This window comes from Mycetocola miduiensis (assembly GCF_900115155.1).
GTDB classification, from domain to species: domain Bacteria; phylum Actinomycetota; class Actinomycetes; order Actinomycetales; family Microbacteriaceae; genus Mycetocola_A; species Mycetocola_A miduiensis.
This window is the reverse complement of record NZ_FOVM01000001.1, coordinates 399,177-512,538: the sequence shown is the minus strand read 5'-3', so window position 1 is coordinate 512,538 and position 113,362 is coordinate 399,177. Positions and strand designations below refer to the sequence as shown.

Sequence of the window (113,362 nt, the reverse complement as noted above, 5' to 3'; positions counted from 1 at the left end):
CAGACAGCGGGCAACAGGAGGAGCGCGGCGGCCGGGTAGGCGAAGTCCTCGAGCGGCGCAGCGCCGATCAGGATACCGGCGAGGTGGACCGGTTCGTACACCATGAGCCCCGTCGCGATCATGACGTTGTCGAACACGGCGGTGAGCACGGTGAGGGCGATTGCCGTGGCGAGGGCCGGCAACCACCAGCGGGAGAGGAGGCTCCGCCGGTCGCGCGCGGTGGCCAGTGCGACGGTAAGCACCGCGGCAGCGATTGCGAGGAAGACGAGGCTGAGAGTGACATAGGTCATCGTCTCACCGCCCGGGCGCGGAAGAGGGCGTCGGCGCCGGTGAGGAGCACCATCGTCAGGTAGCAGAGGAACGCGAGGAAAAAGAGTTCCTCGAGCGGAAGTTCCGGCGCGACGACGATTCCCGTCATGAACGCGGTTTCGCCCCGGTAGAAGATGCCGAGCCCGATTCCGAGCAGGTCCCAGAGCACGAAGAAGACGACTCCGACCGCGAGGACGATCGCGGCGCGGCGGGCGTCGCGCCAGAAGAACAGCGAGAAGCGCCGATCGAGCAGCACCATACAGCCGATCGAGGCGAGCAGCACGAGAAAGTACACGACGCTCATAGCGGCTCGGGAAGTGGACCGGTGCTGAGGTCGCCGCGGATGCGCTTGAGCACGAGCTCAGCGCTGATCAGGCACATGGGCAGCCCGATCCCTGGCACCGTCGTGCCCCCGGCGTAGTAAAGGCCGTCGACCTTGGACGACGCGTTCTTTCCCCGCAGGAAGGCGCTCTGCCGCAGGGTGTGCGCAGGGCCGAGGGATGTTCCGCGCCAGGAATTGAGGTCATCCCTAAAATCCTGCGGTCCGACCGTCTTACGCACCACCACTCGCTCGGCAAGGTCCGGGATGCCAGCCCACGTCGCAATCTGCGCGATCACGGTGTCGGCGAGTTCTTCGACGACAGGTGCACCACTGCGGTCTTCGCCACCGGAGCCGATTCCCGGGTCGGCAGGGACCGGAACGAGGACGAAGAGGTTCTCGTGGCCGGCGGGGGCGACGGTGTCATCGGTCGCGCTCGGCCGACAGACGTAGATCGACGCCGGATCCGGTATCGACGTCGTCTCGCCGAAGATCCGGTCGAAGTTGTCGTGCCAGTCCTTGGTGAAGAACAGGCTGTGGTGGGCGAGTTCGGGCAATCCGCCCTCGACGCCGAGCATCAGGAGCACGGCTCCCGGACCGGGGACGCGGTTGTCCCACCAGCTTTCGGGGTAACTCTGCAGTGCCGGCGGCAGGAGCGTGGTCTCGGTGTGGTGCAGGTCGGCCGCTGACACGACGACATCCGCTTCGAGGTGCTGGCCGATGCCCATGGCGTCGGTGTAGCGGACACCGGTCGCGCGCGCCCGTTTCGCGCCGTCCGTCGTGATGGCGGTCACCGTGGCATCCGTCGTCACCGTGACGCCGGCCGCCGTCGCGAGGCCCTCGATGCTCCTGATCACCTCGAAGAAACCACCGCGCGGGTAGTAGACCCCGTCTTCGAGGTCGAGGTGGCTCATCAGGTGATAGAGGCTGGGGGCGGCGAACGGTGACGAACCGAGGAAGACGGCCGGGTAGCCAAGGATCTGGCGAAGGCGCGGGTCGGCGAATGACCGCGAGGTGAGCGTGTCCAGTGGCTGCAGCAGAAGTCGCGCGAGACGCCCGCTGCGGCCGACGACATCACGCGTGAGCGCGGTGCGGTACGACTGGAAGGTGCTGTAGAGAAAGCGCCGGACCGCGATCTCATACGTGTCGCGGGCGGATGCCAGGTAGCGGGAGAGTGCGGCGCGCCCACCCGGTTCGATCCGTTCGAAGGTGTCGAGGTTGGTTTCACGGTCGGCGGCGATGTCGATCGGCTCGTCGTGCTTTTCGAAGAACACGCGGTACCCGGGGTCGAGCTTCGACAGGTCGAGCTCGTGGTCGGCTGAGCTGCCCATCAGGCGGAAGAAGTGGTCGAAGACTTGCGGCATGAGGTACCAGCTCGGGCCGGTGTCGAATCGGAAGCCATCCTTTTCCCAGCTCCCCGCCCGCCCGCCGATTCCCGAGCGGGCTTCGAGCAGCGTCACCGTGAAGCCGTCCTTTGCCAGAAGCCCAGCAGTGGCCAGACCGGCGATGCCTCCTCCGATCACGATGGCCGACCGGGCTCTCACGCCGGTCACAGGGGTCGCGCCGGCATCAGGGTGCGGGCGAGGACGGCAAGTTTCGTCCGGGTGGGCACCCGGACCCGAGCGGCCAGCAGGTCCCGGGCCGGGGTCGACTTCAGCCGTTCGGTCAGGATGCTGAACATGCCATGGGCGGCGGCGACCGCGCGGCGGCAGTTCGCGGGCAGCTCGGGGAGAACGGATCCCGCTGCGTCGAGGTCCGCCTCGATGTCAGCGACGAGCGCGAGCTTCTGTTGCTCGGTGAGCTGGCCGGGGTCGATGCCGGGAAAGTAGCTTCTGCCGAGCGTCGACCAGTCGGTCGCCAGGTCGCGAAGGAAATTGATCTTCTGGAAAGCGGCGCCCAACCGTCGCGCCCCCTCCTCCAGGCGGAGCCGCTGTGCGTCCTCGATGGTCCGACCGCGGAGGAACACGCGAAGGCACATCAGCCCGACGACCTCGGCGGAGCCGTAGATGTACTCGCGGAGTTCCGCCTCGGTGAAGTTCACGGCGCTGAGATCCCGTCGCATCGACGCGAAGAAGGGGGCGGTGAGATCGACTCCGAAGCCGCTTTCGCGTGCGGTGATCGCGAACGCGTGGACGACGAGGTTGGTGCTGTAGCCGTCCCCGAGGGCTGAGGCCGTCTCGGCTTCGAGGGCGTCGAGAAGCGCACGTTGCCGGTCCACCCCGAGCCCCGCCTGCTCGGCGGCGCCGTCAACGACTTCGTCTGCGACCCGGACAAGCGCGTAGATGTCCTCGACGCGCTTTCGGACGTCTCCGGACAGCAGTCGTGAGGCGAGGCCGAAAGAGGTGGAGTAATCGCGGATGACGCGTGAAGAACTCCGGTGGGCGACTCGCGTGTACAGGGAGAGGTCGCTCGATGCGACGGGCTTTCGTGGCCTCATGCCGCCCGCACCACGGCGTGCCTGGCGACGTCGCGCAGGTGCCCCACCAGAACGGATGGCAGATGGGAGTTGTCGAGGAGGCTCTCGGCACGCGACACGTGGTCGTCGATCAGCGCGTCGACGAAGGTGCGTGCACCGCATTCCTCGAGGGCGGCCCTCACGGTGGATCCGTCGGCGTCGAACGTCTCGAGGTCGTAGAGGGCCTCCTCGATCTGCGCCCACCGCGGGGTCGATCGGGCATGGGCGATGAGCGGGGTCTCCTTGCGGTTCCGCAGGTCGTTGAGCACGCTCTTTCCCGTTACCTTCTCATCGCCGAAGACCCCGAGCTGGTCGTCACGGAGCTGGAACGCGACACCGACGAGGCGGCCGAACTCACCGAGGATCGTGAGCACGTCGGCGTCGACCCCGGCGAGGATGGCGCCGGCCTTGAGCGGTGCCTCAAATGAGTAGCTCGCGGTCTTCTGCTCGGTCATCGCCATGACGTCGACGAGTGACGGCAGCCGGACGCCGGCGCTGAACGCCACGTCGGCCAGTTCGCCGGCGGCGGTGACGAAGATGCTCCGGTCGAAGAGGTCGAGCAGTGCGTCGCGCACGGCGCTCGGAGCGCTGAGCCGGGCGAGGAACCCTTGGGCGGCTTGGATGAGGAGGTCGCCGGCGAGGATCGCGGATGCCTGGCCCCAGGTCTGTGCCGCGGCGTCCGTGGCACCCCTCGCGGAGGCATCCGCGGCGAAGGACCCGGCGAGGTTGGGAACACCACGACGGACCAGGTCGCGGTCGATCACGTCGTCGTGCAGGAGGAACGCCGTGTGCAGCAGCTCGAACGCGGTGGCGATGCGGAGGGCGGAGTCGTCGTCGGTGCCGCCGAAATCGCGGTAGACGCCGACGACGAGGGCGGGGCGGAACATTTTGCCGCCCTGGCTCGCGGACCTGGCAGCTTCCCAGAGCAACCGGTAGTTGTCGCCGTAGGCGGTCGCCAGGCTGATGCGGTCGGTGAAGAACGCGTCGAGGCGGTCCTGAACCGCCTCGTGCACGCCGGTCCCGGCGAAGTCTGTGAGCACACCGGTCATCGCGGAGCCGATCGTGCGGGATTTCCGCCGAGCAGCTCGAGCTGCTCCGCCTGAAGCACGAGCCACGGGCTGAAGGCCCACGGCGTCAGCGCGACGGCTTCGCCCAGGGCGAGCGGGTCGACCCAGGCCACGTCCATCACCTCGTGGGGGTTGGGGGCAGGCTCCGTGTCGACTCGGGCGACGTAGACCGGGCAGATCTCGTTCTCGACGATGCCGGATGCGTCGACCGCGCGATAGCGGAAGTCCGGAAGTACGAGATCGAGGGTATGAAGGTCGAGCCCGAGCTCGTGCGCGGCGCGGCGGACGACGGAGTCGGCGGATGCTTCGTCAGGCCCAGGGTGCCCGCAGAATGAGTTGGTCCACACGCCTGGCCAGGTCTTCTTTCCCAGCGAACGGCGGGTGACGAGTACCTCGCCGGCTGCGTTGACGACATGGCACGAGAATGCCAGGTGCAGCGGGGTGTCCGCGGTGTGGACCGTCGACTTGAGGTCAGAGCCGACCGGGGTCCCGGAGGCGTCGAGAAGGACGACACGCTCGGTCATTTCCTGGACGATCATGATCCTCCGATTTATCTAGCTAGGCGAGTAAATAGATTAGCACGGCGCTTTCTCGTAGAATAGTGGAATGACCTCCGATCGAACACCTCCCGATTCGTCGGCCTGGTTACTTGATCCGCGCGTCATCGACCCCACCCAGGAGCTGGTGGGGCGCTCTGGGATGGACGACGCCGACGTCGACTCGGTCGTGCGCGTTCTCGCAGCGCTCCGCACCTGGCGGGAGGCGGAGCAGTCGATGAGCGAGGCTTCGCAGAGGCACATGAAGCTCAACGCCACCGATATGAAGGCCCTCCGCTTTCTCATGGCGTCCCGTAACGCCGGCGCCGTTGTGACGCCGGGAATGCTCGCCGAAACGCTGCGGATCTCGACGGCATCGACGACGAAACTGCTCGATCGACTCGAGCGCGCCGGCCACGTGACCCGTTCACCGCATCCCACCGACCGCCGCGCCCTGATGATCACCGTGACCGATGCGACGCGGTCCGACGCCCGCGAAAGCGTCGGCAAGGTGCACGCGCGCCGGTTCGAAGCCGCCGCGCGGTTGACTCACGACGAGCGCGACATTGTCATCCGATTCCTCACCGACCTCAGTGCGGTCGCGGAGCCCGAGAAGTAGCCCGACCCAGGTCAGGCTGACCGCGACTCCGCCTCGAGGGTGATCCGGTTCGCCATGCCGTTGAAGATGATGCCGTGGAAGGGCAGGATCGCGAACCAGTAGAGTCTCCCGGATAGGCCCATCGGGAAGAACACCGCGCGCTGGCGGTAACGGGATCCGCCCTCCTCGCGCGGTTCGATCTCCATCTCTAGCCAGGCCTTGCCCGGCACCCGCATCTCGGCTCGGAGCCGGAGCCGGCGTTCGTGCTCGATGGCCTCTACCCGCCAGAAGTCCAGGGCATCCCCGGTCTGGAGGTCCTGCGCGTGCCGTCGACCCCGGCGGAGCCCGACACCACCGACGAGCTTGTCGAGCCAGCCCCGGAGCGCCCACGCCAGAGGGAACGAGTACCAGCCGTTGTCGCCGCCGATGCCTTCGATGACCGTCCAGAGTTGCGCCGTCGAGGCATCCGTCTCGCGAACCTTGACATCGGTGAAGACGGTGTGCCCGGCCCAGTCCGGGTCGCTCGGCAGTGGGTCGCTCGGCGCGCCGTCGACCGACGCGTTCTGCCAGCTCGTCTCGACGTCGCCATCGCGCATCTTGGCCAGGGCGAGCCGCACGGCGCCGTGATAACCGGTGAGGCCGCCCTCCGGCGGAGCGATGACCGTGTCGATGTCGTGCTCCCGCATGACGCAGTCGAACTGGAGGGACTCGACGATCGGCACGGCGATCGACCGCGGGATCGGGGTGACGAGGTTCACCCACTGTGATGCGAGCCATGGGGTGAGCACCGGCAGGGCCGCGATGGCGCGTTGGGGGAGCCCCGCTTCGATCGCGTAACCGTTCATCATCTGCCCGTAGCGCAGGATGTCTGGGCCACCGATGTCGAAGGTCCGGTTGATCTCTGGCGGCAGGTCCACGGCGGCGAGGAGGTAGTGGAGCACGTCACGGATGGCGATGGGCTGGATCCGGTTGCGCACCCACTTCGGCGCGGGCATATACGGAAGCACCTCGGTGAGGTGCCGGATCATTTCGAACGAGGTCGACCCTGATCCGATCACGACCCCGGCCTGGAAGGCGGCGGTCGGCACGCCCGATTCGAGCAGCGTGGTGCCGACGAGGACCCGTGATCGCAGGTGGCGGGACAGATCGGGCGAGTCAGGGTGCAGGCCGCCGAGGTAGACGATCCGTGAGACACCGGCGTCTCGTGCCGCGGTAGCCACGCTCTCGGCCGCTTTGCGTTCCTCGAGTTCGAAGTCGCCTCGGCCGGTCATCGAATGGACCAGGTAGTAGAGGACGTCGATTCCTTCACAGGCGCGCGCCATGGCATCCCGGTCCTGCAGCGTTCCCTGGACGATCTCGACCTGGCCGGCCCACGGAACGTCGAGCAGTTTCTCGGGCGTGCGGACGAGGACGCGCACTTCTCGGCCGGCCGCCAGCAAGCGTGGCACGAGCCGACCGCCCACGTAGCCCGTCGAGCCGGTGACGAGGATGCGCTTCGCTGACATGGAATGAACAGTACATCGTCGCCGTGGGTGCCCTCGCAGGCCAGGTTGGCCGGGACCGGGGTTGTGCGGCGCCCTAGGATGGGACTGGTCTCCCCGTCCATGCCGCCGTCGTAAGGACCTTACGAATCGTGACTCAGCAACAGCGACTGAACGCGCTGCTTGAGCTCGTGAGCGAGCGCGGCAATGTGTCCATCGCCGACATCGCGGCGGCGCTTCACATCTCGTCTGCGACCGCGAGACGCGACCTCACGACGCTCGCTGAGCAGAGACTCGTCACCCGCACCCACGGCGGCGCTGCCGCCCTCGGAGCAGGATACGAGTTACCGCTTCAGTACAAGATCGCCCGGCAGGCCGAGGCGAAGGTCGTCATCGCGAAGGCTGCAGCGTCCTTCGTCGGCGTCGGGGATTCGGTCGGCCTGAACGGCGGGACGACCACGAGCGAGGTTGCGCGGGTCCTCGGCCGCAGCGATCACCTGGTCCGCGAAGACGGGGACGTCGCGGTGACGATCGTGACCAACGCCCTGAACATCGCATACGAGCTCTCGGTGCGTTCCCACGTGAAGATCGTCGTCACCGGCGGAGTGGCCAGGCCGCAGTCGTATGAACTCGTCGGTTCGCTCGTCTCCGATACTCTGTCTGACCTCACCCTCGACGTGGCGATCCTCGGGGTCGACGGGATCAGCGCGCAGTTCGGACTGACGACCCTGCACGAGGGCGAAGCCGAAGTGAGCCGCGAGTTCGCGAAGGTGGCCAGGCGAGTCATCGTCGTGGCCGACAGCACGAAAATGGGCAAATCGACGTTCGCTCGGATCTGCCCGCTGGATTCGGTCGACATCCTCGTCACCGACGCTCCGGTGGAGGGGGCGCTCGCCGAAGCGCTCGTCGAGGCAGGCGTCTCGGTCGTTGTTGCCGGGCGCTGAGCCTGGTTCCCGCTCGCTGCGCACGTTCGGCGGCGGTTTTGACACAATGAGAGCGTGCAGCTTTCTCAGAACCACCCCCTCGAAGCCGGACTCACCCACGACTCGCGGCTGATCACCGCCTATGGCGGCACCCGACCGGACGTCACGCCGGTGTGGTTCATGCGCCAGGCTGGCCGATCGCTCCCTGAATACCGAGAACTACGGGTCGGGAACGCCATGCTCGACGCCTGCCTCAAGCCCGAGCTCGCGAGCGAGATCACCCTGCAGCCGGTCCGTCGGCACGGCGTCGACGCAGGAATCTTCTTCAGCGACATCGTCGTGCCGCTCAAACAGGTGGGCGTGGATGTCGAAATCGTGCCAGGCAAGGGACCTGTCCTCGGCAAGGCGGTGCGGACCGCCTCGGACATCGACGAGCTCGTCGCCCTCGACCCGTCTGTCCTCGACGAGTCGCTCGATCCGGTCATCGAAGCAGTGCGGCTCACGGTCGCCGAACTGGGGCGAACGCCGCTGATCGGATTCGCCGGCGCCCCGTTCACCCTCGCCGCGTACCTCGTTGAAGGCGGCCCGTCGAAGGACCACATCCACGCCCGCACCCTCATGCACGCCGAACCGGAAGCCTGGTCGCGGCTGATGGAGTGGGTCGCCGAGGTCACCGGCCGGTTCCTGCGGGCGCAGGTGCTCGCAGGAGCGTCGGCTGCGCAGTTGTTCGACTCGTGGGCCGGCGCGCTCTCACTCGACGACTACGTGCGCCATGTGGCCCCGGCATCCGCCCGCGCGCTCGAGCACGTACGCGACCTGAGTTACACCACCGAGCCGGTCGAACCCGGCGCAAACGCTGTGGTTCACACCGTGCCGATCGTGCACTTCGGCGTCGGGACCGGCGAACTGCTCAAGGCAATGCACGACATCGGCGCGGATGTGGTCGGCGTCGACTACCGCGTTCCGCTCGACGAGGCGTCCCGGCGACTCGGGGGCGTCGTTCCCGTGCAGGGCAACGTCGACCCGGCGCTCCTTTCCGCGCCGTGGCCGATTCTCGAGGCGCACGTGCGCGATGTGCTGGCACGTGGTGCGAATGCACCGTCCCACGTCCTCAACCTCGGGCACGGCGTCCCGCCCGAAACCGATCCCGCGGTGCTCACCCGACTCGTGGAATTCGTGCACGCCCAGTGATCGAACCGCGGCATGTGGTGGTGATCGGCGGCGGGGCGGCCGGACTTGTCGCAGCGCTTGACTGCGCGCGGGTCGGCATCCGGGTGACGGTCGTCGAACGTGCGTCGACGCCGGGCGGCAACGTCGCGACCCGAACCATTGCGGGCATCCGGGTCGATATCGGCGCCGAAAGCTATGCCACGCGGGGTGGAACGGTCCGGGCACTGGTTGACAGCCTCGGGCTGGCCGACGCCGTCGTGCGTCCCGCCGCCGCCGGTGCCTGGGTGCGCCTGCCCGACGGCCGATCGGTTCCGCTGCCGAAAGCCGGGCTGCTCGGCATTCCGTCGAACCCCCTCGCCGACGACGTGCGGCGGGTGATCGGCTGGCGCGGCGCGATCCGCGCGTACCTCGATCGCCTCCTTCCTGTGCTCACCATCGGGCGGGTACACAACCTCGGTGAACTCGTGGAGCGCCGAATGGGCCGGGCGGTCCTCGAGTCGCTCGTCGCCCCCGTCACTCGCGGCGTCTACTCCGCAGACCCGTACGACCTTGACGTCACCCGTGCTGCGCCCGGGTTGAACCGGGCGCTGACAGTGTCGGGATCACTTTCGGGCGCCGTGGCCCTGCTTCGCTCGGATGCCCCGGCCGGGGCGGCAGTGGAGGGGCTCCGTGGCGGCATGTCGACGCTCGTCGGTGCGCTCGTCGACGAGCTTCGCAGCCGCGAGGGCGAGCTGCTGCTCGGTGTCGGCGCGAACAGGATTGCGCGGGCTTCAGGAGATTCGGCAGACGATGCCGCCCGGTGGCAGGTCACCCTCGACGACGAACGGGTCCTCGACGCCGACTACCTGATCGTGGCCACACCCGAAGCGGAGGCGCTCCGTCTGCTTGCGCCGTTCTCTCCCGACATCGCTGCGGCCGAACCGACCGAGGCGCCCACGGTCGAACTGGTCACTTTGGTACTCGACACCGAGGAGCTTGATGCGGCGCCTCGCGGCACCGGGGTGCTCGTGGCCGAGTCTGAGCGGTCCGGGGTTCTCGCAAAGGCACTGACCCACTCCACAGCCAAGTGGGAGTGGTTGCGAACGGAGGCCGGGGTTCTGCATCCGCACCGCCACGTGATCCGGCTCTCGTACGGCCGGCAGGGTGCCGAGAACCCGACGCTCGGTCTCGGCGACGCCGACGTGCGCGCTATCGCCCTTCACGACGCCTCGGAGATTCTCGGCGTGGCCCTCGATGAGCCGATCGTCGCCGGGTTCACCCGGACGGTGTGGCAGGGAACGTTGCCGGGCGCAGCCGTTGGCCAGCGCGAGCGCGCCGAGTCGCTGCGAGCCGCTGCGATCGCGGTCGGCGACGTCGACGTCACGGGTGCATGGCTCTCCGGCACCGGCCTTGCCTCCGTCGTGCCTGACGCGTTCGCGGCGTCCGCGCGCATCCGGCACCTCGTCGCCACCTCCTACCTGGAGTCCGGGGCGCTCGGCGACGGGCATACCAGACCCGGCATAGACAAAACCAGCCCGGACGAAACGGGCGCTTAGGGTCTACGCTTGTGAAGCTGGAACCGCCGACGAAACGGAGTGAACATGAGGGGCAAACTGATTTTTGTAGCCGGACTGGCCACCGGATACGTGCTCGGATCCCGTGCCGGACGTGCGCGCTACGAGCAGATCAAGAAGAACTGGCTCAAGGTCTGGGAGACCGACGCCGTCCAGGAGAAGGTCGAGCTCGTCGAGGACTTCGCGAAGTCTCGGGCGAGCGATCTTCCGAAGGCGCTCTACGCCGGAGTGAAGAAGGTCACCGGCGCCATCAACGGCGAGGGAACGTCTGGCCGTAAGACTGGCTCCGAGCCGTCACGGACCACGTCCACCTCCACGACGACCGACGCATCCTCTTACACGCCCCCGATTCCGGGGCAGACGAGCACATCGACCTCGAGCACCACCAATTAGCGTCTGGAGAGTCCAGTCATGACGGACCGCACCGTGAGTGACAAGAACCGAGAATCACTGGCGACCCTGATCGGGAATCTACCCGGCCTGGTGACCGCCCTGATCCAAGCCGAGATCGACCAGCTCAAGACCAAGGCGCAGCATCTCGGCTCGTATGCGGGCAAGGGCGCGATCTTCATGGTGCTCGCGCTGATCTTCGTGTTCTTCGCCATCGGCACGCTCGTCGCCGTCGGAATCCTGGCTCTGTCACTCGTCATGCCTGCGTGGCTCGCCGCGCTGATCGTTTTCGTCGTCTTCGTACTGATCGCGGCCGTGCTCGCGCTCATCGGAGTGAACTTCTTCAAGAAGCTCAGCTCCGACCCGAATCCGATCGAGAGCGTGAAGAAAGACATCCGCGCCGTGAAGGGAGAGGGTGAATATGACCGCTATTAATCCCGCATACTCTGCTCGGCCGACGCCGGAGCAGGCGCGCGCCGAGCTTGTGTCCACCCTCAACGCCATCGAGGACAAGCTCAACGTCCCCCGCAAAGTGTCCCGCGCCGTTGCGCGTGGTCGCGTGGCCGCTGCGAAATTGCAGAAGGACAACCCTGCGGCGTTCATCGGCGGGATCGCCGCCGTCGCCGCTGTTGCCGGCACCGCGGTCTGGGGGATCGTCCGGGCGATCGCCGTTCGGTAGGTTCACCGGTTTTACAGGAGATCGCACGGTTTTCAGGATGCTTGTGGCGATCCCGTCCTGATAACCGCGCTATCTCCTGTTTTGTGTGCGTGGGAATACTGAAGATTTGGGGTCTTCGAGAGAAAGAGTGATGATGTTAGGTATGACTCACCCGGCCTCTGCCGAGGCACCATCCCCCCTGCACAATCCCGAACCCGAAGAGAACCCGACCGGCTTCACGCTGTGGGCCGTTCTTCGCCGCGAACCCGAACATCGAGCACCCCTCAGCGACCACGCCGTCTTCGAGCTCGACGGTGCCGTGTCCCGTATCCAGGCCGACGGTGTGACCGTCCGCGGCTTCTACGACGTTTCAGGCCTCCGCTCTGATGCCGACCTCATGATCTGGCTGCACGGCGACACTGCTGATTCGCTCCAGCGGGCCCTCCGCGTGCTCCGCCGCACCAGCATCCTGAGGCCGCTTCTTCCGACCTGGAACGCGATGGGCGTGCACCGCGAAGCGGAGTTCAACAAGCGCCACGTGCCTGGCTTCCTCCGCGGCATCGAGCCGAAAGACTGGCTCACCGTCTACCCCTTCGTGCGCAGCTACGAGTGGTACCTCCTCCCGGACGAGGAACGCAGCAAGATGCTCGCCGACCACGGTCGTAAGGGTGCAGCGTTCCGCGGCGCCATCGCGAACACTGTTTCGGCATTCGCACTCGGTGACTACGAGTGGATCCTCCCGATCGAGTCCGATGACCTCCTCGAACTCGTCGACCTGATGCGTGACCTCCGTGCGACGGATGCCCGCAGGCACGTCCGCGAGGAGGTCCCGTTCTATACGGGCCGCCGCATCGCCACCGCCGAGATCCCGGAGGTCCTGCAGTGAGCGAGGCCGTCCTCGGCGCGACGGATGCCGCGGCATCCGGCGAACCGCACATTGTCGAGCCGGTCGCATACGACGCGATTCTGCTCGCCGGATTCGGCGGCCCTGAAGGCCAGGACGACGTCATCCCGTTCCTGCGCAACGTCACCCGCGGCCGTGGCATCCCCGAGGAGCGCCTGGAAGAGGTCGCCCACCACTACCGCCACTTCGGCGGTGTGAGCCCGATCAACGACCAGAACCGTCAACTCAAGGCTGCGCTCGAGGCCGAACTGGCAAAGCGCGGCATCGACCTGCCCGTGCTCTGGGGCAACCGCAACTGGGACCCGTACCTCCGCGACGCCCTCGTCGAAGCCGACCAGCGCGGCTACACCAAGCTCATCGCCATCGCGACGAGCGCGTACTCGTCCTACTCGAGTTGCCGCCAGTACCGCGAGGATTTCGCGATCGCGCTCGACGAGACCAGTCTGTTCGGGCACATCGCGATCGACAAGGTGCGCCAGTTCTTCGACCACCCCGGATTCGTCACGCCGTTCATCGACGGTGTGCGCGACGGTCTCACGCAGATCCAGCGCGACAACCCCGGCATCGACCTGTTCTCCGAGGTTGAGATCCTCTTCTCCACCCACTCGATTCCGTCGACGGATGCCGCCAGGTCCGGCCCCGCTGAACGCGGTTTCGGCGAGGGCGGCGCGTACGCGGCACAGCACAATGCCGTCGCCGAGGTCGTCATCGAGTCGGTGAAGCGCGAACTGGCCCTCGAGGGTGAACTCGCCTGGCAGCTCGTCTACCAGTCCCGTTCAGGCCCGCCGAGCATGCCATGGCTCGAACCGGACATCAACGATGTCATCGCCCAGTTGCCTGCCCGTGGCAAACGTGCCGTCGTCATCGTGCCGCTTGGCTTCGTGAGCGACCACATGGAAGTGCTCTGGGACCTCGACAACGAGGCCACCGAGTCGGCCGAGGAGAACAAGCTCTACTCCGTTCGCGTTCCAACGCCAGGAACGCACGCCGCTTACGTCTCTGGCCTCATCGACCTCGTGCTCGAGCGCCGCGACGGTGTGCAGGTGAAAGACCGCCCGGCGATGACCGACCTCGGTCCCTGGTACGACGTGTGCCGCCCCGGATGCTGCGAAAACGTGCGCCTGGGCTTCAAGCCAGCCCTCGCCGGACTGCAGCCATGACCCTGCGGATCGGCACACGGGGCAGCGCCCTCGCCATGGCTCAGACCGGAGACATCGCCAGCGCCATCACGGCGGCGACCGGTGTGGACACCGAACTCGTTCCGGTGACCACGCACGGGGACGTTTCGCGGGAGTCCCTGTCGAGCCTCGGCGGCACCGGGGTGTTCGCTTCAGCGCTTCGCGAGTTCCTCCTTCGCGGGGAATGCGACCTCGTCGTGCACTCGATGAAGGACCTGCCGACCGTCGCGTACGCCGGTCTCCGGGTCGGCGCGGTTCCAGTGCGGGCAGATGCCCGCGACACGCTGTGCGCGCGGGACGGCCTCACCATCGAGACACTGCCCAGCGGCGCCCGGGTGGGCACGGGCTCACCCCGCCGCGCGGCGCAGCTGGCTGCGCTCCGTCCCGACCTGCAGGTGATCGACATTCGCGGCAACGTCGGAACCCGGCTCGGCTTCGTCACCTCGGGCGAGCTCGACGCGGTCGTCCTCGCGGCGGCGGGCCTCGGCCGTCTCGGCCAGCTCGACGTCGTCACCGAGTATCTCGAGCTCGACGTCTGGCCGACGGCCCCCGCCCAAGGGGCGCTCGCGATCGAAGTACGCACGGAAATCTACGACGATCGCGACGGAAACGCCGACGTGTTGGCCGCCCTCGAGGCGATCGAACACCAGGAGACCCGCGCGGCAGCAACGGCGGAACGTGCAGTGCTCTCGCGGCTCGAGGCCGGCTGCGCTGCCCCGATCGGCGCCAGTGCCGTCATTACCCCAGAGCGGGTCAGTCTCGCGGCGGCGGTTTATGCACCGGATGGATCGGGTACGCTCAGGCTCAACCGGCAGGCCGATTTCGCGACCTCAGCCGTACACGAGATCATAGGGACGGCGGAAGCTGTCGGCAGTGCCCTGGCCGACGACTTGCTGGCCCAGGGCGCGGCCACCCTCGCGCCCCTCAGGCAGAGCTGAAGGCAGTCATCATGTCCACACCCGCATCATCGAAGCCGCTGAAAGGCTGGCGCATTCTTGTGCCTCGCGGTGGACCGTGGGGTGACAGCGTCGCCGCGGACCTCCGCGCCCGAGGGGCAACCCCGGTTGTGGCACCGATGATCAACTTCGCACCGACCGACGACCCGGAGCGGCTGACCACAGCGCTCGGTGCGCTCGCGGATGGCGCTTTCGACTGGCTCACCGTGACGAGTGCGACAACGGTCGACGTCATGTATTCCCAGGGTGTGCGCATCCCGGAACGCACGCGAGTCGCCGCCGTCGGTGAGACGACGGCCGCCGCACTCCAGGCCGTCGGCTACCGCGTCGACCTCGTGCCCGCGAAGGACAACTCGGCTCGGGGCATGGTCTCCGAGCTCACCCGCCTGGAGCCCCAACCCAAACGGTTCCTCACCCTGCGCTCCGAGATCGCAAAGCCCCTGCTGACCGAGGGCCTCATCTCGGCCGGGCATGACGTCGAATCGGTCGTGGCCTACCGCACCATCGGCGAGCCGGTGTCCGAAAAGGTCATCGAGGACGTCCGCTCGGGCCGTATCAACGGCATCCTGGTCACCAGTGGCAGCGTCGCACAGCAGGTCGTCGAGCAATTCGGTGAACTCCCTGAATCGACGCTCGTCGCAGCGATCGGGCCGAGGACGGCACAGGATGCCGCCGATTTCGGCCTTGCGGTCCATGTCGTCTCCCGGCACCAGACGGTCGCCGCGCTGCTTGACACGATGGTGGCACTTGTCGAAGCCGGCGACGCCCCGCGCGCCGTGAACGTCGCGGTCGACTCGGCGGTCGACGACTGAGGCGACCCCCTCGCCGCTGCCGAGGCACTCGGAGAGGGTTCAGCCGCCGACGCGTAGGCTGGACAGGTGAACGTACCCGTGATTCGTCCCCGCAGACTCCGCCAGACTCCCGCCATGCGCCGCCTCGTATCCGAGACCCGGGTGCATCCGGCGGAACTCGTCCTCCCGCTCTTCGTTCGCGAGGGTGTCAATGAGGCCGTGCCGATCAGCTCGATGCCGGGTGTTTCGCAACACACCCTCGACTCCCTCAAAAGGGCGGCGACGGATGCCGCAGAGGCTGGCGTCGGCGGCGTGATGCTGTTCGGGGTGCCGGAAACACGTGATGCCACCGGATCGCAGGCGACTGACCCGAACGGCATCCTCAACGTGGCGACAGCGGCCCTGGTGGCCGAGGTCGGCGATGCCCTCGTCGTTCAGACCGACCTGTGCCTCGACGAGTTCACCGACCACGGACATTGCGGGGTCCTCGACGACTCCGGTCGTGTCGACAACGACGCCACCCTCGAGCGCTACGTAGACATGGCACTGGTCCAGGCGGATGCCGGGTCGAGCATATTGGGTCTCAGCGGCATGATGGACGGGCAGGTGGACGCTGTCCGCACCGCCCTCGACGAAGCCGGCTTCCTCGACACCGCGATCCTCGCCTACTCTGCCAAGTACGCCTCCGCGTTCTACGGCCCGTTCCGTGAAGCGGTCGACTCTCAACTCAGCGGAGACCGGCGCACCTACCAGCTCAACCCGGGAAACCGGCGTGAGGGCATGCGCGAGGCAACCCTCGACATGTCCGAAGGCGCGGACATCGTCATGGTGAAGCCAGCGGGAAGCTACCTCGACGTCCTCGCCGACGTCGCCGCGATGAGCGATATTCCGGTCTGGGCATACCAGGTCTCCGGGGAGTACGCGATGATCGAAGCGGCGGCGCAGAACGGCTGGATCGACCGGAGGCGTGCGATCGAGGAATCCGTCGTCGGCATCCGCCGGGCGGGGGCCGATGCGGTCCTCACCTACTGGGCGACTGAACTGGCAGGATGGCTGCGATGAGCAACGACGACCTGTTCACCCGCGCCAAGCTCTCCATCCCCGGCGGTGTGAACTCGCCGGTGCGCGCTTTCGGTTCCGTCGGCGGAACTCCCCGCTTCCTCGTGAAGGCATCGGGGGCCATGGTGACGGATGCCGACGGCACCGAATACGTGGACCTCGTCGGTTCCTGGGGCCCGGCGATCCTCGGCCATGCCCACCGCGACGTGGTGCGCGCCGTGCAGGACGCAGCAGCCCGTGGTCTCTCCTTCGGCGCATCCACTCCTGCTGAGACCGAACTCGCCGAACTGGTCAAAGAGCGGGTCTCTGCCCTCGGCGTGTCCCCGATCGAGAAGCTCCGTCTGGTATCCACCGGCACGGAGGCGACGATGACGGCCATCCGCCTGGCTCGCGGTTTCACCGGCCGTGACCTCCTCGTGAAGTTCGCCGGGCACTACCACGGGCACTCCGACGGTCTCCTCGCCGAAGCCGGCTCCGGACTGGCCACCCTCGCCATGCCTGCATCGGCCGGTGTACCCGCGGCAATCGCAGCGCAGACCCTGGTCTTGCCGTACAACGACCTCGACGCGCTGCGCGCGGTGTTCGCCGAGCGTGGCGACCAGATCGCCGCCGTCATCACCGAGGCGGCCGCCGCCAACATGGGTGTGCTCGCGCCCGACCGCGGCTTCAATGCAGCCCTGCACGAACTCGCCCACGAGCACGGCGCCCTCGTCATCCTCGACGAGGTACTCACCGGGTTCCGCGTGAGTTCCTCGGGCTACTGGGGCCTCTCGCTGGCCGACGGTCCTCTCTACACGCCGGACCTGTTCACCTTCGGCAAGGTCATCGGCGGAGGGATGCCGCTCGCGGCGCTCGGCGGACGCGCCGACATCATGGACTACCTCGCCCCGCAGGGGCCGGTGTACCAGGCCGGCACGCTCTCGGGTAACCCGGTGGCCGTGGCGGCTGGGCTCGCTACGCTCGAACGCGCGACCCCCGCCGTGTACGAGCGCCTGGACGAGGCATCCGCTGTGCTGTCCGAGGCGGTGTCGGACGCCCTGAGTCGTGAGGGAGTCGCTCACGTCGTGCAGCGGGCAGGCAACCTGTTCAGTTTCGTCTTCGCCGAGGAGCGGCCGCGCAATTACGCCGAGGCGCAGGCGCAGGAATCGTGGCGCTATGCGCCGTTCTTCCACGCGATGCTCCACGGCGGCGTGTCGCTTCCGCCGAGCGTCTTCGAGGCGTGGTTCGTGTCGGCCGCCCACGACGAGAGGATACTTTCCCGCATCATCGAGGCTCTCCCCGCAGCCGCCCGGGCGGCTGCTTCCGCAAAACCGGCCTGAGCACCGGCCTCGCGGGGGCCGGACAAGCTGGACGTTACCTCTTTGTGAGGTTTCACGGGCGGATTTGTCGCAGGTCACCGGCAGACTAGGGGAATGGCTCGACTCCTGCTGCACTCCGACCGTCTTGAAGTCATCCTGTCGACCGCCGAGAAGACGCTTTCGCTTCGGCGGGAGAACATCGTGGTGCCGCGCTCGTCGATCCGCTCGGCCACGCTGACGGATGATCCGTGGATCTGGGTGCGTGGCATCCGGGCTCCTGGGACCGCCATTCCCCTCACCCTGGCGGTGGGGCAATGGAAGTTTCATGGCGGCAAGGATTTTCTCGTGCTCAAGGGAACCAAGCCCTCCGTCGTGATCGATACGACCGACGAGGAGTTCTCGCGCCTGATCATCACGACGAAGCACGGCATGGAGCTCGTTTCCAAGCTGCAGCTCGATGCGAAGCCGGTGAAGAAGTCGCCGCGGGTCCGCAAGACGACTCCGCAGGTCACGCCGAAACCGAAGCGCGTTTCAACACCGAAGACGGATGCCGACGCGCCCGCCGCCGATGCAGCGCCCCCCGCCACAGATATCACCACTGATGCCACGGCTGTTGTCACGGTGGAGACGGCAGCGGCGGCGGCCAAAACTCGGGCGCCCGTGCGTCGGCCCCGGGCACAGAAGGCCCCGAAGTCGACTCCTGCCGCGGACGACAGCGCGCCCACCGACACGGTCTGAGCCTCGGCCAGGGTGCGCCCGACGCGGGTATTTTTGCGCTGCGCGGGTGCCCATTCACCCGCGCGAGCCCGAATTACCCGCGAGCTGGCCGGTCGGGCAGCGATTCAGGCATTGACGTCGACGACCGTGCGGCCGCGAATGCCTCCGGCGAGGATGCGCTCAGCGCTGTCTTTCGCAGCAGCGAGCGGGATCACCTCAGTCATCCCGTCGAGCAGATCGAGGTCAAGGTCGCGTTCGAGCCGCGCCCACGCTTCCTGCCGCAACGGCAGGGGCGCGTATACCGAGTTGATGCCGGCCAGGCTCACGCCGCGGAGGATGAACGGCAGCACGGTGCCCGGCAGGTCGCTGCCCTGCGCCAGGCCGCACGCGGTCGCCACCCCGCCGTCCTTGAGTTGGGCGATGGCGTTGACGAGGGTGTGGCTTCCGACGGAGTCGACGACGGCGGCGTAGCGCTGGGACTGCATCGGCTTGCCCGGCTCCAAGAGCGCGGCACGATCGAGGATCTGCGAAGCGCCGAGCGCCGAGAGGTATTCACCCTCGCTGTCGGCGCGACCGGTCGACGCAACCACCTCAAAGCCGAGTCTGCTGAGAACCGCGACGGCGACTGAGCCGACGCCTCCGGCAGCACCGGTGACGAGCACAGGTCCATCGGCGGGTGAAACGCCGTGGCGTTCCACCGCGAGCACCGAGAGCATCGCCGTGAACCCGGCCGTGCCGATCGCCGCCGTGCGCAACGGGCCGAGGGCATCCGGTACGCGAACCAGAGCGGACCCGTCCACGCGGGCGCGCTGCGAGAGACCGCCGTGTGAGCTCTCACCGAGCCCAGCCCCCGTCAGCACAACCCTGTCGCCGGGGGACCAGGCCCCGGAATCCGAGGCCTCGACGGTGCCGGCGAGGTCGATGCCGGGGATGAGCGGCCAGGACCTCACCACGCCAGGGCGCCCGCACAGGGCAAGTCCGTCCTTGTAGTTGATGCTCGAATACTGCACAGAGATTAGGGTGTCGCCTGCTCCGAGGTCGCTGTCGCGAAGCTCGCGAACGGATGCCGTCTGCATGGCGGTGCCTGAGGCATCCGTCTCCTTCGATACCCACCAGGCGCGGAACGTCGTCATCATGCGACCAGCCTAGGGGCACGCCGCGGGCAGAATGGGGGATGCAGCGTTCAGCCACCGGTGCACAATCCCGCCGCCCGCCCTCAGGTCAAGGCCCTTGCCGCCCACCCGCGCCGCCGCCTAGCGTCGAAGGAACGCAACGAAAGGGAACACCTATGAGTGACATCGAGAACGGCTCACCGAAGAACGCCCTGCCCGAGGGCCTCGCCGCTACACCCGAGGTCGTCGACGCCCAGTTCGTCGAGCAGGGCTTCAGCGAAGACATCGTCTCTTCACCCGAGCTGCGCGGCCAGGACTACGAAGGCGACAACGAGGTTCTCAAGGAGCACTACAACGCCGCCGACGCCGACCCGGACGCCGCCGACGAGATCCTCAACGAACAGATCGACGGCCGCACAGACGGCTAACCCGCGAGAGCCGCGTGCGTCTCGCAGAGGGGCGCCGCGGCCGCGTGGTCGGCGCAGAGCACGAGCTGGGTGCGGCAGGAGGCATCCGCACAGTTCTGCATGTGCCGCGACGGTGTGCCGCACACCGCGCAGGAGCCGACAACAGCTGCATGGTCTGAGAAGTCTATCGACATGCGGTTATCGAAGACGTACAGCGAGCCCTCCCACAGTCCGTCGTCACCGTAGGTCTCCCCGTAACGGACCACGCCGCCGTCAAGCTGGTAGACCTCGCCGAAACCCCGGCTCTTCATCAGCCCGGACAGCACCTCGCAGCGGATGCCGCCCGTGCAGTACGTGACGACCGGTTTGTCCTTGAGGTGGTCGTATTTTCCGCTGTCGAGTTCGGCCACGAACTCGCGGGTATTCGACACATCCGGCACGATCGCGTCCTTGAAGTGACCGATCTCCGCCTCGAACGCGTTGCGTCCGTCGAAGAAGACGACATCGTCACCGCGCTCAGCTACGAGCTCGTGCAGTTCGCTCGGCTGCAGTTTCGTGCCGCCGCCGACCACGCCGTTCTCATTTACCTCCAGCTCGCCAGGAGCCCCGAAGGACACGATCTCGTCACGCACCTTGACGACGAGCCGGGGAAAGTCGAGGCTGGCACCGCTCTCATCGAGGCCGGTGCCCTCTGACCACTTGACGTCGAGGTTCTTGAAGGCGGGGTATTCGCGTGTCTTGCGGAGGTACTTCTTCACGGCGCCGAGCTCGCCGCCGAGAGTGCCGTTCAGTCCGTCCTTCGAGAGCAGGATCCGCCCGCGCAGATTGAGCGACTCAGCGAGGTCGCGTTGCCAGAGTCGCACGGCATCCGGGTCGGCAAGTGGCGTAAAGACGTAGTAAAGAAGGATCTTCGAAATGGCCACGTCTCGATTTTAGCCGCGGCGAGCTGTACGAGGCCCGGGCGAAGCACGCTCAACAGAATGCTTTCGTCGGCACAAACGCTCGACAGGACACTTCGGCCATAATCCGGGGGTCGATCCTGTGGGGTTGTGGGCAGATCATGGCGAGGTGAGGAAGTCCTTGAGCACCCGCGCGTGGTTGGCCTCCGGGTCTCGTGCGCCGTAGAGCAGCGTCACGGTGGGATGCTGCGCGATCAGCTGGCGGAGTTCAGCGGTGGCCGGATTCGGCTCGAGTTCAACCCGATAGCGCTCTGCGAACTCGTCAAACCTGCCAGGATTGTGGTGCCACTCTGTGCGCAGGTCCGCGCTTGGCGCGACCTCCTTCAGCCAGAGATCGACCGCCGCACGCTCCTTCGTGACGCCGCGTGGCCACAGTCGGTCGACCAGCACCCGCAGACCGTCGACCACGTCAGGGGTGTCGTAAACGCGTTTCAGCCGAACTGTCATGACGATCATCCTGTCAGCGGCCGCGCCCGCGAACCAGTGGCAAGGCTCAGGCGGGGAACCCTAGCAGGGAAGAAAACCGGGACGCTCCCTCGAGGACCAGGTCGACCCAGTGACCTTCAGGATGCTGGTCCCAGCGGCTCACCGGCAGCGAGATGCTGATCGCCGCGACGACGGCCCCTGAGCTGTCACGCACCGGTGCCGCCGCGCACCGGATATTCGGCGTTGACTCCTCGTTCTCGAAAGCGACACCCCGTTCGCGGATGCGCGCGAGTTCGGGTTCCAATTCGGCCAGGGTCCCGATGCTCTTCTCGGTCATCCGCGGCAGGGAGTCCGGCTCGGGGAACCGGGCCGCAAGCGACTGCGGGGAGGCGTATGCGAGCAGTGCCTTGCCCAATCCGGTGACATTCGCGGGCAGCCGCTGGCCGATGCTCGACGGCAGGCGGAGGTTGTCACGGCTTTCGATCTTCGCCAGGTAGAACACGTCGCCGCCTTCGAGCAGCGCCACACTCACCGTCTCACCGCTTCGTGACGCGAGGTCGCGCGCGACATCATTGGCGGCCGAGAGCATGTCGAACCGGGCCGAGTAGGCGTTGCCGAGCTGCAGGAGCCGTACGCCCAGCCGGAAAGTACCGGTGACCTCGTCCTTCTGCAGGTACTCCCGCGCGACGAGGGTGGCCAGGAGTTCGTGGACCGAGGTGCGGGGCAAGCCGGTCTTCCTGACCACGTCTGGCGCGCTGAGCGGAGCACTGTCATCGAGAAACAACTCGAGGATGTCGAGTGTCCGCAGCACTGCTGGGGTAAGTCGGGGCATGCCTTATCAATAGCGGGGAAAGCGGGGCGCCGCAAATGCGCTCACATTGACAATGCCTCCATGATCGTGTTCGATACTTAGGACAAGTGCCGAAGTTTCGAACACCACCGTCCGAAACGTGGGTATTACGACGTAGTGAAAGGAGCGGAGCATGCCACAGGGCGTTTCCGCAGCGATCATCGGTTCCGGCAACATCGGTACCGACCTGATGATCAAGATCCTCCGCGGCAGCGGCATTCTCTCCATTTCGGCCATGGTCGGCATCGACCCCGAGTCTGACGGCCTGGCCCGAGCGGCCCGTCTCGGCGTCACCGCGATCTCCACCGGTGTCGACGGCCTCATCGCCTCGCCGGAGTTCGACGAGATCGAGATCGTCTTCGACGCCACCTCCGCCGGTGCGCACCGCTACAACGCCGAGAAACTGCGCGAAGCTAAGCCGGGCATCCGCCTGATCGACCTCACCCCGGCGGCGATCGGCCCGTACTGCGTTCCGGTGGTGAACCTCGAGCAGAACCTCGACGCGCTGAACGTCAACATGGTCACCTGCGGCGGCCAGGCCACGATCCCGATCGTCTCCGCCGTCTCCGCGGTGACCCCGGTGCACTACGCCGAGATCGTCGCCTCGATCGCGAGCAAGTCCGCAGGTCCTGGCACGCGCGCCAACATCGACGAATTCACCGAGACCACCGCCGAAGCGCTGCAGAGCGTCGGAGGTGCCGCCGCCAGCAAGGCGCTCATCGTCCTCAACCCGGCTGAACCGCCGATGATGATGCGCGACACGGTTTACGTGCTCACGGATGCCGCCGACCGCGACGCGATCGAAGCATCCGTCGACGACATGGTCGCGAAGGTCAACGCATACGTCTCCGGTTACCGGCTCAAGCAGCGGGTTCAGTTCGACGAGATCACCGAACCGGTGAACGTTCCGGGTGTCGGCGACTTCACCGGCCTCAAGACCAGTGTCTTCCTCGAAGTGGAAGGTGCCGCCCACTACCTGCCGTCGTACGCGGGCAACCTCGACATCATGACCTCGGCTGCGCTCCGCACCGCCGAAACGATCGCCACGCGCGCGCTGACAATGGAGGTGGCATAGCCATGACCGATTCCCTCGTTCCCGAGAAGCTGTTCATCTCCGACGTCACTCTCCGCGACGGCAGCCACGCCGTCCGCCACCAGTACAGCAAGAAGAACGTCCTCGACATTGTCACGGCGCTCGACGCCGCCGGCGTGGACAGCGTCGAGGTCGCCCACGGTGACGGACTCAACGGTTCAAGCGTCACCTACGGGTTCTCGCGCCACTCCGACGTCGAACTGATCGAGGCTGCCGCCGAAGCCGCGTCGAACATCGACATCGCGACGCTGCTCATCCCCGGCATCGGCACCATCTCGGACCTCAAGCGGGCGGCATCGGCCGGCGTCAGCTACGTCCGCGTCGCCACGCACTGCACTGAAGCGGATGTCTCGGCGCAGCACATCGCGACGGCTCGTGAGCTCGGACTCAACACCACGGGCTTCCTGATGATGAGCGCGCTGACCACCCCGGCGAAACTCGCCGAGCAGGGCAAGCTCATGGAGGGCTACGGAGCCCAGTGCGTCTACGTCGTCGACTCGTCGGGCGCGCAGACCATGGATGACGTCACCGACCGCGTGAACGCGCTCCGCGACGTCCTCAACCCGGAGACCGAGATCGGGATCCACGCCCACCACAACCTCTCGCTGGGCGTCGCCAACTCGATCGCCGCCGTGAAGGCGGGGGCGAACCGGGTCGACGCGAGCCTCACCGGCATGGGCGCCGGCGCAGGCAACGCGCCGCTCGAGGTCTTCATCGCCGTCGCCGAGAAGCTTGGCTGGAACCACGGAACCGACGTGATGGCCCTGATGAACGCGGCAGACGACATCGTCCGGCCTCTGCAAGTCCGCCCCGTTCAGGTCGACCGCGAGACCCTCGGCCTCGGCTACGCCAACGTCTACTCGTCGTTCCTGCTCCACGCGGAGACCGCATCCGCCAAGTACGGCATCCCGACGATTGAGATCCTGATCGAGCTCGGGCGGCGCAAGATGGTCGGCGGCCAGGAAGACATGATCGTCGACGTCGCCCTCGACCTTCTGAAGAAGAAGGCAGCCTAGTCATCTCCTAGTCATCTCCTACGAGCTCGGCTGCCGCTGGCCCGGTGCGCGGCATCCGTCGTACGCTCGAACGGAACGATCGGAGCACCATGAACCGCGCTGTCATCATCGACGCCATTCGCACCGCATCCGGGCGCGGCAAACCGGGTGGGGGGCTCAGTGAAATCCACCCTGTCGACCTGCTCGCGCAGACTCTCCAGCAACTCATGGAGCGCACCGGCGTCGACCCTGCTTCGATCGATGACGTGATCGCTGGCTGCGTCACCCAGGCCGGTCGGCAATCGTCGAACATCGCCCGCAACGCTGTGCTCGCCGCCGGGTTCCCCGAGAGCGTCCCCGGTACCACCATCGACCGCCAGTGCGGGTCGAGCCAGCAGTCGGCCCAGTTCGCCGCGCAGTCCATCCTCAGCGGAACGAGTGACATCGTGGTCGCGTGCGGTGTCGAGCAGATGAGCCGCCAGCCAATCGGGTACGCCAGGCTCGGCGAGGATGCTTCAGGGCCCATGCTTCGGAGCCGGTACCCGGACGGGCTCGTCCACCAGGGGATCTCCGCTGAACTGATCGCGTCCCGCTGGAAAATCAGCCGGGCGGAGCTCGACGCGTACGCCGCTGAATCCCACGCGCGGGCGGCATCCGCCATCGACCGCGGACTGTTCCTGCCGGAGGTGGTTCCGGTCACCGTGACTGCGGCTGACGGGAGCACGACCCGGTTCAGTATTGATGAGACGGTGAGGCGGGGCACAACGGCTGACGGCCTGGCCAGCCTCCCGCCGGCGTTCCGGGATGACGCGTACACAGAGCGGTTCCCCGAAATCGGCTGGAACATCACGGCGGGCAACTCGTCGCCGCTCACCGACGGAGCATCCGCGGCGTTGATCATGAGCGAAGCGAAGGCCGAGGAGCTCGGGCTGACCCCGCTCGCCCGGTTCGTGGGCTTCGCCCAGGTGGGCAGCGACCCGATCGAGATGCTCACCGGCATCCTCCCGGCGACGCGACGGGTGCTCGACCGCACAGGCATCCGAATCGACGACATCGACGTGTTCGAGGTGAACGAGGCCTTCGCCTCGGTACCGCTTGCCTGGCAGCGGGAGTTCGACGTGGACGCCACCCTGCTGAACCCGTGGGGCGGCGCCATCGCGCTCGGCCACCCGCTCGGCGCGTCCGGGACCCGGCTCCTCGCCACCCTCGTCAACGCCCTCCGCACCGGCGGTGGGCGTTACGGCCTGCAGACGATGTGTGAGGGCGGCGGCATGGCCAACGCCACCATTCTCGAGCGGATCTGATCCGGTTCCACCGGGCGTTGTAGAACCGGCACAACCGCGCCGCACAGCAACGGTGGCAGGAACAGCCGCCGCCGACAACCGGAGTGGAGCGCCAGCCGGCCGCCCTCTAGGCTCGCAGCACGCCCGCTCAGCACACCCGCACAGTACCGAGAGGATCCAGCAATGAAGCTTGACGGAGCATCCGCCCTCATCACCGGGGGTGCCTCAGGACTCGGCAACGCCACCGCCACCCGGCTGGCCGCTGCTGGTGTTTCGGTGGTGATCGTCGACCTGCCCTCATCGCCCGGCGCGGATGCCGCGGCGCGGCTGGGCGGGAACGCCCGGTTCGTTGCGGCTGACGTTTCGAACGAGGACGACGTACAGGCGGCCGTCGACGCCGCGGTCGCGCTCGCACCGCTCCGTATCGTCGTCAATTGCGCCGGAGTCGCAACGCCGGGGAAAGTCCTCGGACGGGACGGGACGCTGCCCCTCGCAACCTTCACCCGGGTGCTCGAAATCAACCTGATCGGCACGTTCAACGTCGTGCGTCTCGCCGCCAATGCGATGGCGGAGTCTGAGCCGGATGCCGAGGGGGAGCGTGGCGTGATCGTCAACACGGCATCCGTTGCGGCGTTCGACGGGCAGATCGGCCAGCCTGCCTATGCCGCGTCGAAGGGCGGAGTGCACGCGATGACGTTGCCGCTCGCGCGGGAGTTCGCCCGTTACGGCATCCGGGTCAACACGATCGCCCCCGGGATCATGGAGACGCCGATGCTCAAGAGCCTGCCCCAGGCCGCCCAGGATTCGCTCGGGGAGCAGGTTCCGTTCCCGTCCCGGCTCGGCCGGCCGGACGAGTACGCGTCGCTCGTGCAGCACATCCTCGAGAACCCGTACCTCAACGGTGAAACCATCCGCCTCGACGGCGCCATCCGGATGGCGCCCAAGTAGCGGCCCGTCCCCTCCTCCGTCTCCTCCTCCGTTGGAATCACCCGTTCCGGTCGGGATCACCCGGTACGCCGGGTGAGTTCGTCCGCACTGAGTGATCCCGCCCCGACACACCACCCGCCCGCAAGGAAAGTGACCGCATGACCGACAGCATCCTTCTCACCGTCGAAAACGGACTCGCCCGGATCACCCTCAACCGCCCGGAGCGGCTGAACGCGATCAACGCCGAGGCCGCGCAGGCGTGGCGGGACATCGCCGCTGAAGTCGCCGAACGCTCCGATGTCGGAGCGGTGCTGCTTGATGCGGTCGGGCCCGCGTTCTGCGCAGGCGGAGACGTCGCCGAGATGTCAGCGATGGGTGGCAGCATGAACTCGATCGGGGACTTCGCCGACATCATCCACGAGGGGCACCGCTCGCTCTCGGCGATGCCGAAGCCCATCGTGGCGGCGGTGAACGGTGCGGTCGCCGGCGGAGGTCTCGGGTTCATGCTCGTCGCCGACTACATCGTCGCTGCAACCTCGGCGAAGTTCGTGTCCAAGTACGCCGACATCGGCCTCACCCCCGACTGCGGTGTTTCGACGCTCCTGCCGGAGGCTGTTGGCATGCGTCGCGCGCTTCAGCTCACCCTGACGAGCCGGTCGCTCACCGCCGACGAGGCGCTCGACTGGGGCCTCGTATCCGAGGTCGTCGCCGACGGTGAGACGGATGACCGCGCTCGCGAGATCGCCGCCGGCTGGCTGTCCGGGGCGACCGCAGCATTCGGCGAGGCGAGGCGGCTCCTCCGGGGCGGCGTCGGTCGCGACTACACCACCGCGCTCGACGACGAAGCGCGCACCATCGGAGCAGCGTTCGAAACCGCGGACGCCCAGGCGCGGATCGGCGCGTTCCTCGCCCGGTCCGCCCGCCGCTAGCACTGCCCGCGCGTTCACGCGCTGCGGACGGAAGCACCCGGCACGCCGGGTGTCCCGGTCCGCAACGGGCGACCACGAAAGCCAGCCCGCGGCATCCGCACCCCCTCAGCCCTTCCAACGAAAGTGACTCCATGACCGCACCACTCGCCGGAAAGACCCTCCTCATGTCGGGCGGAAGCCGCGGCATCGGTCTCGCCATCGCGCTTCGCGCCGCACACGACGGCGCCAACGTCGTTCTGCTCGCCAAAACAGACACCCCGGATCCCCGGCTCGAGGGCACGATCCACACCGCCGCCGAGGCCATCCACGAAGCTGGCGGCCACGCGCTCGCCGTCGTCGGCGATGTGCGCAACGACGAGGACATCGCCAGCGCCGTCGCACAGGCGGTTTCGGCGTTCGGTGGCATCGACATCGTCGTCAACAACGCCAGCGTGATCAGCCTCGCCCGCACGCTCGACCTGGAACCGAAACGGTTCGACCTCATGCAGGACGTCAACATGCGCGGCACCTTCATGCTGTCCCGCGCGGCACTCCCGCACCTCAAGGAGGCCGAGAACGCCCACATCCTCTCGCTCAGCCCGCCGATCAACCTCGACCCGAAGTGGCTCGGCGCCCACACCGGCTACACCCTCGCGAAGTACGGCATGTCGCTCGCGACCCTCGGCTTTGCCGCCGAGTTCGCCCGCGACGGCATCGCCGCCAACACACTCTGGCCGCGCACGACGATCAAGACCGCCGCGGTCGGCAACATCCTGGGCGGCGAAGCGCTCCTGGCCAGGAGCAGGACACCGGAGATCTACGCGGATGCCGCTTACGAGGTCCTCACCAAACCGGCTCGCGAATACACGGGTCAGTCCCTCATCGTCGAGGACGTGCTGATCGACGCCGGAGTCACTGACTTCGCTCAGTACTCCCCGGGAGTCGACGAGAAGGATCTGTTCCCCGACATTTTCTTGTAGCGGCCTCCGCCGGCCACCGAATCACCTGTTGCGGGCCCAGAACACCCGGCGCACCGGGTGAGCCCGTCCGAGGTGAGTGGAACCGCGGGCTTAAGCTCGGAGGGTGGAGAGAGCGGGCGAAGACGAGCTGCTGACGAGTGTCGCCGACGGCGTCGGCCGTCTCACCCTGAATCGCCCCGAAGCCCTCAACGCGATTACCCATGGGATGGTCCTCGGCATCCGGGATGCCCTCGACCGGTGGCGCGACGACCCCGAAGTCTCGCTCGTCCTCCTCGACGGCATCGGCGACCGTGGCCTGAGCGCTGGCGGCGACATTCGCGCGCTGCATGCGAACGCGCTCGCCGGCCGCAACGACCTCACCCGCCGGTTCTGGTATGACGAATACGAACTCTGCGCTCTCATCGACGAGTACCCCAAGCCGTTCATTTCGATCATGGACGGCATCACCATGGGCGGCGGGGTGGGTGCGTCTGCGCACGCGAGCATCCGTATCGTCACCGAGAGGAGCCGGGTAGCCATGCCCGAAACCCGGATTGGTTTCAACCCAGACGTGGGCGCAACCTACCTCCTTGCCCGGGCGCCGGGCGAACTCGGCACCTATCTCGCTCTCAACGCGGCGACAATGACGGCGTCGGATGCTCTCGCATGCGGTTTCGCGGACTATTACGTCCCCTCAGACCGGCTCCCGCACCTCTACCAGGCCCTCGGTGAACGGGCGGACCCGGGCAGCCCGGCGGAGATCATCCTTCTCTTTGATGAGACGCCGCCGCCGTCTGAACTGCTGGCGCGCAGGGACTGGATCGACCGGTGCTATTCGGCGGACTCCGTTGCGGACATCCTCGAACGTCTCGGCTCCGAATCCGACCGTGACGCCGGCCAGGCTGCCAACGACCTCACCCGGCTCTCGCCGCTGGGCCTGACCGTGTCGCTCGCCGCGCTCCGCTCCGCCCGTCAGCTTGACACTCTCCGTGCCTCGCTCGAGCAGGAGTACCGGGTCTCGTCGTGGCTGGCGGACCAGCCCGACTGGATCGAGGGCATCCGTGCGCAAGTGATCGACAAGGACCGCAAACCGCGGTGGATGCCGTCGACCCTGGCGACGGTCCCGGCGAACGTTTCCAACGTCGCGCTGAATCACCAGCCGCCGCGGCATTGAGTGCCGGTATACGCAGAGCGGGTGAACCGACGCAAATCGTACCATTCTCTGACTCTCTGTATACCCAGCCTGTGAAGCAGCGTAAGCTGGAGGAGTGCGAGCAAGCGACCGGGCCTACGACGTCCTGAAGGAAGACATCCTTTCGTGGCGTCTCACCCCCGGCACCGTGCTCGGTGAAACCGAGCAGTCGGAGCGCCTGGGCATCTCCAGAACCCCGCTCCGCGAGGCGATCACCCGCCTCGCAGCCGAAGGCCTTGTCGACACCCAGCGCGGCCGGGCCGGCGTCGTCACCGACGTCTCGCCGGCCAACCTTCCCGAACTGTTCGAACTCCGCGAGGCGCTTGAGACGCAGGCAGCACGTCTTGCCGCGCGGCGCCGGGACACGCGAACCTTCGAGCAGCTGCGCGACGACTTCCTCTCAGCGCCGGCGGGCCTCGTGAACGGGGCGAGCGGGTACTACGATCTCGTCGCGCGCCTCGACGCCGCGATCGATGACGCCGTCGCCAATCCGTTCCTCCTCTCCTCGCTCGCCGGACTCCGTATCCACCTCGCCCGGATCCGCCGGCTGGCGCAGGACAACCCCAGCCGCCTCGCCGAGTCCGTATCCGAGCACCTGCTCATCGTCCAGGCCATCCTCGACCGTGACGAGATGCTCGCCGCCCAGGCCACCGCGGTGCATCTGCGCAAAAGTCTCACCAACCTCCTCGATGCCGCCGGCACTCCCGACGTCCTCGTCTCGTCCTCCACGAAGGGAACACCATGAAGAGCCACCACCTGAGGGTCCACCGAAGCGACGAGAACCTCGAACGTACCGGGCAGCTCGCGTGGGCGATCGCAGAGGTCGCCGCCGACCCGGTGGAGGTGTCTGCCGAGGTCACCGACATGATCATCAACCGGGTGATCGACAACGCAGCCGTCGCCGCGGCATCCCTCACCCGGGCACCGGTTATCTCTGCCCGCGCCCAGGCCCTCGCGCACCCGGTCACCACCGGCGGCGACGGTTCGACGGTGTTCGGATCGGATGCCGCCCGCCGCGTCAGTCCCGAATGGGCCGCGTGGGCGAACGGTGTGGCCGTGCGAGAGCTCGACTACCACGACACGTTCCTCGCCGCCGATTACTCCCACCCGGGCGACAACATCCCGCCGATCCTCGCCGTCGCCCAGCACGTCGGCGCGACCGGCCGTGACCTCGTCCGCGGAATCGCCACCGGCTACGAGATCCAGATCGACCTGGTCAAGGCGATCAGCCTGCACAAACACAAGATCGACCATGTCGCCCACCTCGGCCCATCGGCCGCCGCCGGGATCGGCACCCTGCTGGGCCTCGACGTCGAGACGATCTTCCAGGCCGTCGGCCAGGCGCTCCACACGACGACAGCCACCCGGCAGTCCCGCAAGGGGCAGATCTCCACCTGGAAGGCCCACGCCCCGGCGTTCGCCGGCAAGATGGCCGTCGAAGCGGTCGACCGGGCCATGCGGGGCCAGACCTCGCCCGAACCGATCTATGAGGGTGAGGATGGGGTGGTCGCCTGGCTGCTCGACGGCCCGGATGCCGCGTACGACGTGCCGCTTCCCGAGCAGGGGGAGCCCAAGCTCGCGATCCTCGACAGCTACACGAAGGAGCACTCGGCTGAGTACCAGGCCCAGGCTTGGATCGACCTCGCCCGCAAACTGCACTCCGAGCATCCCGAGATCCTCGAGCCGGGCGGGATCGACCACATCGTCATCCACACCTCGCACCACACGCACTACGTCATCGGCTCCGGCGCGAACGACCCGCAGAAGTACGACCCGACGGCCTCGCGGGAGACCCTCGACCACTCCATCCCGTACATTTTCACCGTCGCACTGCAGGACGGACGCTGGCACCACGTAGACTCCTACTCTCCGGAGCGAGCCGGCCGCGAAGACACCGTCGCGCTGTGGTCCCGGGTCACGACGCAGGAGGACGAGGAATGGACCCGTCGGTACCACTCGCTCGACCCGGCCGAGAAGGCGTTCGGTGGTCGGGTGGAGATCGTGATGACGGATGGTTCGACTCTCGTCGACGAGATCGCCGTCGCTGACGCTCACCCGCTGGGTGCACGGCCTTTCGCGCGCGAGGACTACATCGGAAAGTTCCGTACGCTCGCCGCTGACGTTCTCGAACCGGAGGAGATCGAGCGGTTCCTCGAGCTCGTGCAGCGTCTGCCCGAACTCACCGCCGATGAACTCGGCGGACTCACCATCCAGGCCGCCGCAGGGGTTCTGGCCTCGGTGCCATCGCCGAAAGGACTGTTCTAAATGCTGTACTCGACCACGACCCCCGAAGACAAGAGGCGGATCTTCCGCGAGCGGCTGGCGAGCGGTGAACTGCTCCGGTTCCCCGGCGCGTTCAACCCGCTGTCGGCCCGGTTGATCGAGCAGAAGGGCTTCGACGGTGTTTACATCTCCGGCGCCGTGCTCAGTGCAGACCTCGGCCTGCCCGACATCGGCCTCACCACCCTCACCGAGGTCGCCGGCCGGGCGAAGCAGATCGCCCGGATGACCGAACTTCCTGCCCTCGTCGACGCGGACACCGGTTTCGGTGAACCGATGAACGTCGCCCGCACCATCCAGGAACTGGAGGATGCCGGGCTGGCAGGCATGCACATCGAGGACCAGGTCAACCCGAAGCGCTGCGGGCACCTCGACGGCAAGCAGGTCGTCGACGAGTCGACCGCCCTCAAGCGCATCCGGTCGGCCGCTGATGCTCGCCGGGACGACAACTTCCTGATCATGGCGCGCACCGACATCCGTGCCGTCGACGGACTCGACGCCGCCGTTGACCGGGCCAAGAAGCTCGTCGACGCCGGCGCGGACGCTATCTTTCCGGAGGCGATGCGGGACCTCAGCGAGTTCGAGGTGATCCGCAAGGCGGTCGATGTCCCGATCCTCGCCAACATGACCGAGTTCGGCAAGAGCGAGCTGTTCACGACAGCCCAGCTTGCCGACGTCGGAATCAACATCGTCATCTGGCCGGTGTCACTGCTCCGCATCGCGATGGGTGCGGCAGGGCGGGCACTCGACACGATCACCGAGGAGGGTGCACTCACGTCGAAGCTCGACGAAATGCAGCACAGGGCCGACCTGTATGAACTGATCGACTACGAGGGCTACAACCACTTCGACACGTCGGTGTTCAACTTCACGGTCGCTCGGTAAACGGTCGCACGGAGAAGACGGCATAGGCGGTCGACCCGCGAGTACATAGGGTGGACTGAGACCACCGCCCGCAACGGAGCAAAGGAGCACCCACATGACAGATACCGACATCAAGAAGGGCCTTGCGGGCGTCGTCGTCGACTACACGGCGGTGTCCAAGGTCAACCCGGAAACGAACTCCCTGCTCTATCGCGGCTACCCCGTGCAGGAGCTCGCCGCCAACTGTAGTTTTGAGCAGGTGGCCTACCTCCTCTGGTACGGCGAACTGCCGACGGACGCCGAGCTGGCCGAGTTCGAGCGTGTCGAACGTGGCCAGCGTGCGCTCGGCGACAACGTCAAAGCGGTCATCGACCTCATCCCGACGACCGCGCACCCGATGGATGTCATCCGGACCGCTGTCAGTGCCATCGGTGCATCCGACCCAGACGCCGACCTGGCGACCGTCGCGTCGAGCCTCAACAAGGCGGCACGGCTCTACGCCCAGCTCCCGGCGATCGTCGCCTACGACCAGCGCCGCCGCCGCGGCGAGGACCTCGTACCGCCGCGTAAGGACCTTGGTTATTCGGAGAACTTCCTCTGGATGACTTTCGAGGAGGTGCCCGACCAGGTCGTCGTCGACGCTTTCACCGTGTCGATGATCCTCTACGCCGAGCATTCGTTCAACGCCTCGACCTTCACCGCCCGGGTCATCACGTCCACGCTCAGCGACCTCTACTCCGCGGTTGTCGGCGGCATCGGTGCCCTCAAGGGTCCGCTGCATGGCGGTGCCAACGAAGCGGTCATGCATGCATTCGACGAGATCGGCACCGCGGACAGAGCCGAGGCCTGGCTCGACGACGCCCTCGCTAACAAGCGCAAGATCATGGGCTTCGGGCACCGGGTGTACAAGAACGGTGACTCGCGCGTGCCCACGATGAAGGCCGCGCTCGACACCCTCGCCGAGCACTACAACCGCCCGGACATGCTCGAACTCTACGAAACGCTCGAGCAGGCCATGGGCTCGCGCAAGAACATCAAGCCGAACCTGGACTACCCCTCCGGCCCTGCGTACAACCTCATGGGATTCGACACGCTGACGTTCACACCGCTGTTCGTCGCGTCGCGGATCGTCGGCTGGACCGCCCACATCATGGAGCAGGCCGCCTCGAACGCGCTCATCCGTCCGCTGTCCGCCTACAACGGCCCGGACGAGAGGCACCTGCCCGGCTGAGGTCGGCGCGCCGCAGGACCCGGGATGTTGTGGACCGGGTGCATGGCCGCCCCGGTCCGGTCACGGCGCCTTGTCCTTCCTCTACAGCGCGGATGCCGCCCCAGCGGGTGACCGCGTAGCATCCGTCGAATGCACATGATTTTCCGTACCCTGCTTCTGTTCTGGCGTTCACCACGCGCCGGGCGGCGGGGCATCCCGATCGGACACTACGACGTCGGCCGGCTGGCGATGCGCACACTGCCGACCGATCTCGACCTGAACCGCCATATGAACAACGGCGTCTATCTCTCGGTTCTCGACCTCGGCCGGTTCGACCTGCTCATCCGCAACGGCATCTGGGACATCCTCAGGGGCCGCGGCTGGTTCCCGGTCGTCGCCTCCGAAACGATCACGTTTCGGAAGTCGCTGAACCTGTGGCAGAAATTCGTCATCGAGACCCGGGTGTCCGGGTACGACGAGAAGGCGGTCTTCGTCGACCAGCGCATCGTCGTCGACGGTGAGATCTACGCCCAGGCGGTCATCCGCGCGCGGTTCCTCAAGAAGAGCGGCGGAACCGTCTCGGTCGCGGAGCTCATCGACGCGATCGGGCCGGTTCCGGCTGACCTCCGGTTGCCGGAGTGGCAGGCGCGTTGGGGCAAGGATGTGGCCCTCCCGTCAACGGCGGCGCCCGCGCCGAGCGAGTGGCCGGGTGCTGTTCCGGTCGATCCGCGCTGACTACTTTGCTGCGCGTTTCGTTTGCCGGTCTCCTCGATCAGGAGCTTCTCGATCTCGGTGCGGTGTTCGCCGAGCCACACGGCGTAACGGGCGAGCACCTTCGCGCACCCGTCTGCTCCGCAGGCCTCCCACTCCTCGTGCGCAATACGAAGGCCGGCCGCCATTTGCGGCACGGCTCCGGGGTCGGTCCAGTGAAACCTCGCCGGCAACCGACCCGGTCGCTGGGTTCCGGATGGTGCCCGAACCGGAAAGGGACCTCGCCGCTTCGCACCAGACGTCGTTGTCATGAGCACATGTTAAGCACGCTCGCGGTGCCGATCACAGTGGGGTACGCAGGGAAATGTCGGCGGCGCTGACGTAGTGTGAAGGTAATGGACGCACTCGCCGAAACCCGCATCGCCCCAAGCGAAACGGCCGACAACGCACCCCACTCCGGGATGCCGTTCCGTCGCGCGCGATACGCCCCGCACCATCCGCTCCAACTCCACAAAATCCTCAGCCCGCTCAGTCGCGGCGGTGACGGGCCGTGCTTCCGGCGCACTGCAACGGGCGCATGGATCACGATGCGCACGCCCGCCGGGCCGGCGACGCTCAATCTCGAACAGGATGCCGACGGCGTCGCGGCTGCCGCGTGGGGACCCGGCGCCGAATGGGCCATCGACGGCGTCCCCGAGCTGCTCGGCGCGCGCGATGACTGGAGCGATATCGACCTTTCTCGGAGCCCGCTGCTCACCGAGGTGCGCCGCCGCAACCCGGGCCTCCGGCTCGGCCGCAACCGGCTCGTCTTCGAGATGCTCGTGCCATCGATCCTCGAGCAGAAGGTCACGGTCGTCGAAGCCTGGGCCGCCTGGCGCTTGCTCGTGCGCCGTCACGGAACCCGAGCGCCCGGCCCGGCCCCTGAGGGCATGGTCGTCGCTCCGGATGCCGACACCTGGCGGCTCATCCCGAGCTGGGAGTGGCACACGGCCGGCGTCGGTCCACAGCGATCGGAGTCTGCGGTACGCGCGTCACGGGTCGCAGCGGCGTTGGAGCGCACCGTCACCGGGGCGGGGGACATCCTCGATGAGGCGGCCGAGGCATCCGCCCGCCTGCGCAGTCTTCCTGGAATCGGTGTCTGGACGGCCGCGGAAGTGACGAGCAGGGCACACGGCAACCCGGATGCCGTCAGCGTCGGCGACTACCACCTCGCCTCGACCGTCGGCATGGCCCTGACAGGTTCGCCGGTGGACGACGACGGCATGCTCGACCTGCTGTCACCGTGGGCCGGGCAGCGCCAGCGCGTGCTGAGGTTGATTCTGTTGAGCGGCATCGCCAAACCCCGGCGCGGGCCGCGGATCACAATCCAGGACCACCGCAGGCACTGACGCCGGCGGTTCGAGGCTGCTCGGTCGACAACGGTCACGTTTCGGCGAAAACTCTCGCCGTTATCGACCGAGCGAGGATCGGAGCAGCCATGAGTGACCGAGCCGTGGGCTACTCGCTCTCCAGAACCGCCATCGCCGCGTTGTGGCCCCCAAGGCCAGAAACCGCACCCCCGCGCCGCGCGCCTGAACCGCACAGCACAATCCGCGGATGCGCCGTCGCCACCCCCCAGCGCTCAGCCGGGATCCTCGCCGGAGCGTCGTCCTCGAGGAAGGGCCAGTCCAGGCCGCCGTGGAAGATGTTGCCCTTGGGCATGCCGACGTCCCGTTCAATGTCGAACGTGGTCTTGGTTTCGACACACGGCCGACCGGCGGCATCCGTCATCAGGACGTCCTCGATCGGCTCAGCGAGCACCGAGTTGAGCGACGCGAGCACTGCGGCCTGAAGCTTCGAGCGCATCTCGTCGTTGTTCTCAGCGGTGACGAGGCGCGACGGCACGTGAAGCCCGAACACGGTGAGCGTCTGGGCGCCGGCCTCCCGCAGTTCGGGCGCGAGGATGGTCGGGTCGGCGAGCGAGTGACAGTAGATCTCACACGGCAGCGGGTTCGGGATGTCACCCTCCGCGGCGGCGAGGTAGGCGTCGTCGAGCTGCGTGAACGTCTCATTGATGTGGAAGGTCCCGACGAAGGCGGCCTCGGGGCTGACCGACTCGTCGAGCAGGCGCGGCAGGCGCGTGAGGAGGAGGTTCACTTTCACCTGGGCGCCTTCGCGAGTGTGATTCCGGTTCGTCTCGGCGACGGTGCCGAACGGCTGCGCTTCGAAGACGCCGGCTGACGGCTCGCCGGCGGCGAGCTGCTCGCGGCCATACGACACCGTCGATCCGGCGTTGACGAGTTTGTCGAGCGTTGCCGGGGCGACATTGGCGAGGATCCAGGTGGCGGATGCCTCGACCTCGGCGCCGTCGACCGAATACCGCACCGTGCCAGCCGGATCGATCGCGGTCACTTCGGCGTTCGTCGTCAACTCGGCTCCCGCGTCGCGTGCCGCCCGGGCGAGTTCAGCCGACACCGCTCCCATACCGCCGACCGGAACATCCCAGTCGCCCGTGCCGCCGCCGATCAGGTGGTAGAGAAAGCAGATGTTCTGCTGAAGGTCTGTGTCGTCGGCGCGGGCGAACGTGCCGATGAGCGCGTCGGTCAGGAGGACTCCGCGGACGAGGTCGGTGTGCAGGTGGCGGATGACATCGCCGATGGGGGTCTCGATCATCGCCGTCCACTCGCTCGCTCCGCCGGCATCCGTCACCATGCGTTTCGCTTCCGAGCGGGTCGGCAGTGGCTCGGTCATCGTCGGCCACAAAACCTTGGTGAGCCGGCGGCAGTGCTCGTAGAAGAGCTCGAAGAGTTCGAACTCGTCGGCCGGGGCCCCGAGCCGGACGAAGGATGCCTCGGTCGCTCGGGCGTCGTCGTTGTCGACGAGCAGCCCGCGAGTCGGGTCCGCAGGGTCGGGCGTATAAGAGGAGTATCGGCGGCGGACGAGTGTGATGTCGAGCCCGAGGTCCTCGATGATCCGCGCGGGCAGCAGGCTGACGAGGTAGGAGTAGCGCGAGAGCCAGGCCTCGACCCCCTCGAAGGCCTGCGCCGACACGGCGGCGCCGCCGACGGCATCCAGTCGTTCAAGGAGCAGCACCTTTTTGCCGGCCTTGCCGAGGTAGGCCGCTGCGACGAGGCCGTTGTGGCCTCCGCCAACGATGATGGCGTCGAAGGTCTGGGGTGTCGTCATGCTGCGATTCTGCCACGACGCCGTGGCCCTGGCTCGGGGCGAGGGTGTGCAGAACTCCGCCAACCCTGGCCCTGTCCCGGCTCCGGCTCTGGCCGTTGCGGGCCGCGCCCGGCTTTGCGCTCGATTCTGGCGGAGTTATGCGCGGTGGTCGGAGCTCAGGCCGGCCGCACCAGGAAACCCGTCGCCCGCGCCAGCGCCGCCCGCACCGCGGTGACCGCGGGCCGGGCTGCGCTCACCCGCCGAGCCGAGGTGAAGACCGTGCGCGATGGTGTCCCGGGCAGGTCGACCAGCCGCAGGCCGGGGTCACGGCCTGACCAGACCAGGTCGGGCAGCATACCGACCGCGTTTCCTGACTCGATCAGGCGAATGTGCGCGATCAGGTCGGCGGTCTCGAACCGCACATCCGGCTCGAACCCCGCCGCCCGGCACAGTTGCGTCGCCCACAACCGGGCCACGGTGCCCTCCGGCTCCATCACGAACGGCAGCGCGGAGGCATCCGTGAGGGATGCCGCATCGGAGGTCGGCGGCAGCGCCAGTCGCAGCACGTCCGTCGCGAGGAACTCCCGGTCAAGGTCGGTCAGATGCGGCCGGGTGTGACCGGGGTACTGTTCGGCGAGCACGAGGTCGAAGTCCCGAGCGGCCAGGTCGAACAGCCCGGCTTCCGGTTCCCGCTCCACTATCTCCACCCGCAACTGCGGATGCTCCATCCGCAGAAGCGACAACGCCTCGGGAACCACCGCGTGAGCGGCCGACTGGAAAACGGCCACCCGCACCGTTCCGGTGACCGCGTCGAGCGACGTGGCCAGTTCCGCCTCCGCGCGTTCGAGCCCGTCGAGGAGCTCAGACGCGCGTGTGGCCAGCAGTTCACCCTGCGGGGTCAGCAGCACCCGCCGGCCGCTCTTCTGCAGTAGCTTGACGCCGGCCTCTCGTTCGAGTTGTGCCAACTGCTGCGACACCGACGACGGGCTGTATGAGAGCGCCTCCGCCACTTCGGCGAGGGTGCCGCGCAGTTGCACTTCGCGCAGCAGCCGCAACCTTCTCATGTCGAGCATGTTGCAATCATACTCGTGGGCAAAACTGACGAATATCGTTCATAAACGTTCGCTTTTGTGAACCGACGCGGTGGCGCACACTGAGACCGGGAGTCGGCGCAACCGCCGCCGCGCTCACTGCAGAGTACCCGGAGAGGGAATAGTCTCGTGAACATGCCTCACACCTCGGCCGGCGCCGATTTGAGCGCCACCCAGCTCGCAACGGATGCCGTCACGCTCGCCCGCAAATGGGTAGACGAGAGCGCGGGTGCACCCGTCGATCCCGCCGCCCAGCGCCTCGCTGAGGTGCTGAAGGACCCGAACGGACTCGCGTTCACCGTCGGCTTCGTCGACGGTGTCATGCGACCGGAGGATCTGTTCGTCGCGGGCTACAACCTGCAGCGGGTCGCAAAGCTCACCCCCGCCTTCCTGCCCTGGTACCTCAAGGCGGCGATCACGGCTGGCGGCATCCTCGGACCGGTCATCCCATGGATCGTCATTCCCGCCGCCAGGCGCGTGCTCCGCGAGATGGTCGGGCACCTCGTCGTCGACGCCACCCCGGCCAAACTCGGCCCAGCCATCGCCCACCTCAAGGAGGAGGGCTCGCGCCTGAACCTCAACTTGCTCGGCGAAGCGGTCCTCGGCGATCGCGAGGCGGCCAGGCGCCTCGCAGGCACCCACGAGCTGCTCGCCCGGCCGGATGTCGACTACGTCTCGATCAAGGTGTCGGCGATCGCCTCGCAACTGTCGATGTGGTCGTTCGACGACGCCGTCGACCGCGTGGTCTCGAGGCTCACGCCGCTCTACGAACTCGCCGCAGGTGCCGGAACCGAGAAGTTCATCAACCTCGACATGGAGGAGTACCGCGACCTCGACCTCACCGTCGCTGCGTTCACCCGGATCCTCGACCAGCCGCAGCTGAAGAAGCTTGAGGCCGGAATCGTGCTGCAGGCTTACCTCCCGGACGCCCTTGCCGCGATGCAGACGCTGCAGGACTGGGCCGCCGAGCGCGTGGCATCCGGTGGCGCGCCGATCAAGGTTCGCCTCGTGAAGGGCGCCAACCTCGCCATGGAGGGCGTCGACGCCGCTATCCACGACTGGCCGACCGCGCCGTACGACTCGAAGCAGGACACCGACGCGAACTACAAACGGGTGCTGATGTGGTCGCTCACCCCGGAGCGGACACGCAACGTGCGCGTCGGTGTCGCCGGCCACAACCTGTTCGACCTCGCCTTCGCCTGGCTGCTCGCCCAGAACCGAGGAGTGACCGACGGCGTCGAGTTCGAGATGCTTCTCGGGATGGCCACCGGCCAGGCCGCCGCCGTCAAGCGTGACGTCGGCAACCTGCTGCTCTACACGCCGGTGGTGAACCCCAAGGAGTTCGACGTCGCCATCTCGTACCTGATCCGGCGGCTCGAAGAAAACGCGTCGCAGGAGAACTTCATGTCTGCCGTGTTCGAACTGCACGAGAACAAGCAGCTGTTCAACCGCGAGAAGAAACGCTTCCTCGCCTCTGTCGCTCAACTCGAATCAACGCCGCACGAGATTCCGACGCCGCGGCGGACCCAGAACCGCGAAAACGAGTGGACCCTCGCACCGGCGGGTGAACCCGTGGCCCCGACGGCCTCCGACAGTTTCACCAAAGCCGAGTCCGAAGACCTCGGCATGACCCAGCAGGTCCTCGGCCTGTCGCGCGGTTCGAAGCAGGAGTCCCCGTTCGACACCGTCCGCATCTTCGACACCACAACGCTCAACACGATCCCGGCCACCGGCCTCGGCGCGCCCGGTTTCGTGAACACCCGCGACACCGACCCGTCGCTCCCCGCCAACCGGGCCTGGGCAGGTCGCATCCTCGCCCGAGTTCCCGGCAGCGAACTCGGCAACCGGACCATCGCCGAGTGCACCGTGTCGGATGCCGCAACGCTCGACTTCATTGTGGACGGCGTGCGCAACCGCGGCGCCGCCTGGGGTGCGCTGCCCGCCGCCGACCGCGCGGCCCTGCTCGACAAGGCGGGGCTCGCGCTCGCCGCGAACCGTGACCGCCTGATCGAGGTGATGGCATCCGAAACCGGAAAGACCATCGCAGAGGCGGACCCCGAGGTGAGCGAGGCGATCGACTTCGCGCACTACTACGCGGCCAAGGCGCGTGAACTCGACGCCGTCCGCGGGGCCCGGTTTGTGCCGTCGCAGCTCACTGTGGTGACACCGCCGTGGAACTTCCCCGTGGCGATCCCTGCCGGAGGCGTACTCGCCGCCCTCGCCGCCGGCTCCGGCGTGATCCTCAAGCCTGCCCACCAGGCCCGCCGCTCCGCCGCCGTCCTGGCCGAGGCGCTCTGGGAGGCCGGTATCCCGCAGGAACTTCTCACCCTCGTGTCGCTCGACGAACGCGAGCTGGGCAAGCAGCTCATCTCGCACCCGAGCGTCGATCGGGTCATCCTCACCGGCGCGTGGGAGACCGCCGACCTGTTCCGGTCCTGGCGCCCCGATCTGCCGCTCCTCGCGGAGACCAGCGGAAAGAACGCGATCATCGTCACGCCGAGCGCCGACCTCGACCTCGCCGTCGCCGATGTCGTGAAAAGCGCATTCGGCCACGCCGGCCAGAAGTGCTCGGCGGCGAGCCTCGTCATCCTGGTCGGATCGGTTGCGAGAAGCGAGCGGTTCCACCGTCAGCTCGTCGACGCCGCGACATCGCTGCGGGTCGGCTACCCGGAGGATGCCACCAGCCAGATGGGGCCGATCATCGAACCGGCGAACGGCAAGCTGCTCCACGCCCTCACCGAGCTTGCGGTCGGAGAGAAATGGCTGGTCGAGCCTGCGAAGCTCGATGACACCGGGCGCCTCTGGTCGCCAGGTATCCGAGCCGGTGTCGCCGCCGGTTCGTACTTTCACCTCACCGAGTTCTTCGGCCCCGTTCTCGGTGTGATGCACGCCGCGAACTTGACCGAGGCCATCCGCCTCACGAATGCCATCGACTACGGCCTCACCGCCGGACTGCACACGCAGGATCCTGAGGATCTCGCCGAGTGGCTCGACACCGTCGAAGCCGGCAACCTGTACGTGAACCGCGGCATCACCGGCGCCATCGTGCAACGCCAGCCGTTCGGCGGCTGGAAGCGATCTGCCGTTGGCGCCGGAGCCAAGGCGGGTGGACCCAACTACCTGCTGACGCTCGGGTCATGGATCCCGGACACCGGGTCGAGCAGCAAGACGCTGCACCTGCGCGGGCTCGACCGCCGGGTCACCCGGATCATCGAGTCAGCCCAGCCGTCGCTCGAATACGAGGAGTTCGACGTGTTGCGCCGCTCGGCGTTGTCGGATGCCATCGCGTGGGGCAACGAGTACGGTGAGACGAAGGACGCATCCGGCATCGGGGTCGAGCGGAACCTTTTCCGTTACCGTCCGGTGCCCGTCGCGATCCGGGCGACGGCCGATGCCGACCTCGGTGAGGTGTTGCGCATCGCGCTCGCCGCAGTCCGTGCGCGGTCCTCGTTCACGCTGAGCGTGGCATCCGGGCTGCCCGCCCGCATTCGCGACGTCTTCGGCGACCTGAACGTTCCGGTCTTCGTCGAAACCGACGAGGAATGGATCGCACGCACCGCGACCGGAGACGCGCCGCGGGTGCGCCTGGTCGGGAGCGACGGCTCTCGAAAGGGACTGCACCAGGCGCTCGCGGGCGCGGCGAAGGGCAACCCCGACCTGGCGATCTACTCGGGCGCGGTGACGCAGTCGGGGCGGATCGAACTGCTCCCGTTCCTGCACGAGCAGGCCGTGTCGATCACCGCGCACCGGTTCGGAAACCCTGACCCGTGGAGTGAACAGGTCCTGTAGAGGGCACGACGTCGGGCGACGCCGCCGACGGGGGCTGCCGCATGACCCGGCCAGCGGAGCATACTGGGTGTCATGGCATCCGTCCCTCGCACCGATACGGCCACGCAGCGCACCGTGTTGCTCGTCGCGATTCTCGCGTCGTTCGTCGCGTTCCTCGACGGCACCATCATCAACGTGGCCTTGCCGGCGATCACGCGCGAGTTCGGAGGCGGCCTGCCGGTGCAGCAGTGGGTCGTCGACTCGTACCTGCTCACCCTCGGCGCGCTCATCCTGCTGGCGGGTTCGCTGTCGGATGCTTTCGGCCGCATCCGCATCCTCGCCATCGGCCTGATCGGATTCGGGGTGACCTCACTCCTCTGTGCGTTCGCGCCCAGCGCCGAGTTCCTCATCGTGATGCGGGCGGCGCAGGGTGCGGCGGCCGCGCTGCTCGTTCCGAGCTCACTCGCCATCATCATTTCGACGTTTGTCGGGCAGGCGCAGGCCAAGGCAATCGGCACCTGGACGGCCTGGACCGGCACTGCCCTGATCGTCGGTCCACTCCTCGGCGGGCTCATGGTCGACACCATGTCGTGGCGGTGGGTGTTCGGGATCAATGTCGTCCCCATCGCCGTCACCCTGTGGCTGCTGCTCAAGATGGAGAAGCAGCCGGCACATCTGAACCGCCCACGCGTCGACGTGGTCGGGGCGATTCTCGCCGCCATCGGCCTCGGTGGCCCGGTGTTTGCCCTCATCGAACAGGGCCGCTACGGATGGTCGAGCCCGGTCGTCTGGGTGCCGCTCGTTGTCGGCGTAGTCGCGTTCGGGGTGTTCCTCTGGTGGGAGAGCAGGACCCGCGACCCGATGATGCCGCTCTCGCTGTTCCACTCTCGCAACTTCTCGGCAGGAAACATTGCCACCGTCTTCATCTACGGCGCGCTGGGTCTCGGCTTTTTCATCATCGCCATCTACCTGCAGCAGGTGGCGGGCTGGCCGGCGACCCTCGCGGGCCTCGCCACGCTACCGCCCACCATCGTCATGCTGCTGCTGTCGACCCGGATCGGCGCGCTCGCAGGAAGACTGGGGCCGCGCTTGTTCATGACGATCGGGCCGATCGTGGCCGGCGCCGGCTTCCTGCTCATGCTTTCGGTCAGCGCAGAGGTCGACTACTGGCTTCAGTTGCTGCCGGGACTCGTGGTCTTCGGCATCGGGCTGTCGATCACTGTGGCGCCGCTCACGAGCGCGATTCTTGGTGCCATCGACTCGAGCCAGGCGGGAATCGGGTCCGCGGTGAACAACGCGGTCGCACGGGTCGCCGGTCTCGTCGCCGTCGCCTGCGCCGGTCTTATCCTCGGTGGCGTCCTCGACCTGGCCGGGTTCCACCGGGCGATGTTCGCAACCGCGATCGCTCTGATTCTCGGCGGCCTCGTGTCGTTTGTCGGCATCCGCAATCCGCCTGTGACCGAGTCGTGACCGACCGCCCGTTGAGTCAGGCACCTGTTGAGGCTCCCTCGACGTGCATAACTCCTGCTGATTGCCCGCACGCCCGGCCGAAAGCGGGCTGACGGCCGCGGTAACGAGATTCTGGCGGAGTTATGAACCGGCGGGCCTCAAGAAGAACGGATGCCGAGGGCGGCCGCCACGATCGACAGTGCCTCGTCCGCGTCCAGTCCCAGCGCTTTCACCCGATCGGCATAGGCCACAGCGGCGAGTTGCGCCTGCTGCTGCCCGACGTCTCCTGAGGCCGCGAGGAACGACCCCTTCCGCCCCCGGGTTTCGATCACTTCGTCGTGCTCCAGCTCCCGGTATGCGCGAGCGACCGTGTTCGCCGCCAGGCCGAGTTCTTCGGCGAGCGCGCGGACCGTTGGCAGCTTGTCTCCTGGCACGAGCTGTCCGGTCCGCGCCCAGTCGATCACCTGCAACCGCAGTTGTTCGAACGGCGGAGTCGACGACGTCGAGTCGATCACGAACTGTGGGGTCATGTCGGTCACGCTCGTTCGATCCGAGACGCACTGAGCATCCGAATCAGGGCATCCGGCAGTTCGGGTCGGCCGATGTCGGCCGGTTCGATCTCGCCGTCATCCGTCCCGGCCACGTCGCTGAGTGCGATGACCTCATCGTGCAGCCGTTCCATCTTGACGTCGAGCCGGCTGGCCGCCTGGGCCGCCTGCCGCAGCTCGTCCCGCAGGGTCTCCGGAACGGCGCGGTTGTATTTGTAGTAGATCTTGTGCTCGAGGCTGGCCCAGAAATCCATGGCGATGGTCCGGATCTGCACCTCCACCTTGACCCGTTCGACGTGGTCGGACATGAAGACCGGCACCTCGATGATCATGTGCAGGCTCTGGTAGCCGTTGCTTTTCGGGGTGCGGATGTAGTCGCGTACCTCGAGGACGGTGACATCCTGCTGCGCAGCGATCATGTCGGCGACCTTGTAGGTGTCCGAGACGAAGCTGCAGGTCACGCGGATGCCGGCGATGTCGTGAAGCTCGGAACGGATGCCGTCGAGCGTCAGTTCGCATCCCTTGCGGGTCGCCTTCTCCATGATGCTCTCGGGAGACTTCAGCCGTGAGCTGATGTGCTCGATCGGGCTGTAGTCGTGCCGGTGATGGAACTCTTCCTTGAGAATGTTGAGCTTCGTCATCACCTCGTCGATGCCGAACTTGTAGGAGAGCATGAAACTGGTGAACTCGTCGGTGAGTTTGCGAAGGTCGTTCAACTCTCGCGGGACGTCGGCCATAGCGGCTGGTTCCTTCCGGTGGCGGGAACGGATCCGCCGTCTGTCAGTCTCTCATTCGCCCGCTGGCCGAAAGCAGGGAATGAAGCATGTGGTACTGGCTGCTGGCGGGTAACCGTGGTTTGATCGGGCTCGACGGTTCCCATCCGGCTTGCACCGCATACCGAGACAGAAGGAAGATTCTCATGACATTCATCTCCGTTGGTCAGGAGAACTCCACCAGCATCGACCTGTACTACGAGGACCACGGCTCAGGGCAGCCGGTCGTGCTGATCCACGGGTACCCGCTCGACGGCAACGCGTGGGAGAAGCAGTCGAGGGCGCTCCTGGATGCCGGATACCGCGTGATCACCTATGACCGTCGGGGGTTCGGGCAGTCGTCGAAGCCAACCATCGGCTATGACACCGACACGTTCGCCGCCGACCTCAACACCCTGCTCGAAACACTCGACCTGCGTGACGCCGTGCTCGTCGGCTTCTCCATGGGCAGCGGCGAAGTGACCCGGTATCTCGGTACGTATGGTTCCCGGCGGGTGGCGAAGGCTGCCTTCCTCGCCTCGCTCGGACCATACCTGCTGCACGCGGACGACAACCCGGACGGCGTCCCGAAGGCTGCGTTCGACGAGATCTCGGCGAACACTGTCGCTGACCGGTTCGCGTGGTTCGACGGATTCCTTCCCAACTTCTACAACCTCGACGAGAACAAGGGCTCCCGCATGAGCGAAGCGGCCGTGCGCGGTAGCTGGAACGTGGCAACATCGGCGTCGTGGTTCGCCGTCGCCGCCGTCGTGCCGACCTGGTACACCGACTTCCGCGGTGACGTCCCGAAAATCGACGTACCGGCGCTGATCGTGCACGGCACCGCGGATCGGATCCTTCCGATCGACTCCACCGGCCGTCCGCTCTCGAAGCTTCTTCCCGACGCCGACTATCTCGAGATCGAGGGTGCGCCGCACGGCCTGCTCTGGACCCACGCCGACGACGTGAACGCGGCGCTGCTGGCGTTCCTGCGAAAGTAGGCCAGGAGGCAGCGGGAGCGCTACTCGTCAGGTCCCGCCGGAATCACGGGAGGGCGGATGCGACCGCTTCATACCAGCCTGAGAGGTCCCACTGCAAGGCCCCCCAGCTTTGAAACCACCGAAAGTCCGCTGCTGATAGCGTCCAAGACATGAATAACACTCTTTTGATCGTCATCGCAGTCATTGCAATCATCCTTCTGGTTACCGGTGGGTTTGTGCAGTCGCTCCAGTTCCTGTTGTGGGTTGGAGTCATTCTGCTGGTCCTCGCGGTCATCCTCTTCTTGGTCCGGTCGCTTTCGGGCAAGAAGCGCCTCTAAACAACCACCCTTCGGGAAATCCCCGGCATAACTCAATAGATAAGCCACGCCCTGTAAAACCATCCGGTTTCGCAGGGCGTGGCTTTGTTGTGCCTGTTGGTCAGTCCAAGGTGCGGTGGATGAGCCGGGACAGCACGATGGCGCTTCGCGTGTGATCGACGTTCGGCGCGTTCCGAACCCGTTCCAGCGCGGCTTCAAGGCTCGGGATGTCGCGGGAGCGCATGTGCACGATCGCGTCGGCTCCGCCGGTCACTGTGCCTGCATCGACCACCTCAGGCACGGCAGAGAGGATTTTGAGCAGTTCGTCCGGGGCAACCGTTCCGCGGCAGAACAGTTCGACATACGCCTCCGTGTGCAGGCCATCGACGGCGGGGTCGACCTTGATGGTGAAGCCCCGGATGACGCCGTCAGCCACCAGACGGTCGACACGGCGTTTGATGGCCGAAGCGCTCAGCCCGATCTCTTGCCCGATGTCGCCGTAGCCCGCTCGCGCGTTCTGTCGCAGAAGGTCGATGATCCCGCGGTCCAGATTGTCCATAGCCGCAGTATATGAGTTTTCGTGCGTTTGGGGCCGGATCAACGCAGGATTTCTGCGCCTGACGGCGGACGCGTCCGCTGGGGTGCGTGCGAGACTGGGAGCACGGCGTGCCCCCGCGATTCGATCGCGGCAGGGACTCGAGGACAGTGTCCGCCGCTCCCCTTCATATGGAGACGCGCATGACGAACATCGACACCGAGGCGCTGGTGGCTTCACCCACCAGGACGCCCAGCCCACGCACCTATCTCATGTGCCGACCGGAGTTTTTCACCGTGTCGTACAAGATCAACCCGTGGATGGAGCCGACGAAGCCCACCGACACCGCGCGCGCGCTCGCGCAGTGGCAGACGCTGTACGACACGTATCTCCGTCTCGGCCACACGGTTGAGCTGGTCGACCCGATCCCCGGCCTGCCCGACATGGTCTACTCCGCAAACGGCGGGTTTATCATCGACAACATCGCCTACGGGGCGAGCTTCACCTACCCCGAACGCCAGGCCGAAGGGCCCGCATACATGGACTGGTTCCGGGAGCGGAACTTCGATGTGCGGGTACCTGAGAACATCAACGAGGGCGAGGGCGACTTCCTCCTCGTCGGTAACACGATCCTCGCCGGCACCGGCTTCCGCAGCGAGTCACGCAGCCACTCCGAGGTAGCCGCATTGTTCGGTCGCGAAGTGGTCACGCTGAGCCTCGTCAACCCGAGCTTCTACCACCTCGACACGGCGGTCGCCGTACTCGACCCGCTGACCGGCGACGAGAACGCGAACATCGCCTATCTGCCGAGTGCCTTCGATGCGAAGTCCCTCGCGATCCTCGAGGACCGCTACCCGGATGCCATCATCGTCAGCGAAGAAGACGCCTCCATTCTCGGCCTCAACTCGATCTCCGACGGCTACAACGTGGTGATCGCGGCTCGCGCCACGGGGTTCGAGCGACAGTTGCGTGAGCGCGGGTACAACCCCATCGGTGTCGACCTGTCCGAGCTGTTGCTCGGTGGCGGCGGAGTGAAGTGCTGCACGTTGGAGCTTCGGCGATGAGTGTGCGGGAGACGGATGCGACGCCGGAAGAGCTGGTCGGTGTGTCCGAGGAGGCTGAGCGGGCCATCGCGGCCGAAGAGGCGGTCGTCGCCCACAATTACCACCCGCTACCGATCGTCGTCGCATCCGCTGAGGGCGCCTGGGTCACCGACGTGACGGGCAAACGTTACCTCGACTGCCTCGCCGCATACTCGGCCGTCAACTTCGGCCACTCGAACCCGGTACTCCTCGACGCCGCACGCGCACAGCTCGACAGGGTCACCCTCACGAGCCGCGCGTTCCACAACGACCAGCTCGGCCCGTTCGCCCAGGCCCTCGCCGAACTGTGCGGCAAGAACATGGTGCTCCCCATGAACACAGGCGCCGAAGCCGTCGAGTCGGCGATCAAGGTCGCCCGCGCCTGGGGCTACCGGGTCAAGGGCGTCGCTCGCGACTCAGCAAACATCATCGTCATGGCCGGCAACTTCCACGGTCGCACGACCACGATCATCAGCTTCTCGGACGATGACGACGCCCGCGCCGACTTCGGGCCCTTCACACCGGGCTTTCGCACGGTTCCGTACGGGAACACCGACGCCCTGGCCGCCGCCATCGACGAAAACACGGTCGCCGTGCTGGTCGAACCGATCCAGGGCGAATCCGGGGTTCTCGTGCCACCGGCTGAGTACCTGCCAGCGGTCCGGGCGCTCTGCACCGCCCAGAATGTGCTGATGATCGCCGACGAAATCCAGTCCGGCCTCGGCCGCACCGGCGCCACCTTCGCCTGCGACCTCGTCGACGTCGTGCCCGACCTGTATCTGCTCGGCAAAGCGCTCGGCGGGGGAATCGTGCCTGTCTCCGCGGTTGTCGGCAACGACGACATCCTCGGAGTGCTCCAGCCGGGCCAGCACGGATCCACCTTCGGCGGCAACCCGCTGGCATCCGCTGTCGGGCATGCGGTGGTGCGGCTGCTCGAGAGCGGCGAGTACCAGAAGCGTGCGCGAGTCCTCGGGGCCCGGATGCACGAGCGGCTCGGCGTCCTCGTCGGCAGCGGCGTCCTCGACGTGCACGGCGCGGGCCTGTGGGCCGGGGTCGACATCGACCCTGCTCTCGCTACCGGCCGTGAGGTCTGCGAGCGACTGATGGAACGAGGCGTCCTGGCGAAAGACACCCACGGCTCCACCATCCGTTTCGCCCCGCCGATCGTCATCGACGAGTCCGACCTGGACTGGATGATCGACCAGTTCGCCGAGGTGCTGCAGGAACTCCGTACCCGCTAGCCGAACCCCCGCCCGGCGGAGTACCGTCGTGCCCATGAGCCAGGCCACACAGCCGTCATTGGCGCGCGAAGACCACAGTTTCTTCGGGCAGCCCCGCTCGCTTGCCAGCATCTTCGGTGTGGAGATGTGGGAGCGATTCTCCTTCTACGGGATGCAGGGCATCTTACTGCTCTACCTGTATTACTCGGCCGCAGAAGGCGGTCTCGGCATCCCCCAGTCGACAGCCGCCGGGATCGTTGGGGCGTACGGCGGGTCGGTCTACCTCTCCACCATCGTCGGGGCGTGGGTCGCCGACCGCATCCTCGGCTCGGAACGCGTGCTCTTCTACAGCGCGATCGTGATCATGTGTGGTCACATCGCGCTCGCCCTCATCCCTGGCGTGCCCGGCGTCGCGACCGGCCTCATTCTGGTCGCGGTGGGCAGTGGCGGGCTCAAGGCCAACGCCACCTCCGTCGTCGGCACGCTCTACGCGGAGAAGGATCCCCGCCGCGACGCCGGCTTCTCGATCTTCTATCTCGGCATCAACCTCGGGGCGTTCCTCGGCCCCATCCTCACCGGACTCCTGCAGCAGTCGCTCGGGTTCCACTTCGGCTTCGCCCTCGCCGCGATTGGTATGGCCATCGGACTGACCCAGTACTCGTTCGGGCGCAAGCGGCTGCCGGATGTCGCAAGGCGCGTTCCCGATCCGCTCCCGCGATCCCGCTGGCCACTGTTCGGAGCGATCGGCGCGCTGGTCGTGGTCGTCATCGTCGTGCTTGTGGCCTTCGGAGTCATCACCGCCGACAACCTTGTCATCATCGTGATCGGCGTGACCATCGTTGCGGCGGTCGCCTACTTCGTCGTGATCCTGTCGAGTAGCCAGGTCACCACCGTCGAGCGCCGGCGCGTATTCGCGTTCATCCCGCTGTTCATCGCGAGCGCGGCCTTCTGGTCGCTGTATCAGCAGCAGTTCACCGTGGTGACGATTTACTCCGACGAGCGACTCGACCGCAACCTGCTCGGCTGGGAGATGCCGGTCCCCTGGGTCCAGTCGATCAACCCGATCTTCATCATCCTCTTGTCGGGCGTCTTTGCCGCACTGTGGACGAGGTGGGGAGCGAAGCAGCCTTCGACCCCACTGAAGTTCGCGGCGGGGACGACGATCATGGGGATCGGCTTCCTGCTCTTCCTCCCTTTCGCAGGAGGCGGAGCCCATTCGACACCGCTCCTGGCGATGCTCGGCATCCTTCTCGTTTTCACCATCGCGGAACTCCTGCTCTCGCCAGTGGGGCTGTCTGTGTCGACCAAGCTCGCGCCCGAAGCCTTCACGACCCAGATGGTCGCGCTGTTCTTCCTCTCGGTGGCGCTCGGCACAGCGGTCTCCGGCCGGCTCGCCGAGTGGTACCTGACGGTGCCAGAGACCCTCTACTTCGGAGTGCTCGGCGGCATCGCGATCGTTCTCGGTGTTGCCCTGGCGATCGCCGCCCGACCAGTGCTCAGGCTGATGAGCGGCGTTCGGTAGCCGTCATCCGTTCAGTGCGGCGTCGCTGAGGAATTGGTCGATCCGCCGGGCAAGCTCCTCTGCCTGGGTCCAGTGCAGGTAGTGGCCGCCGTCGAGCTCGACGAGTTCACCCCGGTCCTGGTTCTCGAGCTGCTTCTCGTGCAACTCGCGCCAGCCTGCCTGGCTGCCCTCCTTCTTGATAAAGGACAGGACGGGGATGTCGTGTGGATACGTCATGTCCTCGACAACGGACAAGTTCCGTTCTCCCTGATTCGCCTCGTCGAGGATCGCAGGGTTCGCCCAGTTCCAGTTCGTCAGCATGCGGATCTGCTCCAGCTCCCTCGCCGTATATGCGGTGCTCTGCGGTTCGGCCAGTGACGGTGCAAGGGCGGTGGCAAGGCGGAGCAGCCCCGTTGCCGAGACGAGTCGTGGCAACGGGTTACCCTGCCCGGCGAGTCCGTTGATCTGCCCGGGTACTGAGGCGTCGATGCCGATCACGGCCGCCACCTCGTCGCTGTACTGATTCGCGTAGTACAGGTCGTAGATCCCGGCGATCGAATGGCCGAGGAGGACGTACGGCTGGTCCACGTCGACGGATGCCAGGGCCTCATGCAGTTCGGAGGAGATGTTTTCGACCGTGCGCGGGGGAGCGGTCGTGTCGCTGTAGCCATAGCCGAATCCTTCGACCACAACGACCTGGTAACCGTCGAGCTCTCGAATGAGCGGGGCGAAATCGAGAGCCGGCGCGGCGGTGCCGTATCCGGTGAGCATGACGATCGTCGGCCCGCTGTCGCCGTGCCGGTAGACATTCACATCGCCGCCGGTCACAGCGACTCGTTCTCCGTAAGCAGCGACCGTTCGCCGCTCGGTCTGCTCCAGCACGGCGTTCGTGACCACGCCGGTCAGAACCAGGGCCAGAACGGCAAGCGCGACGACGCCCAGGACGCGACCCCAACGGTGCCGGTGCCTGGGCCGGGTGGCCGGTTCGCCGGGTCGTATCGCGAGCGGGTCCTGCTTTCCCCGCTGAGTTTTGACGCTCATGCGATGTCCTCCCGGAGAAGCTGAGGAACACGGTTCTTGTTCCGAAAAACTAGACACGTCTGACGGAGCCGGTCAAGGGAGGCAAGCGCTCCGGGAAGGGTGCCGGGACGAAGCGGAAGCAGCGTTCGGTAGTCTGGGATGTCGAATGCCTGGGGTCGTGGGCGCCGCAGGGCGCGCCGCGTACGGCACCATATGAGGGAAGGATGCCGTGGCCACAACGCTCGTCATCATCCCGACCTACAACGAACGCGAGAACCTCGCTGCCGTCGTCGCGCGGCTGCGTGCCGCAACGCCCGACGTCGACGTGCTGGTGGTCGATGACAACTCGCCGGACGGCACCGGGGGTATCGCCGACGGCCTCGCGGCGTCCGACCCAGCCGTGTTCGTTCTGCACCGCTCCGGCAAGGCCGGCCTCGGGCGCGCGTACGTTGCGGCGTTTCGGTGGGGGCTCGAGCGCGGCTACACGCGCCTCGTCGAGATGGATGCCGACGGGTCGCACCAGCCAGAGCAACTTTCTGCCCTGCTCGCAGCGGCGGATGCCGGTGCAGACGTCGTACTCGGGTCGCGCTGGGTCTCAGGCGGAGGCGTCGAGAACTGGCCGGCATACCGCGAAGTTCTGTCGCGGGGCGGCAGCGCCTATGCCCGGATCGTGCTCGGGTTGCCGCAGCGCGACGTGACCGGCGGATACCGGGTGCTGACCGCGGACGCGCTGCGGAGCATCCGGATGGAGGATGTCCACAGCCAGGGTTACGGGTTCCAGGTCGACCTGCTGTTCCACGCCCAGCGGGCCGGGCTCAGAATCGTTGAGGTGCCGATCACCTTCGTCGAGCGGCGTTACGGTGAGTCGAAAATGACCGGCGGGATCGTGCTCGAAGCCATGCTTCGCGTCACCCTGTGGGGCATCGGTGCGCTGCCCGGTCGGGTCTCGCGGCGGCTGTCGCGGGGATAAACCGGGCGGCGAAATCCAGCTGCTTACCGCTGGGCGGCCACGGCATCCGCTGCGGGCTGCGCCAGGGGGACGAGGCGTGCCAACTGGGTGACGTGGCGGGGTTCGAGCTCGTCGAGGCTTGCGACACCGAGCAGCTTCATCGTGCGGCGGATCTCGCCCGACAGGATCTCGATCGTGCGGTCGACGCCCTGCCGCCCGCCGGCCATCAGCCCGTACAGGTAGGCGCGGCCGATCAGGGTGAACTGTGCGCCGAGCGCGACGGATGCCACGATGTCGGCGCCGTTCATGATTCCGGTGTCGAGGTGGACTTCGACCTCCTGCCCGACTTCGCGCACGACGGCCGGCAACAGGTGGAACGGAATCGGCGCACGGTCGAGCTGGCGACCGCCGTGGTTCGACAGGATGATCGCGTCGGCGCCGAGCTCAACGGCGAGGCGGGCGTCGGCGACGGACTGGATGCCCTTCACGACGAGCTTGCCTTTCCACTGCTCGCGGATGAACCGCACCTCGTCGGGGCCGACCGTCGGGTCGAACATGGTGTCGATGAGGGCGGCGACCGTGCCAGACCAGCGGTCGAGGCTCGCGAAGGCGAGCGGTTCGGTGGTGAGGAAGTTGATCCACCAGGCCGGCCGCGGCAGCGCGTTGATCACGGTCTTCGGGGTGAGGGCCGGCGGGATCGAGAACCCGTTTCTCACGTCGCGCAGGCGGGCGCCGGCGACCGGGGTGTCGACGGTGACCATGAGGGTGTCGTAGCCAGCGGCCTGGGCGCGGTCGACGAGGGCGAGGGAACGGTCGCGGTCGGTCCACATGTAGAGCTGGAACCAGTTGCGTCCGCCGGGAGCCGCCGCGGCGACATCCTCGATCGACGTCGTGCCCATCGTCGAGAGGGTGAAGGGGATGCCGGCCGCTTCGGCGGCGGTCGCTCCCGCGCGCTCGCCCTCGGTCTGCATCATGCGGGTGAAGCCGGTCGGGGCGATGCCGAATGGCATTGCGCTGGACTTGCCCAGGACATCCCGGGTGGTGTCGACCTGCGACACATTGCGCAGGACGGACGGGTGGAACTCGATGTCCTGGAACGCCTGGCGGGCACGGGTCAGCGAGATCTCGCCTTCGGCGGCGCCGTCGGTGTAGTCGAACGGCGCCTTCGGGGTGACGCGTTTGGCGATGGTCCGCAGCTCGGCGATGCTCGTCGCCGCGGCGAGGCGGCGGGTGCGGGCATGAAACTCCGGCTTCTTGAACTGCAGAAGCGGGGCCAGGTCGTGCACGCGGGGAAATCGTCTGTCGACCATGAGGTGTCTTTCTGTGCTGGTGGCGGGCTCGAGATGCCGAAAAAGGTCGCTCACGCGCCTGGGAGAGCGACATCCGCAACCCTTCTCGGTGTCTCGGGCACTTGGGGAGAGGTAGGCAGCTGGGTTTCGGCGTAGTAGCCGGAGATGTGGGCGTGGACGGTGGCGCGGGCGCTCGCCGCATCGCCGGACTCGATGGCGGCGAGGATGTCGCGGTGTTCGCGCATCAGACGGGTCGAGGTGTCGGTCCAGGACGGCAGGCTCGCGGCGCCCTGCCTTACGTAGTTCTCGATCGAGCTCCGCAGCCCGGCCATCGTGGCCGCGATGACCTGGTTGCCGGATGCTTCGGCGAGCGTCAGGTGGAATTGAGCGTCGAGCGCGAGGAACTCCGCCTCGCCGAACGTGCGCGACTCCATCACGTCGAGCAGGTCGGCGGATGCCGTGAGCCGCGGGCGCGGGGATGCTTCGGCAAGGTCGGCGGCGACGGCTGTTTCAAGAACGAGGCGGGTTTTCACGATGTCGGCCACCGCGAATCCGGTCGCAGCCACCTGAAGGCGCATGAGGGCCGACATGCCTCCGCCTGGCAGGGCGACGATGATCGCGCCTGCGTTGGGTCCGGAGCCGGTCGCGGTGCGGATGAGTCCGAGGACCTCGAGTACTCGGAGCGCCTCGCGCACGCTGGAGCGGCCGACCCCGAGCTCGGTCGACAAGGCGCGTTCGCCGGGGAGGTGGTCGCCGGGACGCAACCGTCCGTCGAGCAGCTCCCGCTCGATCGATTCGAGGACGACCTGCCACGCGCGGGGTTCGTTCGTCATGCTGCGCCTCCTTCGCTGTGGTCAGACCATACGATACACGTCGTTGGGCGGCTGGCACAGGGTGTGCACAACTCCGCCTCTTCGGGCGGCGGTGCGACTGCCGGGAGCGGTGTGCCGCGGGTTCCCGGCGGTACGGGCGGCACACGGCGCCCGTTTGGCGGAGTTATGCGCAGTGGTCGGTGACAGCGGGCGGCGGAGGTCCGCGCTTTGGCGGAGTTATGCGCAGCAGGGGTGCTGCGGGGTTACGTGCGGAGCACCACGTTCACCGGCTCGTCGCCCTGCTGCATCCGCTCGATCTGCGTTCGCAACAGCCGGGCCATTCGCGGCATCATCGCTGTCGACGCGCCACCGACGTGCGGGCTGATCAGCACATTGGGAAGGGCGAAGAGCGGATGCCCGTCGGGCAGCGGTTCCGGCTCGGTGACGTCGAGGGCGAACCGCAGCCGGCCGGACTGGGCGTGCCGCAGGATGGCATCCGTGTCTGCGACAGCGCCACGCGCGATGTTGACCACAAGGGCGTCGTCGTGCAGGGCGGCGAGGAACTGTTCGTCGACCAACCCGGTCGTGCTCTCGGTGAGTGGGACGCCGACAACGACGATGTCCGCCTCAGGCAGCAGGGCCGGCAGCTCGTCAAGACCGTGGATCGGGCCACGCTCGTCGGTTCGCGCTCGGCTGGCGACGCGGACGATGTTCGTCTCGAACGGAATCAGTCGTTCCTCGATCGCCTTGCCGACACCGCCGTGGCCGAGCAGCAGCACTGTGCGGTCGGCGAGGCTCTCGTATCGGGTGGGTGCCCAGCGGCCCTCTCCGGCAGAGCGCACGAAGTCCGGGATGCCTCGCTGCGCAGCGAGGATGAGCGCGAGGGTGAGTTCGGCGGTAGAGGTTTCATGGACGGTCGACGCGTTGGCGAAGACCTTCCCCTGGGGGAGCGCGTCGTCGACTCCGTCGTATCCGATGGACTGGCTCTGCACGAGTCGCACCGAAGCGCCCTCGAGGTTCACGAGCTTCGCAGTGCCGCCCATGTATGGCTGGACCGCGATGTCGATCTCAGCCACCGGGGGTGGCCCCTCCATGTCCCACTGGACGAACTCGACGCCGTCGATCTCGCCGACGGCTTTACGGAGGGCCTTGCCTGGAACACTGACGATGATCGGAGCAGTCATGGTTCGAGCCTACCGATCGCCGCTGTCGCTGCGCTCGTCGGCACCTGGCGCGGAGCACCGGCGTCGCGGCGCGAGGTCAGGAGCCGCCCTCGGGAAGGAGGTCCCGCCCAATCTCGCCCGGGTTGAACGCCACCTCCCACGCGTAGCCGTCCGGGTCGAGGAAATAGCCGCTGTAGCCGCCCCACTCGCGTCGTGTGCCGGGCGAGCGGAGCGTTGCGCCTGCCGCAACCGCCTCCCGGAGCACTTCGTCGACGCGGGCGGGCCGGTCGACATTGTGTGCGAGTGTGATCGGTGCGGGGCCGGCGCCGATCGGTCCCACCTCTTTTTCGAACTCGGTGCGGTCCCACAGTGACAGAACCACCCGGTCGGCGACCTTGATCATGAGCACCTCGCCTGGCGCGAAGAGGCTCTCGTGCCAGCCCAGACCGTCGATGAAGAAAGAGCGGCTCGCGCCGACGTCGGCCACCGCGAGGGTGATGAAACTGATGCGTTGGTCCATGGCGGGAGCCTAAATCACCCCCGCTGGCCCCGCGACTCTGTTCTGGGCGACGCCGCTCTGGGCGACTCTGTTCTGGGCGACGCCGCTCTGGGCGACGCCGCTCTGGGCGACCCAGTTCCGGCGGCGCGGCTCGAACCTCACGGGTTCGAACGACGTCGCGACCCTGGCGCACCGAGGTCAACGGCTGCGACGGCGCCGGTCGCGGCACTCACAGTGCAAACCCGCGCACGAACTCACCCGTTGCGGACCAGATCACGCGGCGTACCGCGCGATCCAGTCCGGAGCGGACGACTACGCCCGGGTCGCTCATCGCAGGAACGCGGCCGCCACGCCCGCGTCGACAGGGATGTGCAGGCCGGTCGTGTGTGAGAGGTCACTCGTGCAGAGCACGAACACCGCGTTGGCGACGTTCTCGGGCACGACCTCGCGCTTGAGAATCGTGCGCTGGGCATAGAACTTGCCGAGGTCCTGCTCGTCGATGCCGTAGGTTTTGGCGCGGTTCGCACCCCACCCAGAGGCGAAAATACCCGAGCCGCGCACGACGCCGTCGGGGTTGATGCCGTTCACCTTCACGCCGTATTCACCGAGCTCGGCCGCGAGCAACCGCACCTGGTGCGCCTGGTCGGCTTTCGTCGCCGAATACGCGATGTTGTTCGGCCCGGCGAAGACGGAGTTCTTCGACGAGATGTAGATGATGTCCCCGCCGAGTTCCTGGTCGATGAGCACGCGAGCGGCGGCTTTCGAGACGAGGAACGAGCCCTTCGCCATGACGTCGTGCTGCAAATCCCAGTCGGCTTCGGAGGTTTCGAGCAGCGACTTCGACAGCGAAAGCCCCGCGTTGTTCACGACGAGGTCGAGACCGCCGAACGCGAGCACGGCGGCGTCGATCGCAAACTGAACCGCCTTCACGCTGGAGACATCCGCGGCGACGCCGATCGCGATATCCGTGTTGCCGATCTCAGCCGCGGCCTCCTGCGCCTTCTCGAGCGAGAGGTCGGCGATGACGACGCACGCTCCCTCGGCGGCGAGCCGGGTGGCGATGGCCTTGCCGATTCCGGATGCCGCGCCCGTCACGAGGGCGATGCGCGCGGCGAGCGGTTTCGGCTTCGGCATGCGCTGCAGCTTGGCCTCTTCGAGCGCCCAGTACTCGATGCGGAACTTCTCCACTTCATCGATCGGCGCATACGTCGACAGTCCCTCGGCCCCGCGCATGACGGAAATGGCGTTGAAGTAGAACTCCCCGGCGACGCGGGCGGTCTGCTTGTTCGCTCCGTAACTGAACATGCCCACACCGGGCACGAGCACGATGAGGGGGTCGGCGCCCCGCATTGCGGGGGAACCGGCTGTCGCGTTGCGCTCGTAGTAGGCGATGTAGTCGGCGCGGTACTCCTCGTGCAGGGTCCGCAGTCGCTCGATCGTCTCTTCCACCGACGCGGATGCTGGCAGGTCGACGAGAAGCGGCTTCACCTTGGTGCGGAGGAAGTGGTCGGGGCAGCTCGTGCCGAGGGCGGCGAGGCGCGGGTGCTCGGCGCTGGCCAGGAAGTCGAGCACGGCAGGGTCGTCGGTGAAGTGGCCGACCTGCGGCTTGTCGGTGGAAACCAGTCCGCGGAGGGTCGGGGCGAGGGCGGCAGCCTTGGCCCGGCGTTCCGCCTCGGCAAGGGCTCCGTAGCCGTCGAGTGCAGGCCCGAACGGTTCGGGGCGCGAGTGTGCAGCGATGTACTCGGCGGCGGTGTCGATGATCCAGAGAGAGTTCTTCTCGCTCTGGACGCTGGTGTCGCCCCACGCGGTGATGCCGTGCCCGCCGAGGATGCAGCCGATGGCATCCGGGTTCGCGCGCTTGATGGCGGCGATGTCCAGACCGAGCTGGAAGCCGGGGCGACGCCACGGAACCCAGACGACTTTGTCGCCGAAGATTGTTTTCGTGAGCTCTTCACCGTCTGCGGCGGTCGCGATCGCGATTCCCGAGTCGGGGTGAAGGTGATCGACGTGCGCGGCGTCGACGAGGCCGTGCATCGCGGTGTCGATCGACGGTGCGGCACCACCCTTACCGTGCAGGGTGTAATCGAAGGAGGCGACCATCTCGTCTTCGCGATCGACGCCGGGGTACACGTTCTGTAGGGCGCGCATCCGGTCGAGCCGCAGCACGGCGAGGCCCGACTCAGTGAGGGTGCCGAGGTCGCCACCTGAGCCTTTCACCCAGAGGAGCTCTACGTCGCCGCCGGTGGCAGGATCCGTTCCGACACCTTTGGCTGAGGTGTTCCCTCCGGCGTAGTTGGTGTTCTTCGGGTCAGCTCCGAGCCTGTTGCTGCGCGCGATCAAGTCCGCCACGGTCTTCTCGGTCACGAAGCGCCTCTCTCTGTTAGTTTGTGTGCACTATTACAGAAAGTAACACCGAGGGGTGTCTGCGTCAAGAACTCCGGTGGGACAAAGAGTGGCTGTGAACGCGGTCAGAGCAGTTCGGTGAGATCCCGGTAGGCGTCCAGGCGCTCGTCTCCCGGGTCAAGCTCCGTCACCATGAGCGAAATCCGGTCCCAGTCCAGCGCCCGCGCGAGTGCGCGCTGTCCGAGTTTCGTCGAGTCGATGAGCAGCACGGTTTCGTCCGCCGCCGCGACGAACGCCAGCTTCACCTGCGTCTCGGCGAGGGTCACTTCGCTTGTTCCGCGAACCGGATCGGCAGCCGCGCACGAGGTGAAGAACCGCGAATAGTGGAGCGACCCCGCGGCCTGGCACGCGAGCAAGCCGACGAAGCTGTCTGTCCGCTCCTCCGCTTCGCCACCGACGAGGAGCGCTGTCACGCCCTGCAGCCGCCGCGCCGCCTGGAAGTTCTCGAAGGAATTCGTCGCGATCGAGAGATCGGATGCTCCGTCCAGCCGGGACAGCAGGGTGCCGACGGTTGAGGATGCGTCGAACGCGGCGGCTCCCGAAGCCGGCACGAGGGCGCCAGCCTTCTCGGCGATGACGAGCTTCGCCTCTGCGCGCGTCGACATCCGCTCGACGAACGACCGGGGGCGAAGCGACGGCACTGCGCCGCCCCGAACCCGGCGAAGTCGCCCATCGTTTTCCAGGTCGGCCAGGTCGCGCCGCACCGTCATCGGTGAGACGCCGAGCCGCTCGGCGGCCGCTTCCAGACGGATGATGCCGTCGGTGTCGAGGATTTCGAGCAGGCGCTCCCGACGCGACTCCGCATCTACGGTCGACGTCGTAGCCATTCGCTGCTCCTCGCTTCGCCTGAAATGCTATCGCGCTGTGTGATGGTCCTCGCCGTAGTGCTTGGGACCGCCGCAAATGGGACGGCGCCCCCAGCGGTCACCATCGCGGTCCTCGGTGGTGTGGCCTCGTGCTCGTCTCCTCGAACGCTTAGCCGGCATCCCGTGCCCCTTCCGGCCTTCGGTCAGGCAGTCCATAATCGGTCAGAGTGAGCCCGAACGGGCACGACTCGAAAGGTCGACGATGGCTGAGATCCTGCTGTTCCACCACGCCCAGGGCCTGACCGACGGGGTGAGGGCGTTCGGCGACACGTTGACGGATGCCGGGCACGTGGTCCACCTGCCCGATCTCTACGACGGCCACACCTTCGAGGAACTCGACGACGGCATGGCGTACGTGCGGTCGATGGGATTCGCCACAGTCCTGGAGCGAGGTCGCGCGGCGGCTGAGGGGTTGCCGAACGACCTGGTATACGGCGGCTTCTCGCTCGGTGTGATGCCGGCGCAGCTGCTCGCCCAGACGCGGGAAGGGTCGCGGGCGGCGCTCTTTTTGCATGGGTGCGTGCCCGTCACGGAGTTCGGAAGCTCCTGGCCGAAAGCCGTGCCGGTGCAGATCCACAGCATGGACGGTGACCCGGAGTTCGTGGATTCGGGCGATATCGATGCTGCCCGTGAGCTGGTCGAGTCGGCGGACGATGGCGAACTGTACCTCTACCCGGGAGATCAGCACCTGTTTGCCGACAGCAGTTTGCCGTCGTACGACGAGGCTGCGGCGGCGCTGCTCACTGAGCGGGTCCTCGCGTTCCTTGATCGTGTCGGGTGACGGATGCCTTTCATCGTCGGCGTGAGCGCACGGTCTCCCGCCGTGAACGCGAATGTATGACGGGGCAGCTGCCGACTCCTGGGCAGTTTACGAGGAGGATGACAGCACACTGGCCCCGCTGCTGATTGTGCGGGAGCTCCTGGGGCTCCATCGATTCGACGAACGCAACCTACCTGTACTCGGCCACATCGAGACCCTCGAGGGGATTCCGCGGCGGCACGTCCACGATCTCGCGTCGGAATGGAATCGGTGGTGGCTGGCTGATGTTGCTGCGTATGAAGGGGTGTCGTTCCGCTCCGGCGGCTTTGGCGGCTCGGGCGCATCCAGCAATCCCGTCGGCACCAGCGGTCCAGGCCTTCCGCCGGGGCAGAAGCTGCAGGATTTTCTTACTCACCATTGGCTGGATGTTGCTGCCTACCAGCGTGACGTGCGGCTTCGTGCTCGGGCCGAACTCGGCGAAGCTCGAGACTCGGATCTGACCATGAGTGAATTAGTGATCACGACGGAGCGCTGCAAGGGAACTCGGGCACTCCCATTTCGACTGCAACTCGAGGTCTTGCCGTTCGCGACATCCGGTCTGTGGCCGGTGACACCGACGCGATACCTCGTGAGTTCCCGTCTTCGCCGCGACCGGGCGGGCTTCGCCGCTGCCATCGCACCGGTTATCGAAAGCCTTGGCTGGTGAACTCCCTTCGATCAGTGGAAGGCCTGATGATCTCGCCTCGACCAGTGAAGGCCTGGTGATCCGCCTTGCCGATCAGTGGAAGCCGCGACGCCGCCCTGGCGCTTCTCACTGGGGCATCGCGCGGGTATTTCGGCCCTGCGCGGGCGACTTTTCACCCGCGTACGGCTGAAACACCCGCGCGAGTGCTTCCCCGCGCTCCAGTCGTCGGGCGCCCCAGCCAGCCTGCTGCCCGCCGACGCGCTCCTCGGCGATTCTCCGCTGGCACCCGGATGCCGCATACGCGGCCATCGGGTCGGCCGGAAGACCGCGGGACTCGCGCCATGCTGCCAGGTCACTGCGGACATCCGTGTAGAAGGCGTCCATCAGGATGCCGTTCGCGCCCAGCACGTCGCCGGCATCCTGCGCTGCGCGGCACGTAGCCACTTGCGCGGGTGATTCGGCTGAGCGCGGGTTCTATTTCACCCGCGCATGGCCGCTCGACGCGCGCGAGCGACCGACATCGCCCGGCCGCGTGCGCGGCTTCTGTCCCGAGAGCGCAGGCAGCGAGATCGGCGAGGTGAACGCGATCTCCTCCGAGAAGTCCTCGGGCACGAGGGCTGAGACGGGGAGCATCTTGCCGGCGTGAGTGACAACGAGTCGCCAGCGGGAGTCGGGGTGAAGCTGCAACCGCAGGTTGCGGGCCAGAACCGCCCAGGTCAACGCGAACACGCAGGCCAGAAGTGCAGCGAACCCGGCCGCAGCCAACGCCCAGCGGGGTCCCCAGGCGTTGGCGATCCCGCCGACGATAGGGGCGCCGAACGGCGTTCCACCCATCAGCACGGCCATGTAGAGCGCCATCACCCGCCCGCGCACGGCCGGATCCGACGTCGTCTGCACGAACGCGTTGGCCGTGGTGAGCATGGTGACCGTTGCGAAACCGATGAAGATGAGCGCGGCGCCGAAGGTCCAGAACGTCGGCATGACGGATGCCACGAACGCGGCAACGGCAAACAAGCCGACGGCCGCGATGATGACGCGCATGCGGGCCCGGTCACGCCGGGCTGCGAGCAGGGCGCCGGTGAGTGAACCGATCGCGAGAATCGATGAGAGCAGGCCGTAGCTGCCGGCGTCTCCACCGAGCTCGACCGCCATCGTGGACGCGAAGATCGGAAAGTTCATGCCGAACGCACCCATGATGAAGACGATGATGAAGATGACGAGGAGATCGGGGCGCGACCGCACGTAGCGGAACCCCTCGGCAAACTGGCCCCTCTGCCGCGGAGCGCGAGGGTGCGTCCGCAACTGGCTCGTGCGCAGCTTTGACAGCGCGAAGAGCACGGCGAGGAAGGTGACGGCGTTGGCGATGAACACCCAGCCCGAGCCGATGATCACGATGAGCAGGCCGGCGAGGGCTGGTCCGATCATCCGGGCGGCGTTGAAGGATGCGGAGTTGAGCGCGACGGCGTTCGACATGTTGTGCTCGTCGACGAGGTCAGAGACGAAGGTCTGTCGCGCAGGCCCGTCGAAGGCATTGACGATGCCGAGCAGGAGTGCGAAGACGTAGAGGTGCCAGAGTTCGGCGTGGCCGAGGAGGAGTAGCAGGCCGAGGCCGATGCCGAGCAGCATGAGCGACGTCTGAGTCACCATCAGGATGGTGCGCCGGTCGAATCGGTCGGCGACGAGGCCGGTGAACGGTACGAGAAGCAGTTGCGGCCCGAATTGCAGGGCCATGGTGATGCCGACGGCAACGGCATCGTTGTCGGTCAGGACGGTGAGCACCACCCAGCTCTGGGCGGTCGTCTGCATCCACGCGCCGATGTTCGACACGAGCGCGCCGATGAACCACAACCGGTAGTTGTGGCTCGAGAGAGAACGGAACATTGCACTCACTGGGTGGCGAGTCTCCTCATCAGGTCTGCGGCTTTCGCCAGGGTTTCTCGGTCGGCGGGGTCAAGGGCCCGCAGCTGGTGGTGAAGCCAGGCGTCCCTCTTCTTGACGGTTTCCTTCACGACCGCCGTGCCGGCATCCGTCAGTTCGATGGTCACGCGGCGTTTGTCTCGAGGGTCGGTGATGCGGGTGAGGTAGCCCTCTTCTTCAAGGCAATTCACCGTGCGGTTCATCGACGGCGCTGAGACGTGGTCGCGTTCGGCCAGGCCGCTCAGCGTGTGGGGTCCGTGGGTGTACAGGCCGCCGAGCACTGAGAACTGCCCGTCGCTCAGTTCGTCGTTCGCGCGTTCATTGCGAAGTCGTCGAGCGAGCCGAAAGGTTCCCATGCGCAGGTCTGCTGCCTGTTCCGCGATTGTTTTAGCCACGAAAGCCAAGTTTATCAGTTTAGTTAGCAAAGGTAAAGATCTAGTTAGCAGGGCTAACTATCCTTCTGAGGGTGCTCCGTTGCCGCCGGTTCACTACGCTGAGAAAATGGCCGAAGACGATCAGAGAAGTGCGGATGCCGCGCAGCCCGAAACGCGGACTCTCACAGACGCGGACGGGGTCACGATCTACTACTACGTGTGGTCTGCGGACAACCCGAAGGCGGTCATCCACCTGAGCCACGGCGTCGGGGAGCACGCCCGCCGTTATGCGGCGCTCGCCGCGAACCTCACCGCCGCCGGATACACCGTCGTCGCCGATGATCACCGCGGCCACGGCCAGACCGGCCTGAACCACCTCGGCATGGGCAAGCTCGGCGAGAAGCCGACGAAGGCGGCGCTCGCGTCGGTGCAGCTGGTCGGTGAGCGACTCCGAGCCGACTACCCCGATACTCCATTCGTGCTTCTCGCGCACAGCTGGGGATCGTTTATGGCGCAGAAGATCATCAACCGTACGAGCATCTACGACGCCGTTGTGCTCAGTGGGTCATCACTCTCCGTCCTTGGCGTGGTCGGCAGCGGCAATTACAACAAGAAATGGAAGTCGCCGACGGCCACCGGGCTGGAGTGGCTCAGCCGTGACGAGGCAGTCTGGGCGGCGTTCACCGCGGACGAGCAGAACTTCGACATCGCGGTGACCCCGGCGTGGACGCCGGTGCAGGCGTTGACGTACCTCGGGCGTCCGCCGAGAACGATGCCCCGCGACATCCCGATGCTCATCCAGGGCGGGTCGGACGATCCGCTCGGCGGCACCCGCGGCCTGACGCTGCTTCGCAACGCATACGTGAAGCGGGCGAAGCTCAGCGACGTGACCCTGCGCATCTACCCGGGCTGCCGCCATGAGATCTATAACGAGATCAACCGTGACGAGATCATCGACGACCTGGTGGAGTGGCTGGATAAGCACACCGCGGCGAAGGCCTGAGCTCGTGGCGGGCGGATGCCGTCGGCTCAGTACCGGTGCGCCGCCGCGTCGGCTGGAACGTTGAACGCGTACAGCCGGGCACGACCCTCGGTGTATTCGATCGTCGTGAGAGAACAGTTCTGCACCACCGGCATCACCTCGCGGTAGCGATTGGGGTCGATCCCGAGCAGGGCGCAGAGGGTGAGCCGGAGCGCCGTGCCGTGGCACGATACGAGCACCCGGCCATGAGGAAAGGCTGCTTCGATTCGATCGAAAGCCCGGAGGTAGCGGGTGATCCCGTCGAGCCCGCGCTCGCCGCCTGGCAGGACGGCTTCGGCCGGGCGGGCCACGAACGCGTCCAAGGCCTCTGCATGTTCGGGCCGCAGCTCGTCGAGCGTGCGACCTTCACCCACGCCGAAGGCGACTTCACGCAGGTCAGGGTCGGTTTCGACGATTTCGACGATTTCGCCGATGGCCCGTGCGCTCGGCTCCGCCGTCAGCATCGCGCGGCTCAGCGTCGACGAGTACACGGCATCCAGTCGGGCGTCGGCGGACCACAGCGCAAGCAGCTCGGCCTGGCGATAACCCGTTTCGGTGAGTCCGACGTCTGCAATCCCTGCATATCGGTGTTCTGCGTGCCATACGGTTTCGCCGTGCCGGGCCAGGAAGAGGGTCGTCATGCACCCATTCTGCTCCTGGTCGGCCCGGCACCGCCGGGGACAGCCGAGACTAGGCTGAACGCATGCATGGTGAGTACAAGGTTCCAGGCGGAAAGCTGGTTGTCGTCGACCTCGACGTCGTCGACGGCCGAATAGCGAACTTCCGGCTTGCCGGCGACTTCTTTCTCGAGCCGGATTCCGCGCTCGACGCGATCAACCAGGCGGTCGACGGGCTTCCGGCAGAGACGGATGCCGCGTCGCTGGCGTCGGCGATCCACCGTGGGCTCCCCGACGGTTCGACGCTGCTCGGCTTCAGCCCTGAGGCGGTCGGAACCGCGATTCGCCGCTCGCTCGCAGGCGCGGCGGACTGGAAGGACTTCGACTGGCAGTTGATCCACTCGGAGGCGGTTCCTCCACGGCTTCACCTGGCGCTCGACGAGGTTCTCACCGCGGAGGTCGGCGCCGGCCGGCGCGGGCCGACGTTGCGGATCTGGGAGTGGGACGAATCCGCCGTGGTGATCGGCAGTTTCCAGTCGCTCAAGAACGAGGTCGACCTGGAGCAGGCGCGTGAGAACGGTTTCGAGGTCGTTCGCCGGATCTCCGGCGGCGGGGCCATGCTCATGAAGCGGGGCCAGGTGATCACCTACTCGCTCTACGTGCCGGCCGAGCTCGTGCAGGGAATGACCTTCGCCGACAGCTACGCGTACCTCGATGACTGGGTGCTCACCGCGCTGCAGTCCCTCGGCATCGACGCGCGATACCAGCCCCTCAATGACATCACCAGCACCGCCGGAAAGATCGGCGGCGCCGCCCAGAAGCGCCTCGGGAACGGGGCCGTGCTCCATCACGTGACGATGAGCTACGACATGGACGGCGACCTCATGGCACGGGTGTTGCGCATCGGCCGGGAGAAGCTCAGCGACAAGGGCACCAAGTCGGCAGCAAAGCGCGTCGACCCGCTGCGCAGCCAGACCGGGCTCAGCCGTGCGGAGATCATCGACCGGATGAAGGAAACATTCGTGAGCATCACGAAGGCCGAAACCGGAGATATAACGCCCGCGGAATATACCGCTGCCCAGGACCTCGCAGACTCCAAGTTCGCCTCGGACGCGTGGCTGAATCGGGTGCCGTGAGCGACGAGTTCCCGCCGGAGGAGAAGCTTCCGGAGAACTACACGCCGAAGGCGCGCAAGAGGAAACGTCCGAGCGGCACGCGCACCGGCGGCGCCCTCGGCGTGATCGACGAGGTCTTCGCCCCCACGCGGCACGTCGCCCAGATGGAACGGGACCGCGAAACGCGCATCCCGGCGCCCGCCCCGATCCCGGGAGACGGCACAGGCGACATCCTTGACGGAACCATGTCGATCACAGTGGATGTGCCGGGCGCTGCCCCGGCAGGCAACGTGGTCTACTTCGGCGACAACCTCGAGATCCTCCCGACGCTGCCCGACGAATCCTTCACGCTCGTCTACATCGATCCGCCCTTCAATACCGGGCGGCAGCAGCAACGGCATGAGACCAGCAGTGTGCGGGCCGAGCCAGGCACCGGAGGAACCGTCGGGTTCAAAGGGCAGAGCTACGAGCGGATCCGCGGGGCGCTCAAGCGCTACGATGACGCGTTCGACGACTACTGGGCGTTTCTCGAGCCGAGGCTCGTCGAAGCCTGGCGGTTGCTCGCCGACGACGGCACCCTGTACCTTCACCTCGACTATCGCGAGGCTCACTACGCGAAAGTGCTGCTCGATGCGATCTTCGGGCGGGATGCATTCCTCAACGAACTCATCTGGGCATACGACTACGGCGCCAAATCCCGAAGCCGCTGGCCAACCAAGCACGACACGATCCTCGTCTACGTGAAGAACCCCAAGCGCTACTACTTCAACTCGGATGCCGTCGACCGCGAACCATATATGGCCCCTGGCCTGGTCACCCCGGAGAAAGTCGAGCGCGGCAAGCTACCGACCGACGTGTGGTGGCACACGATCGTGTCGCCCACCGGCAAAGAGAAGACCGGGTACCCGACGCAGAAGCCCGTGGGGGTTCTGCGCCGGATCATCCAGGCCTCGAGCCGTGAAGGCGACCGGGTGCTCGACTTCTTCGCGGGGAGCGGCACAACCGGTGCTGTGGCTGCCGCCCTCGGGCGCCAGTTCGTGCTCATCGACGAGAACCCCGAAGCGATTGCCGTCATGCAGACGCGGTTGGCCGGCATCCCGGTCGAATGGCCAGCAGTACCAGAACCCCAGGAGGGACCTAACCCATGAAGTTCCGCATATTCACCGAGCCCCAGCAGGGTGCGAGCTACGACGATCTTCTCGCGGTCGCCCAGACCGCGGAGCGGCTCGGCTTCGACGCCTTCTTCCGCAGTGATCACTACATGCTCATGGGTGACCACTTCTCCGGGCTGCCCGGACCGACCGACGCGTGGACAACGCTCGCCGGCCTTGCCCGCGAGACGACGAGCATCCGTCTCGGAACGCTTGTGTCGAGTGTGACCTACCGGCCGCCGGGCATCCTGGCCATTCAGGTCGCCCAGGTCGACGCGATGTCGGGAGGCCGCGTCGAGCTCGGGATCGGAACCGGCTGGTACCGGGAGGAACATGCTGCGTACGGCATACCGTTCCCGCCGAAACGATTCGGGATGCTCGAAGAGCAGCTTGAGATCGTGACGGGACTGTTCGGCACACCGGTCGGCGACACCTATTCCTTCAAAGGCGAGCACTACACGCTCACCAACTCGCCAGCACTGCCGAAACCAGTGCAGTCGCCGTTGCCGATCATCGTCGGCGGTGGAGGGCCGAAGCGGACGCCAGCCCTCGCCGCCCGGTTCGCGACGGAGTTCAACCTGCCGTTCATTCCGTTCGACGAGATACCCTCCAAGTTCGCGGGGGTGCGGGCCGCGTGTGAGGCCATCGGCCGGAACCCGGACGAGCTGGTCTATTCGGCGGCTTTCGTTGCCGCCGGTGGCGCGAATGAGGCGGAGTATGTGCGCCGGGCCGAGGCGATCGGTCGCGAACCGGCCGAGCTGCGCGCGAACGGGCTCGCCGGGACCGCCTCCGAAATCGTGGACCGCCTCGGGGCGCTCCAGGACGACGGCGTCGAAACGGTGTACCTGCAGATCCTCGACCTCAGTGACCTCGAACACCTCGAGTTCCTGGCGGAGGAGGTTGTGCCGAAGGTCGGCTCGTCGGTCGAGTAGCCCGTTCTTCTCCGCTGGTCGAGTAGCGACGAAGGAGCGTATCGAGCGGCGTCACTTCGCTCCGGCGCTACTCGATCAGCGGCCGGGGTGGCGTCGCGTCGGCGCGTCGCTACTCGATCAGCGGGAGGCGTCCAGCTGCGCCAGGTCCGCCTCCAGCGCCACCCAGGCGAGCATCGCGCATTTCACCCGGGCGACGTACTTCGAGACGCCCTCCAGCACGATCGCATCGCCGAGCAGTTCGTCCTCGTCGTCGATGCCGGCGCCACGGGAGTGCATGAGTTCCCGGAACAGGGCGATCCGTTCCCGGGCGTCGTCCAGGCTCAGCCCGGGTGCGAGGTCGGAAAGAAGCGAAGCGGATGCCATCGAGATGGAGCATCCGGCCCCTTCCCAGGTCACCGAGCTGATCACGCCATCGCTCGCGTGCAGTTGCAGGGTGAGTTGATCGCCGCAGGTGGGGTTCAGCTGGTGGCTCGATGCGTCCGCTGTCGGTTCGAGCCCGAACCCGTGCTTTTCGCGCGAGTGGTCGAGGATCACCTGCTGGTACAGGCCGGCAAGCCCGCTCATGAGGTCACCCCGAAGAATTCGCGAACGGCGGCCATGCCATCGATCGCGGCATCCACGTCGGCGGTCGTGTTGTACAGGTATGCGCTTGCCCGGGTTGACGCGGTGACCCCGAAGCGGCGGTGCAACGGCTGGGCACAGTGGTGCCCCACCCGCACAGCGATGCCGCGGTCGTCGAGGAACTGGCCGACGTCGTGCGCGTGAACGCCTTCGACGTCAACACTCGCGAGGCCGGCACGGTGCACGCCGGCCGCTGGGCCGAGCACCCGCACGCCGGGAATCGCGCTGAAGCCGTCGACGAGGCGAGCGCCGAGCTCGGTCTCCCATCGCTCGATCCGGTCCATCCCGACGGCAGAGAGATAGTCGATGGCCGCGGCGAGGGCGATGGCCTGCGACACCTTCTGGGTGCCGGCTTCGAAACGCTGCGGGGCCGGCAGGTAGCCGGATGCCTCAAGGGTGACGGTCGTGATCATCGAGCCGCCGGTGAGGAACGGCGGTAGCGCATCGAGGAGCTCGGCGCGACCGTAGAGCACGCCGATTCCGGTCGGAGCAAGCATCTTGTGACCCGAGAAGACGGCGAAGTCGACGTCGAGCGCGGCGAGGTCGAGCACTCGGTGCGGTGCGGACTGGCAGGCGTCGAGAACGACGAGCGCACCGACGGCGTGAGCCATCCGCACGAGTTCCTCGACGGGGTTGATCACTCCGGTCACGTTGGACACATGGGTGAACGTGACCAGTTTGGTCCTGTCGGTGATCAGCCGCTCGGCCTCCTCCATCCGGAGAGTGCCGTCGTCGTCGACCGGGATGTGGCGGAGTGTCGCGCCGGTGCGGGCGGCGAGTTCCTGCCATGGCACGAGGTTGGCGTGGTGTTCGCCCTCGGTGGTGAGGATCTCGTCGCCCTCCGTGAGGACGAAACGTGCGGCATCCGCCCCACCTCGACCGACGCTTGCGTTCGACATGCCGTACGCGATCAGGTTCAGGCCCTCGGTGGCGTTCGACGTCCAGACGATCTCGTTCTCGCGGGCGCCGACGAACCGGGCGACGGTCGTGCGCGCGTTCTCGAACAACTCGGTGGCGTTCGCGGCGAGGGTGTGGGCTCCACGGTGCACGGCCGAATTCTCGCGCTCGTAGAACGACCGTTCGGCGTCGAGGACGCTGATCGGCTTCTGCGAGGTTGCGCCGGAGTCGAGGTAGACGAGCTCGTGCCCGTTCACCTGCTGCTGCAGCGCGGGAAAGTCGCGGCGCAGAAGCAGCACGTCATCATCGGTCAGCGGGCGTGCTAACTCCGTCGTCGTTCCTGCGGGGAGGGGCATGCACAACTCACGATTCTGTCTCGGGGTACGAAGGGGCACGACGCCTTCTTGCTCGCACCGGCGCCCGTCGGCGTCCACTCCATTCAAGCGCGCGGAGCCTCCGGGTATTCCTCTATTGTCCTCCCGTCGGCAGCTTGCGACCACGCGATTCGTCAACTTTGCGGGGTGCCAGGGCGTGCGCACCCCCGCAAACCCGGCAACTCGCGGGCTATGCCTTCGCGTCGGCGATGATCCCCGTGTACGTGAGACCCGAATCCTTGATCGTGCGTTCCTGCGTGTCGTAGTCGACCCGGACGATGCCGAAACGCTTGTCGTAGCCCCACGACCACTCGAAATTGTCGAGCAACGACCACACGAAGTACCCGCGGACGTCAGCGCCGTCAGCAAGAGCATCCGACACCGCCTGCACGTGGTCGACGAGGTATTTCGTTCGCTCCGTGTCGTGAACCTGGCCGTCCTCCGAGACGACATCGTCATAGGCGGAGCCGTTCTCGGTGACGAACAGCGGTGGAATGGTGGGGTATTCGCGGCCCAGCCGCACGAGCAGTTCGTGCAGGCCGGATGGGTTCACCTCCCAGTCCATGGCGGTGCGGGGCAACCCCCGGCTCGGGAAGGTGATGTATTCGGATCCGATCCAGCAGGATGCGATCTCCCGCTCAGTGGCCCCTGAGTGACCGTCGGTTCCCGAGTCGTCCGGATGCCCGGAGACCTGGTCGTCGTGGTAGTGGTTGACGCCGAGGAAGTCGATCTTCGTGCCGATGATCTCCATGTCGCCGGGCTGAATGAGTTCGCTCAGTCCGAACTGTTCGAGGTCGGTGAGTGCGTCCTCAGGGTAGGTGCCCGTGACGATCGGGTCGAGGAAGACCCGGTTCTGCAGCACGTCGAACCGGCGGGCGGCCTCGACATCGACCGGGTCGTTCGCGTCGAGCGGGATGGCGTTGGAGAGGTTCAGCGTGATGCCGATCTGCTCGGCGCCGAGGTCCCGCAGTCGGTTCACGGCAAGACCGTGGCCGAGGTGCTGGTGGTGGATGGCGGCCACAGCGGCGGCCGGATCCTGCCGGCCTGGTGCGTGCACACCGGCGGCATAGCCGAGCAGCGACGAGCAGAACGGTTCATTGAACGTCGTCCAGTTCTTCACCCGGTCTCCGAGGGCGCCGTACACCGTTTCGGCGTAGTCGGCGAAGCGCATCGCAGTGTCGCGGTTCGCCCAACCGCCCCGTTCTTCGAGGGCCTGCGGAAGGTCCCAGTGGTACAGGGTCAACCAGGGCAGGATGCCTGCTCCGAGAAGCTCGTCGACAAGGCGGGAGTAGAAGTCGAGTCCGGCAGGGTTCGGTTCCCTGTCGCCGGGGATAACCCGTGCCCAGCTCGTCGAAAAACGGTACGAATCGAGGCCGAGCCTCTTCATGATCGCGACGTCTGAGGCGTAGCGATGGTAGTGGTCGACGGCAACCTCGAGGTCGTCGCCGTTCGCGACTGCCCCCGGCACGCGCGCGAAGGCATCCCAGATCGAGTCCTCTTTGCCGTCCTCGTGCCCTGCACCCTCGATCTGTGCGGCAGCGGTCGCCGACCCCCAGATAAATGTCGACGGGAAATTGTGCGCCATCAGCTCTCACTGCTCCTTCACAGAACGTTTTCAAGAGCCGGTAAACGCTCTCAGGAATCCGGGCACACGCTATGGTCCGCAGCGGATCATTGTCAAGCGAGTCATCAGGAACAGTTCACATCCGTCGCCTACCATGGGGTTTTACCCCTGTTCTCAAGAGGATGTGCCGTGCCGAGTAGTACCCGCAGACCGCAACGCCCCAGGGTCAGGACCCGCCGCATCGCGGCTGTGGTCATCGTGGCCAGCTCGGCGCTGCTGTGGGCCGGATGCTCGACCCCCGCCCAGTCGCCGGAATCGCGACCGCAGGCCGGCAGCACCAGCACTCCCACCGCCGCCGAGGAAATTGCCGTGACCGCCGTCTCGCCGGTGAGCGGATCCGTCACCGGCGGAACCACCCTCACTCTCACCGGCACCGGGCTCGATGGTGTCACTGGCGTCACGGTCGGGGGCGTCCCCGCCACCGATGTGACCGTCACGGACGACGGCTCGGTCACTGCGGTCGCGCCTGCCGCCCTGCACTTCCAGCCGGCGGATGCCGCCATCGTCGTCTCCAGCGGCGACGAGGTCATCGAACAGGCATCCCCGCTGACCCACGCGTATTCGGTGGTCACCGGCGTCGACGCGCAGATGCAGTACGCGCTGAAGCACTGGAACGACTACAACTCGGACGAGTGGGGCGACCTCAACCCGGTCGGCGGCGACTGCGCCAACTTCGTCAGTCAGACCCTGATCCAGCGCGGCTGGACCCAGAACGAGACCTGGTTCAATAAGAACGCCGCGGCGACGCTGGCGGACTGGAGCCCGGCCTGGGGGTACGTCCCGGCGATGGACAGCTGGTTGGCCAGCGACGCGAGCCTCGGCCTGACGAAGCTCAGCCTCGACCAGCGCGACCAGGTGAAGGTCGGAGACATCGGCATCTTCGACTGGAACCTCAACGACATCCCCGACCATGTGATGCTCGTGTCGAGTGTGGAGGTCGTCGACGGCGAAACGAAGATCGCCTTCGCGAGCCACAACCTCGACGGCGACTACCGCGACCTCGACAACGCCCTCACCGTCGAGCACCCCGGCGGCACCGCGTGGTTCTGGAGCATCCCCGCCTAACGGTGCGGCGCCCATCCCGAACGGACCAGGAGCGAAGAGATGAAATCCCGGGCGGCGCGCATCCTGACGGCGGTCGGGCTGGCCCTGGCGGCGACCACGCTGACCGCCTGCACTCCGGCAGGGCCCGGTGACGGGCTCGGTGCGTCACATCCGCCTGGGCAGACGGTCGCTGCCTTCTACGGCGACTCCTACACGCGGGGGACCGGCGTCAGCGACCCGGAACTTCGCTGGTCGACGCAACTCAGCGAAGACAGGGGCTGGGCTGAAATCAACCCGAGCGTGGACGGTCTCGGCTTTGTGGTCAACCGCGACCTCCTCCGCGACGACCTGGTGGAGCTCATCGTCGCCGAGGACCCCGACATCGTTGTCGTCACCATGGGGCTCAATGACAACTTCGCCCCGCCGGAGGAGGCCGCGAAGGTCGAGTCGGCGATTCGAGATGACCTGAGCACGTTCGCCAATGAGCTTCCAGACGCCCGCCTCATCGTCGTTGAGCCGTTCTGGCACACCGAAAGGCGACCGGCATCCGTCGACACGATCATCGGCTGGGTGCGGGATGCCGCGGCCGACGTCGGCGCCGACTACATCCCCGGTGCATCACGCTGGCTCGAAGGCCACCCTGAGTGGATCGCGCCAGATGGGATCCACCCGAACGACACCGGGCACGCCGAAATCGCCGAACGCATGGGCGAGGAGCTCGCGAAGCTCGGCCTGTGAGCTCCGAACCGAGTGCGGTTCTCGCTGCCCGGGTTCAGCAAGAAGGGGGCCCGCCTCCCGGCGGACCCCATCCGGGTCAGGTTCAGCGTGCTGAAACCGGCTGTGTCGTCTCAGCGTCGCCGGTCTTCCAGCGGCCCGAAGCGCACCGATGCCGGGAACGACTCCGCGTACAAGGCCGCCTGCGCGCCGTAGGTGAGACCCAGGCCGGCACCGAGCAGGATTAACCGCCCAGTGCGGCGTCCACGATGCGCTTCGCTTCGGCCTGGACCTGCTTGAGATGCTCGGGTCCTTTGAACGACTCGGCGTAGATTTTGTAGACGTCTTCGGTGCCGCTCGGCCGCGCCGCGAACCAGGCGTTCTCGGTGACGACCTTCACGCCGCCGATGGCTGCTCCGTTGCCCGGTGCCTTGCTGAGCTTGGCGACGATCGGGTCGCCGGCCAGCTCGGTAGCTGAAATCGCCTCGCCGTCGAGCTTTCCGAGCGCCGACTTCTGCGCCGGGGTCGCCGCGGCGTCAACGCGTTCGTAGACCGGGTCGCCGAATTTTTCGGTCAGCTCGCGGTACAGCTGCGATGGCGTCTTGCCGGTGACCGCGCGAATCTCCGCGGCTAGAAGGCAGAGCAGGATGCCGTCCTTGTCGGTGGTCCACACAGTTCCATCCTTGCGAAGGAAGCTCGCCCCCGCGCTTTCCTCGCCACCGAACGCGACGGAGCCGTCGATGAGCCCGGGCACGAACCACTTGAAACCGACAGGGACCTCTTCGAGTCGTCGCCGGAGGGACTCGGCCACCCGGTCGATAATCGAACTGGAGACGAGGGTTTTGCCGATTGCGGCATCCTGACCCCACCCTGACCGGTTGCGGTACAGGTAGTCGATCGAGACGGCGAGGAAGTGGTTGGGGTTCATCAGGCCGCCGTCTGGCGTGACGATGCCGTGCCGGTCGGCATCCGCGTCGTTGCCGGTGAGGATGTCGTAGTCGTTCCGGTGGGCAAGAACGGATGCCATGGCCCAAGGTGACGACGGGTCCATCCGGATCTTGCCGTCCCAGTCGAGCGTCATGAAACGCCAGGTCGGGTCGACGTGCGGGTTCACGACGGTGAGGTTGAGGTCGTAACGGTCGGCGATCGCCTGCCAGTAGCTCACACTCGCCCCACCGAGCGGGTCGGCGCCGATCCGGATGCCGGAGTCGCGGATGGCGTCCATGTCGATGATGTTGCCGAGGTCTTCCACATACTTGCTGCGGAAGTCGTAGGTCTCGACGGCGCTCGGCTCGAACATGTTGACGTCGATCAGGCCGGCTTCGATGATCTCGTTGGCACGGTTGGCGATCCAGCTCGTCGCGTCGCTGTCTGCCGGTCCGCCATGCGGCGGGTTGTATTTGAACCCGCCGTCACCAGGAGGGTTGTGGCTCGGCGTGACGACGATGCCGTCGGCCTGCTCCTCAACACCGGAGTTGTTCCAGCTGAGGATCGCGTGGCTCAGCGCAGGCGTTGGCACGTAGTCGTCGAACTCGTCGACGAGCACGCGCACGTCGTTGCCGACGAGCACCTTCAGGGCGGTGGTCTGGGCGGGATGGCTCAGCGCGTGGCTGTCTGAGCCGATGAAGAGCGGCCCGGTGATGCCCTGGTCGGCGCGGTATTCGACGATCGCCTGAGTCGTGGCGGCGATGTGGTGCTCATTGAAGGAGGTGTTGAGCGACGAGCCGCGGTGTCCGGACGTACCGAACACCACCCGTTGCTCGGGGATCGACACATCGGGCTTCAACTCGAAGTACGCGGTGAGAAGAGCGGGGATGTCGACGAGGTCGGACTCAGCTGCTGGTGTTCCTGCACGGTCGGTCATGCACCCATTGTGGCATCCGGCCACCGTGATCGGTCGGGGATTTACTTCGCGGCCGAGGCGAGGATAGTAGAGTCCGGCGACGGCGCTGGTGCGGCTGGGGCGATATCGTATGACTGGCCGGTGACGATTTTGCGGATGCCGTAAAGGCTTTGCGTTCCATCGCCCAGGTATTTCTCATGGTCGGCTTCGTCATTGGCGCCGACGGCGTCGTGGGCGCGGACTGCGGCGAGGATGGTGCCGTCGGCGAGGGTGGCTCCGTTGCTGCTGAAGAGCTGGGCACCCCATTCCGCTGAGGCCGGGTTGGTGCGTCCGGACCAGAACTGGCCCTTCGCCGCCAAGCCGTCAGCCGTTGCTTCGGAGGCATAGACGCGTCCAGCGGGAACATGGAGGTCGCTGACGCGGATGTGAGAGGGAACGCCGGCAGACCCGATCATCACGAACGCATCCACCGCGTGGTCGCCGCCGGCGAGTGCGATCGCTGCCGTTGTCGAGCCGTAAGAGTGAGCGACGACGGTCAACTCGGACTGTACGCTGAAGGCGTCGCGGTAGGCGTTGTAGCCGTCAAGTGCGGCACCGAGCAGAACAGCCCCCGCCTCCGCCCGCGCCGTCGACACTGTTTCGACGGGGCCGGGGCTTTCGTAACCGAGCCACAACACCGCGGCGCTCGCATCGGAGGCCTGCTGGATGCGCGTCACGCCGCGTAGGTAGTCTTCGGCCTCGAGCACGCTGCTGTTCATCCCGGGAACGAAGTAGGTAGTGAAGAGCGCCGAGTCGAGGTTCCCGACTGAGATCGCGGCAAGGGGAGGGCCGTCGACCGAGGAGTCGAGGCTGAGCAGGTAGCGGCGTGCGTCGTGTGATGGGGTCTCGCCTAAGAGCCCGAGCAGCACGTCGATCGCCTGGACCCGAGCGGATGCCTCGGCCACTGTCAGCGCGGACGACTCCGGCGAGGCTGCTGAGCGAAGCTGGGAGAGTGCCAGTTGCTCGGCGGAGAGAGCGTTCTGCCGCGCCGTGGCCAGCTGGCTGATGTTGGCGCGGTCGCGGTCGGCGTACCGTGCCCCTTCGAGGTTGCCGACGACATCCGGTCGTTGCTTGATCAGATCGCTCACGAAACTCAGGGGAAGCTCCCTCCATAGTGCGGCAACCTGGGCTGCCGGGAGGGTGGCAAGGGTCTCTGCAGCGGCAGACACGCGACCGGCGAATTGCACAGCGAACTCCGTGCCGGTCGACGGCACGTCTTCTGTGGCGACAATGAGCGACGGCGTGTCGTCGGAAATCTGAAGTTCAGGCAGCGCCCCGAGGAGGGCAACCCCGACAGCGAGCACAGTGGCCGCGCCCCCGAAGGCATGCAGAACCGGGGCGATACGGTGCGAAACCGTTCCCCTCGTTAGCCCCCACAAACCCACCGAGTTCCACCCTCAGTCCAACGACGCCCGAATGTCGCTCCCACCATTAAGCCTTTTGGCGGGTACACTCCGCTAACTCTATCGGCAGCGAGGCCGCGACTACACTCCCCTTTCGGGCGTGACGACTAGGCTCAATCCCATGGCCGACTCCCGCCCCTCGCTCCGTACCTACAGTTACCTGGGGCCTCGCGGCACCTTCACCGAGGCGGCACTCGCCCAGGTTCCTGAGGCGGTCGGTCAGAACTGGCGGTCGGTGAACAACGTGGGTGAAGCCCTCGACGATGTGATCGAGGGTCGCAGCGACGCCGCGGTTATCGCAATTGAGAACTCGATCGAGGGCGGAGTCTCAGTCGCCCAGGACGCCCTCGCCACCATGCCGGGCCTCCGGATCGTCGGCGAATACCTCGTGCCGGTGAACTTCGTCCTCGTCGCGCGCCGCGGGACCACCCTCGCCGATGTCAAGGTCGTCAACGCACACCCGGTCGCGTATGCGCAGTGCCACAACTGGATGGACGCCACACTGCCGGAGCACGGGCACATCCCAGCGACGAGCAACGTGGCCGCAGCATCCGCTCTTTTCGAGAATAACCTCGCGGATGCCGCGATCGCACCGCCCGGGATCGTCGCCCACTACGACGTCGACGTCCTAGCGGAAAACATCGGTGACAATCCCAATGCCGTCACGCGGTTCCTCCTGGTCAGCAAGACGACGGCTCTGCCGGAGCCGACGGGTGCGGACAAGACCAGCCTGATCGCCGAACTCCCGGTCGACCGTGCCGGCGCCCTGCTCGAGTTGCTCGAACAGTTCTCGACCCGCGGCGTGAACATGAGCCTCATCGAGTCGCGTCCGATCGGTGACGAGCTCGGCCGGTATCGCTTCATCATCGACGCTGACGGCCACATCCGCGACGAACGGGTCGCCGATGCGCTGCTCGGTGTGCGCCGGTTCAGTCCAGGAGTGATGTTCCTCGGGTCCTACCCCCGGGCGGACAAGGCGTCGATCACCTTCGACCCGAAGTACTCCGACGACGTGTTCGTCGAAGCGCGCGACTGGCTGCGTGGGCTGATCACCGGCGAACCCGAGGCCTGACCACTCGCCGCGACTGCCGCGGTTCGCTAGGCTCCAGACATCCGTATCGTCGAAGGAGCATCGGATGGACCGCGCAGGTTTCGATCCCCGCTACAGCCCGGAATTTCAGCGCGGCTTCGACCCGGCCTCGCAGGACCCTGCTGCCGACGCTGATTCGCGCGTCCGTCCCGTCCCCGAACCGATCACCCCCGTGCCTCAACCGATCGTGCGACGCGTCCCGCCGGTCGAGGGGCGAGCCGCCGCTGAGCCGTCGCCAACTGCCTGGGCGGACGACATGTTCGGGCCGGTCGACGCAACCGCTGGCGAGCATCCCTCCGAGGAATCCGAGCATCCGGCTGCCCCTGCGTCGCCCTGGCGAAACCCCTACCTGATCGCACTCACGATTGTCGGCGTTGCGCTCGTCGCCGGCGGAATCGGAGCGTTTCGCTGGTCGGTCAGGCAGGTCTTCGGCGGGGCGGCATACGGGTCCGGAGCCACGCAGGCGGAGATGGAAGAGAACATCCTGGCCGCCCAGCTCGCGTGGGGGCTCTCCCCGCTCCTTGCGATGGCCGGACTGCTGACGCTTCTCGGCGTGTTCTTTTTCGCTGCCTGGCGGTGGCGGCCGCAGCGCCGGCCTCTCGGCGACGGGGCAGACCTCGCCCCGAGCGTGAACCAGGCGGACTGATGGTGGTGCCTCTCCGGCGGTGGGGGCTCGCAGGGCTGACCGCGGCGCTCGGCGCGCTCCTCCTCGTCGGTGGGTTGGCTGTTGCCGTCGGGGACGCTCTGCTCCGCAGCGACGCGGCGACGGCGGCAGTGACCCTCTCCGCCGAGGAGCGTCGGCAACTCGACGAGGCCGGCATGTCCGACTCGATCGAGGTGGACGCCGGCTTCTTCCGCAGGATGATGATCGTCCAAAATCTTTCATCGGGTGGGCCGATGCCGGAGAGTGCCTACGAGATCTACGAGGATGAGGACGGCGTCGTATCCATGTCGTGGGGCTGGTTCCAGGAGGGGATCAGTCCGGGGTCGTGGGGCGGTTGGCAGCTGAAGCCGGTGGGCATCCTCAGCTTCGCCGGACTGGCTTTGATTCTCGCCTCGGTCTTCGTTGCCGCGGCGCGCTGGGAGTCGCGGCATCCGCTGTCCTGAAATTGACGGATGCCTTCCTCGCAAGTCAGACTGTCTGCGGCCCCACAACGGCCTTTCTGCGCGTCGTGCCACGATGACCCCTCGAATCAAGTGCCCGCGTTTCCTGCGTTCAGCGTCGTTCGCGATTTTCCCGCTCCCAGAAAGTTTCTTCAGTGCCCTCTTCGTTCACGCCGTCCGAACTCGTCCACACCGTTTACGAGACAGCCGTTTCGCGCAACCCGGGCGAGCCGGAGTTCCACCAGGCGCTTCATGAGGTCCTCGAGTCGATTGCGCCGGCGCTCGCGGAGCACCCGGAGTACGGCGAAGCAGGAATCCTCGAGCGGCTGGTTGAGCCGGAGCGCCAGGTCCTGTTCCGTGTTCCGTGGACCGACGACAACAACCGCGTTCAGGTCAACCGTGGTTTCCGGGTGCAGTTCAACTCGGCGCTCGGCCCGTACAAAGGCGGCCTGCGTTTCCACCCGACGGTGAACCTGTCGATCATGAAGTTCCTCGGTTTCGAGCAGATCTTCAAGAACGCGCTCACAGCGCAGGGCATCGGTGGCGCCAAGGGTGGCAGCGACTTCGACCCGCACGGCAAGAGCGAAGCAGAGATCATGCGTTTCTGCCAGAGCTTCATGAACGAGCTGTACCGGCACCTCGGTGAGCACACCGACGTGCCCGCTGGCGACATCGGTGTCGGCGCTCGCGAGATCGGCTACCTCTTCGGCCAGTACCGCAAGATCACCAACCGGCACGAGTCCGGGATGTTCACCGGTAAGGGAACCGGCTGGGGTGGCGCTGAGGTTCGCACTGAAGCGACCGGCTACGGCGCTGTCTTCTTCACTGAAGAAATGCTGGCGATGAAGGGTGCGTCGATCGACGGCAAGACCGCCATCGTCTCGGGTTCAGGAAACGTGGCCACCTACGCCATCGAGAAGGTGCACCAGCTCGGTGGACGTGCGATCACGGCATCCGACTCGTCCGGGTACATCGTCGATGAGAAGGGTGTGGACCTCGAACTGCTCAAGCAGATCAAAGAGGTCGAGCGGCTGCGGATCTCGGAATACGCGGAGCGGCGCCCGTCGGCCCGTTTCATCTCGGGCGGCAGCGTCTGGGATGTTCCCGGCCAGATCGCACTGCCAAGTGCGACGCAGAACGAACTCACCCTCGCCGACGCGAAGGCTCTGATCAAGAACGGCGTCGAAGCCGTCGCCGAAGGCGCGAACATGCCGTGCTTCCCGGATGCGGTTCACGCGTTCCAGCAGTCGGACGTGCTCTTCGGGCCGGGTAAGGCGGCAAACGCCGGTGGTGTCGCCACGAGCGCGCTCGAGATGAGCCAGAACGCGTCGCGTCAGCGCTGGAGCTTCAGCGACAGCGAAGACCGGCTGCACCACATCATGCGCGGCGTGCACTCCGCAGCGTATGAGGCAGCCGAGAAGTATGGTCGCCCAGGCGACTACGTCGTTGGCGCGAACACGGCCGCTTTCGTCAAGGTTGCGGATGCCATGCTCGCGCAGGGTGTCATCTAGCGCGTCCTGCTTACGGCGGCCCGGGCGCAGCATCCGCTCGTTGCTTCGTCGAAAATGGCTGGACTTCTGGCCGAAGTGTCGCCACTGACGACCGAGCAGCGGCCGCTCCAGCCATTTGTGGCCGAGAAGCGAGCGCCGCGGCGCTTAGCCGCTCCAACCGAGCGAACGGAGGCGTCGCTCGACCCGACGCCGCAGCGCAGGCAGGTCGGTGAGATCGTCGCCGGTGAACTGCAGCGTCTGCCATCCCTCGTCGCCGATGTCGTTCGCGCGACGGACGTCACTCCGCCACTGCCGGACGTCGGTGCGGTGCTGGTCTCCGTGGTACTCGAGCTCGAGCTTGTACTCCGGGTACGCGAGGTCGAAATACACCGTGCGGTGGGCGATCGGAAGGTACACCTCATAGTTGGCTTCAGGGGTCGGCAGGTGACTGAGTGCCAGGTCGACCCGCACGAGCGATTCGGGACGGGAACGGGAATGGTCGCTCGCCAGCGAGAGCGCTCGCCGCAGTGCGGGACGCCCGATTCGCGACGGATACGCCTCAACCGCGGCCGCCAGCCGTTCCGGTGTCGACAACGGCGCCTCGTGCCAGAGCAGAAAATCTGCGATAGCGACCAGGTCCGGTACCTCGAGCAACGCCGCGAGGTCGCACCACGTGCGCTCGGCGGTGGTGACGGGAACGCCGGCGACCACCTCCACGTCGGATGCCGGGAGCACGGCAGAGTGCCCGCGTGTCCCACGGCGACGAGTCGCCCGGGCCGGACGGGGAACTGTCACGTCGACCACCGTGGCAAGCGCGGACAGCGGGAGCGGCATCCCATGGAGGATCGCAGCGGTGAAGTGACTGAATGCGGCACCGGGCGGCATCCGCGTGGCCAGCGCACGGCAACTCAGCTCGATCGGTATCGCTTCTGCTGCACCGACCCGCGTTCCGGTGAACGGTGCAACCAGCGAGCGATTCCGCATTTGAGCCCGAGTAAAGCCGTGAGCGTACGCATCAGCCACGGCGAACGCCCGCGGTAGGGGCCGAGGCAACGGTTTACGGAAAGTCACCGCTCGAGAATGCCGCAACGGCACGGATGCTGCGCACCCTGTCCACAGGACCGAAGCGGCGCCGCGCGCTCACTTTTCGCGCCGTGCGGTCGCTTGTGGCTGAAGTCTCAGTCGAAATCCAGCCATTGCCGACCGAGCAGCGTACGGTTCAGCCATTCCTGACCAAGCAACGAAACCTTTCGGTCGCTGTGAGCTCCCGGCCTGTGGAGGGATGCCCCGAGCCGCCACCGGCGGACCTCGGTCGTTAGTGGCTGAAGTTTCGGCCGAAACCCAGCCATTGCCGACCAAGCAGCGAGCTGTGCGGCCATTACCGACCGAGCAACGAACGGCGCTACCTCACGCGCACGGCGAGCGCCCCGGCATCCGCGGTGAACCGCACACCCGCGATCACGCCGAAGCCATCGCCGTCGAGTTCCACATCGCGGGGTTTGTCGAGCGACACGGTGATGCCGCTCGAGCGCAGGTAGGTGATCGTGGATGCGTTGCCCGAGGTCGCCCGGATGATGCGCCGCCCGATGCTCGACCGGCGCAGGAACCCGTTCTCCCAGCGCAGTTTGCGCCAAATATCGATCCACCCCAGCGTGCCTTTCGACTGCAGCACCGCAACGTCGAGCAGTCCGTCGTCGACGACGGCATCCGGCATCATCTCCAGCCCGCCCGTGAGCGTCCCGCAATTGCCGAAGAGGATCGTGGAGACGTGGACGCTGTGGCTCGGCTTGTCATCGAGCTGGTAACGGATGCGGAACGGCCCGGCACTCGGGATCACGCGGATGCCGGCATCCACGTAAGCGAGCCATCCGACGGTTCGCTTGAGGGTCTCGCTGGTGTTCGCCATGATGTCGGCATCGATGCCCATGCCGGCCATGACGAGGAATCCGTGCTCTTCGATGGTGCCGTCGACCCGGCTGAGCGTGGCGATGCCGAGGTCGATGTGGCGGGTGCGACCGGAGAACGCGATCGCAATGGCGTCGGGCACGTTGCCGACGGGGAGGTTGAGGTTTCGTGCGAGCAGGTTGGCGGTCCCGGACGGGAGCAGGGCGAGAGCCGCCGTGGAATCGCGAAGGCCCTCGGCGACGGAACGAACGGTGCCGTCACCGCCGGCGGCGAAGACCATGTCCGCACCGGCACGTACCGCCTCGCGGGTCACGTCCTTGCCCGGGTCGTCGATTGTCGTCTCGAACCAGAGCGTTTCACCCCAGCCGGCCTCGGCCGCTGCAGGCTCGATGAGCGTCCGCAGCGTTGCCCCGGCGACCCGAATGGGGTTGTACACAACCGCTGCCCGCTTGAGGCCGGACTCGCTCATACCTGCAACCGTACCGTGCGCGGTTAGACTTGCTCGCGTGATTGATCCAGTGCTCCTCCGCGAAAATCCAGACCTCATCAGGCGTTCGCAGGAGGCGAGGCGATCGCCGGTCGACCTCGTCGACCAGGCCCTCGACGCAGACCGTGACCGCCGTGCCGCGATCACGTCGTTTGAGGAGCTCCGCGCCGAGCAGAATGCGTTCGGCAAGCGGGTGGCGAAGGCCGCAAAAGACGAGAAAGCCGCCCTCGTCGCCGAGGCCAAGGGACTCTCCGACCGCGTCAAACAGGCCCAGCAGCAGGTGACGGATGCCGAAACGCGCTTCACCGAGATCGTCGGCGCCATCCAGAACCCTATCCTCGACGGGGTCCCGGCCGGCGGCGAAGACGACTTCATCATCCTGCGCGAGGTGGGCGAGAAGCCCTCTTTCGACTTCGAACCCAAGGACCACCTCGAACTCGGCGAACTCCTCGGTGCGATCGACATGCAGCGCGGAACCAAGGTCTCCGGTTCGCGTTTCTACTACCTGCGCGGCATCGGTGCGCGGCTCGAACTCGCGGTCATGAACATGGCGCTCGACCGCGCACTCGCCGAGGGTTTCATCCCGCTGATCACCCCGACGCTCGTGAAGCCGGAGATCATGGCAGGCACCGGGTTCCTCGGGGCACACGCCGACGAGGTCTACTACCTCCCGGCGGACGACCTCTACCTCACCGGTACGAGCGAGGTGGCGCTCGCCGGCTACCACGCCGACGAGATCATCGACGTCGCGGATGCCCCGATCCGGTACGCGGGATGGTCCACCTGTTACCGCAGGGAGGCCGGCTCATACGGCCGGGACACCCGCGGCATCATCCGTGTGCACCAGTTCAACAAACTCGAGATGTTCGTCTACACGACACCGGAGGATGCTGAGGCGGAACACCTCCGTCTGCTCGGCTGGCAGGAGAGCATGCTGCAGGCCCTCGGCCTCAGTTACCGCGTGATCGACACCGCCGCAGGCGATCTCGGCTCGAGCGCTGCCCGCAAGTACGACGTCGAAGCCTGGGTTCCGACGCAGGATGCGTACCGCGAGCTCACCTCCACCTCGAACTGCACCACGTACCAGGCCAGGCGGCTGAACACTCGCTACCGGGCGGGGGAGGACGGCAAAACAACGCCTGTCGCCACCCTCAACGGCACCCTCGCGACCACGCGCTGGCTGGTCGCCCTGCTCGAAACCCACCAGCAGGCCGACGGCTCCGTTCTTGTCCCCGAGGCGTTGCGCCCCTACCTCGGCGGGCTCGACGTCATTACCCCGCTGTGACCGGCACCGGGCTGCTCGTCGCCCTCGATATCGACGGCACGCTGCTGCACGAAGACGGCACGATGTCGGATGCCGTCGTCGAGGCCGCACAAGCGGCATCCGTTCGCGGTCATCACCTCATGCTCGCGACCGGGCGAAGCTGGGAGACCACGCATCACGTCCTGCAGCAGCTGGACATCAGCCCGGAGTACGTTGTCTGCGCCAACGGCGCCCTCGTGATGCGCCGTGACGATGCGGAACCCACCGGGTACCGCCGGCACCTGATCGAGACCTTCAACCCTCGAGAGGTGCTGACCCGAATCCGGTCGCACCTCGCCGACGGCCGGTACATGGTCGAGTACCCGAGCGGATACCGTCGGTACACCCAGGGAATGACCGACTGGAACCTCGAGAACGCCGAGGAGGTCGAGTTCGAGCACCTGCTCTCCGAACCCGTCACCCGCGTGGTCGTCGTCTCTCCCGAACACGACGAAGTCGACTTCCTCGAGGTCGTCGAGAAGATGGGGCTGCACTCGGTCACCTACGCCATCGGCTGGACAGCGTGGCTCGACATCGCGCCGCTCGGTGTGAACAAGTCGACGGCGCTGGAGCGGGTGCGCGAATGGCTCGACATCCCGGAGGAGCGACTCGTCGCCGTCGGGGATGGGCGCAACGACATCGAGATGTTCGAGTGGGCCGGACGGGCGGGCCGCGCCGTGGCGATGGGGCAAGCCCCTGACGAAGTGAAGGCCGTGGCGACCGAAGTCACCGGCAGCGTTGACGAGGACGGGCTCGTCCCGGTTCTTCGCTCGCTCTGACCCGGCGTTCAGTGTCCTGTCAGGCCTTCCTGTCAGTCTTGATGGGTCCCCATCGGCTACAATCGAGCGTTGCCTGCTGTTCTGGACAGTATGCATGGAGGGCTGTCCGAGCGGCCGATGGAGCCAGTCTTGAAAACTGGTGGGCAGAAATGTCTCGTGGGTTCGAATCCCACGCCCTCCGCCGTAACCCCACTCCTGCCCGCCCCGAAAGGAACGTTGCATGAGCGAACCTGTCCGCCGCCACCGGCGTTCCTCGTCGACCGTGCGGCACGGTCAGCTCCGTCGCTCGAGCACAGCGGGAGTGATCGCCAGGTTCGTCGCTGCGGTGCTCGCTGTGGTCCTGGTCAGCGGATCCGCCATCGCTGCGTACGCCGTGTGGGACATCGCGTCGAGCGTCGCTCCGCCGGTCACCCTCGCGAATGAGACCCCCGGAGTATCCGCCCCAGACATCGACGCCATCGAAGGTGGGGTAAACCTCCTCCTGGTCGGCAGCGACAGCCGGCAGGGTCAGGATGCCAACCTCTTCGGTGATCCTAAAAAAGAAACCGCCGTCCTCAACGACGTAACCATGCTCCTGCACATCTCCGAGGACCATTCGTCTGCGACCGTTGTCAGTTTTCCCCGCGACATGTTCGTTCCGATTCCCGCCTGCCCGAAGGAGGACGGCGGAACGTACAACGCCATGTCGGCGCAGAAGATCAACACGACGCTCTCATACGGTGGCCTCGCCTGCACCGTCCTCACCGTCGAAAAACTGACCGGCCTGAGCATCCCGTTCGCCGCAGAAGTACAGTTCAACGGAGTCATCGAACTGTCCACCGCTGTCGGTGGCGTGGATGTCTGTGTCGCAGAACCGATCGCGGATGACTACACCCAGACCTACCTCGACGCTGGAACACACACCCTCGAAGGCATGTCGGCTCTCCAGTTTCTGCGCACCCGTCACGGTGTCGGTGACGGTTCGGACCTCGGCCGCATCAGCAACCAGCAGGTGTTCCTCTCCTCACTCGTCCGCACGCTGAAGAGCAGCGAGACGCTGACGAACCCGTCGAAGCTCTTCGGCATCGCCAAGGCGGCCGCGAGCAACATGACGCTATCGACGAGCCTGTCCAACATCAACACGATGGTTTCCATTGCCATGGCGATGAAGGACATCCCGCTCGACCAGGTGGTCTTCGCGCAGTACCCGACCGAGTACGGCGACATCAACGGCTACGAAGGTGTGCTCCCGCTCAAGGGGCCGGCTGAGGAACTGTTCGACGCCCTCTCCACCGACGAGCCCCTCTCGCTCAGCGGTGAGACCGGTCCAGGATCGGTTCTCGACCCCAACGCGCCCGAGAACGAAACGCAGGAGCCGGCACAGCCGAGCCCCACGCCAGAGGGAACGACCCCTGCGCCAGAGGACACGACAGCGCCCACCACGGCACCGACCACCGAAGCAAGCGCACCGGGTGTTGTCCTCGACAAGTCGGTGCAGGGCCAGACGGCCGGCGACTACACCTGCTCGAAGGGCAACGAGTAATCCTTTCGGGGGATTCCACTGCGGGCTGATCGCTCTAGAGTGGCTGTGTGAGCGGGTCGAGACCGGCTGGGACGGTGATCAAGCATGGGCGCCAGCCGCGCCACAGCGCCTGGTCGACGCTGCTCCGCGGCGTCGCGGTCGTCCTCGCCGTCGTTCTCGCGAGCGGAGCATCCGTCGCCGTCTGGGCGGTCTGGGACATCACGTCGAACGTGAACTCCAACGCCATCGACATCAGCCGGCCGGACAGCACCGAGCTTCCACCGGTGCCGAACATCGACGCGTTCGAAGGCGGGTTCAACCTCCTCGTCGTCGGTGCAGACAACGACCCGGCCCAGGGAAACGCGTTCGGGGAACGGGAAGTCACGCTCAACGACGTCAACATGCTCCTGCATGTTTCCGAAGACCACTCGACGGCGGTCGTCGTCAGCTTCCCGCGCGACCTTCTCATCCCGCATCCGACTTGCACGGACCCGGAAACGGGAGAGACCCACGAAGCCCGGCGCCTGCTGCAGCTCAACGCGGCCTTCGAACGCGGCGGTCTCGCCTGCGTCGTCGCGACCGTCTCGGACTTGACCGGACTCGACATCGAATATGCGGCGCAAATGTCGTTCGGTTCCGTCGTCCAGATGACGGATGCCGTCGGCGGCGTCCCGGTCTGCCTCTCCGGCCCGATCAAGGACCCCCTCTCCGGCCTCGACCTGCCCGCGGGAACCAGTGTCATCTCCGGTGCGACCGCGCTCGCCTTTCTCCGGAACCGTCACGGCGTCGGCGACGGCAGCGACCTCGCCCGGATCGCGAACCAGCAGCAGTACATCTCCTCACTGATCCGCAAGATCAAGAGTGATGACACGTTGACGGATGTGACCAAGCTCTACTCGCTTGCCCGGGTGGCGTCGGAGCACGTATACCTGTCCACGTCGCTGACCAACCCCACCCAGATGGTCGCCATGGCGCGCACGTTCCAGACGATCGACCTCGACAAGCTGAATCTCATCCAGTACCCGGTTATGTACGATCCCGACAACCCGAACCGGGTCATCCCGCTACAGGACCTCGCGGATGAACTGTTCGAACGGATCGCCGCAGACCAGCCGTTCCTACCCGATCCCACTGCGGAGCGCGAGGGCGTCGAGCAGAACCCCGACGCGCCGGCGCCGACAACCGCGCCGACAACCCCGCCTTCAACCCCGCCTTCAACGCCCTCTACGGCACCGGGTACGACGCCAGGCTCCACGCCGGGCACGACCCCGGGTGCGACGCCGGCTCCAACTCCGACAACGGATGTGATCGAGGGGTTGCAGGGGCAGACCGCCCTCGACGAGACCTGTTCCGTCGCCAACTGAACGCTCAATTCGGTCGCTGGCGATTTGCCGGTTATGATTAAGCCCGTGCATCCGCCAGTCGGTCGCGCATGGAGACGTCGCATAGTTCGGCCTAGTGCACCACCCTGCTAAGGTGGAGTCCTCGTAAGGGGACCGCGGGTTCAAATCCCGCCGTCTCCGCCACCGAAACCCTCGCTGACAAGCGGGGGTTTTTCGCTTTCGTCACACGGCGAACGTGGTCAGTCGCTCACCGTGTCAAGCTGCCGAGCAGTCGAAAGTGCTATCAAGGGTGCTGCGTCCCGGCGCTAACGGCGGCATCCCGTTGAGAGCCCAGGAGAAGAGATAGGCGAGGGATCGACGTCGTAGTGCGACAACACTGGGGTTATTCCGTTGGCTCGATTCCAGCCGTAACGCATCAGGTCCGTGCTCTGGAGAAGGTTCGTGGGATGCGCGAGCCCAAGCGCATGACCCAGTTCATGGAGCGTGACAAAGTAGAGGTACTCGGGGCTGTACGGGTCAACGCCCGCACTCGGCGCGAGATCTGAACGGACGATGATGTTCGGGCACCCTTTGGTCCCGCAGATAGGTGAACGCCACGATCCAGCCCGGTGTCGCCGGCTTGCTTCTCTTCCTTGTTCCTAGTCGGATGGTGCTTCGCCGAAGCTGACTGCGCTCCTTGTCGCCGCCGACTCTTGTGCTGCAGCGACAATCTCTACCGCGCGGAGTCCTGCTTGGCCGCTGGGCTCGGGCTGTCGTCCGTCGCGAATAGCAGTGATGAATTCGTTGATTAGCGGCACACTGTTGTTGGCACCGTACCCCAGCCAGAATCCGTTGGCGTTCGCTTCGTCGACCCCTTCGACACGGAGGGCGAAGGGGTCGATGTCTATCGAACCTTCCGTCCCGATCAGTTGCAGGGTCAGGCCGCCCCAACTGGCCGCAGAATCTGGCTGGCTCCACGAGCAATCGATCGTTGCGATGGTGCCGTCCGAATACGTGACGTTGACCAAGCCTCCCGTCTCGTTCGTGACTGCGCTGTTCTCTGAATGCAGGATCCGGTTCGTTGCCGCGTACACAAGCTCGGGAACCTCAGGGGCGAGGACAGCATCGAGGAGATCCGCGATGTGAACCGTGAGATCGACGAGAGCTCCGCCGCCGGCGAGTTCACTGTCGACGAACCAGGAGCGCCCTCCGACCGGGAGCTTTCCGTTGTTCGTTCCGGTAGCCCCGACGATCTCACCGATCCGGCCGTCCCGGATCGCAGCGCGGGCGGCTTCGAACATCGGAGTGAAGCGCATCGGAAACGCGGTCATGAGGAGAACACCAGCCTCCTCACATGCGTCAACGATGGCACGTGCGTCTGCCACCGTGGTCGCGAGGGGCTTCTCGCACAGCACGTGAGCGCCAGCCCTCGCCCCGGCTTCTGCGTCGACACGGTGGTGCGCATTCTCGCTACACACGATGACCGCGTCAGGTTGCCAACGAAAAAGTTCTTCGTACGAGTCGACGTATGGTGCTCCGTGCTGAGCGGCGTATTCGGCGCCTCGTATCTCGCCCGACGGTGCGGTGGCTGCCCCGGGATCTGATGCGAGGATGTCGACATCGCCACGAGAAAGGAGAGCACTGATGTAGTTCCCGGCATGCGGGTGCGCGAATGACATGATTCCGACCTTGAGGCGTCCGGTGGTCATGAGTGGTCTCCTTCGTCGTCGACGTCGATGGCCCGGTGCTCTGCGACCGAGCGGATAGCCGCGAGGGCGAGTTGAACGGCGTACAGGCCCTCCTCCGCACTGGTTCTCGGGGATGAACCCGTCTGTGCCGCTTGCAGGAAATCCCGTGCCTGCACTTCGTATGGATTGGTGAAGTAGCCGAGATCGGGCATGAAACCATCCTCCGTAGGCGAGGCCCCACGCGTCGTGCTCATTTCGAAGCCGGTGTTCTTGCGGGAATCGTACGTCAGCGTTCCCAGCGTGCCGGCGATATCGAAGCCGAATGAGAACGCCGTTCCCTCGGCACCCCAGTGGCCGCGGCAATGGGAAACCGCCCCGGAGCGGTGGGTGAGGATGACATGGGCAGTCTGCGCCTGTGCACCACTCCTCTCGCTCCGGTTTTCCGAGGCGTAGACGGTCGCCACCGGTCCGGCCATCCACACGGCCTGGTCTATGTCGTGGACCAACTGATCGAGGATGAGCCCGCCGGAGGCGTTGTCGTCGGTGAACCAGGGCCGTTGCGGGGTCGCTCCACTTCGGTGGAAGCGAAGCACAGCCATCGCACCGAGGCGTCCGTCTTCAACTGCCTGGTGCGCGGCCGCATACTGGGGGAAATAGCGCACAACGTGAGCGGGCATCAGCAGTCGTCGGTGGGCGGCAGCGAGGGCGAGCATCTGTCGGCCCTCGGTAGCGCTTCGGGAGAGCGGCTTCTCACAGAGAACGTGGCGATGGGCTTCGACGGCCGATCGGGCAAGGTTCAGGTGGTGTGGCGTCGGAGCGCAGATGTCCACAAGTTCTGCGGCCGCGTAAAGCGCCGCCAAAGAGGAGCATTCCGTGCCACCGAAATCATCCGCGACTGCTGCGCTGCCCGACGGGGCATAGAAATAGAGTTCTGCCCCGATTGCCTCCCAGGCCGCGGCATGCGCGCGCGCCATGTTCCCCGCTCCGACTATTCCGACGCTGGGGCCAGGGGCGGTCACGCTACCTCATTGAGGATCGAGCTGCCCAGAGAACGGTTGTCACTCTGGCTGTAGACCTCGTCGAGGACCGCAACGCCCACGAGCCCGTCGAGAGAGCCCGTTCTTGGGCGCATTCCGACTGTGACCGAGCGGATGAAATCCGCGATTTCGCGCTCGAACCGGTTTCCTGGGCTCACCTGGAGGATTTCCACCTCACCGCTTCGGGATTGCTTTGCGACCTGCCCCTGGCGGGCATAGTCGAAGGTCAGTGAGCCTTCGGAACCTTCAACTCGAACAATCGATTGCCCGGTCGGTGACTTCCAGGAGCACTCGATGGTTCCAATGACATGGGTGACCGAGCGCAAAGTCATGGCGGCTGTGTGCTCGACTTCGAGTCCTGTTCCGTCGAGCACTGTGGCAAGCGTGCCCGTCGCAGAATCGACTTCGCCACACAGGTAACGAAAGATGTCGATTGAATGAATTCCGGCATCGATCAGTGCCCCTCCTCCGGCGAGCTCTTTCCGACCGAACCATCGTGTTTCGATGTCGTCCTGATGCCCGGAAAAGGCGTTGAAGAATGTCCGGACTGTTCCGATTTCACCGGTTTCGATATGAGAGTGAATAAGTTCGAGTTCCGGCTGGAATCGGTGACAATACGCCGTCGCGAATGTCACGTTCGATGCTTCGGCGGAACGGTGGAGGGCTCGAGCATCTTCGATTGTGTGCGCCATTGGCTTTTCGCAGAGCACGTGAACGCCAGCTTTCATTGCGACTTCCGCGAGCTGGCGGTGGGTGAACGGCGGGGTGCAAATACTGATTGCCTCAGGCGGATTATCACCCGCAAGCAGGGAATCCAGGGTGTCGAAAACGGGTACTCCGAATGCGGTGGAGAAACGTTCTCCCACCGCGGTTACGGGCTCGACGACCCCCACCAGTTGGGCGCCTGCCGCGACATACGCTTTCGCATGGACGGTGCCAATCGCGCCGCCTCCGATGACCGCAACTTTCATGAGTTTTACTGCCTTCCGTTTTTGACGCGCGACTACTTGAGCCCGCTGGTCGCGAGACCGCTGAGGAAAAAGCGCTGGCCGATCAGGAACACAATCAGTGCAGGAACCGTGAACACAACGCTGGCCGCCATTAGCGGGCCCCAGGCGATTCCGTTCTCCGAGAAGAAGTTGTAGAGGCCAAGCGACAGCGTGTAGTTGGCCTCATCGTTCAGATAAATCAACGGGTTTAGGAAGTCTGTCCAGGCCCACATGAACTGAAAGATGCCGATCGTCGCGAGAGCGGGTTTCGCGAGCGGTAGGACGATGCTCCAGTAGATGCGGAACTCAGATGCTCCATCGAGCCGGGCGGCTGCGATCAGATCGTCGGGGACGTTCATCATGAATTGGCGCATCAAGAAAATGAAGAAGGGTGTCCCGAAGAACGTGGGGAGAACCAACGGCCAAATCGTACCCGTGAGCCCAACAGTGTCGAACACCAAGTACAGCGGGATCATCGTCACCTGTGGGGGGAGCATCATCGTTGCGAGCACGATGAAGAACACGACCCCGCGGCCCCGCCATTCGAATTTGGCGAGCGCATAGGCGACCAACGGGCAGGAAACCAAAGTCCCGATCACGCTCAGGCTTGCCACCACGATTGTGTTCCACAGGTACCGATCGATGGGCATCGCCTCCAGGGCCAAACCGAAGTTCTCAAACGTCCACGTCTCGGGGAGCAGAGCCGGCGGCAATGTGAAGACGTCCGTCGGTAATTTGAACGAGGTCGTAATCATGGTGAGGAAGGGGAATATGAAGATTCCGACGACCGCCAGAATGCCTGCGTAAGCGAGCAGGCTGCGGCTGGCCTTGCGGGCGCTTGGCCCCCGGCGCACAGTGTCAATTGCCATAGTGGACCCACCGCTTCGACGACTTGAGGATGATGAAGGTGAGGACGAGGATGAGGATGAAGAGCACCCAAGCCAGCGCGGAGGCGTAGCCCATTTTCAAATAGACGAACGCATTCTGATAGACATACATCGCGTAGGTCAGCATCGAATCGTTCGGTCCGGCGCCAACATCGTTGCGTCCTTCCTGGGCCAAGAGGTACGGCTGGGTGAACATCTGCAGATAAGCGATGAGCGAAACGACCACCTGGAAAAGGGTCACCGGGGTGATGGCTGGCCAGACGATGTGTCTGAAGCGAAGGAAGGGGCCAGCCCCGTCAACTTTCGCTGCTTCGTGCAGCTCGGCTGGAACTTCTTTGAGGGCTGCCAGATAGATGACCGCGGTCCCGCCAATAGTCCAGAAGCCGATGATCAAAATCGCGGGCTTCGTCCACATCGGATCGTCCAACCACAGTGGTCGGTGCAATCCGATCGTCGAGATGGCTTCATTGATAAACCCGTACTGGGCGTTCAGGAGCCACCGCCAGACGTAGACGACGACGATCGTCGGAATAATGGTGGGCAAGTAGATGACCGCCCGGTAGAGAGGCTGGCCCTTCACGTTCACATTGAGTAGGAGTGCGAGGGCCAAAGCGAGGGCGAGTCCGAGAGGCACTCCGAACAAAGCAAGGAAGAACGTATTGAAGACAGCTTTATAGAAGCGGTCGTCCGCTAGTAGCTGGGAGTAATTCGCGAATCCGACGAACTCTGGTGACTGGAAGAGATTGAAGCTCGTGAAGCTGTAGAAGGCCGACGCGATGATCGGTAGGCCGATGAATGCGACGAATCCGATCAGCCACGGGGAGGCGAAAAGAAGCCCGTATTTCTGGTCACGTCGTGCGGTGCGCCGACGACCGGACCCCTGCTGAGGCGCGGCCCCTTCGGCCTTCGTCGATGACGAAGGCCGAAGGGGCAGGCGGGCTTGGATACTCACTTGCCGTAGTTTCCTGCTCGTTCTTCGAGCGCCTTGAGTACTTCTTCAGGGGTGCTCTGCCCGGTGTTGACCTTATCGAGCTCGAGCTTGAGATCGGCGCGGTATTCGGCCGCCCATGGAACGGCCGGGATAGAGGCCAGATTTTCGCTCGAAAGGGAGTCCGCGAACACCTGGTATTGCTCAGGGAGCTCCGAGTAGATCGGGTCGCTGGCCAGCGACTGTCGGGCTGGCAGGTTGGAGATCGCCTTCGTGAAGTTTCCCAGTGGCTCATTGTCGAGTAGATATTTCATGAACTCCCAAGCCTCATCTTTGTGCTTCGAGTTGGAAGGGATGAAGTAGGTGGAGTTCGTAATCTCCGACGTACCAGCCCGCTCGGGGTGAGCCTCCGGGTGAGGGATGGGTACGACTCCGTAGTCGAGATCCGGCGCGAGCTGCTCGATCATCGTCACCTGGTTCGCGCCGTCGATGTGCGTCGCAATCTGGCCCTTATAGAACGGGTGCTCGGGAGAGTACAACTCTCCGAAACCGGACATGAAAGTTTGCACCCGGTCCGCACCGTTGGGCTCGATGACGGTGTCATAGTAGAAGTCGAGTGCAGCCTGAGTTCCATCGTTGTTCGGTGCGGGGGCCTCGTCGCCTTCGCCCCAGAAACTTCCGCCCATCATGAAGGCAAGCGAGACGAATGATCGCGGTGCGTCGACCTGCCCGTAGCCGAGCTGGGTGATGTTCCCCGCCTCATCCTTCTTTGTGAGCTTCGGGATCATCTCCGCCCACTCTTCGATTGTGGTTGGAGGTTCAGTGATGCCGGCCTCCGCGAGCAAAGTCTTGTTGTACATCAACTGGTGAGTGTGCACGCCCAGAGGAATGGCATAGGTCTTACCGTCATAGACGGCTTGATCCATCGCAGGCTTGATGAAGTCGGAGAGGTCATAGTCGTCACGCTCGATGTATTCGTCGAGCGGTTCGAGGACGCCCTTGGACGCAAGAGAGGCTGTCGCGTATCCGAAATTATCGGAGATGTCGAACGCTCCCTTGCTGCTGCTCATCTGCGTGAGCTGCTTCTGCACGTCCGGCGATGAGACGCCCTTGACAACGATGTCGTCCTGGGACTCGTTGAAATCGTCGACGAGCTCAGCGAGCGCATCGCCTTCGGCGCCTCCCCACAGATAGGAAAAGACGATCTCCGTCTTCCCTCCGGCCGCGGGGTTGCCACTAGCGCAACCGGACAGCAGGACAGCGAGCCCCGCTGTGGCCGCGACGCCGGCGTATCTCAGTTTCTTTGGTGTGGTGCTCACTGGTCCTCCTTTGGACAGATCATTTCCTCAGAGTATTGCAGGGTGGTTATGAAACGTCTATACCTAATCGAGAAAATTCTGTTTCGACGTACGATCCTGCTTTTTCGTCGCCAAACGTACAAGCAGGAGGGTTAGCGAAGACGGGGTTACGAAACCTCCCTGTGAATGCTACGTTGTGTCCTACACGAGGCCGCCGTAGGGCGAGAAATTGAGGCGGTGATATGGACGCTCCACCAAGTTCCGCGGACATCCGGCATGCGAATGCACTGACATGCATCCATGTTTTCCGTGCTTCCGAGGAGCCGCTGACGATCAGTGACCTCGTCCAGCGGACCGGGCTATCTCGCCCAACCATTGACGCGGTGATCAACGAACTGGAAGAAGGCGGAACGCTCACCGAAGTTCCGGCTGGCTCAAGCCGAGCCAACGGAGGCCGACCAGCTCGGCGATTCCAGTTCCAGTCGCTGAACGCATTGGTCGCGGGAATCGACTCAGGCCCGTCCAACGTGACGGTGATGTTAGCGGACCTGCGCGGAAGGGTGGTGGGTCGCGCAAGTCGCGAAATCTCCGGATCGCCGACGGCATCACAGCGAGTCGACACCGTGGTCAGCACTGTCCGAGACGCGTTAGCCGACGCAGGGACCCCGGCGTCGAAGCTTCGAGCAGCATGCGTTGCCGTGTCGGGCACCATCGGGCTCGACGGGAAGGTGGCACAGAGCTATTTCGTGCCCGAGTGGAACAACACGGATCTGGCCCGACATCTGGGAAATGAGCTCGGGTGCCACGTCTTCCTGGAAAACGACACCAAACTTGCCGCCTACGCCGAACACCATTTCGGAAGCGCTCAGCTTGCTGGAAACATCCTTTACTTCCACATCGGCACGCGAATAGCGTTCGCGTTGACAATCGACGGAAAGATCCATCAGGGAGCACACCGTAGCGCCGGTGAACTTGCCAGCCTTCGGGGGTTCCGGTGGACCACCAATTCTGTCAAGGGCAACCTGACGTGGACCGGCGCTGAATCAACCGCCGCCATCCTTTCAATGGTCAAACGCGGAGATTCAGACGCGCACGCCGAGTGGGCCAGGTTCGTCACCGAGATAGCCACGCGGATCGCGACAGTCTCACTCGTCTTCGACCCGGATGTGATCGTTATCGGTGGAGAGTTGCCCGCTTCCGACCTATCCGGGGAATTCATAACAGCGGTACGAACGGAAGTCCGCCGACTCATTCTTCTCGACCTCAAGCCGGACGTGCTCGCCTCGACCGTGGGCGCGGAGAGCATTCTGCGTGGGGCATTGGCCCTCGGCTTCCATGAAAGCTCGCGCCAGTTGTTCGGCATCGAAGGGGTACCGGTGCCAGACATTTCAGAAGTTCGGGCTGATAACTCTCCAACGATTCGCCAAACACCAGCCGCCCAAACGACGCCTCTCACGGGGAGAACGCAGAAAGTGCCTAGTCATGAGTAGAACGAACGGCCCGCTGGCGGACGCCGGGGCGAAGCCTCGCCTCGTTGGATTGATCGGCGCCGGCAGAATGGGGCGCGCGCACATGGCCGCATGGGGCCAGCTCGGCGCGTCGGTGATTGTCTTCGCCCACGAGGGAGCCGCAGAGTTGGCGGGACGTCACGGTGTCAGGACTGCCAGTTCCATGGAGCAACTCCTTTCACGCGTTGACTTCGTAGACATCGTTACCCCCAGCGACACGCACGCCGAATTCGCTGTCACTGCGATCGAGGCAGGGCACGATGTGGTTTGCGAAAAACCTTTGGCTCTGTCGACCAGTTCTGCCCTCGCCGTGCAAACAGCCGCGGAACTATATGGCAGAACTGTGTTCCCCGCCCACGTCGTACGGTTCACCAAACCAAACATTGCCGCTCACCGAGCCATCCAAAAAGGCCGGATCGGGCAGGTGGCGGTAGCTCGATTTCACCGCAGCACCGCTGCGCCATTCCCTGGCAGCTGGCTCTCAGATGATGCGCGCTCTGGCGGAATCGTCTTCGACCTGATGATTCACGATCTCGATCAAGCCCGGTGGATGTGCGGTGCCGTCGATAGTGTCTACGCGGTCCGGAGCAGGCCCGTTCCCGGCGACGCATCCGGCATCTGCACCGTCCACGCCACCTTGACCCACGCCAGCGGAGCGATCTCGCAAGTAACAGCGACGTGGGGACCGATCGGAACCCAATTCTTCAGCTCGTTCTCCATCGCCGGAGACCTTGGAGTGATCCGCCACGACTCCCGCCAGATCTCTGAGCTATCGATTGACATTCCCGATGCCGGTGGAAGCCCACGGCTCGTCCGCCGCGCGTTGGCAGCAGCTCAACACAATCCATACCTTTCCGAGCTCGAAGCTTTTCTTCAGCTTCGGCCGACCCTCGACCCGCGGGTGACGTGTGAAGACGGGGTGGAAGCGGTGCGGCTCGCTGAGGCAGTCTCGCGGGCCATCTCAAGTGGCGTGGTCACGCAACTCCACGACGCGTCTCAAGCAGAAATGGCAGTGCGATGACTCCATCAGGGCGCCCCCTCAAAGTCGCGATCGCCTCCTTCGCCCACGTCCACGCATCCGCTTACATCCGCGCCCTGCAAAAGATGAACGGCGTGGAACTGTTAGCGTCCGATCCCGACCACAAGTCCGCCCCCACCCGGGAACTCCGAGGTCGCGCGTTCGCACGAAGAAACGGCGTCGAGTACGCGGAGACTTACGAGGACCTGTTTGCTTGGGAGCCAGACGCAGTAATAATCACGAGCGAAAACTCGCGCCATCGAGAGCTCGTGGAGCGGGCGGCGCACGCTGGCGTTCACATTCTGTGCGAAAAGCCGCTCGCGACAGAAGTCGCAGACGGTGAAGCGATGATCGCGGCATGTGAAAGGGCCGGTTCTATTCTCATGCTTGCCTACCCCGTGCGGTTCTCTCCCGCGTTCCGTGAGCTGAAGCAGTTGGTAGATTCCGGGAGTCTGGGCATCCCGCTTTCGGTCAGCGGAACCAACAATGGAAAGGTCCCGTTGGATTCCCGCGAATGGTTCGTCGATCCGGTAGCGGCAGGAGGAGGAGCGCTGGTCGACCACGTCGTTCATTGCGCAGACCTAATCGACGTGCTCACTGAAGGCGAGCCAGCCGTGAAGGTCTACGCAGTCGCAAACCAGGTGCTCCACGCCGACAAGAGGGTTGCTGTCGAAACCGGCGGCCTGGTGAGCATTGAGTACGGAAGTGGACTCGTTGCCAGCATCGACTGCTCCTGGAGCGAGCCTGACACAGCACCCACATGGGGCGGCCTCACTTTTCAAGTGACCGGATCGCATGGATCCGCAGAGATAGCGCCGTTCGCCAGCCACGTAGGAGGATCCGGACCAGACGGCCAGATCTATTTGGGCATTGGCGCTGACCTCGATGAGCTACTACTGAGGACGTTCCTCGATGCGGTTCGGCACTCAGGTAAACCGACGCCGGGCATTCGCCCTTCCATGATCCCGCAACCCGATGGGCTCTCTGGACTCCGGACATTGAAAATCATGGATGCTGCGCGGGTATCGGCGCAGCACGGCGAACCCGCCACCGTGTGACGAGAAATCGCTCCGTTGCGAGCCCGATCGGGGGCTCACCCGCGAGGCTCGTTGGCGACTAGGTTGAGGGTCTGCCAGACACTACGGGAGTGTGAGCCATGACTGAGGAGATCCCGCGTCTCCCACGCGACGAAATTCAGGCCACGTTCGGCGCCGCGGCACCGAAAGCCGCGAGCAATCCCTATTTTCGGGCTCTCACCCTCCTCGCCGTTTTCCTCTTCGCGCTTGGACTGATACTTCTGTTGAGCGGCGAAATGGCCACAGCAGGCATCCTGTTCGGCGTCGGTTTCTCTGCGCTCGTCGCGGTGCTGATCACCGGGGCGATCACCTGGCAGATTCGTGAGGCGAGCCGCCGCCGGGAGTGACTCCCCTCGAGTGTCGCCAGCTGGATCACACGTTTCTCAGGGAAACCCCCGAGTCGGTATGGCAGACTGACCGGGTCCGCCCTGGCATCGTCGGAGTTGTCGTTGCCGCAGTCCCAACCACTGTGGAGACAACCCATGATCCCACTGCCCCAAACCGCCGCCCTCGTCGCCGCCTCAGCGGACTCGACATCGGCGGGTGTCGCCGACGGGATCGCTCAGTGGGCGATTCAAGTCATGGAAGCGCTCGGCCCGATCGGGGCCGGCCTCATCGTCTTCCTCGAGAATGTGTTCCCGCCCATCCCGAGCGAGGTCATCCTGCCGCTGGCCGGGTTCACCGCCAGCCAGGGTTCGTTCACGATTGCCGAGGCGATCCTCTGGACGACGCTCGGTTCGATCGTCGGCGCTTTCGTCCTCTACGGTCTTGGTCGCTGGCTCGGTCACGACCGCACCGTCTGGCTCGCCGCCCGCATCCCCTTCGTCGACCCTGACGACATCGTCAGAACCGTCGCGTGGTTCGGCCGCCACGGTAAGAAAGCCGTCTTCTTCGGGCGGATGCTGCCCATCTTCCGCAGCCTCATTTCGATCCCGGCGGGCATCGAGAAGATGAACATGCTGGTATTCGGGCTGCTCACCGCCGCCGGTTCCCTCATCTGGAACAGCATCTTCGTGGTCGCTGGCTTCCTCCTCGGCGAGAACTGGGGCGTCGTGCTCCAGTACGCCGACGTGCTCAAGTACGTGGTGATCGCGGGCGTCGCGGTGCTCGTCACCTGGTGGGTCGTGCGCACCGTTCAGCGGAACCGCGCCCGCAAGCGAGAGCGCGAGCTCGACCTCACGCGCTGACGTTCGCCAGCGCCACCCGCGGATTCACCCGTCGCGGGTTCATTCACTCCGGACGGGATCACGCGGCACGCCGGATGCTTCCGGCCGGAACGCATGAAGAGACGCGAAGAACAGAAGCCCGCGACGCGAAAACGCCGCGGGCCGTCCTGCGTCGCTGCTACTCCTGCTGTTCCCGCTCGCGCTGCTTCTGCTCCTTGCGGGCCTTTTCCTCCGCGAGCACGCGCAGCCCGGCATTTCGCTCGTTGATGCGTGAGTTCTCGGCCATCACTTCGGCGTGGGTGGCGCGCTCGGTGACGAGCCAGGCCGGCGGGGCCTCGAGAAGTGCGGTGATCTCTGCAGTGGTGAGGGCGGCATCCGTCATCTCGGCGCGAGCGAGGCCTGACACGGAGATACCGAGCTTGCGAGCGACTTCCTGGCGCGGGTGCGGACCGTTCTTGCGTAGTTCGACGAGCCACTCAGGCGGCGACGCGAGAAGCTCGTTCAGTTGTTCGCGGGTCACGGGCTGGTTCTGGAATTCATCGGGCGTTGCCGGCAGGTAGACGTTGAGCTTTTTCGCTGCCGTCTCCGGCTTCATCGTCTGGGGTGTCTTGTTGGAAGCCATAACGCAAGCGTAGCCGGGGGAACGCCTGGCCACACGCGAGCGGTGGCATCCGTAATACCCTGTGAATCGACCGTTCTTTCCTCGAGCGGCATGAAGGAGGCATCATGGACGCCGAATCGACGCCTGACCGCCTCTTCACGATTGCGTTCGTGCCCGGGGTGACCCTCGCCAAATGGTCGAAGGTGTGGGCCGAACGGCGCCCCGACCTGCCGCTGGGTTTCGCGCCCACCCCGGAAGCCGAGCAGGTTCGTGTCCTGCATGATGGCGAGGCCGACGTCAGTTTCGTCCGGCTGCCGGTCGACGACGCCGGGCTGAACGTGATCCCGCTCTACCGGGAGACCCCGGTCGTGATGCTGCCGAAGGAACACGAACTGTCGCTCGTCGAATCGGTGACCGTCGCCGAGCTCGCCGCTGAGCACCTGCTGCAGGACCCGGACTCGGTGCCGGAGTGGCGCGACGTAGCCGACGAGATCCGTGAGGGGACGCGCCGGCCGCTTCCGAGCATCCGCACCGGTGATGACGCCGCCGAACTCGTCGCCGCGGGAGTGGGCATCCTGATCGTGCCGCAATCGGTGGCCAGGCTGTATGGGCGCAAGGATGTGATCGCCCGCCCGGTGACGGATGTCGCCGAGTCACAGATCGGCCTCGCCTGGCTCGAGGAGCACACCACCCCCGACGTCGAGGAGTTCATCGGCGTCGTTCGAGGCAGGACCGCCCGCAGTTCACGCTCCCCCCAGGAAGAGCCGGAAAAAGCGCCGCCGAAGGAACGCAAACCGAAGCCCAAAGAAAAGGCGAAGCCGTTCACCCCCAGGCCGCACCGCGCGCCGAAGAAGCTCGGCAAGGGTCGTAACCGCGGTCGCGGGCGTTCCTGAGTCGCGTTAGGCGACCGTCGTGCCGAACATCAGACCGAGCAGGTAAGTGATGGCAGCGGCACCGTACCCGATAGCCAGCTGGCGCAGGGCCCGCTTGAGCGGTGACGCCCCGGAGAGGACCCCGACGACGGCGCCGGTCATGAGCAGTGCGACCCCGACGAGAACGGATGCCACGGCCACCGCAACGAGACCGCTCAGGCCAAATAGGTAGGGGAGCACGGGCACGATCGCGCCGGACGCGAAGAAGAAGAAGCTCGAGATCGCGGCGCCGCGCGCTGAGCCGATCTCTTCGTGTTGGTCCTTCTGTACCGAAACGCTTCCGGTGTCGATGCCAACGTGCGCACAGTCCAGTCCGTTGAGTACCTCGTGCGCGTGCTCGGCGGCCTGTTGCGGCGCCATCCCACGAACGCGGTAGACGAGCTGGAGTTCGTTGGCGTCCACGTCCAGCTGGGGGAGGACGCTGCGGGCCGATGGGTCGGGCGTGGTCGACTCGAGCAGTTCTCGCTGGGATCGCACCGAGACGAACTCGCCTGCGGCCATCGACAGCGCTCCGGCGAGAAGCCCGGCGACGCCGGCGGCGAGCACGACTCCGGTGCCGACGCCGGTGGCGGCCATGCCGAGCACCAGTGCCAGGTTCGACACCAGCCCGTCGTTCGCCCCGAACACGGCGGCCCGGAACATGCCGGACATACTGTTGCGTCCCCTGGCGGCGAGGCCCCGCACGATCTCCTCATGCAGGCGCTCGTCGGCCGCCATCGCGTCGGTGGCGTCGGCATCCGCTTCATATGGCGAACGGGATTCGGTGCGCTGCATGAGGGCGAGCACGAAGACCGATCCGAAACGCCGCGCGAGAAACGCGAGCAGCCGGGTGCGCAGGGCGGTGCGGGTGGGGTCGTTCGCGTGGTCGCCGAGCAACTGGATCCAGTGGGCTTCGTGCCGGCGCTCGGCGTCGACGAGACCGAGAAGGATGACGCGTTCCTCACCGGTCCGGCGGCTCGCGAGTTCACCGTAAACGGATGCCTCCGCGCGTTCGTCGGCGAGGTATCGGCGCCAGCGTTTGATCTCAGCGGCGCTGGGCGTGCGAATGGTGGGGGATTCGGTCACGGGATTCTCCTGCTGCGTGGGCCGAAGATCCCGGGAAACTTTTCGAGACTTCGGCCATCGTGAATATGTGGCCGAAGGTCTCGCTCGCCCGCCTGTGCGGGTGGGCTGCCGGGTCGTGAGACCAGTGTGTCGACAGACCGCGTCGCCGTTTCTGGATTGAAAGCGGCGGTGGGAACTACTCCCCTTCGCTGGGATCCATTCTATCGCACGCGAGGTGCGAGCTGAGGGGGAGTGCTCAGGCCGGTGACGCAGCCGCGATCACCGCGTGAAGCGTCTCGCGCATTCTCGTCAGCTCGTCGACAGACATGCCGAGCTCCGAGACGATCTTCGTCGGGATGCTTTCAGCCCGGTCGCGGAGGCGGTGGCCGGCATCCGTGAGGGTGATGTCGAGAACGCGCTCGTCGACCGTGCTGCGCTCGCGCCGGATGTAGCCCGTTGCTTCAAGGCGTTTGAGGAGCGGGGAGAGCGTGGCGGGTTCGAGCTGCAGTGCCGCGCCGATCTCCTTCACCGAGCGTGGGCTGTGCTCCCAGAGGGCGAGCATCACGAGGTACTGCGGGTGGGTGAGGCCGAGGGGCTCGAGGATCGGGCGGTACAAGGCAAGGACGCTGCGGCTCGCGACGGCGAGTGCAAAGCAGACCTGATTCTCCAGGGCGAGCAGGTTTTCGGTTTCCGTGTCGATCGCTGCGGGTTGGGTCATTGCCAGCCTCCTCTCCCATTCATCCTATACACTAATAGTTATGGCACGAACTAAAAAGACGCGGCAGAGCATCGCGGATGCCGGTGGCTTCACCAACTGGCTGAACAATCGGCTGCGTCCGTACATCGGGCCGCCGCCGCTTGGGCCGTACGACGAGGAGCCGCTGCCCCCGGCGTCCGAGTCCGCCTGTCCGCTCTGCGGCCAGGCCATGTCGTTACACGAAGTCGACCGCACCGGAGTGAAGACGCAGGTTCACTGCCCAACGCCTGCCGCCTGACGCGGGCTGCCCGCCCGTTGCTCGCGGGCGTATGATCGCCGCCATGAAGCATCCGAACAGCACTTGACGAGCGACATCTGCGGTAACCGTGCGTCCCGTGCCGGCGGTTCGTGCGGGTGTTATTGACAGGCGCGGGTGAAAAAACACCAGCGCCGCGCACAAAGACCCGCGTGGCGGGAGCCGACTCAGGGCTGGGGAACGGGACCGGTCGCGATCTCTGCGGCGTCGTTGAGGCGCTCCACCTGGGCTGCGAAGCTTTCGAGCTCCTCCGCCGGCCAGGACGAGAGCAGCCCATGCATGATCGTGCGGTTCGTCGGGTTGACCGACCGCATCCGGCTGGCCCCTTCTTCGGTGAGAACGAGGATCCTTGCTCGCCCGTCGTCGGGGTCGGTGCGTGTCTCGACCAGGCCGAGCTCTTCCAGCTGCCGGACCTGACGGCTGACGACGCTTCTGTCGATGGCGAGCATGTCAGCCGCCACGCTTGCCTGAACGGATCCGCAGCGCTGGATCGTCCGCAGCAGCCGGTAACTCACGGGCTGGAGTGAGGGGTCGACCGCTGTCGCCGCGTTCCGCACGATGAGATGCAGCTTGCGTGACAGGGTGCTGATCGAATCTTCGACGGCGAGGATTGCGGATGCGTGCCGGTCGTCGGATGCTGGGCTGCTGCCTGTCGGTTGGGAGGTCATTCGCTGCTTCTCCGTTGTGCGGACTCGGCGGAGTTCGCGCCCACGGCAGGGGGCGCCTCTGTCGGATTGGCCAGCCCCACCGCGGGCAGGGCGACGCTGGCGGTGGAGACGTCAATGAGCATGTCGTTGGCGTCGTGGCGCTCCCGGGCCTTATCGGCGCCCGGGCGGCCGTTCTGGGTTTTGAGCTGGACGGCATTGAGGGTGCCAAGCGGAACGTTGGGAAGGAAGATGACAGCCACAAGTGTCACGATCGTCAGGGGCACCGCGCAGAGGAAGACGAAGCCGACACCGGATCCGTAAGCGCTTTCGACGACGGTTTTCAGTACGTCGGGCAGCTGGGAGATCTGGGGAATCGTGCCGCTGCCCAGGTAAGTGCCGGCCAGAAGCTGGTCTTTCGGCTGAAGGCCGGCGATGCCATCCTTGATGCTCTGGGCGACGACCGTTCCGAGGATGGAGCCGAGGACCGAGACGCCGATCGTGCCGCCGAGGCTGCGGAAGAACGTGATCGCGCTCGTTGCCACTCCCAGGTTTTTCACCTCGATGGCGTTCTGCACGACGAGGACGAGGTTCTGCATGAGCATGCCGAGCCCGGCGCCGAGCAGCGCCATATAGATGCCGACGAGGATCAGGTTGGTGTCGTAGTGCAGAGTGCCGAGCAGCAGGGACCCAGCCACGGTGAGGATCGCGCCGGACACCATGATCGCCTTCCACTTGCCCCGTCGACTGATCAGGCCACCGAACACCGTCGAGGAGATCAGCAGGCCGGCCATCATCGGGATGGTGAGCAGACCGGACTCTGTCGGAGTGGCTCCGCGAGCGAGCTGCATGTACTGGGCGAGGAAGACGGATGTTCCGAACATAGACACACCGACCGAGATGCTCGCGATGACCGAGAGCGTGAACGTGCGGTTGCGGAACATCCCGAGGGGGATGATCGGTTCAGGCGATTTGAGTTCAACGAAAACGGCAGCTACGAGGAGCAGGACCGATGCGACGACCATCACGACGCTCGGCACCGAGAGCCACTCGAACTGCTTGCCGGCAAGCGACACCCAGATGAGCAGCAGCGAAACGCCGCCCGCGATAAGGATCGCACCGAGATAGTCGATGCGCACGACACGCTTCGGGTGCTTGGGCAGGTGCAGGGTGGACTGGAGCAGGAAAATCGCGACGATCGCGATCGGCAACGCGATGAAGAAGTTCCAGCGCCAGCCGAAGGCATCCGTCACCAGTCCGCCGAGGAGCGGCCCGCCGACCGTGCCGACCGCCATGACGGCGCCGAAGAGGCCGGCGTACTTGCCGCGGTCGCGTGGGCTGATGATGTCGGCCATGATGATCTGGCTGAGTGCGGCGAGGCCGCCGCCGCCGAGACCCTGGAGCACGCGGAAGAAGATAAGTGTGTTGGTGTCCTGCGAGAAGCCGGCAGCGGCAGACCCGACGACGAAGAGGCCGAGAGCCAGCTGGATCAACAGCTTGCGATCGAAGAGGTCAGCGAACTTGCCCCAGAGCGGGGTCGACACGGTCGTCGCCAGGAGGGTCGAGGTCACGACCCAGGTGTATGCCGACTGGTCGCCGCCAAGGTCAGAGATGATGACGGGCAGGGATGTCGCGACCACCGTTCCGGCAAGGATCGACACGAACATGCCCAGGAGAAGCCCGGATAGTGCCTCGAGTACCTGCCGCTGAGACATGGTGCCGTCGGCGGAGGCGGGGCGCTTGGGGCGCTTGGTGTTTTTCGCCGTGGTGGGGCTTGCGGTTCGTGGCATTGGACTCCGGGATAGATCGTTGACAAATATCAACTATACCCCCTGGCCCGCGCATCGGGCCCCGGCTGATGGCTCGATTGGCGCCTGGCGGCGCGGTCATGTAGTCTCTAATACGGCCTGCGAGCGACTACGTTTTGTCGGGCCAAGCCCATGCGCCCGTAGCTCAACGGATAGAGCATCTGACTACGGATCAGAAGGTTGGGGGTTCGAATCCCTTCGGGCGCACGGTATGCCCCGGAAAGACGCCGATTTCGGTCGTCTCTCCGGGGCTTTTTTTGTTCGTGAAATTTACGTGTGCGGCGCTTTTCGAGCCAAGCGGCCGCTCTGGTCGACTCGACGGAGCGGCGGCTGGCCGGCGAGAGCTCGAGACCTTCTATAGAACGTCCGGGGTCCTTGCCTTAGTCGGCTCCTGACGCCGGATAGACGAAGACGTCCACAGAGTTTCCTCGGTAACGGAACCGGATGATGCTCCCGTCCGGGAAACCTTCCAGGTAGTCGCTTCCCAGATCGGACCACGCGTCGATGTCTGCAAAGAGATCGACACCAGGCGGGACACAATTGGCGCCGTCGACCGATTGAATCGAACGATCGACGATCGCGAAGCACTGGAAGCCCTGCTTCTCCTCGAAGTACCACGGCTCGAATCCCCGGTAGGGCTCGTAGCCGCGGATGCTGGAACTCTCGAATCTCGATCCGAAACGATAAGCCAGCAACGAGCGCACGAGAGCGTCTGCCTCGTCCGCGACTGGACTCAAGGTGACATCGGGACGCGGTCCGACGAGCGACGCCACAGTGTTCGCGATGGCAGGAATGGCCACGAGGGCGCCGGCCACGAGCGCGCCGGCCACAAGCGCGCTACGGCGGCGTGTAGCAGTGAGACGATGCCACAGCGACCGCGGCGCGTCCTCACCGGACCCCTCCGGAGTCGCGATGTCGCCTGCAGTGTCCGGCCGACCAGCTCCGGATTCGGTCCTGGTGGAGTCAGCGATCGACGCACCGCCCGCCGCAGCAGGAGCGTCGCGGGTCCCGGCGTCGGCGCCGGCGGGCGAGTCGGCGGTACGTGCCCCCTCAGGCTCCGTCAGCCGTGCCTGCTCTGCGGGGTCGTCCGGTACATCGGGATGCCGCGAGTGTGCCCTCCTGCGGAGAGCCTCCCGTTCGCGTTCAGCGTCTGACGGAGGCGGGGAGGCGTTCATCAGCCGGCCTCCGGCGTGATGTGAACGTAGGCATCCACCCTGTCGCCACGAAACATGAACCGGACAAGGCCCTCGCCGGGCCGTCCCTCGAAACCTTCGAACCCGTCGCCGGACGACGAGACGTCCATGATGAGGTCTGCCGCAGGCGGCGCGCAGCGCCATTCTGAGACGTTGTTGCTTTCCCGGAGCACCGCCACGAGACACGGCGAGTCGAACGCGTTGACCGCGGACCAGATCTCGAGGCCGAGGTATGACCCGTAGGCGCGGAGGGTTGAGGCGTCAATTCCGAACCCGGGCACTTCCGCGATTACCAGTCGGCGAACCTGGCGGTCGGCGTCGGCCGCGGTCAGGTGCAGGGTAGCGTCCGGACGTGTGGACACGAAGAGGACCGTCGAGGCGATCCCGACCGCCATGACCAGGCCGCCGACGACCACGCGATGCGACTCCTCCGCGTTGCTGTCGCGCGTCGCCAGAACAGCCGCGACCACGACGACGACCACGACGACGCTTCCTCCACCGGCGGCGGCTCGAAAGTCGCCGATCCGGACGGCTCCGCCGCTACCTGATCTTCTGCCGAGGCTGTGGTGGCGGGAGCCGGCGTCGGCGCGACATTCGCACAGGCTGCATCTAAGGCCGTGGAAACATTCACCCGACGCGAGACGTCACCGCGATGGGCCGCCTCGAGTTCGCGTAACCTCGCGAGAGCCAGAGGATCGACACCGATGTCCGGATTGCGACCGTACGCCCTCCGACGCAATTGATCGAGCTCGCGGTCGTCTTCGGAAGGGCGCGTGAAGCCTTCCATAGCTGCAAAGTACACCCGCCTGCCCGGGCAAGTCCACGGGTGCCCACGCGTTGGTCACCGCGGGGTAAGGGGCTGACTCACGACCCGAAGATACCGGTACTGGACGTCCGCTTCGCATTGAGCGGTTCGCGACCATGCCTCCCTGATCCGCCAGCTCACTGAAAGCATATGACTGCCTCAGAACCGTGACTGATCCCTAGTATTTGACCGGGTATCCAGGTTGTCCGGTAGCCGTTCCCCATACGGGACGGCAACCATCGCAGCACCAACTGTCTCGAAACTCGAGTGGTCGAAACCGATGAGTTTGGAAGCACTTAGGTTGCGAGACGGTGGGGCCGCTACGGTGATCGCCGTCTCGCGAGGGAACCCCGGCGGGACGGGCTCCGCTTCCGGGGCGCAGTAATCGCCGATGCTGCGCGGGCACACGATTCCTAGTGCGCCCACGGCTCGGAGCCTCGTAGACGCAGTCAGATCGTTTTCCCCGGCGGCTTTGGCCGCTTTGCTCGAACAAAGGCATTCTCCGGACCACGAGCGCCACCGGGGCTCTGGACGTTTGTCGCGGGCGAGGGGCATGCGAGGACGAAGCACGCAGGTCCCGAAAAGGAGTCGCCACTCTTCGCTCTCACTCGAAAATCGTCGCAGCGAAATTATCCGATGAGCGTTGGAAAACTTGAGCAATTTGATATACCCCCGGGGGTATCGTTACGATGAGGTATCAGATACCCCCCGGGGTATGCCCTACCGATAGGAGAAACGAACCTTATGTGCCGAGCTGTGACCTGCAAGACCTGTGGAAAGACGACGTGGGCAGGCTGCGGCCAGCATGTTGACGATGTGATGCGCGGGGTCTCGCGGACCGACCGCTGTCAGGGTCACGACCGCGAGCCGAGCACGGGCGGTTTCTTCTCTCGTCTCTTCTCACGCTGACCACGTCGAAATCGGATAGGAACTGCATGAAAACCATCATCATCGGCGGCGTCGCCGGCGGAATGTCCGCGGCGACACGCCTGCGTCGCCTCGATGAGGCTGCCGAAATCGTCGTCTTCGAGCGGGGCCCCTACGTCTCCTTCGCCAACTGCGGCTTGCCCTACTACGTCGGCGGGATCATTGAGGACCGCGACAGCCTCCTGCTTCAGACACCCAAGTCCCTTGCCGCTCGGTTCCGCCTCGATGTGCGTGTCAATGAGGAGGTCATCCAGATCAATCGCAAGGCGAAGACCGTGCGGGTGAGCAACGTCCTGGACGGCACGACCACGACGGAAAGCTACGATTTCCTCATCCTTGCCGCCGGTGCGACGACGGGCCTACCCCTTTCGGGTCGAGGCGTTCCCGTACGCAGTCTTCGCACCGTCGATGACGTCGATGCCATCACGGCAGTGCTCGAAGACGTCGGCGCCGATGCTCGCGCGGTCGTCGTCGGAGCGGGGTTCATAGGCCTCGAAGCCGTCGAGAACCTCGTGGCTCGCGGAGTGCACGTCACCCTCGTGCAACGTGGCCCTCGGCCCCTCTCCCCTCTCGACCCCGAGATGGCCGGCCCCGTTCTCGAAGCCCTCCTCGATCACGGTGTCGATGTCCACGTCAACAGCACCGTTGTCGACGTCGGCGCGAGTCGGGTGCAGCTCGACGACGGATCCTTCATCAGGACCGACCTCATCATCGAAGCTCGCGGCGTTCGCCCCAACTCGCACCTCGCGCGCTCCGCAGGCATCACCGTCGGGGCAACCGGCGGCATCACCGTCGACGAATATCAGCGCACCAGCGATCCTTCGATCTACGCGGTCGGCGATGCAGTCGAGAAGACGGATGCCATCGACGGGGCCGCGACGCTCGTCACCATGGCAGGACTCGCGAATCGACATGGCCGAACCGCCGCTGACGCCATCGCTGGGATCGCTGAACCCAGCGCTCCGGCACTGGGCACAGCGATCGTCGGCCTTTTCGGGCTCACCGTCGCGATGGTCGGCTGGAGCGAGACCCGTCTAGCGGCATACGGGCGTCCGCACCGGGTGGTGCACACGCATCCGTCCTCGCACGCCGGGTACTACCCGGGTGCCGAGCAGATGTCGATGAAACTGCTTATCGACCCAGAAACCGATGCCATCCTCGGTGCCCAGATTGTCGGTGGCGCGGGGGTGGACAAGCGCATTGACGTCATCGCCACGGCGATGACCGGCGGACTGACCGCCTCGCAGCTATCGAGACTCGAACTGGCCTACGCGCCGCAGTACGGCTCAGCAAAGGACGCCGTCAACATGGTCGGCTACGTGGCCGACAACGTGGCGACAGGATCAACGCAGAGCATTCAGTGGCACGAGGTCGACGACGCCATGGGTGCCGGTGAGACCCTTGTCGACGTGCGCACGGCCGATGAGTTCAGTCGCGGCGCGATACCCGGCGCCGTGTCTCTCCCCCTCGACGAGATCCGCGCCAGGATCTCTGAATTGCCGGACACACCACTCGTTGTTCACTGCCAGGTCGGACAACGCGGCCACACCGCAGCACGACTGCTCACCCAGCTTGGCCGCGATGTGCGCAACCTGGACGGCGGATACCGCACCTGGCTCGCCGGGATGTCCGCGACCGGCACCACAGCCACCACCAATCCATCTCTCGCACACGCCTAGGACCGCTATGTCGACACCAACCGAAGCCCCCATGGAAACCGCCGTAGACAGCCAAAAGAAGATTCTGAACCGCTTGCGCCGCGCCCAAGGCCAGCTGGCGTCAGTGATTACCGCCGTGGAAGCGGGTGCCGAGTGTCGCGACGTGGTCACCCAACTTGCCGCCGTATCAAAAGCACTCGATCGCGCGGGCTTTACAATCGTCTCATCGGCGATGAAAGACTGCATCAGCTCGCCTGGCGACACGGCCGACTCAATCACCGTTGACGAGCTGGAGAAGCTCTTCCTTACGCTCGCTTGAGCGCGGCACTCTCCCGGCCGGGGGCATTGGCCCCACCCCAGCGTCGCTGCCGCCAACGTGGCGCTCGGGTTCGAAGGGCTTATCCGGCGCCTCGATGCGGATGTGGCGCGCGGTCGTGTGCCTGCTCCGTGGACGGATTCCAGCACTGTGGTGCGCAATACGGTCCGAGCCGCCGCGATCGCCCGCAGAGGGTCGTAACCGATCCGCCCGCAGGGTGTGTCTGAACGTGGCACCACCAGGTGACGCGGGTCGGACGATGAGAGTGGCCCACACTGGTGGGCAGGCGACTGCCCACCTCAGGCGGTCTGCGCGGCTCGTGCCCTCCGTCCCAGAGTCAACGCCTGGAAGATCTGGACGAGCCCGGCGATGATGAGCACGATCGCCGCGATCTTGAGCAGGATCACGATCGCTGCCGTGGGAACGAAGAAGATCAGCACACCACCGAGAATGCTGATGATGGCGTAGAAGATGGCGGCACCTCTCGACGCTCTGCTCGACGAGTCCGCGAGGGTTGCTACTCCTTCCACAATCCAGGCGATACCGATAACGTAGGCGAGTATTTCGACCCCGAAGCTGGGATTGATCATGAGATAAACCCCGGCGGCGAGCACGAGCAGGCCGAGAATGATGCTGAGAACGCGCCAGCCAACGCTCTCCGCGGGAACGGTGAAGCTCCGGGCGACCCTCGCGAGTCCGGCGATGACAAAGTACAGGCCGAACAGCCAGGCGACGACGAGGAGCGTCGCATTCGCCCAGACGAAGATGGCGATGCCGATCGCGACAGCGGCCAGCCCGGCGATTCCCAGGGCCAGGCGGATGCCGTTCAGTTGCGACTTGCTGAACTGAGCCGGCTCGACGGTGAATGAGAATGACATGATGCCTCCTGTTCGACTGGCGGGTGTCTTCTCAGGGGGTTTGCTCCGGACGGCCCCGTCGGGACCATGATCGTCCAGTTGCGTGGTTGGTGCCAGCCCCCGAATGACGCGCGTCTCAGGGAACGAGGTGTCCAGCTGCCCTGAACAACTCGTACCATTCGGCCCGAGTGAGCGGGAGGTCGGAGCCGAGGGCCGCTCCCGCGACCCGCTCAGGGCTCGTCGTGCCCAGCACAACCTGCATCTGTGCCGGGTGGCGGGTGATCCATGCCGTCGCGATGGCGATTGGCGGCACGTCGTACTGAGCGGCAAGCCGGTCGATCACGGCATTGAGCTCGGGATATTCCGGAGACCCGAGGAACACCCCGGTGAAGAATCCCGCCTGGAACGGTGACCATGCCTGCAGTGTGATGTCGTGAAGGCGGCAATAGTCAACGATGCCGCCTCCGTCGAGCGTCACCGACTGCTGCTCGCCGAGCATGTTCGCCGCGACGCCCTGCGAGACGACCGGTGAGTGGGTGATCGAGAGTTGCACCTGGTTCGCGACGATCGGCTGCCGCACAAAACGCTTCAGCAGATCGATCTGCCGTGGCGTGTGGTTGGAGACGCCGAAGGCGCGCACCTTCCCGGCGGTCTCGAGCTCATCGAAGGCCCGAGCAACCTCTTCCGGCTCGACGAGCGCGTCGGGCCGGTGCAGCAACAGGATGTCGATGCGGTCGGTCTGAAGGGCGTCGAGCGATCCGTTCACCGATTCGATGAGGTGCTCATAAGAGAAATCGAAGTAGGGGCCATCCCCGACGATCCCGGCCTTCGTCTGGATGGTGATCGCATCGCGGTCGGAGGCGGTGAGCTGCATCGCCTCCGCAAAACGGCGCTCACAGCCATGCAGATCGTTCCCGTACACGTCCGCGTGGTCAACGAAGTCGATGCCGGCGTCACGGGCGGTGCGCACCAGTTCGCGCACCTCGTCATCCGTCTTGTCTTGGATGCGCATCAAGCCGAGGATGACGTTCGGGGCCTCGATGTCGGTGTTCGGCAGGGTGAATCTCTTCACGGAGTTCCTTTCGGGATGGCGGGCTTTCCGTTGGATGCGATGCATGCCCACTTAAGCACTTCCGGTGGTGAAAAGTCCACACGATTCTTCACGCCTGCCCGGGCTCCGTAGTTGCGCTCGGCGCCGCCTCCGGGCATGGAATCGCTCGCCGGTCATCGGAGCGAGTTGCGCGCCTTTTCGGTTAACCTGGTTCGGTGCCGTCGCCTGTTGAGAACTCGGGGGACGCCGTCATGGGTTCACCGGAGTGAGCACAGGGGGATGTCACCGTGCAGTCCCGCGCGTAGGCTCGTCGCCCAAGGAGGCGACATGAAAGCACTGGTGATCGTCGAGTCGATCTGGGGAAACACCGAGCAGCTTGCCCGTGAGGTCGCGGTTGGGCTCGGCGGTGGACACACCGAAGTGGTGGACGCGGCGTCGGCGCCTGCGGGAATCGAGGCGGATGTCGACCTTGTCGTCGTTGCCGGCCCGACACACGCGTTCTCCATGTCGACAGCCGCGACTCGGGAGGCGGCGCGAAAACAGGGCGCTGAGCGCATCCCGGATCGGGGCATCAGGGAATGGATCGAGGCGCAGCCATCGCCGGGCCGCGCGATACCCGTGGCGACCTTCGACACACGGGTCGTCAGCCCACGGCTGCCCGGGTCTGCGGCGAGGAAGGCGATGAAGCGCCTCGTTGCGCTGGGGTTCCGACCCGTCGCTCATCCCGAGACGTTCGGCGTTCACGGGTACTCCGGCCCGTTGGCTGACGGCGAAGCTGAACGTGCGAGACAATGGGGTGAGGAGCTCGCCCGGCTTCTGCCGGTCCAGTGACCGACCCGGTCGCTGAACGCGGCTCATGGTCGGTTCCTGCTCGAGGATT

Annotated in this window: 110 protein-coding genes, 3 tRNA genes and 1 pseudogene (1 of these 114 running past the window's edge); 65 read left to right on the top strand and 49 right to left on the bottom strand. The window is 65.9% G+C overall.

The features are described 5' to 3' along the window. The 6 genes in view from BM197_RS02490 to idi are tightly spaced (at most 5 nt apart) and all read right to left on the bottom strand, a layout consistent with a single transcriptional unit that may run on beyond the window. Positions 1-290 carry the 5' portion of a lycopene cyclase domain-containing protein gene (locus tag BM197_RS02490; protein ID WP_090708487.1) on the bottom strand. Its footprint begins 49 nt before the window's first position, so the window shows 290 of its 339 coding nt (coding positions 1-290); it begins with the start codon at positions 288-290; its stop codon lies beyond the left edge, outside the window. Then, positions 287-613 (bottom strand): lycopene cyclase domain-containing protein, encoded by a 327-nt coding sequence (locus BM197_RS02485; RefSeq protein WP_090708485.1) that lies wholly within the window; start codon positions 611-613, stop codon positions 287-289. The genes BM197_RS02490 and BM197_RS02485 overlap by 4 nt, the downstream gene beginning before the upstream one ends. Beyond that, complete coding sequence (gene crtI, locus BM197_RS02480) at positions 610-2,172, bottom strand: phytoene desaturase family protein (RefSeq protein WP_090708955.1); 1,563 nt, start codon at positions 2,170-2,172, stop codon at positions 610-612. Before crtI ends, BM197_RS02485 begins: the two co-directional genes overlap by 4 nt. 5 nt (positions 2,173-2,177) lie before the next feature. Next, the gene (locus tag BM197_RS02475; protein WP_090708483.1) at positions 2,178-3,065 is read right to left on the bottom strand and encodes a phytoene/squalene synthase family protein; all 888 of its coding nucleotides are present in this window, start codon (positions 3,063-3,065) and stop codon (positions 2,178-2,180) included. Then, the gene (locus tag BM197_RS02470) at positions 3,062-4,132 is read right to left on the bottom strand and encodes a polyprenyl synthetase family protein (RefSeq protein ID WP_090708482.1); all 1,071 of its coding nucleotides are present in this window, start codon (positions 4,130-4,132) and stop codon (positions 3,062-3,064) included. The genes BM197_RS02475 and BM197_RS02470 overlap by 4 nt, the downstream gene beginning before the upstream one ends. Next, a complete protein-coding gene (gene idi / locus BM197_RS02465) occupies positions 4,129-4,689 on the bottom strand; it encodes an isopentenyl-diphosphate Delta-isomerase (RefSeq protein ID WP_090708480.1) in 561 nt (186 codons plus the stop codon). Before idi ends, BM197_RS02470 begins: the two co-directional genes overlap by 4 nt. A 67-nt stretch (positions 4,690-4,756) precedes the next feature. Here idi and BM197_RS02460 point away from each other — a divergent pair, with 67 nt between their 5' ends. Further along, a complete protein-coding gene (locus tag BM197_RS02460; protein WP_090708479.1) occupies positions 4,757-5,305 on the top strand; it encodes a MarR family winged helix-turn-helix transcriptional regulator in 549 nt (182 codons plus the stop codon). 11 nt (positions 5,306-5,316) lie between these two features. Here the strand turns inward: BM197_RS02460 and BM197_RS02455 are convergent, their stop codons facing one another. Next, complete coding sequence (locus tag BM197_RS02455) at positions 5,317-6,789, bottom strand: SDR family oxidoreductase (RefSeq protein ID WP_090708477.1); 1,473 nt, start codon at positions 6,787-6,789, stop codon at positions 5,317-5,319. Between the two features lie 128 nt (positions 6,790-6,917). On the opposite strand from BM197_RS02455, the gene BM197_RS02450 reads away from it, so the two are divergent. The 13 genes from BM197_RS02450 (at position 6,918) to BM197_RS16190 (ending at position 18,383) form a co-directional block, all read left to right on the top strand. Next, positions 6,918-7,709: a DeoR/GlpR family DNA-binding transcription regulator gene (locus BM197_RS02450; RefSeq protein WP_090708475.1), complete on the top strand. Its 792-nt coding sequence runs from the start codon at positions 6,918-6,920 to the stop codon at positions 7,707-7,709. Positions 7,710-7,763: 54 nt separating this feature from the next. After that, positions 7,764-8,879, top strand: coding sequence for a uroporphyrinogen decarboxylase (gene hemE / locus BM197_RS02445; protein ID WP_090708473.1), 1,116 nt, complete (start codon positions 7,764-7,766; stop codon positions 8,877-8,879). Continuing rightward, positions 8,876-10,393 carry a protoporphyrinogen oxidase gene (gene hemG, locus BM197_RS02440; protein WP_245762344.1) on the top strand — a complete coding sequence of 506 codons (1,518 nt, stop codon included), beginning with the start codon at positions 8,876-8,878 and terminating at the stop codon, positions 10,391-10,393. The genes hemE and hemG overlap by 4 nt, the downstream gene beginning before the upstream one ends. A gap of 45 nt (positions 10,394-10,438) precedes the next feature. Continuing rightward, on the top strand, positions 10,439-10,804 hold the full coding sequence (locus BM197_RS02435) for a hypothetical protein (protein WP_090708472.1): 366 nt from the start codon (positions 10,439-10,441) through the stop codon (positions 10,802-10,804). 18 nt (positions 10,805-10,822) lie between these two features. After that, entirely contained in the window at positions 10,823-11,236 is a 414-nt protein-coding gene (locus BM197_RS02430) for a phage holin family protein (protein WP_090708470.1), read from the top strand. Beyond that, positions 11,223-11,480 carry a hypothetical protein gene (locus BM197_RS02425; RefSeq protein WP_090708468.1) on the top strand — a complete coding sequence of 86 codons (258 nt, stop codon included), beginning with the start codon at positions 11,223-11,225 and terminating at the stop codon, positions 11,478-11,480. The genes BM197_RS02430 and BM197_RS02425 overlap by 14 nt, the downstream gene beginning before the upstream one ends. Positions 11,481-11,622: 142 nt before the next feature. Further along, on the top strand, positions 11,623-12,345 hold the full coding sequence (hemQ, locus tag BM197_RS02420) for a hydrogen peroxide-dependent heme synthase (RefSeq protein WP_090708466.1): 723 nt from the start codon (positions 11,623-11,625) through the stop codon (positions 12,343-12,345). Continuing rightward, a complete protein-coding gene (locus BM197_RS02415) occupies positions 12,342-13,523 on the top strand; it encodes a ferrochelatase (RefSeq protein ID WP_090708465.1) in 1,182 nt (393 codons plus the stop codon). Before hemQ ends, BM197_RS02415 begins: the two co-directional genes overlap by 4 nt. Beyond that, positions 13,520-14,479 (top strand): hydroxymethylbilane synthase, encoded by a 960-nt coding sequence (gene hemC / locus BM197_RS02410; RefSeq protein ID WP_090708463.1) that lies wholly within the window; start codon positions 13,520-13,522, stop codon positions 14,477-14,479. Before BM197_RS02415 ends, hemC begins: the two co-directional genes overlap by 4 nt. Positions 14,480-14,490: 11 nt before the next feature. Next, on the top strand, positions 14,491-15,309 hold the full coding sequence (locus tag BM197_RS02405) for a uroporphyrinogen-III synthase (protein ID WP_090708461.1): 819 nt from the start codon (positions 14,491-14,493) through the stop codon (positions 15,307-15,309). A gap of 114 nt (positions 15,310-15,423) precedes the next feature. Next, on the top strand, positions 15,424-16,350 hold the full coding sequence (hemB, locus tag BM197_RS02400) for a porphobilinogen synthase (RefSeq protein WP_245762343.1): 927 nt from the start codon (positions 15,424-15,426) through the stop codon (positions 16,348-16,350). Beyond that, positions 16,338-17,666, top strand: a complete 1,329-nt coding sequence (hemL, locus tag BM197_RS02395) for a glutamate-1-semialdehyde 2,1-aminomutase (RefSeq protein WP_090708457.1) — start codon at positions 16,338-16,340, stop codon at positions 17,664-17,666. Before hemB ends, hemL begins: the two co-directional genes overlap by 13 nt. Before the next feature lie 93 nt (positions 17,667-17,759). Then, entirely contained in the window at positions 17,760-18,383 is a 624-nt protein-coding gene (locus BM197_RS16190; protein ID WP_177216686.1) for a hypothetical protein, read from the top strand. Positions 18,384-18,487: 104 nt separating this feature from the next. Here the strand turns inward: BM197_RS16190 and BM197_RS02385 are convergent, their stop codons facing one another. Beyond that, complete coding sequence (locus BM197_RS02385) at positions 18,488-19,495, bottom strand: MDR family oxidoreductase (protein WP_090708951.1); 1,008 nt, start codon at positions 19,493-19,495, stop codon at positions 18,488-18,490. A gap of 155 nt (positions 19,496-19,650) precedes the next feature. Between BM197_RS02385 and BM197_RS02380 the strand changes: the two genes are divergently transcribed. Beyond that, positions 19,651-19,902: a hypothetical protein gene (locus tag BM197_RS02380; RefSeq protein WP_090708455.1), complete on the top strand. Its 252-nt coding sequence runs from the start codon at positions 19,651-19,653 to the stop codon at positions 19,900-19,902. Here the strand turns inward: BM197_RS02380 and trhO are convergent. From trhO to BM197_RS02365, 3 genes are all read right to left on the bottom strand, one after another. Beyond that, on the bottom strand, positions 19,899-20,804 hold the full coding sequence (trhO, locus tag BM197_RS02375) for an oxygen-dependent tRNA uridine(34) hydroxylase TrhO (RefSeq protein ID WP_090708453.1): 906 nt from the start codon (positions 20,802-20,804) through the stop codon (positions 19,899-19,901). The genes BM197_RS02380 and trhO overlap by 4 nt on opposite strands. A 135-nt stretch (positions 20,805-20,939) precedes the next feature. Then, positions 20,940-21,287: a DUF488 domain-containing protein gene (locus tag BM197_RS02370; protein WP_218151795.1), complete on the bottom strand. Its 348-nt coding sequence runs from the start codon at positions 21,285-21,287 to the stop codon at positions 20,940-20,942. Positions 21,288-21,333: 46 nt separating this feature from the next. Continuing rightward, positions 21,334-22,098 (bottom strand): IclR family transcriptional regulator, encoded by a 765-nt coding sequence (locus BM197_RS02365; protein WP_218151794.1) that lies wholly within the window; start codon positions 22,096-22,098, stop codon positions 21,334-21,336. A gap of 151 nt (positions 22,099-22,249) precedes the next feature. Between BM197_RS02365 and BM197_RS02360 the strand changes: the two genes are divergently transcribed. The 13 genes from BM197_RS02360 to BM197_RS02295 all read left to right on the top strand — a co-directional run bounded on the left by BM197_RS02360 (position 22,250) and on the right by BM197_RS02295 (position 35,926). After that, the gene (locus BM197_RS02360; protein WP_090708448.1) at positions 22,250-23,191 is read left to right on the top strand and encodes an acetaldehyde dehydrogenase (acetylating); all 942 of its coding nucleotides are present in this window, start codon (positions 22,250-22,252) and stop codon (positions 23,189-23,191) included. A gap of 2 nt (positions 23,192-23,193) precedes the next feature. Then, positions 23,194-24,225 (top strand): 4-hydroxy-2-oxovalerate aldolase, encoded by a 1,032-nt coding sequence (gene dmpG, locus BM197_RS02355; protein WP_090708447.1) that lies wholly within the window; start codon positions 23,194-23,196, stop codon positions 24,223-24,225. Between the two features lie 89 nt (positions 24,226-24,314). After that, entirely contained in the window at positions 24,315-25,508 is a 1,194-nt protein-coding gene (locus BM197_RS02350; RefSeq protein ID WP_090708445.1) for a thiolase family protein, read from the top strand. A 162-nt stretch (positions 25,509-25,670) separates the two neighbouring features. After that, positions 25,671-26,435 (top strand): SDR family NAD(P)-dependent oxidoreductase, encoded by a 765-nt coding sequence (locus tag BM197_RS02345; RefSeq protein ID WP_090708441.1) that lies wholly within the window; start codon positions 25,671-25,673, stop codon positions 26,433-26,435. Between the two features lie 137 nt (positions 26,436-26,572). After that, positions 26,573-27,343, top strand: coding sequence for an enoyl-CoA hydratase/isomerase family protein (locus BM197_RS02340; protein WP_090708440.1), 771 nt, complete (start codon positions 26,573-26,575; stop codon positions 27,341-27,343). 131 nt (positions 27,344-27,474) lie between these two features. Next, a complete protein-coding gene (locus tag BM197_RS02335; protein ID WP_090708438.1) occupies positions 27,475-28,302 on the top strand; it encodes an SDR family oxidoreductase in 828 nt (275 codons plus the stop codon). A 103-nt stretch (positions 28,303-28,405) separates the two neighbouring features. After that, complete coding sequence (locus BM197_RS02330) at positions 28,406-29,455, top strand: enoyl-CoA hydratase/isomerase family protein (RefSeq protein WP_090708436.1); 1,050 nt, start codon at positions 28,406-28,408, stop codon at positions 29,453-29,455. Between the two features lie 94 nt (positions 29,456-29,549). Next, positions 29,550-30,218, top strand: a complete 669-nt coding sequence (locus BM197_RS02325) for a GntR family transcriptional regulator (RefSeq protein ID WP_090708435.1) — start codon at positions 29,550-29,552, stop codon at positions 30,216-30,218. Further along, positions 30,215-31,738, top strand: coding sequence for an MmgE/PrpD family protein (locus tag BM197_RS02320; RefSeq protein ID WP_090708433.1), 1,524 nt, complete (start codon positions 30,215-30,217; stop codon positions 31,736-31,738). Before BM197_RS02325 ends, BM197_RS02320 begins: the two co-directional genes overlap by 4 nt. Continuing rightward, positions 31,739-32,638, top strand: coding sequence for a methylisocitrate lyase (prpB, locus tag BM197_RS02315; RefSeq protein ID WP_090708431.1), 900 nt, complete (start codon positions 31,739-31,741; stop codon positions 32,636-32,638). 94 nt (positions 32,639-32,732) lie between these two features. Next, entirely contained in the window at positions 32,733-33,848 is a 1,116-nt protein-coding gene (locus BM197_RS02310) for a bifunctional 2-methylcitrate synthase/citrate synthase (RefSeq protein WP_090708430.1), read from the top strand. Between the two features lie 129 nt (positions 33,849-33,977). Next, positions 33,978-34,562 (top strand): acyl-CoA thioesterase, encoded by a 585-nt coding sequence (locus BM197_RS02305; RefSeq protein WP_090708428.1) that lies wholly within the window; start codon positions 33,978-33,980, stop codon positions 34,560-34,562. Between the two features lie 371 nt (positions 34,563-34,933). Continuing rightward, positions 34,934-35,926, top strand: coding sequence for a DNA-3-methyladenine glycosylase family protein (locus BM197_RS02295; RefSeq protein WP_245762342.1), 993 nt, complete (start codon positions 34,934-34,936; stop codon positions 35,924-35,926). Positions 35,927-36,035: 109 nt separating this feature from the next. Here BM197_RS02295 and BM197_RS02290 read toward each other — a convergent pair whose 3' ends face one another. Together BM197_RS02290 and BM197_RS02285 are read right to left on the bottom strand one after the other, a co-directional pair. Further along, positions 36,036-37,703: a phytoene desaturase family protein gene (locus BM197_RS02290; protein ID WP_090708427.1), complete on the bottom strand. Its 1,668-nt coding sequence runs from the start codon at positions 37,701-37,703 to the stop codon at positions 36,036-36,038. 155 nt (positions 37,704-37,858) lie between these two features. Continuing rightward, a complete protein-coding gene (locus BM197_RS02285; RefSeq protein WP_090708425.1) occupies positions 37,859-38,755 on the bottom strand; it encodes a LysR substrate-binding domain-containing protein in 897 nt (298 codons plus the stop codon). Positions 38,756-38,908: 153 nt separating this feature from the next. Between BM197_RS02285 and BM197_RS02280 the strand changes: the two genes are divergently transcribed. Together BM197_RS02280 and BM197_RS02275 are read left to right on the top strand one after the other, a co-directional pair. Next, entirely contained in the window at positions 38,909-42,562 is a 3,654-nt protein-coding gene (locus BM197_RS02280; RefSeq protein ID WP_090708424.1) for a proline dehydrogenase family protein, read from the top strand. A 72-nt stretch (positions 42,563-42,634) separates the two neighbouring features. Further along, positions 42,635-44,011: an MFS transporter gene (locus BM197_RS02275; RefSeq protein ID WP_090708422.1), complete on the top strand. Its 1,377-nt coding sequence runs from the start codon at positions 42,635-42,637 to the stop codon at positions 44,009-44,011. 137 nt (positions 44,012-44,148) lie between these two features. On the opposite strand, the gene BM197_RS02270 is transcribed toward BM197_RS02275, so the two are convergent. Continuing rightward, positions 44,149-44,520, bottom strand: a complete 372-nt coding sequence (locus BM197_RS02270; protein WP_090708947.1) for a GntR family transcriptional regulator — start codon at positions 44,518-44,520, stop codon at positions 44,149-44,151. A 5-nt stretch (positions 44,521-44,525) separates the two neighbouring features. Then, positions 44,526-45,275: a GTP pyrophosphokinase gene (locus BM197_RS02265; RefSeq protein ID WP_090708421.1), complete on the bottom strand. Its 750-nt coding sequence runs from the start codon at positions 45,273-45,275 to the stop codon at positions 44,526-44,528. Positions 45,276-45,457: 182 nt separating this feature from the next. Here BM197_RS02265 and BM197_RS02260 point away from each other — a divergent pair, with 182 nt between their 5' ends. Continuing rightward, positions 45,458-46,291 carry an alpha/beta fold hydrolase gene (locus BM197_RS02260; protein WP_090708419.1) on the top strand — a complete coding sequence of 278 codons (834 nt, stop codon included), beginning with the start codon at positions 45,458-45,460 and terminating at the stop codon, positions 46,289-46,291. 149 nt (positions 46,292-46,440) lie between these two features. After that, positions 46,441-46,608, top strand: a complete 168-nt coding sequence (locus tag BM197_RS16185) for a hypothetical protein (protein ID WP_177216685.1) — start codon at positions 46,441-46,443, stop codon at positions 46,606-46,608. A gap of 100 nt (positions 46,609-46,708) precedes the next feature. Here BM197_RS16185 and BM197_RS02255 read toward each other — a convergent pair whose 3' ends face one another. Continuing rightward, entirely contained in the window at positions 46,709-47,146 is a 438-nt protein-coding gene (locus tag BM197_RS02255; RefSeq protein WP_090708417.1) for an Lrp/AsnC family transcriptional regulator, read from the bottom strand. A gap of 179 nt (positions 47,147-47,325) precedes the next feature. On the opposite strand from BM197_RS02255, the gene ddaH reads away from it, so the two are divergent. Genes ddaH through BM197_RS02240 form a run of 3 tightly spaced genes read left to right on the top strand, consistent with a single transcriptional unit; the run spans position 47,326 to position 50,946 of the window. Beyond that, the gene (ddaH, locus tag BM197_RS02250; RefSeq protein WP_090708415.1) at positions 47,326-48,186 is read left to right on the top strand and encodes a dimethylargininase; all 861 of its coding nucleotides are present in this window, start codon (positions 47,326-47,328) and stop codon (positions 48,184-48,186) included. Then, positions 48,183-49,445: an ornithine--oxo-acid transaminase gene (gene rocD, locus BM197_RS02245; protein ID WP_090708413.1), complete on the top strand. Its 1,263-nt coding sequence runs from the start codon at positions 48,183-48,185 to the stop codon at positions 49,443-49,445. Before ddaH ends, rocD begins: the two co-directional genes overlap by 4 nt. A 34-nt stretch (positions 49,446-49,479) precedes the next feature. After that, positions 49,480-50,946 carry a peptide MFS transporter gene (locus BM197_RS02240; protein ID WP_090708412.1) on the top strand — a complete coding sequence of 489 codons (1,467 nt, stop codon included), beginning with the start codon at positions 49,480-49,482 and terminating at the stop codon, positions 50,944-50,946. Positions 50,947-50,949: 3 nt separating this feature from the next. Here the strand turns inward: BM197_RS02240 and BM197_RS02235 are convergent, their stop codons facing one another. Then, positions 50,950-51,966 (bottom strand): alpha/beta fold hydrolase, encoded by a 1,017-nt coding sequence (locus BM197_RS02235; protein ID WP_090708410.1) that lies wholly within the window; start codon positions 51,964-51,966, stop codon positions 50,950-50,952. A gap of 208 nt (positions 51,967-52,174) precedes the next feature. Between BM197_RS02235 and BM197_RS02230 the strand changes: the two genes are divergently transcribed. Beyond that, the gene (locus BM197_RS02230; RefSeq protein WP_090708408.1) at positions 52,175-52,915 is read left to right on the top strand and encodes a polyprenol monophosphomannose synthase; all 741 of its coding nucleotides are present in this window, start codon (positions 52,175-52,177) and stop codon (positions 52,913-52,915) included. Positions 52,916-52,938: 23 nt separating this feature from the next. On the opposite strand, the gene BM197_RS02225 is transcribed toward BM197_RS02230, so the two are convergent. The 6 genes from BM197_RS02225 to BM197_RS02200 form a co-directional block, all read right to left on the bottom strand. Continuing rightward, a complete protein-coding gene (locus BM197_RS02225) occupies positions 52,939-54,204 on the bottom strand; it encodes an alpha-hydroxy acid oxidase (RefSeq protein ID WP_090708406.1) in 1,266 nt (421 codons plus the stop codon). Positions 54,205-54,254: 50 nt separating this feature from the next. Then, the gene (locus BM197_RS02220) at positions 54,255-55,016 is read right to left on the bottom strand and encodes a FadR/GntR family transcriptional regulator (protein ID WP_090708404.1); all 762 of its coding nucleotides are present in this window, start codon (positions 55,014-55,016) and stop codon (positions 54,255-54,257) included. A 242-nt stretch (positions 55,017-55,258) separates the two neighbouring features. Next, positions 55,259-56,179 (bottom strand): 2-hydroxyacid dehydrogenase, encoded by a 921-nt coding sequence (locus BM197_RS02215; protein ID WP_090708402.1) that lies wholly within the window; start codon positions 56,177-56,179, stop codon positions 55,259-55,261. Between the two features lie 76 nt (positions 56,180-56,255). Beyond that, positions 56,256-56,678 carry a VOC family protein gene (locus tag BM197_RS02210; protein WP_090708400.1) on the bottom strand — a complete coding sequence of 141 codons (423 nt, stop codon included), beginning with the start codon at positions 56,676-56,678 and terminating at the stop codon, positions 56,256-56,258. Between the two features lie 306 nt (positions 56,679-56,984). Further along, positions 56,985-59,021 (bottom strand): bifunctional aldolase/short-chain dehydrogenase, encoded by a 2,037-nt coding sequence (locus BM197_RS02205; RefSeq protein WP_090708398.1) that lies wholly within the window; start codon positions 59,019-59,021, stop codon positions 56,985-56,987. Positions 59,022-59,125: 104 nt separating this feature from the next. Next, positions 59,126-59,887 carry a DeoR/GlpR family DNA-binding transcription regulator gene (locus BM197_RS02200; RefSeq protein WP_090708396.1) on the bottom strand — a complete coding sequence of 254 codons (762 nt, stop codon included), beginning with the start codon at positions 59,885-59,887 and terminating at the stop codon, positions 59,126-59,128. Between the two features lie 241 nt (positions 59,888-60,128). On the opposite strand from BM197_RS02200, the gene BM197_RS02195 reads away from it, so the two are divergent. Both BM197_RS02195 and BM197_RS02190 read left to right on the top strand, forming a co-directional pair. Beyond that, positions 60,129-60,707 carry a dienelactone hydrolase family protein gene (locus BM197_RS02195; protein WP_090708394.1) on the top strand — a complete coding sequence of 193 codons (579 nt, stop codon included), beginning with the start codon at positions 60,129-60,131 and terminating at the stop codon, positions 60,705-60,707. 52 nt (positions 60,708-60,759) lie between these two features. Continuing rightward, positions 60,760-61,392: a hypothetical protein gene (locus BM197_RS02190; protein WP_090708392.1), complete on the top strand. Its 633-nt coding sequence runs from the start codon at positions 60,760-60,762 to the stop codon at positions 61,390-61,392. 207 nt (positions 61,393-61,599) lie between these two features. Here the strand turns inward: BM197_RS02190 and BM197_RS02185 are convergent. The 3 genes and pseudogenes from BM197_RS02185 to BM197_RS02175 form a co-directional block, all read right to left on the bottom strand. Next, positions 61,600-61,800: pseudogene (locus tag BM197_RS02185) on the bottom strand (L-rhamnose isomerase); the annotation flags it as partial. 45 nt (positions 61,801-61,845) lie between these two features. Further along, complete coding sequence (locus BM197_RS02180; RefSeq protein WP_090708390.1) at positions 61,846-63,252, bottom strand: MFS transporter; 1,407 nt, start codon at positions 63,250-63,252, stop codon at positions 61,846-61,848. 5 nt (positions 63,253-63,257) lie between these two features. After that, positions 63,258-63,683, bottom strand: a complete 426-nt coding sequence (locus BM197_RS02175) for a MarR family winged helix-turn-helix transcriptional regulator (protein ID WP_245762341.1) — start codon at positions 63,681-63,683, stop codon at positions 63,258-63,260. A 106-nt stretch (positions 63,684-63,789) separates the two neighbouring features. Here BM197_RS02175 and BM197_RS02170 point away from each other — a divergent pair, with 106 nt between their 5' ends. Further along, positions 63,790-64,665, top strand: coding sequence for an alpha/beta hydrolase (locus BM197_RS02170; RefSeq protein ID WP_177216684.1), 876 nt, complete (start codon positions 63,790-63,792; stop codon positions 64,663-64,665). 26 nt (positions 64,666-64,691) lie between these two features. Here the strand turns inward: BM197_RS02170 and BM197_RS02165 are convergent, their stop codons facing one another. Then, complete coding sequence (locus tag BM197_RS02165; protein WP_090708384.1) at positions 64,692-65,324, bottom strand: histidine phosphatase family protein; 633 nt, start codon at positions 65,322-65,324, stop codon at positions 64,692-64,694. A 62-nt stretch (positions 65,325-65,386) separates the two neighbouring features. Between BM197_RS02165 and lplAB the strand changes: the two genes are divergently transcribed. The 3 genes from lplAB (at position 65,387) to BM197_RS02150 (ending at position 68,498) form a co-directional block, all read left to right on the top strand. Continuing rightward, entirely contained in the window at positions 65,387-66,436 is a 1,050-nt protein-coding gene (gene lplAB / locus BM197_RS02160) for a lipoate-protein ligase LplAB (RefSeq protein WP_090708382.1), read from the top strand. Positions 66,437-66,660: 224 nt separating this feature from the next. Then, positions 66,661-67,563: a DNA-methyltransferase gene (locus BM197_RS02155; RefSeq protein WP_090708945.1), complete on the top strand. Its 903-nt coding sequence runs from the start codon at positions 66,661-66,663 to the stop codon at positions 67,561-67,563. After that, positions 67,560-68,498, top strand: coding sequence for an LLM class F420-dependent oxidoreductase (locus tag BM197_RS02150; protein WP_090708380.1), 939 nt, complete (start codon positions 67,560-67,562; stop codon positions 68,496-68,498). The genes BM197_RS02155 and BM197_RS02150 overlap by 4 nt, the downstream gene beginning before the upstream one ends. A 117-nt stretch (positions 68,499-68,615) precedes the next feature. Here BM197_RS02150 and sufU read toward each other — a convergent pair whose 3' ends face one another. From sufU to BM197_RS02135, 3 genes are all read right to left on the bottom strand, one after another. Further along, a complete protein-coding gene (sufU, locus tag BM197_RS02145; RefSeq protein WP_090708378.1) occupies positions 68,616-69,062 on the bottom strand; it encodes a Fe-S cluster assembly sulfur transfer protein SufU in 447 nt (148 codons plus the stop codon). Continuing rightward, complete coding sequence (locus tag BM197_RS02140; protein ID WP_090708376.1) at positions 69,059-70,372, bottom strand: cysteine desulfurase; 1,314 nt, start codon at positions 70,370-70,372, stop codon at positions 69,059-69,061. Before BM197_RS02140 ends, sufU begins: the two co-directional genes overlap by 4 nt. Positions 70,373-70,580: 208 nt before the next feature. Next, positions 70,581-71,975 (bottom strand): GH1 family beta-glucosidase, encoded by a 1,395-nt coding sequence (locus tag BM197_RS02135; protein ID WP_090708374.1) that lies wholly within the window; start codon positions 71,973-71,975, stop codon positions 70,581-70,583. A gap of 168 nt (positions 71,976-72,143) precedes the next feature. Here BM197_RS02135 and BM197_RS02130 point away from each other — a divergent pair, with 168 nt between their 5' ends. Further along, positions 72,144-73,079 carry an amidase domain-containing protein gene (locus BM197_RS02130; protein WP_090708373.1) on the top strand — a complete coding sequence of 312 codons (936 nt, stop codon included), beginning with the start codon at positions 72,144-72,146 and terminating at the stop codon, positions 73,077-73,079. 39 nt (positions 73,080-73,118) lie between these two features. Continuing rightward, positions 73,119-73,796, top strand: a complete 678-nt coding sequence (locus BM197_RS02125; protein ID WP_090708371.1) for an SGNH/GDSL hydrolase family protein — start codon at positions 73,119-73,121, stop codon at positions 73,794-73,796. A 220-nt stretch (positions 73,797-74,016) separates the two neighbouring features. On the opposite strand, the gene pgm is transcribed toward BM197_RS02125, so the two are convergent. Then, positions 74,017-75,636, bottom strand: a complete 1,620-nt coding sequence (gene pgm / locus BM197_RS02115) for a phosphoglucomutase (alpha-D-glucose-1,6-bisphosphate-dependent) (RefSeq protein WP_090708368.1) — start codon at positions 75,634-75,636, stop codon at positions 74,017-74,019. Between the two features lie 41 nt (positions 75,637-75,677). After that, positions 75,678-76,958 carry an alpha/beta hydrolase gene (locus BM197_RS02110; protein ID WP_177216683.1) on the bottom strand — a complete coding sequence of 427 codons (1,281 nt, stop codon included), beginning with the start codon at positions 76,956-76,958 and terminating at the stop codon, positions 75,678-75,680. Between the two features lie 220 nt (positions 76,959-77,178). On the opposite strand from BM197_RS02110, the gene pheA reads away from it, so the two are divergent. The 4 genes from pheA (at position 77,179) to gdhA (ending at position 80,762) form a co-directional block, all read left to right on the top strand. Next, positions 77,179-78,129, top strand: coding sequence for a prephenate dehydratase (gene pheA, locus BM197_RS02105; protein ID WP_090708364.1), 951 nt, complete (start codon positions 77,179-77,181; stop codon positions 78,127-78,129). 64 nt (positions 78,130-78,193) lie between these two features. Further along, positions 78,194-78,793, top strand: a complete 600-nt coding sequence (locus BM197_RS02100) for a hypothetical protein (RefSeq protein ID WP_090708362.1) — start codon at positions 78,194-78,196, stop codon at positions 78,791-78,793. After that, positions 78,793-79,254: a hypothetical protein gene (locus BM197_RS02095; RefSeq protein ID WP_090708360.1), complete on the top strand. Its 462-nt coding sequence runs from the start codon at positions 78,793-78,795 to the stop codon at positions 79,252-79,254. The genes BM197_RS02100 and BM197_RS02095 overlap by 1 nt, the downstream gene beginning before the upstream one ends. 152 nt (positions 79,255-79,406) lie before the next feature. Continuing rightward, positions 79,407-80,762 carry an NADP-specific glutamate dehydrogenase gene (gene gdhA / locus BM197_RS02090; RefSeq protein WP_090708358.1) on the top strand — a complete coding sequence of 452 codons (1,356 nt, stop codon included), beginning with the start codon at positions 79,407-79,409 and terminating at the stop codon, positions 80,760-80,762. A gap of 144 nt (positions 80,763-80,906) precedes the next feature. Here gdhA and BM197_RS02085 read toward each other — a convergent pair whose 3' ends face one another. Beyond that, positions 80,907-81,725, bottom strand: a complete 819-nt coding sequence (locus tag BM197_RS02085; RefSeq protein WP_090708357.1) for a hypothetical protein — start codon at positions 81,723-81,725, stop codon at positions 80,907-80,909. Between the two features lie 418 nt (positions 81,726-82,143). Further along, complete coding sequence (locus BM197_RS02080; RefSeq protein ID WP_177216682.1) at positions 82,144-83,115, bottom strand: diacylglycerol/lipid kinase family protein; 972 nt, start codon at positions 83,113-83,115, stop codon at positions 82,144-82,146. A 37-nt stretch (positions 83,116-83,152) separates the two neighbouring features. Here BM197_RS02080 and serS point away from each other — a divergent pair, with 37 nt between their 5' ends. The 6 genes from serS to BM197_RS02050 all read left to right on the top strand — a co-directional run bounded on the left by serS (position 83,153) and on the right by BM197_RS02050 (position 88,242). Continuing rightward, positions 83,153-84,418: a serine--tRNA ligase gene (gene serS, locus BM197_RS02075; RefSeq protein WP_090708356.1), complete on the top strand. Its 1,266-nt coding sequence runs from the start codon at positions 83,153-83,155 to the stop codon at positions 84,416-84,418. Further along, a complete protein-coding gene (locus BM197_RS02070) occupies positions 84,415-85,215 on the top strand; it encodes an HAD family hydrolase (RefSeq protein ID WP_090708355.1) in 801 nt (266 codons plus the stop codon). The genes serS and BM197_RS02070 overlap by 4 nt, the downstream gene beginning before the upstream one ends. 96 nt (positions 85,216-85,311) lie before the next feature. After that, positions 85,312-85,396, top strand: a tRNA-Ser gene (locus BM197_RS02065). A 39-nt stretch (positions 85,397-85,435) separates the two neighbouring features. Then, positions 85,436-86,737, top strand: a complete 1,302-nt coding sequence (locus BM197_RS02060) for an LCP family protein (protein WP_090708354.1) — start codon at positions 85,436-85,438, stop codon at positions 86,735-86,737. Positions 86,738-86,784: 47 nt separating this feature from the next. Continuing rightward, entirely contained in the window at positions 86,785-88,080 is a 1,296-nt protein-coding gene (locus BM197_RS02055) for an LCP family protein (protein ID WP_143094960.1), read from the top strand. Positions 88,081-88,150: 70 nt separating this feature from the next. After that, positions 88,151-88,242: transfer RNA gene (locus BM197_RS02050), tRNA-Ser, on the top strand. A 455-nt stretch (positions 88,243-88,697) separates the two neighbouring features. Here the strand turns inward: BM197_RS02050 and BM197_RS02045 are convergent. Genes BM197_RS02045 through BM197_RS02020 form a run of 6 tightly spaced genes read right to left on the bottom strand, consistent with a single transcriptional unit; the run spans position 88,698 to position 94,886 of the window. Continuing rightward, positions 88,698-89,747, bottom strand: coding sequence for a Gfo/Idh/MocA family protein (locus tag BM197_RS02045; protein WP_090708350.1), 1,050 nt, complete (start codon positions 89,745-89,747; stop codon positions 88,698-88,700). Further along, entirely contained in the window at positions 89,744-90,745 is a 1,002-nt protein-coding gene (locus BM197_RS02040; protein ID WP_143094959.1) for a Gfo/Idh/MocA family protein, read from the bottom strand. The genes BM197_RS02045 and BM197_RS02040 overlap by 4 nt, the downstream gene beginning before the upstream one ends. Continuing rightward, positions 90,742-91,734, bottom strand: coding sequence for a Gfo/Idh/MocA family protein (locus tag BM197_RS02035; protein ID WP_090708346.1), 993 nt, complete (start codon positions 91,732-91,734; stop codon positions 90,742-90,744). The genes BM197_RS02040 and BM197_RS02035 overlap by 4 nt, the downstream gene beginning before the upstream one ends. A gap of 32 nt (positions 91,735-91,766) precedes the next feature. Further along, a complete protein-coding gene (locus BM197_RS02030; RefSeq protein WP_245762340.1) occupies positions 91,767-92,606 on the bottom strand; it encodes a carbohydrate ABC transporter permease in 840 nt (279 codons plus the stop codon). A gap of 4 nt (positions 92,607-92,610) precedes the next feature. Continuing rightward, positions 92,611-93,591, bottom strand: coding sequence for a carbohydrate ABC transporter permease (locus tag BM197_RS02025; RefSeq protein ID WP_245762339.1), 981 nt, complete (start codon positions 93,589-93,591; stop codon positions 92,611-92,613). Next, positions 93,588-94,886, bottom strand: a complete 1,299-nt coding sequence (locus tag BM197_RS02020) for an ABC transporter substrate-binding protein (RefSeq protein WP_177216681.1) — start codon at positions 94,884-94,886, stop codon at positions 93,588-93,590. The genes BM197_RS02025 and BM197_RS02020 overlap by 4 nt, the downstream gene beginning before the upstream one ends. A gap of 221 nt (positions 94,887-95,107) precedes the next feature. Here BM197_RS02020 and BM197_RS02015 point away from each other — a divergent pair, with 221 nt between their 5' ends. From BM197_RS02015 to BM197_RS01995, 5 genes are all read left to right on the top strand, one after another. Then, complete coding sequence (locus BM197_RS02015) at positions 95,108-96,355, top strand: ROK family transcriptional regulator (protein WP_090708341.1); 1,248 nt, start codon at positions 95,108-95,110, stop codon at positions 96,353-96,355. After that, the gene (locus tag BM197_RS02010; protein ID WP_177216679.1) at positions 96,348-97,394 is read left to right on the top strand and encodes a Gfo/Idh/MocA family protein; all 1,047 of its coding nucleotides are present in this window, start codon (positions 96,348-96,350) and stop codon (positions 97,392-97,394) included. Before BM197_RS02015 ends, BM197_RS02010 begins: the two co-directional genes overlap by 8 nt. An 83-nt stretch (positions 97,395-97,477) precedes the next feature. Beyond that, complete coding sequence (locus BM197_RS02005; RefSeq protein WP_245762338.1) at positions 97,478-98,449, top strand: Gfo/Idh/MocA family protein; 972 nt, start codon at positions 97,478-97,480, stop codon at positions 98,447-98,449. A 98-nt stretch (positions 98,450-98,547) separates the two neighbouring features. Beyond that, the gene (locus tag BM197_RS02000) at positions 98,548-98,814 is read left to right on the top strand and encodes a hypothetical protein (RefSeq protein WP_090708336.1); all 267 of its coding nucleotides are present in this window, start codon (positions 98,548-98,550) and stop codon (positions 98,812-98,814) included. A 135-nt stretch (positions 98,815-98,949) separates the two neighbouring features. Beyond that, the gene (locus tag BM197_RS01995; RefSeq protein ID WP_245762337.1) at positions 98,950-99,654 is read left to right on the top strand and encodes a DedA family protein; all 705 of its coding nucleotides are present in this window, start codon (positions 98,950-98,952) and stop codon (positions 99,652-99,654) included. Between the two features lie 157 nt (positions 99,655-99,811). On the opposite strand, the gene BM197_RS01990 is transcribed toward BM197_RS01995, so the two are convergent. Further along, entirely contained in the window at positions 99,812-100,255 is a 444-nt protein-coding gene (locus BM197_RS01990) for a DUF5997 family protein (RefSeq protein WP_245762336.1), read from the bottom strand. A 104-nt stretch (positions 100,256-100,359) separates the two neighbouring features. Here BM197_RS01990 and BM197_RS01985 point away from each other — a divergent pair, with 104 nt between their 5' ends. Further along, positions 100,360-101,127, top strand: coding sequence for a LysR family substrate-binding domain-containing protein (locus BM197_RS01985; protein WP_090708333.1), 768 nt, complete (start codon positions 100,360-100,362; stop codon positions 101,125-101,127). Positions 101,128-101,133: 6 nt separating this feature from the next. On the opposite strand, the gene BM197_RS01980 is transcribed toward BM197_RS01985, so the two are convergent. Further along, on the bottom strand, positions 101,134-102,231 hold the full coding sequence (locus tag BM197_RS01980) for a VIT1/CCC1 transporter family protein (protein WP_218151793.1): 1,098 nt from the start codon (positions 102,229-102,231) through the stop codon (positions 101,134-101,136). 235 nt (positions 102,232-102,466) lie between these two features. Then, a complete protein-coding gene (locus tag BM197_RS01975) occupies positions 102,467-102,928 on the bottom strand; it encodes a MarR family winged helix-turn-helix transcriptional regulator (protein WP_090708331.1) in 462 nt (153 codons plus the stop codon). Positions 102,929-102,968: 40 nt separating this feature from the next. On the opposite strand from BM197_RS01975, the gene BM197_RS01970 reads away from it, so the two are divergent. Continuing rightward, on the top strand, positions 102,969-103,205 hold the full coding sequence (locus tag BM197_RS01970; protein ID WP_090708330.1) for a hypothetical protein: 237 nt from the start codon (positions 102,969-102,971) through the stop codon (positions 103,203-103,205). A gap of 185 nt (positions 103,206-103,390) precedes the next feature. Here BM197_RS01970 and BM197_RS01965 read toward each other — a convergent pair whose 3' ends face one another. Continuing rightward, positions 103,391-103,891, bottom strand: a complete 501-nt coding sequence (locus BM197_RS01965) for a MarR family winged helix-turn-helix transcriptional regulator (RefSeq protein ID WP_090708328.1) — start codon at positions 103,889-103,891, stop codon at positions 103,391-103,393. Continuing rightward, positions 103,888-105,582 (bottom strand): MDR family MFS transporter, encoded by a 1,695-nt coding sequence (locus tag BM197_RS01960; protein WP_090708937.1) that lies wholly within the window; start codon positions 105,580-105,582, stop codon positions 103,888-103,890. The genes BM197_RS01965 and BM197_RS01960 overlap by 4 nt, the downstream gene beginning before the upstream one ends. A gap of 227 nt (positions 105,583-105,809) precedes the next feature. On the opposite strand from BM197_RS01960, the gene BM197_RS01955 reads away from it, so the two are divergent. After that, positions 105,810-105,882, top strand: a tRNA-Arg gene (locus tag BM197_RS01955). 173 nt (positions 105,883-106,055) lie between these two features. Here BM197_RS01955 and BM197_RS01950 read toward each other — a convergent pair. Then, positions 106,056-106,850 (bottom strand): hypothetical protein, encoded by a 795-nt coding sequence (locus BM197_RS01950; RefSeq protein ID WP_090708326.1) that lies wholly within the window; start codon positions 106,848-106,850, stop codon positions 106,056-106,058. After that, on the bottom strand, positions 106,850-107,350 hold the full coding sequence (locus BM197_RS01945) for a hypothetical protein (RefSeq protein ID WP_090708325.1): 501 nt from the start codon (positions 107,348-107,350) through the stop codon (positions 106,850-106,852). The genes BM197_RS01950 and BM197_RS01945 overlap by 1 nt, the downstream gene beginning before the upstream one ends. Before the next feature lie 1,258 nt (positions 107,351-108,608). Here BM197_RS01945 and BM197_RS01935 point away from each other — a divergent pair. Together BM197_RS01935 and BM197_RS01930 are read left to right on the top strand one after the other, a co-directional pair. Continuing rightward, on the top strand, positions 108,609-110,279 hold the full coding sequence (locus BM197_RS01935) for an FAD-dependent oxidoreductase (RefSeq protein ID WP_090708322.1): 1,671 nt from the start codon (positions 108,609-108,611) through the stop codon (positions 110,277-110,279). A gap of 7 nt (positions 110,280-110,286) precedes the next feature. Continuing rightward, the gene (locus BM197_RS01930; protein ID WP_090708320.1) at positions 110,287-110,577 is read left to right on the top strand and encodes a metal-sensitive transcriptional regulator; all 291 of its coding nucleotides are present in this window, start codon (positions 110,287-110,289) and stop codon (positions 110,575-110,577) included. A 296-nt stretch (positions 110,578-110,873) separates the two neighbouring features. On the opposite strand, the gene BM197_RS01925 is transcribed toward BM197_RS01930, so the two are convergent. Together BM197_RS01925 and BM197_RS01920 are read right to left on the bottom strand one after the other, a co-directional pair. After that, positions 110,874-111,452, bottom strand: coding sequence for an HdeD family acid-resistance protein (locus BM197_RS01925; protein WP_090708318.1), 579 nt, complete (start codon positions 111,450-111,452; stop codon positions 110,874-110,876). A 115-nt stretch (positions 111,453-111,567) separates the two neighbouring features. Further along, positions 111,568-112,503, bottom strand: coding sequence for an aldo/keto reductase (locus tag BM197_RS01920; RefSeq protein ID WP_090708317.1), 936 nt, complete (start codon positions 112,501-112,503; stop codon positions 111,568-111,570). Between the two features lie 306 nt (positions 112,504-112,809). Between BM197_RS01920 and BM197_RS01915 the strand changes: the two genes are divergently transcribed. Beyond that, positions 112,810-113,313: a flavodoxin family protein gene (locus BM197_RS01915; protein ID WP_090708315.1), complete on the top strand. Its 504-nt coding sequence runs from the start codon at positions 112,810-112,812 to the stop codon at positions 113,311-113,313. The last annotated feature ends 49 nt before the right edge of the window (positions 113,314-113,362 follow it).

Coding starts and splice junctions, on each gene's coding strand:
- hemB (WP_245762343.1), top strand. CDS start 15,424: ATGCGCCGCCTCGTATCCGAGACCCGGGTGCATCCGGCGGAACTCGTC.
- BM197_RS01965 (WP_090708328.1), bottom strand. CDS start 103,891: ATGACCTCCCAACCGACAGGCAGCAGCCCAGCATCCGACGACCGGCAC.
- rocD (WP_090708413.1), top strand. CDS start 48,183: ATGAGTGTGCGGGAGACGGATGCGACGCCGGAAGAGCTGGTCGGTGTG.
- BM197_RS02460 (WP_090708479.1), top strand. CDS start 4,757: ATGACCTCCGATCGAACACCTCCCGATTCGTCGGCCTGGTTACTTGAT.
- BM197_RS01995 (WP_245762337.1), top strand. CDS start 98,950: ATGATCCCACTGCCCCAAACCGCCGCCCTCGTCGCCGCCTCAGCGGAC.
- BM197_RS02275 (WP_090708422.1), top strand. CDS start 42,635: ATGGCATCCGTCCCTCGCACCGATACGGCCACGCAGCGCACCGTGTTG.
- BM197_RS02265 (WP_090708421.1), bottom strand. CDS start 45,275: ATGGCCGACGTCCCGCGAGAGTTGAACGACCTTCGCAAACTCACCGAC.
- BM197_RS02210 (WP_090708400.1), bottom strand. CDS start 56,678: ATGGACCAACGCATCAGTTTCATCACCCTCGCGGTGGCCGACGTCGGC.
- BM197_RS02225 (WP_090708406.1), bottom strand. CDS start 54,204: ATGGTCGACAGACGATTTCCCCGCGTGCACGACCTGGCCCCGCTTCTG.
- BM197_RS01925 (WP_090708318.1), bottom strand. CDS start 111,452: ATGTCATTCTCATTCACCGTCGAGCCGGCTCAGTTCAGCAAGTCGCAA.
- BM197_RS02485 (WP_090708485.1), bottom strand. CDS start 613: ATGAGCGTCGTGTACTTTCTCGTGCTGCTCGCCTCGATCGGCTGTATG.
- sufU (WP_090708378.1), bottom strand. CDS start 69,062: ATGAGCGGGCTTGCCGGCCTGTACCAGCAGGTGATCCTCGACCACTCG.
- BM197_RS02045 (WP_090708350.1), bottom strand. CDS start 89,747: ATGACCACCGGACGCCTCAAGGTCGGAATCATGTCATTCGCGCACCCG.
- BM197_RS02155 (WP_090708945.1), top strand. CDS start 66,661: ATGTCGATCACAGTGGATGTGCCGGGCGCTGCCCCGGCAGGCAACGTG.
- BM197_RS01960 (WP_090708937.1), bottom strand. CDS start 105,582: ATGTCTCAGCGGCAGGTACTCGAGGCACTATCCGGGCTTCTCCTGGGC.
- BM197_RS02190 (WP_090708392.1), top strand. CDS start 60,760: ATGTATGACGGGGCAGCTGCCGACTCCTGGGCAGTTTACGAGGAGGAT.
- BM197_RS02260 (WP_090708419.1), top strand. CDS start 45,458: ATGACATTCATCTCCGTTGGTCAGGAGAACTCCACCAGCATCGACCTG.
- BM197_RS02080 (WP_177216682.1), bottom strand. CDS start 83,115: ATGAGCGAGTCCGGCCTCAAGCGGGCAGCGGTTGTGTACAACCCCATT.
- BM197_RS02100 (WP_090708362.1), top strand. CDS start 78,194: ATGGACCGCGCAGGTTTCGATCCCCGCTACAGCCCGGAATTTCAGCGC.
- BM197_RS02180 (WP_090708390.1), bottom strand. CDS start 63,252: ATGTTCCGTTCTCTCTCGAGCCACAACTACCGGTTGTGGTTCATCGGC.
- BM197_RS02270 (WP_090708947.1), bottom strand. CDS start 44,520: ATGACCCCACAGTTCGTGATCGACTCGACGTCGTCGACTCCGCCGTTC.
- lplAB (WP_090708382.1), top strand. CDS start 65,387: ATGCATGGTGAGTACAAGGTTCCAGGCGGAAAGCTGGTTGTCGTCGAC.
- BM197_RS02430 (WP_090708470.1), top strand. CDS start 10,823: ATGACGGACCGCACCGTGAGTGACAAGAACCGAGAATCACTGGCGACC.
- hemL (WP_090708457.1), top strand. CDS start 16,338: ATGGCTGCGATGAGCAACGACGACCTGTTCACCCGCGCCAAGCTCTCC.
- BM197_RS02435 (WP_090708472.1), top strand. CDS start 10,439: ATGAGGGGCAAACTGATTTTTGTAGCCGGACTGGCCACCGGATACGTG.
- BM197_RS01975 (WP_090708331.1), bottom strand. CDS start 102,928: ATGACCCAACCCGCAGCGATCGACACGGAAACCGAAAACCTGCTCGCC.
- BM197_RS02165 (WP_090708384.1), bottom strand. CDS start 65,324: ATGACGACCCTCTTCCTGGCCCGGCACGGCGAAACCGTATGGCACGCA.
- BM197_RS02340 (WP_090708440.1), top strand. CDS start 26,573: ATGACCGACAGCATCCTTCTCACCGTCGAAAACGGACTCGCCCGGATC.
- BM197_RS02285 (WP_090708425.1), bottom strand. CDS start 38,755: ATGCTCGACATGAGAAGGTTGCGGCTGCTGCGCGAAGTGCAACTGCGC.
- ddaH (WP_090708415.1), top strand. CDS start 47,326: ATGACGAACATCGACACCGAGGCGCTGGTGGCTTCACCCACCAGGACG.
- BM197_RS02280 (WP_090708424.1), top strand. CDS start 38,909: ATGCCTCACACCTCGGCCGGCGCCGATTTGAGCGCCACCCAGCTCGCA.
- BM197_RS02220 (WP_090708404.1), bottom strand. CDS start 55,016: ATGACGAACGAACCCCGCGCGTGGCAGGTCGTCCTCGAATCGATCGAG.
- BM197_RS02060 (WP_090708354.1), top strand. CDS start 85,436: ATGAGCGAACCTGTCCGCCGCCACCGGCGTTCCTCGTCGACCGTGCGG.
- BM197_RS02140 (WP_090708376.1), bottom strand. CDS start 70,372: ATGCCCCTCCCCGCAGGAACGACGACGGAGTTAGCACGCCCGCTGACC.
- BM197_RS02195 (WP_090708394.1), top strand. CDS start 60,129: ATGGCTGAGATCCTGCTGTTCCACCACGCCCAGGGCCTGACCGACGGG.
- BM197_RS02475 (WP_090708483.1), bottom strand. CDS start 3,065: ATGAGGCCACGAAAGCCCGTCGCATCGAGCGACCTCTCCCTGTACACG.
- BM197_RS02235 (WP_090708410.1), bottom strand. CDS start 51,966: ATGAGCGTCAAAACTCAGCGGGGAAAGCAGGACCCGCTCGCGATACGA.
- prpB (WP_090708431.1), top strand. CDS start 31,739: ATGCTGTACTCGACCACGACCCCCGAAGACAAGAGGCGGATCTTCCGC.
- BM197_RS02345 (WP_090708441.1), top strand. CDS start 25,671: ATGAAGCTTGACGGAGCATCCGCCCTCATCACCGGGGGTGCCTCAGGA.
- BM197_RS02350 (WP_090708445.1), top strand. CDS start 24,315: ATGAACCGCGCTGTCATCATCGACGCCATTCGCACCGCATCCGGGCGC.
- BM197_RS02290 (WP_090708427.1), bottom strand. CDS start 37,703: ATGACGACACCCCAGACCTTCGACGCCATCATCGTTGGCGGAGGCCAC.
- BM197_RS02370 (WP_218151795.1), bottom strand. CDS start 21,287: ATGACAGTTCGGCTGAAACGCGTTTACGACACCCCTGACGTGGTCGAC.
- BM197_RS02335 (WP_090708438.1), top strand. CDS start 27,475: ATGACCGCACCACTCGCCGGAAAGACCCTCCTCATGTCGGGCGGAAGC.
- BM197_RS02455 (WP_090708477.1), bottom strand. CDS start 6,789: ATGTCAGCGAAGCGCATCCTCGTCACCGGCTCGACGGGCTACGTGGGC.
- BM197_RS16185 (WP_177216685.1), top strand. CDS start 46,441: ATGAATAACACTCTTTTGATCGTCATCGCAGTCATTGCAATCATCCTT.
- BM197_RS02310 (WP_090708430.1), top strand. CDS start 32,733: ATGACAGATACCGACATCAAGAAGGGCCTTGCGGGCGTCGTCGTCGAC.
- dmpG (WP_090708447.1), top strand. CDS start 23,194: ATGACCGATTCCCTCGTTCCCGAGAAGCTGTTCATCTCCGACGTCACT.
- idi (WP_090708480.1), bottom strand. CDS start 4,689: ATGATCGTCCAGGAAATGACCGAGCGTGTCGTCCTTCTCGACGCCTCC.
- BM197_RS02125 (WP_090708371.1), top strand. CDS start 73,119: ATGAAATCCCGGGCGGCGCGCATCCTGACGGCGGTCGGGCTGGCCCTG.
- BM197_RS02240 (WP_090708412.1), top strand. CDS start 49,480: ATGAGCCAGGCCACACAGCCGTCATTGGCGCGCGAAGACCACAGTTTC.
- BM197_RS02135 (WP_090708374.1), bottom strand. CDS start 71,975: ATGGCGCACAATTTCCCGTCGACATTTATCTGGGGGTCGGCGACCGCT.
- pgm (WP_090708368.1), bottom strand. CDS start 75,636: ATGACCGACCGTGCAGGAACACCAGCAGCTGAGTCCGACCTCGTCGAC.
- BM197_RS02305 (WP_090708428.1), top strand. CDS start 33,978: ATGCACATGATTTTCCGTACCCTGCTTCTGTTCTGGCGTTCACCACGC.
- BM197_RS01970 (WP_090708330.1), top strand. CDS start 102,969: ATGGCACGAACTAAAAAGACGCGGCAGAGCATCGCGGATGCCGGTGGC.
- BM197_RS02035 (WP_090708346.1), bottom strand. CDS start 91,734: ATGAAAGTTGCGGTCATCGGAGGCGGCGCGATTGGCACCGTCCATGCG.
- BM197_RS02010 (WP_177216679.1), top strand. CDS start 96,348: ATGAGTAGAACGAACGGCCCGCTGGCGGACGCCGGGGCGAAGCCTCGC.
- BM197_RS02015 (WP_090708341.1), top strand. CDS start 95,108: ATGGACGCTCCACCAAGTTCCGCGGACATCCGGCATGCGAATGCACTG.
- BM197_RS02000 (WP_090708336.1), top strand. CDS start 98,548: ATGACTGAGGAGATCCCGCGTCTCCCACGCGACGAAATTCAGGCCACG.
- BM197_RS02005 (WP_245762338.1), top strand. CDS start 97,478: ATGAACGGCGTGGAACTGTTAGCGTCCGATCCCGACCACAAGTCCGCC.
- pheA (WP_090708364.1), top strand. CDS start 77,179: ATGGCCGACTCCCGCCCCTCGCTCCGTACCTACAGTTACCTGGGGCCT.
- BM197_RS02150 (WP_090708380.1), top strand. CDS start 67,560: ATGAAGTTCCGCATATTCACCGAGCCCCAGCAGGGTGCGAGCTACGAC.
- BM197_RS02320 (WP_090708433.1), top strand. CDS start 30,215: ATGAAGAGCCACCACCTGAGGGTCCACCGAAGCGACGAGAACCTCGAA.
- hemC (WP_090708463.1), top strand. CDS start 13,520: ATGACCCTGCGGATCGGCACACGGGGCAGCGCCCTCGCCATGGCTCAG.
- BM197_RS01915 (WP_090708315.1), top strand. CDS start 112,810: ATGAAAGCACTGGTGATCGTCGAGTCGATCTGGGGAAACACCGAGCAG.
- hemQ (WP_090708466.1), top strand. CDS start 11,623: ATGACTCACCCGGCCTCTGCCGAGGCACCATCCCCCCTGCACAATCCC.
- BM197_RS16190 (WP_177216686.1), top strand. CDS start 17,760: ATGGCTCGACTCCTGCTGCACTCCGACCGTCTTGAAGTCATCCTGTCG.
- BM197_RS02425 (WP_090708468.1), top strand. CDS start 11,223: ATGACCGCTATTAATCCCGCATACTCTGCTCGGCCGACGCCGGAGCAG.
- BM197_RS02170 (WP_177216684.1), top strand. CDS start 63,790: ATGGCCGAAGACGATCAGAGAAGTGCGGATGCCGCGCAGCCCGAAACG.
- BM197_RS01985 (WP_090708333.1), top strand. CDS start 100,360: ATGGACGCCGAATCGACGCCTGACCGCCTCTTCACGATTGCGTTCGTG.
- BM197_RS02380 (WP_090708455.1), top strand. CDS start 19,651: ATGAGTGACATCGAGAACGGCTCACCGAAGAACGCCCTGCCCGAGGGC.
- BM197_RS01935 (WP_090708322.1), top strand. CDS start 108,609: ATGAAAACCATCATCATCGGCGGCGTCGCCGGCGGAATGTCCGCGGCG.
- BM197_RS02085 (WP_090708357.1), bottom strand. CDS start 81,725: ATGCGGAATCGCTCGCTGGTTGCACCGTTCACCGGAACGCGGGTCGGT.
- BM197_RS02385 (WP_090708951.1), bottom strand. CDS start 19,495: ATGACGACGTTCCGCGCCTGGTGGGTATCGAAGGAGACGGATGCCTCA.
- BM197_RS02215 (WP_090708402.1), bottom strand. CDS start 56,179: ATGACTGCTCCGATCATCGTCAGTGTTCCAGGCAAGGCCCTCCGTAAA.
- BM197_RS01990 (WP_245762336.1), bottom strand. CDS start 100,255: ATGGCTTCCAACAAGACACCCCAGACGATGAAGCCGGAGACGGCAGCG.
- BM197_RS02365 (WP_218151794.1), bottom strand. CDS start 22,098: ATGCCCCGACTTACCCCAGCAGTGCTGCGGACACTCGACATCCTCGAG.
- BM197_RS02405 (WP_090708461.1), top strand. CDS start 14,491: ATGTCCACACCCGCATCATCGAAGCCGCTGAAAGGCTGGCGCATTCTT.
- BM197_RS02470 (WP_090708482.1), bottom strand. CDS start 4,132: ATGACCGGTGTGCTCACAGACTTCGCCGGGACCGGCGTGCACGAGGCG.
- BM197_RS02295 (WP_245762342.1), top strand. CDS start 34,934: ATGGACGCACTCGCCGAAACCCGCATCGCCCCAAGCGAAACGGCCGAC.
- BM197_RS01930 (WP_090708320.1), top strand. CDS start 110,287: ATGTCGACACCAACCGAAGCCCCCATGGAAACCGCCGTAGACAGCCAA.
- BM197_RS02255 (WP_090708417.1), bottom strand. CDS start 47,146: ATGGACAATCTGGACCGCGGGATCATCGACCTTCTGCGACAGAACGCG.
- BM197_RS02095 (WP_090708360.1), top strand. CDS start 78,793: ATGGTGGTGCCTCTCCGGCGGTGGGGGCTCGCAGGGCTGACCGCGGCG.
- BM197_RS02200 (WP_090708396.1), bottom strand. CDS start 59,887: ATGGCTACGACGTCGACCGTAGATGCGGAGTCGCGTCGGGAGCGCCTG.
- BM197_RS01950 (WP_090708326.1), bottom strand. CDS start 106,850: ATGAACGCCTCCCCGCCTCCGTCAGACGCTGAACGCGAACGGGAGGCT.
- BM197_RS02360 (WP_090708448.1), top strand. CDS start 22,250: ATGCCACAGGGCGTTTCCGCAGCGATCATCGGTTCCGGCAACATCGGT.